The sequence below is a fragment of the Bifidobacterium tissieri genome, assembly GCF_002259645.1.
In the GTDB taxonomy this organism is placed as follows: Bacteria; Actinomycetota; Actinomycetes; order Actinomycetales; family Bifidobacteriaceae; genus Galliscardovia; species Galliscardovia tissieri.
The window spans coordinates 115,343-230,685 of record NZ_MWWV01000003.1 but is presented as its reverse complement, the minus strand read 5'-3'; the positions used below and the strand labels follow the sequence as shown (position 1 = coordinate 230,685).

Annotated in this window: 66 protein-coding genes, 2 tRNA genes and 2 pseudogenes (1 of these 70 cut by a window edge); 19 read left to right on the top strand and 51 right to left on the bottom strand. The window is 62.2% G+C overall.

Annotated features, from left to right (window positions below; all coding sequences use genetic code 11):
- From BTIS_RS02465 to BTIS_RS02435, 7 genes are all read right to left on the bottom strand, one after another.
- A protein-coding gene (locus BTIS_RS02465) for a helicase (protein WP_094662332.1) crosses the window boundary here: on the bottom strand, window positions 1-2,385 show its 5' portion. It extends 1,275 nt beyond the left edge of the window; the window shows 2,385 of its 3,660 coding nt (coding positions 1-2,385); it begins with the start codon at window positions 2,383-2,385; its stop codon lies off the left edge, out of view.
- Between the two features lie 11 nt (window positions 2,386-2,396).
- Window positions 2,397-3,905 (bottom strand): variant leucine-rich repeat-containing protein, encoded by a 1,509-nt coding sequence (locus BTIS_RS02460; protein WP_094662330.1) that lies wholly within the window; start codon window positions 3,903-3,905, stop codon window positions 2,397-2,399.
- 295 nt (window positions 3,906-4,200) lie between these two features.
- Window positions 4,201-4,581, bottom strand: a complete 381-nt coding sequence (gene rplL / locus BTIS_RS02455) for a 50S ribosomal protein L7/L12 (RefSeq protein ID WP_093959709.1) — start codon at window positions 4,579-4,581, stop codon at window positions 4,201-4,203.
- A 117-nt stretch (window positions 4,582-4,698) separates the two neighbouring features.
- The gene (gene rplJ, locus BTIS_RS02450) at window positions 4,699-5,220 is read right to left on the bottom strand and encodes a 50S ribosomal protein L10 (RefSeq protein WP_094662328.1); all 522 of its coding nucleotides are present in this window, start codon (window positions 5,218-5,220) and stop codon (window positions 4,699-4,701) included.
- Between the two features lie 553 nt (window positions 5,221-5,773).
- The gene (uidA, locus tag BTIS_RS02445) at window positions 5,774-7,600 is read right to left on the bottom strand and encodes a beta-glucuronidase (protein WP_094662326.1); all 1,827 of its coding nucleotides are present in this window, start codon (window positions 7,598-7,600) and stop codon (window positions 5,774-5,776) included.
- Between the two features lie 136 nt (window positions 7,601-7,736).
- On the bottom strand, window positions 7,737-9,182 hold the full coding sequence (locus tag BTIS_RS02440; protein WP_094662324.1) for an MFS transporter: 1,446 nt from the start codon (window positions 9,180-9,182) through the stop codon (window positions 7,737-7,739).
- 436 nt (window positions 9,183-9,618) lie between these two features.
- The gene (locus BTIS_RS02435; protein WP_094662322.1) at window positions 9,619-11,922 is read right to left on the bottom strand and encodes a glycoside hydrolase family 2 protein; all 2,304 of its coding nucleotides are present in this window, start codon (window positions 11,920-11,922) and stop codon (window positions 9,619-9,621) included.
- Between the two features lie 391 nt (window positions 11,923-12,313).
- Between BTIS_RS02435 and BTIS_RS02430 the strand changes: the two genes are divergently transcribed.
- Entirely contained in the window at window positions 12,314-13,351 is a 1,038-nt protein-coding gene (locus tag BTIS_RS02430; RefSeq protein ID WP_094662320.1) for a LacI family DNA-binding transcriptional regulator, read from the top strand.
- A 25-nt stretch (window positions 13,352-13,376) separates the two neighbouring features.
- On the top strand, window positions 13,377-14,516 hold the full coding sequence (locus tag BTIS_RS02425; RefSeq protein WP_158216815.1) for a LacI family DNA-binding transcriptional regulator: 1,140 nt from the start codon (window positions 13,377-13,379) through the stop codon (window positions 14,514-14,516).
- A 79-nt stretch (window positions 14,517-14,595) separates the two neighbouring features.
- Here BTIS_RS02425 and BTIS_RS02420 read toward each other — a convergent pair whose 3' ends face one another.
- Both BTIS_RS02420 and BTIS_RS02415 read right to left on the bottom strand, forming a co-directional pair.
- A complete protein-coding gene (locus BTIS_RS02420) occupies window positions 14,596-17,169 on the bottom strand; it encodes a glycoside hydrolase family 31 protein (protein ID WP_094662316.1) in 2,574 nt (857 codons plus the stop codon).
- 176 nt (window positions 17,170-17,345) lie between these two features.
- Entirely contained in the window at window positions 17,346-18,866 is a 1,521-nt protein-coding gene (locus BTIS_RS02415; RefSeq protein ID WP_094662314.1) for an MFS transporter, read from the bottom strand.
- 266 nt (window positions 18,867-19,132) lie between these two features.
- Between BTIS_RS02415 and yddG the strand changes: the two genes are divergently transcribed.
- Window positions 19,133-20,125 carry an aromatic amino acid DMT transporter YddG gene (gene yddG, locus BTIS_RS02410; RefSeq protein ID WP_094662312.1) on the top strand — a complete coding sequence of 331 codons (993 nt, stop codon included), beginning with the start codon at window positions 19,133-19,135 and terminating at the stop codon, window positions 20,123-20,125.
- A 243-nt stretch (window positions 20,126-20,368) separates the two neighbouring features.
- Here yddG and BTIS_RS02405 read toward each other — a convergent pair whose 3' ends face one another.
- Together BTIS_RS02405 and BTIS_RS02400 are read right to left on the bottom strand one after the other, a co-directional pair.
- Window positions 20,369-21,811, bottom strand: coding sequence for an MFS transporter (locus tag BTIS_RS02405; RefSeq protein WP_094662310.1), 1,443 nt, complete (start codon window positions 21,809-21,811; stop codon window positions 20,369-20,371).
- A gap of 174 nt (window positions 21,812-21,985) precedes the next feature.
- Window positions 21,986-23,551 carry a hypothetical protein gene (locus BTIS_RS02400; RefSeq protein ID WP_094662308.1) on the bottom strand — a complete coding sequence of 522 codons (1,566 nt, stop codon included), beginning with the start codon at window positions 23,549-23,551 and terminating at the stop codon, window positions 21,986-21,988.
- Between the two features lie 177 nt (window positions 23,552-23,728).
- On the opposite strand from BTIS_RS02400, the gene BTIS_RS02395 reads away from it, so the two are divergent.
- The gene (locus BTIS_RS02395; RefSeq protein WP_094662306.1) at window positions 23,729-24,742 is read left to right on the top strand and encodes a LacI family DNA-binding transcriptional regulator; all 1,014 of its coding nucleotides are present in this window, start codon (window positions 23,729-23,731) and stop codon (window positions 24,740-24,742) included.
- 9 nt (window positions 24,743-24,751) lie between these two features.
- On the opposite strand, the gene BTIS_RS02390 is transcribed toward BTIS_RS02395, so the two are convergent.
- Window positions 24,752-26,155 (bottom strand): MATE family efflux transporter, encoded by a 1,404-nt coding sequence (locus tag BTIS_RS02390; RefSeq protein WP_094662304.1) that lies wholly within the window; start codon window positions 26,153-26,155, stop codon window positions 24,752-24,754.
- Window positions 26,156-26,314: 159 nt separating this feature from the next.
- Between BTIS_RS02390 and BTIS_RS02385 the strand changes: the two genes are divergently transcribed.
- Entirely contained in the window at window positions 26,315-27,454 is a 1,140-nt protein-coding gene (locus tag BTIS_RS02385) for a LacI family DNA-binding transcriptional regulator (protein ID WP_094662302.1), read from the top strand.
- 77 nt (window positions 27,455-27,531) lie between these two features.
- Here the strand turns inward: BTIS_RS02385 and BTIS_RS02380 are convergent, their stop codons facing one another.
- The 7 genes from BTIS_RS02380 to BTIS_RS02350 form a co-directional block, all read right to left on the bottom strand.
- The gene (locus BTIS_RS02380; protein ID WP_094662300.1) at window positions 27,532-28,668 is read right to left on the bottom strand and encodes an alpha/beta hydrolase; all 1,137 of its coding nucleotides are present in this window, start codon (window positions 28,666-28,668) and stop codon (window positions 27,532-27,534) included.
- Window positions 28,669-28,751: 83 nt separating this feature from the next.
- The gene (locus BTIS_RS02375) at window positions 28,752-30,026 is read right to left on the bottom strand and encodes an MFS transporter (RefSeq protein ID WP_094662298.1); all 1,275 of its coding nucleotides are present in this window, start codon (window positions 30,024-30,026) and stop codon (window positions 28,752-28,754) included.
- Window positions 30,027-30,140: 114 nt separating this feature from the next.
- Entirely contained in the window at window positions 30,141-32,636 is a 2,496-nt protein-coding gene (locus BTIS_RS02370; RefSeq protein ID WP_094662296.1) for a glycoside hydrolase family 31 protein, read from the bottom strand.
- A gap of 621 nt (window positions 32,637-33,257) precedes the next feature.
- Entirely contained in the window at window positions 33,258-33,692 is a 435-nt protein-coding gene (locus BTIS_RS02365) for a hypothetical protein (protein WP_094662294.1), read from the bottom strand.
- Window positions 33,693-33,838: 146 nt separating this feature from the next.
- The gene (locus BTIS_RS02360) at window positions 33,839-35,386 is read right to left on the bottom strand and encodes an MFS transporter (protein WP_245819222.1); all 1,548 of its coding nucleotides are present in this window, start codon (window positions 35,384-35,386) and stop codon (window positions 33,839-33,841) included.
- A 411-nt stretch (window positions 35,387-35,797) separates the two neighbouring features.
- Entirely contained in the window at window positions 35,798-36,460 is a 663-nt protein-coding gene (gene eda / locus BTIS_RS02355) for a bifunctional 4-hydroxy-2-oxoglutarate aldolase/2-dehydro-3-deoxy-phosphogluconate aldolase (protein WP_094662292.1), read from the bottom strand.
- A 71-nt stretch (window positions 36,461-36,531) separates the two neighbouring features.
- Window positions 36,532-37,515, bottom strand: coding sequence for a sugar kinase (locus BTIS_RS02350; RefSeq protein ID WP_094662290.1), 984 nt, complete (start codon window positions 37,513-37,515; stop codon window positions 36,532-36,534).
- 250 nt (window positions 37,516-37,765) lie between these two features.
- Between BTIS_RS02350 and BTIS_RS02345 the strand changes: the two genes are divergently transcribed.
- The 7 genes from BTIS_RS02345 (at window position 37,766) to hxlB (ending at window position 47,143) form a co-directional block, all read left to right on the top strand.
- Window positions 37,766-39,979: a DUF6020 family protein gene (locus BTIS_RS02345; RefSeq protein ID WP_143248842.1), complete on the top strand. Its 2,214-nt coding sequence runs from the start codon at window positions 37,766-37,768 to the stop codon at window positions 39,977-39,979.
- Window positions 39,980-40,082: 103 nt separating this feature from the next.
- On the top strand, window positions 40,083-41,477 hold the full coding sequence (locus BTIS_RS12025) for a LacI family DNA-binding transcriptional regulator (RefSeq protein WP_245819221.1): 1,395 nt from the start codon (window positions 40,083-40,085) through the stop codon (window positions 41,475-41,477).
- A gap of 672 nt (window positions 41,478-42,149) precedes the next feature.
- Window positions 42,150-43,475, top strand: a complete 1,326-nt coding sequence (locus tag BTIS_RS02335) for a gluconate:proton symporter (RefSeq protein WP_094662285.1) — start codon at window positions 42,150-42,152, stop codon at window positions 43,473-43,475.
- A gap of 172 nt (window positions 43,476-43,647) precedes the next feature.
- Window positions 43,648-44,424, top strand: coding sequence for a sugar phosphate isomerase/epimerase family protein (locus BTIS_RS02330; RefSeq protein WP_094662283.1), 777 nt, complete (start codon window positions 43,648-43,650; stop codon window positions 44,422-44,424).
- A 406-nt stretch (window positions 44,425-44,830) separates the two neighbouring features.
- Window positions 44,831-45,802, top strand: coding sequence for a sugar kinase (locus BTIS_RS02325; RefSeq protein ID WP_094662281.1), 972 nt, complete (start codon window positions 44,831-44,833; stop codon window positions 45,800-45,802).
- Window positions 45,799-46,425, top strand: a complete 627-nt coding sequence (locus BTIS_RS02320) for an orotidine 5'-phosphate decarboxylase / HUMPS family protein (RefSeq protein WP_094662279.1) — start codon at window positions 45,799-45,801, stop codon at window positions 46,423-46,425. Before BTIS_RS02325 ends, BTIS_RS02320 begins: the two co-directional genes overlap by 4 nt.
- 118 nt (window positions 46,426-46,543) lie before the next feature.
- A complete protein-coding gene (gene hxlB, locus BTIS_RS02315) occupies window positions 46,544-47,143 on the top strand; it encodes a 6-phospho-3-hexuloisomerase (protein ID WP_094662510.1) in 600 nt (199 codons plus the stop codon).
- A gap of 813 nt (window positions 47,144-47,956) precedes the next feature.
- Here the strand turns inward: hxlB and BTIS_RS02310 are convergent.
- From BTIS_RS02310 to uxaC, 3 genes are all read right to left on the bottom strand, one after another.
- A complete protein-coding gene (locus tag BTIS_RS02310) occupies window positions 47,957-49,087 on the bottom strand; it encodes a mannonate dehydratase (RefSeq protein WP_094662277.1) in 1,131 nt (376 codons plus the stop codon).
- Window positions 49,088-49,229: 142 nt separating this feature from the next.
- A complete protein-coding gene (locus tag BTIS_RS02305; protein WP_094662275.1) occupies window positions 49,230-50,867 on the bottom strand; it encodes a mannitol dehydrogenase family protein in 1,638 nt (545 codons plus the stop codon).
- A 355-nt stretch (window positions 50,868-51,222) separates the two neighbouring features.
- On the bottom strand, window positions 51,223-52,629 hold the full coding sequence (gene uxaC / locus BTIS_RS02300; protein WP_223848131.1) for a glucuronate isomerase: 1,407 nt from the start codon (window positions 52,627-52,629) through the stop codon (window positions 51,223-51,225).
- Window positions 52,630-52,832: 203 nt separating this feature from the next.
- On the opposite strand from uxaC, the gene BTIS_RS02295 reads away from it, so the two are divergent.
- Window positions 52,833-54,008, top strand: coding sequence for a LacI family DNA-binding transcriptional regulator (locus BTIS_RS02295; RefSeq protein WP_094662273.1), 1,176 nt, complete (start codon window positions 52,833-52,835; stop codon window positions 54,006-54,008).
- Between the two features lie 27 nt (window positions 54,009-54,035).
- Here BTIS_RS02295 and BTIS_RS02290 read toward each other — a convergent pair whose 3' ends face one another.
- From BTIS_RS02290 to BTIS_RS02270, 5 genes are all read right to left on the bottom strand, one after another.
- Complete coding sequence (locus BTIS_RS02290) at window positions 54,036-56,828, bottom strand: 3-keto-alpha-glucoside-1,2-lyase-like domain-containing protein (protein ID WP_094662271.1); 2,793 nt, start codon at window positions 56,826-56,828, stop codon at window positions 54,036-54,038.
- Between the two features lie 47 nt (window positions 56,829-56,875).
- A complete protein-coding gene (locus tag BTIS_RS02285) occupies window positions 56,876-57,760 on the bottom strand; it encodes a hypothetical protein (protein ID WP_143248841.1) in 885 nt (294 codons plus the stop codon).
- A gap of 766 nt (window positions 57,761-58,526) precedes the next feature.
- A complete protein-coding gene (locus BTIS_RS02280; protein WP_094662267.1) occupies window positions 58,527-59,420 on the bottom strand; it encodes a carbohydrate ABC transporter permease in 894 nt (297 codons plus the stop codon).
- 1 nt (window position 59,421) lies between these two features.
- The gene (locus BTIS_RS02275) at window positions 59,422-60,381 is read right to left on the bottom strand and encodes a carbohydrate ABC transporter permease (protein WP_094662265.1); all 960 of its coding nucleotides are present in this window, start codon (window positions 60,379-60,381) and stop codon (window positions 59,422-59,424) included.
- Window positions 60,382-60,584: 203 nt separating this feature from the next.
- Window positions 60,585-61,934: an ABC transporter substrate-binding protein gene (locus BTIS_RS02270; RefSeq protein ID WP_094662263.1), complete on the bottom strand. Its 1,350-nt coding sequence runs from the start codon at window positions 61,932-61,934 to the stop codon at window positions 60,585-60,587.
- A gap of 386 nt (window positions 61,935-62,320) precedes the next feature.
- Here BTIS_RS02270 and BTIS_RS02265 point away from each other — a divergent pair, with 386 nt between their 5' ends.
- A complete protein-coding gene (locus tag BTIS_RS02265; RefSeq protein ID WP_094662261.1) occupies window positions 62,321-63,871 on the top strand; it encodes a glycoside hydrolase family 30 protein in 1,551 nt (516 codons plus the stop codon).
- Between the two features lie 442 nt (window positions 63,872-64,313).
- Here the strand turns inward: BTIS_RS02265 and BTIS_RS02260 are convergent, their stop codons facing one another.
- A complete protein-coding gene (locus BTIS_RS02260) occupies window positions 64,314-65,903 on the bottom strand; it encodes a glycoside hydrolase family 30 protein (protein ID WP_094662259.1) in 1,590 nt (529 codons plus the stop codon).
- Between the two features lie 337 nt (window positions 65,904-66,240).
- Here BTIS_RS02260 and BTIS_RS02255 point away from each other — a divergent pair, with 337 nt between their 5' ends.
- Window positions 66,241-67,608: a substrate-binding domain-containing protein gene (locus BTIS_RS02255; RefSeq protein WP_094662257.1), complete on the top strand. Its 1,368-nt coding sequence runs from the start codon at window positions 66,241-66,243 to the stop codon at window positions 67,606-67,608.
- A gap of 189 nt (window positions 67,609-67,797) precedes the next feature.
- On the opposite strand, the gene BTIS_RS02250 is transcribed toward BTIS_RS02255, so the two are convergent.
- The 5 genes from BTIS_RS02250 to BTIS_RS02230 all read right to left on the bottom strand — a co-directional run bounded on the left by BTIS_RS02250 (window position 67,798) and on the right by BTIS_RS02230 (window position 77,604).
- Window positions 67,798-70,842, bottom strand: a complete 3,045-nt coding sequence (locus BTIS_RS02250) for a phosphatase PAP2 family protein (RefSeq protein ID WP_094662255.1) — start codon at window positions 70,840-70,842, stop codon at window positions 67,798-67,800.
- A 212-nt stretch (window positions 70,843-71,054) separates the two neighbouring features.
- Window positions 71,055-71,750, bottom strand: coding sequence for a 5'-methylthioadenosine/S-adenosylhomocysteine nucleosidase (gene mtnN / locus BTIS_RS02245; protein WP_094662253.1), 696 nt, complete (start codon window positions 71,748-71,750; stop codon window positions 71,055-71,057).
- 77 nt (window positions 71,751-71,827) lie between these two features.
- Window positions 71,828-73,093 carry a 3-deoxy-7-phosphoheptulonate synthase gene (locus BTIS_RS02240; RefSeq protein WP_094662251.1) on the bottom strand — a complete coding sequence of 422 codons (1,266 nt, stop codon included), beginning with the start codon at window positions 73,091-73,093 and terminating at the stop codon, window positions 71,828-71,830.
- Window positions 73,094-73,352: 259 nt separating this feature from the next.
- Window positions 73,353-76,232, bottom strand: coding sequence for a family 78 glycoside hydrolase catalytic domain (locus BTIS_RS02235; protein WP_158216814.1), 2,880 nt, complete (start codon window positions 76,230-76,232; stop codon window positions 73,353-73,355).
- A gap of 238 nt (window positions 76,233-76,470) precedes the next feature.
- Window positions 76,471-77,604: a 3-deoxy-7-phosphoheptulonate synthase gene (locus BTIS_RS02230; RefSeq protein WP_094662247.1), complete on the bottom strand. Its 1,134-nt coding sequence runs from the start codon at window positions 77,602-77,604 to the stop codon at window positions 76,471-76,473.
- A gap of 426 nt (window positions 77,605-78,030) precedes the next feature.
- Here BTIS_RS02230 and BTIS_RS02225 point away from each other — a divergent pair, with 426 nt between their 5' ends.
- Window positions 78,031-79,044: a ribose-phosphate diphosphokinase gene (locus BTIS_RS02225; protein ID WP_094662245.1), complete on the top strand. Its 1,014-nt coding sequence runs from the start codon at window positions 78,031-78,033 to the stop codon at window positions 79,042-79,044.
- A 1,243-nt stretch (window positions 79,045-80,287) separates the two neighbouring features.
- Here BTIS_RS02225 and BTIS_RS02220 read toward each other — a convergent pair.
- From BTIS_RS02220 to BTIS_RS02190, 7 genes are all read right to left on the bottom strand, one after another.
- Window positions 80,288-81,658, bottom strand: a complete 1,371-nt coding sequence (locus BTIS_RS02220) for a C1 family peptidase (protein WP_094662243.1) — start codon at window positions 81,656-81,658, stop codon at window positions 80,288-80,290.
- On the bottom strand, window positions 81,658-83,157 hold the full coding sequence (locus tag BTIS_RS02215; protein WP_094662241.1) for a coiled-coil domain-containing protein: 1,500 nt from the start codon (window positions 83,155-83,157) through the stop codon (window positions 81,658-81,660). The genes BTIS_RS02220 and BTIS_RS02215 overlap by 1 nt, the downstream gene beginning before the upstream one ends.
- A gap of 295 nt (window positions 83,158-83,452) precedes the next feature.
- Window positions 83,453-84,112: a pyroglutamyl-peptidase I gene (locus BTIS_RS02210; protein ID WP_094662239.1), complete on the bottom strand. Its 660-nt coding sequence runs from the start codon at window positions 84,110-84,112 to the stop codon at window positions 83,453-83,455.
- Between the two features lie 57 nt (window positions 84,113-84,169).
- The gene (locus BTIS_RS02205) at window positions 84,170-85,015 is read right to left on the bottom strand and encodes an IspD/TarI family cytidylyltransferase (protein ID WP_375137725.1); all 846 of its coding nucleotides are present in this window, start codon (window positions 85,013-85,015) and stop codon (window positions 84,170-84,172) included.
- Between the two features lie 312 nt (window positions 85,016-85,327).
- Window positions 85,328-86,323 carry a purine nucleoside phosphorylase YfiH/LACC1 family protein gene (locus BTIS_RS02200; protein ID WP_094662235.1) on the bottom strand — a complete coding sequence of 332 codons (996 nt, stop codon included), beginning with the start codon at window positions 86,321-86,323 and terminating at the stop codon, window positions 85,328-85,330.
- Between the two features lie 115 nt (window positions 86,324-86,438).
- Window positions 86,439-87,698, bottom strand: a complete 1,260-nt coding sequence (locus BTIS_RS02195; protein ID WP_094662507.1) for a peptidase U32 family protein — start codon at window positions 87,696-87,698, stop codon at window positions 86,439-86,441.
- A 463-nt stretch (window positions 87,699-88,161) separates the two neighbouring features.
- Window positions 88,162-88,878, bottom strand: coding sequence for a LysE/ArgO family amino acid transporter (locus BTIS_RS02190; protein WP_094662233.1), 717 nt, complete (start codon window positions 88,876-88,878; stop codon window positions 88,162-88,164).
- Window positions 88,879-89,197: 319 nt separating this feature from the next.
- On the opposite strand from BTIS_RS02190, the gene BTIS_RS02185 reads away from it, so the two are divergent.
- A complete protein-coding gene (locus BTIS_RS02185) occupies window positions 89,198-90,919 on the top strand; it encodes an aminotransferase-like domain-containing protein (protein WP_094662231.1) in 1,722 nt (573 codons plus the stop codon).
- A gap of 142 nt (window positions 90,920-91,061) precedes the next feature.
- Here the strand turns inward: BTIS_RS02185 and BTIS_RS02180 are convergent, their stop codons facing one another.
- The 5 genes from BTIS_RS02180 to BTIS_RS02160 form a co-directional block, all read right to left on the bottom strand.
- Window positions 91,062-91,937, bottom strand: a complete 876-nt coding sequence (locus BTIS_RS02180; protein WP_094662505.1) for an aldo/keto reductase — start codon at window positions 91,935-91,937, stop codon at window positions 91,062-91,064.
- Window positions 91,938-92,410: 473 nt separating this feature from the next.
- On the bottom strand, window positions 92,411-95,140 hold the full coding sequence (locus tag BTIS_RS02175; protein ID WP_094662229.1) for a polyribonucleotide nucleotidyltransferase: 2,730 nt from the start codon (window positions 95,138-95,140) through the stop codon (window positions 92,411-92,413).
- A gap of 300 nt (window positions 95,141-95,440) precedes the next feature.
- Window positions 95,441-95,710 carry a 30S ribosomal protein S15 gene (gene rpsO, locus BTIS_RS02170; RefSeq protein WP_094662227.1) on the bottom strand — a complete coding sequence of 90 codons (270 nt, stop codon included), beginning with the start codon at window positions 95,708-95,710 and terminating at the stop codon, window positions 95,441-95,443.
- A gap of 123 nt (window positions 95,711-95,833) precedes the next feature.
- A complete protein-coding gene (locus BTIS_RS02165) occupies window positions 95,834-96,703 on the bottom strand; it encodes a hypothetical protein (RefSeq protein ID WP_094662225.1) in 870 nt (289 codons plus the stop codon).
- 76 nt (window positions 96,704-96,779) lie between these two features.
- Window positions 96,780-96,853 (bottom strand) — tRNA-Gly (locus tag BTIS_RS02160).
- A 283-nt stretch (window positions 96,854-97,136) separates the two neighbouring features.
- On the opposite strand from BTIS_RS02160, the gene BTIS_RS02155 reads away from it, so the two are divergent.
- Window positions 97,137-98,345, top strand: a complete 1,209-nt coding sequence (locus BTIS_RS02155; RefSeq protein WP_094662223.1) for a MalY/PatB family protein — start codon at window positions 97,137-97,139, stop codon at window positions 98,343-98,345.
- 300 nt (window positions 98,346-98,645) lie between these two features.
- On the opposite strand, the gene BTIS_RS02150 is transcribed toward BTIS_RS02155, so the two are convergent.
- Together BTIS_RS02150 and BTIS_RS02145 are read right to left on the bottom strand one after the other, a co-directional pair.
- Window positions 98,646-99,107: a holo-ACP synthase gene (locus BTIS_RS02150; RefSeq protein WP_169713042.1), complete on the bottom strand. Its 462-nt coding sequence runs from the start codon at window positions 99,105-99,107 to the stop codon at window positions 98,646-98,648.
- A 291-nt stretch (window positions 99,108-99,398) separates the two neighbouring features.
- On the bottom strand, window positions 99,399-101,252 hold the full coding sequence (locus BTIS_RS02145; RefSeq protein WP_094662221.1) for an alpha-amylase family protein: 1,854 nt from the start codon (window positions 101,250-101,252) through the stop codon (window positions 99,399-99,401).
- 644 nt (window positions 101,253-101,896) lie between these two features.
- On the opposite strand from BTIS_RS02145, the gene BTIS_RS02140 reads away from it, so the two are divergent.
- Window positions 101,897-101,968 (top strand) — tRNA-Thr (locus tag BTIS_RS02140).
- Window positions 101,969-102,232: 264 nt separating this feature from the next.
- On the opposite strand, the pseudogene BTIS_RS02135 reads toward BTIS_RS02140, so the two are convergent.
- From BTIS_RS02135 to BTIS_RS02125, 4 genes and pseudogenes are all read right to left on the bottom strand, one after another.
- Window positions 102,233-108,877: pseudogene (locus BTIS_RS02135) on the bottom strand (acyltransferase domain-containing protein); the annotation flags it as partial.
- 117 nt (window positions 108,878-108,994) lie between these two features.
- Window positions 108,995-111,673 (bottom strand): annotated as a pseudogene (locus BTIS_RS12275) (fatty acid synthase subunit beta domain-containing protein); the annotation flags it as partial.
- An 84-nt stretch (window positions 111,674-111,757) separates the two neighbouring features.
- Window positions 111,758-113,356 (bottom strand): acyl-CoA carboxylase subunit beta, encoded by a 1,599-nt coding sequence (locus BTIS_RS02130; RefSeq protein WP_094662217.1) that lies wholly within the window; start codon window positions 113,354-113,356, stop codon window positions 111,758-111,760.
- Complete coding sequence (locus tag BTIS_RS02125) at window positions 113,353-115,269, bottom strand: ATP-binding protein (RefSeq protein ID WP_094662215.1); 1,917 nt, start codon at window positions 115,267-115,269, stop codon at window positions 113,353-113,355. The genes BTIS_RS02130 and BTIS_RS02125 overlap by 4 nt, the downstream gene beginning before the upstream one ends.
- Between the last annotated feature and the right edge of the window lie 74 nt (window positions 115,270-115,343).

Genomic DNA, 115,343 nt, shown 5'->3' with positions numbered 1-115,343 from the left:
ACGGAGGCGATTCAGTGGCACGCGGGCCGGATTGGCCAGCAGCGTGTGCAGCTGGTTCGCCTCGTGCGAGCGGGAGAACAGCAGTTCGCTCAGGCGCTTGGTCATCTCCTGATTGATCATCGGGCCCACGCTCGCCACATGTTCGGCGTCCACCTGCGCGAAGCGTTCGGACGCGGAGGAGAGTACGGAACCGTCCTGGTTGGAGATGATCGGCGAGGAGTGCACGATGAGTTCGAAGATGGTGGTCCACCAGGCGAGCTGCAGTTCGCCGGGGGCGGCGTCCTTGGATACGCGACGGTTGCGCAGATCGTCGACGAGATCGCCCAGACCGTTGGCGACGAAGTCGCGTTCAAGCGCGCTGCGTTCGGGCAGGGTGTCGAGCGAACGATGGTCGTCGAACAACGCCTGCAGACGGGATTCCAATGCTGCGAACTGTACGGATTCGAGTTCGGCGCCGTCGGGCGTGGTGGCGAGCACGCTGTTGAGCGCGGTCAGATCGGAGATGATCGCATCCTGCGTGTCGATGATGTCGTCGAGCTTGGGCGGCAGCACGGGCCAGCCGCCGTGGGGCACGAACGTACGCCACTGCTCGGCCTGCTTGGCCACCACCAGCAGCGCCTCGTGCAGGTCCTCCACCTGAGCGCCCACACGCAGCAGGCTCTTCGCCTCCTTGACGTGGCGGCGACGCTCCCAGAAGCCCATCGTGGTGCCTTCCGCCTTGCGGGCGGCCTTGGACTTGGACGCTTCGATCATGGCGGGGATGTCGCGTTCGAACACCGCGGGCTGGAACACGTCGAGCACGCGACGCAGGTTCTTGAGCACCACGACCTGACGTCCCCACTCCTGCATGGTGTTCGGGATCGGGAAGCCGCAGGTCTCCACCACCATGCGGATCTGCTCGCGCACGGCGGGCAGCAGCTTCTCCAGCAGACGGACCACGCGCTGGTAGGCGTTCACCGCCTCCTGCTCGCTGTATACGGCGGCCTTGAACCAGGAGGTGTCCTCCGGGCCGATCTCGAATTCGCCGAGTTCGCCGGCGCGCACGAGCTTCTTGCTCCACGCGTCCATGGAGTTGCCCAGCTGCCGGGCCGCCCCCTCGGTCAGGCGCACATGCGTGGCCGGATGCGTGGGCAGCGCGGAGATGCGGGCGAGGTTCTGGATCGTCTCGTAGGCGGAGATGCCCCATTCCTTGTTCTTGCCGTGCAGGTCGCCGAGGTAGCGCGCCAGACGGGTGCGCACGCCCACGAGTTCGTCGGCCACTTGGTCGAAGTGCGAACTGGCCGTTCCGGGCTGGAAGCCCACGGCGGCGATGAGCTGATGATCGATGGCGTTGTTGAACGCGTTGTCGTTGATGTCGAGCAGCATGCCGGACATCTCGTGCCGCTTGACCTGCTTGACGAAACGACGCTTCTGGCTGGGCACGCACGGCACGTACAGCACCGTCTTGCCGTTCATGATGGCACGGCTGGTCACGCCGGCGGCGATGCTTTCGGAACCGCGGCCGCCCGGCAGATCGACGAATACGGATGCGCCCGACGACACGATCTGCGCGGCGTAGCGCGTGACGTTGTCGACGTCGCCGATCTCGAGCTCGTTATGCGGATCGATGTCGTACGGCGTGTACGAGGAGACCGGGTACTCCGACAGGAATGCGGCGGCCTTGTCGTTGCCGGCGAGCGTGTCGAGCAGATCGTTGCCGGTCACGCCGCGTTCCATACGACGGATCAGCGTCTGCGCCTCCTCGATGAACAGCGTGGACGAATGGATGAAGCAGCCGAGAATGATCTCGCGCTCCACGATGAAGGATTCCACGGTATCGCCCACCAGCGAGGTGATGCGGGAGAACAGCGCGGACGTTTCGGGGGAATTGTCGGCGTACTGCGAGGAATCGAGCAGGGCGTCCTCGTCAAGCATCACGCCCTGATCATGCATGGCGGAGATGAACGCCGGATTCAGCGTGGCGGTGGACGTGAAGCGGATCTGCGCGTGGGCGAGGGACTCGGCCCCCTCCTCCTGATCCACCTGAACCGGATAGAGCAACAGCGGCATGGCCGAACCCTTCCAGCTGGCCACGCCCACGGCAAGGGACAGCTGCGCGTTGCCGCTGGCGCTTTCCACCGCGATCTGGTCCTCCAGCACGCGCGACAGGCGGCGCTGGCCGGCGCGGAGCATGCCGCTGTCACGGAACAGGCTGCTCAGCTGCACATGGCCGCTGGCGAACAGCTGCGCGATGCCGGACGGATGCGCATGGGTGAGGTCGAGACGAGCCTCCAGCTGGGACAGATCCTCCACCGGGGACGGACCATGCTCGTTGCGGTACTCGCGATACCACGAACGAATCCGTTCCAATGCGGCCGTCGGTTCGAGCTTGTTGGTTACATTCATGGTGTTCGTCTCTACTCCTCTTTGGCGGCCTTGAATTCCTGATAGCCGCTGTTGTTGCTCAACGCCTGATCGATGTCGTCATTGCCCTGCAGTTCCAGCCACGCGTACAGATCGGAGTACAGCGCGGGGTTCATTGCGAGGAACGGCAGCAGTTCCGGAATCTTCGCCATGTCGAACTGCTCGTCATAGTTGCGTGACGTCTTGGCCTGGTCCGAAGTGAATCCATTGACCTCGATGCTCGGTTCGGGCTGGTTCAGTTCGCCTCGGGACAGTCGCTCGAACACGGATCCCGCCTCGTACACCGGCGTGAATTCGGCGCGCGGCGCGGGACCGCGATCGGCCGCGGCCGCCTGCTCCAATGCCGCGTTCGGACGCAGATCATTGCCGATCACGCCACCGTTCGCATCGATGACGGGCAGTGCGCTCACCTTTTCCGCGGTGCTGCGACGGGCTGCGGCGGCATCCTGGAACAGGTCGCGCGACTCGGATGGACGCGACTGATTCCGCATGTTCTGCATGACGGGAAGGTCGACCGCATCCGCGGAGTCGCGCGATGCGTCGGATGCCTGCGATGTCCGGGCCGCGGGCGATGCCGTGGCGATAGGCTCGTTCACCGCATTCGCTGTGTTCGCAGCATTCGTCACGATGCCGACGTTCGGATTCACGGCAACGGCGGCGGGCTGCGACGGCTCGTCTGATGCGTCACGGGCGGTGTCATCGGCGATGTTCCGCGCGGCCTGCATATCGGAGACGTTCGATGCAGCGGACAGGTTCTGCTGCAGCGGCTGCGTATCGCGTACCACGGCCTGCCCCTCCGGCTGCTGCGCCGGTTGTGCCACTGGCTGCTGCTGGGCCGCCGCACGATTCGCGGTGAACACCGGCTGGATCGATGCCGGCTGTTCGGTCGCCTGCTGCCCGTTGGGGTCCAGCCAGCCACCGACGAATCCGCCGGTGCCACGTCCCTGACGAAGCTGATCGGCCACGGCGCGATCGTGCAATGCGTCGATGCGGCTGCGCACACTGTTCGTATTCAACAGTCCTGTGGGCTCGCCGGCACGAAGATCAAGAATGTCATCCACGCTCATCGCAGAGGCGTCGACGTCCTGCTGACCGCCGGGCGCGGCGAACGAAAACAGATCGGTCACGTTCCTGTTCGGCGTCTCGGCCTGCACCTTCATAAAATCGACCGGAACATCGCCGAACTGGAATCGCATGGGAGAACGCGGCAGCAGGAACGACTGGCCGGCGGGGATACGCATGAGTTCGCCATCGTCGCGCACCACATACGTGCCGTTCGTGGATCCGGTGTCTTCAAGCTTGGCGCTGGTGTTGGCCGCCACGATGAACCGGGCGTGACGTTTCGACATCGATTTGGTCGTGTCTTCGATATCCAGACGGATCGTCCCCTGTTCCGCCACCATGGGGCGTAGGGGCTTGCGGCCGATTATCACGGTCTGCCCCGCGTCGACACGCAGTTCGTCGACGCCATTGACCCTGATTAGCCATTGCTGATCACTCACAGCGCATGCCTCCTCTAACCCAAAACGACACTCATTCACTATTGTGGCATGATTCGACGAATTATTTGCGGCGAAGCGACCGACACGTCGCACATCTGCACATTGCGCATCCGTACACTACGCGATCATCATGAGAAAACCCACAACGACATGCCGGACACGGACGACACATTCGTTCAATACGGCCAACACCACTACGGTCAACACCGTCAATGCAAGAAACCCCGTCCCGTGCATGAACACGGAACGGGGTTTCAACAAGCATAGGTAATATGCGCGGCTTATGCCGCCAACATTACTTGAGCTCGACGGTGGCGCCAGCCTCTTCCAGCTGAGCCTTGGCCTTCTCGGCGTCTTCCTTCTTGGCACCCTCGAGAACGGCCTTCGGAGCGCCGTCCACGAGAGCCTTGGCCTCGGCCAGACCCAGGGAGGTCAGAGCACGCACGGCCTTGATAACCTGGATCTTCTTGTCGCCAACGGCGGACAGGATGACGTCGAACTCATCCTTCTCCTCCTCGGCCGGGGCAGCGCCCGGAGCGGCGGCAACGGCGACGGCGGCCGGAGCGGCAGCCTCGACGTCGAACTTCTCTTCGAAGGCCTTCACGAACTCGGAGAGCTCGACGAGGGTCATTTCACCGAAAGCTTCCAGGAGCTCTTCGTTGCTGAGCTTAGCCATTATGGCTTCCTTTCATTCAGCGGCAGTCGGTTTGTTAAGGTCTTGAAATCACCGACCAACCAAAAAAAATTTTTATTGTTTATTAAGCGGCGAGTCGCAATCCTGAGCGGATGCGAATCAGGCGGCCTTCTCCTGCTTTTCGCGCAGAGCGTCCACGGTACGCACTGCCTTGGTGGGCAGAGCGACGAACAGCTGAGCGGTCTTGGTCTGTACAGCCTTGAGGGAGTACGCGATCTTGGACAGGAGGACCGGACGGGATTCGAGGTCGGCGAGCTTCTCGACACCTTCGGCGTCGTACACGCTGCCATCGGCGAAACCGCCCTTGACGACGAGCTGCTTGTTGTCCTTGGCGAAATCACGCAGGACCTTGGCGGCCTCGACGTAGTCACCGGAGACGAAAGTCACAGCGGTCGGGCCCTTGAGCAGATCCTCAAGACCCTCGATGCCGGCTTCCTTCGCAGCGATACGAGCAAGCGTGTTCTTCGCCACAGTGTAGGAAGTATCGCGGCCCAGCTTTTCGCGCAGATCGGAGATCTGCGGCACGCTCAGCCCGCGGTACTCAGTGAGGTACACAGCGTCGGCGTTACGGAACTGCTCCGTAAGCTGTGCGATGACCTCAGCCTTTTCGGGCCTTAACATGGCGTTCCTTCCTAATTCGGCCGTGAGTCGTTCCGGAAAGCCATCGGAGGCAATAAAAAAAGCCCCGCGCACAGGCGGAGCGAACAAGCATTGCGGCGCGAATATGCGCTGCGGCATCTTGAATCCAAGATGGTGTTTTCTCAACCTGCGCTGGCAATCTTCGGGAACCTTGCGGCTCCAACCAACGGTCTGTGGTTTACAAAACTTGGACTATACACCATGTATGCCGACATGCGCAACTTTGCGACACGCCCGGAGTGTTGCAGCATCGCACGGGCCGTGACATGCAAAACGGCGATGTCGGGACCCGGCCTCCACGCTGGTCCACGGCATCGCCGTCTGTTTGGTGTTGCCCGCCCTGGCATTGCGGACAAAACTGGGGAAGAACGGTTGAACGACAACGCTCGAGGAAGGCCGAACGTCGTCCCGACCGAACTAGTGAACATGGTAGAAAAGCGACACGCCACGCGGTAGGCGCTTTCCACTATTTTCCATTTTTGCCATGGAAAGCGCCATCACGCGGTCAGTGTCAGATCGGTCAGCGTCAGCTCGGTCAGTCCTTGTAGTCGGGGATGGCGGTCCAACGATCCTTGAGGAAGAACGCGGCCATCTTCGGCTGACGATCGCGGGTGAACAGGCCCTTCTTGTTGCCGTCCACGCGCATGATGCCCTCGGTGGTCTGGAAGTCGTTGAGGTTCCACGGCTGCTCGCCGACGATCCAGTCATAGGAATCGAAGATCTCGGCCCACATCTTCATGACCTCGACCTGATACTCCTCGCTCCACATCACGCTCGGCAGCTTGTGGATGCCGGCCATGGTGTCGGCACCGTACTCGGAGAACATGACCGGCTTGGTCGGCTCCAGCTCGTGCCACTTCTCCAGTTCGGCCTTCATGTCGATCGTGCCCTTGGCGATTGCGTAGCCGCCGTTGACGTACCAGCCGTGGTAGCGGTTGAGCATCAGGAAGTCGGCAACGTGATGGGTCTTGTCCACGCCCGCCGGCGACATCATGATCGACGCATAGGTCTTCGGACGCTTCTGCGTGTCGATCTCGGCCACCAGATCGAAGATGTTCTCGAAGTACGGCACGGCGGCCTCGTTCGTGGTGTCGGGCTCGTTGAGCAGACTCCATGCGCATACGGAGGCGTGGCGCTTGTCGCGGGCCACCATCTCCTCGAGCGTGCGGCGATGCACGGCCAGCGTCTCGGTCTGCACGGACTCCTCCTCGAAGAAGGTCTTCGGCTTGTCGTTGCCGACCGCGCCGGACGCGCCCAGGAAGTTCATCGTGGACTTGAACATGCCCACGGTCGGGGCCTCGTCGATCACGAAGAAGCCGTCACGATCGGCCTCGTACAGCTGCTCCTCGGCGTACGGATAGTGCGAGGTGCGGAACGAGTTCGCGCCGATCCACTTCATGTCCTCGTAATCGCGCTTGTTCATCACCGGGTCGAAGCCGCGGCCGTGCACGTTGGAATCCTCGTGGCGGCCAAAGCCCTTGAGATACACCTCACGACCGTTGATCAGGATCTTGCAGTCCTTCACCTCGACCGTGCGGATGCCGATCTCGTCGAAGTACTCGTCGATGATCCGGTCGCCATCCTTGATGCGCACGACGAACTTGTACAGGTAGGCTGCGCGCAGATTCCACAGGTGGACGTCCGTGATGTCAAGCGTGCCGGCCTTGCCGTCGGCGCGGGCCACCTCGACGCCGTCCTCGTCGAACACGACGATCTCGACATCGTGATCGCCGGACGTGGCGACCGTGTAGTCCACATGGGCGTCGGAACCGTCGATGTGATGGACGACGTCCAGATCCTCGATGCGCTCGTTCGGCGTGTACAGCAAGTTCACATTGCGCTGCAGACCGGAGTAGTTGTAGAAGTCGAAGTAGGGGGCGCTCACCTTGGTGCCGTCCGGCAGGGTGGTGGTCTCGCCCACGGGCAGGGTCTGCCAGCTCAGTTCGTTGTTGAGCTTGACGGCCACGATGTTGTAATCGTTCCACTTGACCGCGTCGTTGATGTGCGCGACGAACGGCAGGAATCCGCCTTCATGGTGTGCGACCTCGGTGCCGTTGACGTACACGGTGGCGGCGTGGGTGGCGGCATCGAAACGGATGTCGACGCTGCCGTCCTTCCATTCGCCCGGCACGAACAGCGTGGTGACGTACCAGAAATCGCCCGTGTATTCACGGGAGTACTTGTCGGTGAACACGTCGGCGAAGCTGGCGGGGACCGGCATATCGGTGGGGTTCGGCAGACCGTTGGTCCAGCCTTCGGCCACACCCTTGGATTCCGGATCGAACTGGAAATCCCAGGAGCCGTTCATGCTCTGCATGCGGCGGGTGGCGGTGATGCGAGGGTACAGGGATGCGAATGACATCGGTGTCTTCTTTCGGTTGCGGGTTGTTATAGGTGAGTAGATGAGTGGGTGAGTAGATGGTTGCGACGATGGGATGGAATCGTAGTCATTGGAAGGGCTCCCCTCCTTGGAAGTTGGACGGGGAGCCCTTGAAGGATCAGGCCTCGGCGGCTTCCTTGGCCTCACGCTTGGCCTTGAGGGCCGCGGTGTTGGCATCCACGCGCTTCTTACCCAGCGGGTAGACGAAGACCAGGATGAGCAGCATTGCGCCGAAGAAGATGGCCGGGAGCAGGGTGACGTACATGTACAGGCCGTCAAGCGTCTCCTGGGACTGCACCACGGCGGCGCCTTCCTTGTAGCCGATCCAGCCGAGGGCGGCACCAGCGAACCAGCCGGCGAACGCCTGGCCGAGCTTGCGGGCGAAGGAGTACACGGAGTAGCAGGTGGCGTCCTCACGAATGCCCTTGTGCACTTCGATGTCGTCGATGACCTCGGTGATCATGGCCCAGATCACGATGTTGAACAGGCCGATGCCCACGAAGGACAGGATGTACAGGGCCGAGAACAGCACGGCGTTGGTGGTGTGGATGACGTACAGGATGGCCATGCAGGCGGTGCCGATGATGGCGCCGGTGACGCCCATGGTCTTGTGGCCGAGCTTCTTGGCCAGCGGCTGTGCGAACGGCGCGATGGCGAAGGTGAGCAGGCTGCAGACCAGGTTGACGGTGGACAGCAGGGCGGAGCTCTTGAAGTAGTCGGTGAAGAGGTAGTTCGCCATCTGCTGCATGAACAGCATGGCCATCAGCAGGGCGATGGCGGCGCCGATGATGCCGACCATGGCACGGGACGAGAAGGCGCTGGCGATCATGTGGGCGACGGACTTGCGCTCGCTGCCGGCGGTGGTGCCGGAGTGGTCCTCGGACTTCACACGCTCGGTAGACATCTTGTAGCAGATGAAGTAGCAGAGGAAGGAGCCGATGGCGAAGATCAGGGAGACCCACATGAAGATGTTGGTGCCTTCACCGCCGCGGATGATCTGGTTGCCGGCTTCGTCCTTGGTGTAGATGATGAGCGGGGCGCCCACGCCGATGATCAGGCCGGCGCAGGTGGCGCCCACGGAACGGAAGGTGGACAGGCTGGTGCGGTGCTCAGGCTCGGGCGAGATGACGGACGCCATGGAGCCATAGGGGATGTTCACGCAGGAGTAGAGAATACCCCAGATGATGTAGGTGACGTACATGTACAGGATCTTGATGCCCATCGAGGAGTTGACGGCAAAGGTCTGGTACATGAGGAACGAGAAGATGGTGACCGGAGCGGCCATGCGCATCATGATGACGCGGTACTTGCCGTTCGGATGGTTCTTGGCCTTGTCGACCACCACGCCCACGGTGACGTCGGCGAATGCGTCGATGATTCGAGCGATCAGGAACAGGGTGCCGACCGCAGCGCCCGGGATGCCCATCACCTTGGTGTAGAACACCATAAGGAACGAGCTGGCGAAAATGAACATGAAGTCATTTCCCCAGTCACCGAACATGTAGCCGACCTTATCCTTCAAGCCAAAAGGCTTGACGGCGTTGGAATTGCTTGCAGCACTCATTGCTTCATTCCCTCCCTTGGGCATGACAGGACCAGATTTCGGAGACCATGAGTCCGCGCATCCTCGTGCGGACATGCTTTTTCACTTGCCAGGTTTCAAAGCGATAGTCAGACACGCACGGCCCTGTTTGTGCGTGACGTTTGCGATTGTCGATGTTCTTTCATATGCAGTGATTAAATGTGATGTTCCTCACTGCGTGATTTCCACTTTAATTGGAGAACCATAACGCCGGAAATGTTTCCACGAGTTTCCGCGACGGCGGCCATTATTCGCCGAAACACCTTGTGCCACAAGGGTTTTCGAGGAGTTGCCCGGGAGTGTCGAACAACGAAAAAACGCCCCGGGCGCGGAGAAGGGAACGCGCCCGGGGCGGGATATAGCAGGCATCGCGCAAGGCGATACGTGTTGATCTGAAGCAGCTACGCGCCGCTGCCCGCTACTTCTTGATCTGCTGAAGCTGCTTGTTCAAGTAGGCGAGCTTCTGCGGGATGTCCGAGGCACCGCCGGACATGTTGCGCAGCTGGTCGAACATCTCGACGAGGCTCTTGTTGCCGAGCACGCCGAGCATGCTGGCCTTGATCCTCATGTTCGCGAGGCTGGACGCGGCGTTGGTCACCGTGGCGGACGCCTCGGGGTTGTCGAGGATCGCGCTGACGGTGTCGTGCACCGAGTAGTAGGCCTCGTCGTACGGTGCGTCGACCGGCAGGCCGTCGTCGGCGGAGACGTCATCGAACCAGTTCATCACGATGTTGCCGCCCTCGGGATCGACGAACTTGTACGGCTCGTACGGCTCGGCGACCTTCTGCCAGGTGGCGGAGTCCTCGGCGATGCCGGCCCGCACGGTCACATGCGTGTAGCCATCGGCCAGCGGCACGTCCTTGAAGATGAAGATGTGCGGGTCGCTTTGCGCGGAGGCCGCCATCGTGGCGAACGGCTTGCCATCGACGGCGAGCGCCACCTCGTCCTGGTTGGAGTACACCTTCACGTCGATCGTGTCGGCGGCGCGGCGGGCGTAGCGCTTGGAGCAGATGTGCACCATCGGTTCGGCCGACCAGTAGGCCTGGTAGATGAAGAAGGAGTCCTTCTTGATCTTGCGGTCGATGGTCACCAGACCCTTGTTGTTGCGGCCTTCGACGCCACCCTCCTTGCGGGCGTCGCAGCCGAAGTCGAACATGTTCCACACGTGGGTGCCCCACAGCCACGGACGTTCGTCGATGATGCGGGCCATGTGCTCGTGGTAGAGCGCTTGGTATTCCTCGGAGTAGTCGCCGCACTGCGGGTCGTCGGTGTGGTAGCTGATGATGCCTTCGCAGCCGTATTCGGACAGGCCGAAGGAGCGGTCCGGGTGCATGGCGTGGAAGTCGTCAAGCCATGCCTCGTTGTCCTCGAAGTGGCCGCCGTACCAGCCGAAGTAGTGGTTGTAGCTGAGGATGTCGGTGATCTGGTTGTGCTCGGAATCCTTCGGGGTGCTCGACACCTGTGCCATGGTGGTGACGCGGGTGGGGTCGAGCGAATGCGCCAGATCGTTGATCTCCTTGAGGTTCTCAACCAGCTTCGGGCTGTCGCCGCCGATGAGGATCTCGTTGGAGATGCCCCACATGAGGATGGATGCGTGGTTGAAGTTCTGGATCACGAGTTCGGTCATCTGGCTCAGGCAGTCCTGATGTGCGGCCGGATCGTCGCTCATCCTGGAGATGAACGGGATTTCGGCCCAGATCACGAATCCGAGCTGATCGCACAGATCGTAGAAGTCGCGGGACTGCTGGTAGTGGGCCAGACGGATGGTGTTGGCACCGAGCTCCTTGATCAGGTAGGCGTCCTCGACATGGTCCTCGAGACTCAGGGCGTTGCCCTTGCCGAGACGGTCCTGGTGGCGGGAGACGCCACGCAGCGGGGTGAGCTTGCCGTTGAGGAAGAAGCCTTCCTGCGGGTCGAAGCGGAATTCGCGCACGCCGTGCAGGAACGAAACCTCGTCGAGTACTTCGTTGTGACGGATGATCGTGGCGACGACGTCGTACAGGTACGGGTCCTCCACGCCCTGCCACAGGTGGGCGTCGGGAATGACGATCTCGGTGCGCACGTTGCCGTCGCCAAGATCGGCCGGAACCGCGGCGGACGCGACCTCGTTGCCGTCGTCGTCGAAGATCTGGAAGTTGACCACATCGCCTTCGGCGGGTTCGGTCACCCATGCGCGGGCGTCGAGCACTGCGGTTCCGTCGTCGATCGTGGACGAAACGGTCACGCCTTCGCCACCGTGGTAGTCGAGTTCGAAGTGGGTCGGGCTGACGTACAGCACCTCAACCGGACGGTACAGACCGCCGTAGAACGTGAAGTCGGCCATCTGCGGGTAGACGTCGGTGCGCTCCTCGTTGCTCACCTTCACGGCGAGCACGTTCTCACCCGGCATGAGCGCGGTGGTGATGTCGGCGCGGAACGTGGAGTAGCCGCCCACATGCTCGGTGATCTTGCAGCCGTTGACGTACACTTCAGCCACGTTGGCCGCGCCCTGGAACTCAAGGTAGACGCGGGTTTCGGGGGCGTGGGGCTTGAGGGTCAGCTGACGCACATACCAGCATGCGCCGCGGTAGTAGTCGGATCCGCCGTCCTGTCCGTCGAACGCGTTCCAGGTGTGGGGAACCTCGACGGCCTCCCATTCGGGTCCCGGAGCGTAGGCGGGTACACCGTCGACGGCCTCCTTGGTGAAGAGCCAGCCATCATGAAGGGTTTCGGAAAAACGCATGGTACCGTCCTTTTGTCCTGTGGTATCGCCGACGATCGATGTCGGCATGGTCGAGTTGCGAATGTGGTCAGGGGTTGTCGAGGTGAAAGGAGCGGTACCGGTACCTCGTTGTCGGTTCCGTTCCTGTGATTCTTACTGTATGCGAGAAAAACGATGACGAATTTTCTTTCCATAGTTTTCCACAGGACGTCAGGCAACACCCCCGTCCGCAACCCGACAGCACCCCCGTATTCGTTGAATATCGGCCAATGTCCAACACGCGGAGAACTTACCGATCACTAACTGTTCATCGGAAAATACTGGAATGATGCCTATGCAACGGTTAGCATGAATATGCAGTCGCGCAGACCGAGGAAGGCGTGCACGGCCCAAACAGCATAGGAGCAAATCGATGAGCGAAAAAATCACCATCCGCGATGTGGCAAGGGAAGCGGGAGTCTCCCCCACCACGGTCTCCCGAGCGCTGTCGAGGCCCGGTCGTGTGAATCTGGAAACCGCTACCAAAGTGCGGGAGGTGGCGGAACGACTGGGGTACCGCACCAAGAATCTGGAACCGCAGCAGGACGATGTGCTGCGCGGTATGATCCTCACCACGACGAGCGATCTCAAATATTCCGTGTTCGCCGACTTTGTGACCGGCATGCAGAAGCCGTGCATCCACCGCAATTTCATTTTGCTCACCGCCATCACCGAGGAGAACCGAGATCTGGAACGCAGCACGATCGTGCGTATGACATCGCAAGTGGATGGACTGATCCTCACATCGTCGAGACTGTCCGACTCCACCGTGCGCAAGGCCGCGCAGATGCGTCCGACCGTGGTGGTCAACCGTCTGATCAACGGCGTGCAGTCCGTGATCAGCGACGACCGGCCTGCACTCAGTCGGATCGTACGACGACTCAAGGCGCTCGGCCATCAGTCGATCACGTATATCACCGGCCCTGAAAACTCCTGGCAGAACGGGCTGCGATGGCAGGCGATGCTCGTGGCGTGTCAGCAGGAGCAGATCAAACTGCGGCGAATCGCCGGACCGAATCTGGCGACCTACGTCGGCGGACCGCTCATGGATGAGCCGTTCGTGGAATTCATGCGCAACCCCACCACCGCCGTGGTGCTGTTCAACGACATCTTCGCATTGGAATTCATGGAACGACTGCAGGCGAACGGCGTGCGGGTGCCCGAACAGGTGTCGGTGATCGGCATCGACGACACTCCGGAGGCGGCGCGCAGCAACCCATCATTGGCGTCCGTGCACATCCCACGTGAGGAGATGGGCGCCGATGCGTCGAACAAGCTCATCGCCAAGATCCTGCACACGTCCGACGGCAGTACCACGCCGGTGGTGCGATACTCGACGTTCATCGAGCGCGCCAGCGTGGGGCCCGCGCCGGAACGGCCGATCGCGGCGGTGGAATCGACGGCGGACTGAGGGGATCCGAGGAGAATGGAATGGCATGACTGACGTGGCTGATACGAGCGGCAATCGACTGAGCCGCGCGAAACCGGGGCAGACGACGATCTGGGACGTGGCGCAGGCGGCCGGCGTGTCCATCGCCACGGTGTCGCGCGCATTCTCCCGCCCCGGCAAGGTCAGCGCCGCCACGTTGCGCCGCGTGCACGACGCCGCGGAACGACTCGGCTACCGCACCGAAACGATCACGCATCGCAGTCGCGAGGACGACGAACTGCGGGGACTCATCTCGATCGTGGTCACCGACCTGGAGAATCCTATCTCCGCGCAATACGCGCGCGGCGTGCAACAGTACTGCATGGAAAAGAACTACGGGCTCATGGTCAACGACACTGAGGAGGATCCGTCGGCCGAGCTCGCCATCATCAAACGCAGTCTCAACCATGTGGACGGCGTGATCCTCGACTCCACACGCATGCCCGACACCGCCATCCGCAAACTCGCGCAGATCAAACCGGTGGTGGTGCTCAACCGCGTGGTGTCGGGCGTGACAAGCGTGACCTTCGACTGCGCGCCGAGCCTGCGCACGGCCATCGGCGTGTTCGCCAAACTTGGGCATCGGTCGATCTCGTATCTGTGCGGACCGGACAATTCCTGGCAGAACGGCGTGCGACGCAACACCATTCTCACCACCTGCCAGCGTCTGGGACTGACCTGCCGTCTCCTGCCGTGCGCCTACCCGCTGGAGGGCAATGCGGCCGCGGCGTTCGCGGCGTTCATGGAACGACCGACCACGGCCGTGATCGCATTCAACGACGCCATCGCCGTGGAATTCATTCGATTCCTCGAATCGCATGGCGTCGGCGTACCGCAGCAGATATCGGTGATGGGCATCGATGACATTCCCATGGGTCGCGCCATCACACCGGCGTTGAGTACGATCTCGTTCCCGCGACGGGACATGGGGCACGCGGCCGCGAAAATCGTGATCGATAGGCTGCTGCATATCTCGCCGGCTGGTACGCATGGAGGAGGAAACGGCGGTATTGGAAACGGCGGTGCCAGCCGCAACGACAATGGCGGCGATGGCGGAAATGCCGTGCCGCTGCATTTCGAATCATCGTTCGTGCAACGGGACAGCATCGCCGCCATCAACCCCCTCATCGCCGCCGGAATCGGGTGATTGCCGCGCACCGACAAAGGCGAACGCCCAACGAACATCACGTTCGCCGGGCGTTCATCGATCTGCCGGAAGCCAGTTCCTACATCTTCACCAGATCGTTGATCGCATAGCTGACGCGGATCTCGTAGTCACCGGACGGGTTCGCATACTTCACGCGCGTGGTGCGGGATTCCATGTCGTACAGCCAACCTTCATCGGCAGCCTCCCACTTGACCGGATCGAAGAACTTCTCGATGAGACGTTCGCCCGACTGATCGGCCATCGATACGGTAAACGGCTGCACGTTATGCGTGAACACGTCCATCTCCACCCGCTCGACGCGGCTGTCGTACGTACCCTCGCAAGTGGCACGGATCACCGTGACCTCATGGCTCTCATCGCTGGCGGGGAACGTTCCGGCGTTGCTCTCACCATCGGTGCTGTACAGGTTGGCGGCCGCGCCCGGTGTGATCGAGAACGTGGTGGCCAGATACCGGCCGTTCTTGTACTCGTTGGTCTCGCCGTCATCCTCGTACATTGTGAACGATCCAGCCACGCTCGGCTCGACCAGCAGCGTGACATGATCGATGGTCTGTGTATGCAGGTTGGTCACGCCATCGGTCATCGGCACGATCGAGCCGGCGCGCAGGAACATGGGGATTGTGTCGAGGTCGACGGGCACGTTGATCGTCTGACCGCCCTCGTAGCGGCGCTTGGTGCGGAAATCGTACCAGTCGGTACCGGCCGGCAGGTACACGCTCTTTTCGGTGACGCCCGGATCGGTCACGTTGGCCACGAGAATGTTCGGACCGAACATGAACTCGAAGCTCTCGTCCCAGCAGTTCGGATCGTCGGGGAACTCATAGACGAGCGGGCGCATGACCGGGCTGCCTTTGACCGATGCCTCACGCAGCAGCGAATACATGGTGGGTGCGAGCGCATACCGCAGTTTGACAGCGCGTGAGATGTACGGCGTGTAGTTCGGGTACATGAACGGCTCGGTGACGGAATTGTCGGTGTTCGACGAGTTCGTCATGAACCGGGGCATGAACACGCCCTCCTGGAACCAGCGGACCAGCAATTCGGGTTCGGGAGCGGGACCAAACCAGCCGCCGATGTCGCAGCCGTGATTGGCAGCACCAGACAGACCCATGTTGAGAATGGTGGGGATGTTGTATTTCAGGGTCTTCCAGCAGGTGTAGTTGTCGCCGGCCCACGTCTGCGCATATCGCTGGATGCCTGCGAAGCCGGTGCGGCTGATGATGAACGGGCGGGTGTTCGGACGAGCCTGGGTGAGCGCGTGGTTGGACGTATAGGCCATCATGTTGCCAAGCACCGGCTTCATGCCCTCCACTGTGACGGGACGGCCGTCGCCGTCGACCATCGCATCGGCGTTCTGGATGTCGAACTCGCAGTTGTCATCCCAGATGCCTTCGATGCCGTTGTCCAACAACGCCTCGGTCATGTGCCGCTCCCACACCTCGCGACCGGCCTTGCTGGTGAAGTCGGGGAAGGCCGCAAAGCCACCCCAGTAGCGTTCGTTCTCCGGTTTCTTCCCCGTCTCGTCCTTGATGAATGCGCCGGCTTTGGCGAACTCGTCATAGTCGGGGTGCGTGGTGAGGATGCCGGGCTTGACATTCGGGGTCACGGCCACGCCGCGCTTCTTCATCTCCGCCATGAATGCGGCGGGATCGGGGAACTTCGCACTGTTCCAATGGAACTGGTATCGCTTGCCGTTCGGCATGCACGTGTAACCGGATGCCATGCCGAACATGTCGAACGGAATGTCATTGGCCTTGCACCGGTCCACGAATTCGAGGATCGCCTGATCCACGTCCTTCTCGAGTTCCGTATAGAACATGGTGGTGTGCGTATAGCCGGTATTGCCCAGCGGCGGCAGTGCGGTCTTGCCGGTCAGGTCGGTGTAGCGCTCCACCACTTCGGGAATGGTCGGGCCGTTGATGAAGAACATGTCGACGTCACCGCCGTCGGTGCAGTAGAACGAATACTTGTCCCAGTAGCCGCTCCACTCGCGGCCCAGATCGAACGCGGAGTCGAACGGATTGTTGTAGAACACGCCGATCGCCTTGCGCGTGTGGTCGTTGAACCGCACGTAGAACGGGATGTGCTTGTACAGCGGATCGGACAGTTCGGCGTCGTGACCGCACGTATCGGTGTTGTGCATGCGCAGATACTGCAGTCGCTTGTTGAGCTTACCGGTCTTCTCGCCAAAGCCGTAGAAATGATCGCCGGCGTTGATCACCGAATAGTGGTAGCGACGGCCGTGCGAGTCCTCCATGAACGTGCGTTCCTTGAGATCCTTGTACAGCAGATTGCCGTCCGTGTCGTAGATTTCGATGCCGAACGGATCTTTGGTCAGGCGGATTTCCAGTTTGGCAGTGTGGGTGACGTAGTAGTCGTCGGTCTCCTCGACGTTCGGCACGATCGGAGTGACACGGGTGCGTTCGGCGGCGAAAAGTTCATCGAGCTCGTCGGGCCATGCGGTCTTGACCAGCGCGTACGAGTGTTCGGGGGCGAACTCCTCATCGAACGTGCAGCGGAAACGTATGGTGTCGTCATCCACAAGGTACACGCGCAGCTGACTGCCTCCGGTGGTGATGTGGATGTAGTCGTTGTTGGATTCGAGAGCGATGATCTTGTCTGACTTCTTCATTGAAGGTCCTTTTGTTGGTTGATGAGATGATTTCAGGATGATGAGGATCGAGGATGGTGGCGGATGCCGTCAGGAGAGAGAATGACGGCACCCGTGGTCTTTGATTGATCCGGCCGGTTGACTTATCCGGTTGTCCGGATCGGCTATTGATGATCGTGCAACGCGATCACACGCGATCACTGGTTAGGGTTGGTGGCCCAGATGTGCTCCCACTTGGTGCCGGTGAGCTTCTCGATGAGCTCTCGGGTCTCCTTGGGAGCGTCGGCCTTGTGGCCGCCGTTGCGCAGACGGTTGAGCTCGTCCTTGATCACGGTGTGCGTGGTCTTGTTCAGGCGGAACGTGGCCGCGGTGAGCAGGGCGACAACCAGCAGTGCGCCGGTGCCGAACACGAGGATGCCGGTGATCGTGTGCTGGGTGCCGATCGACTGCTCGATCTGCCCCTCCACGTAGCCGCCTTCGGTGAGCACCAGGCCCACCACGAACGTGGCGACCGCAACCGTGGACTTGCGCACGAACGTCATCACGGACGCATACAGGCCCTCATGATGTTCGCCGGACACCAGCTCATCGAGATCCGGAATCATCGGGAACACGTTCCACGGAGTGGCGATCACGGCACCAAGACCGATGTTGTATACCAGACCGACCACGTACAGCCACATCGTCAGATCGTTCATGCCGGCTCCGGACAGCACCCAGAATCCGACCAGCGCGACCAGCTCCACCACGATGCCGACGCACCACACCCAACGCGGGCTGAACTTGACCAGCAGATAGCCCACCAGAATCGTCAGCGGCAGGCCGATGATGTTCAATGACAGCACGCCACTGGACACGCCGGCGGACAGGCCAAGCACGGAGACCACGAAGTAGGCGAACACGGCGTTGAACGTGTCCTTGGCGGTGAACGTGCACAGGTAGACGATCAGATGCTTGCGGAACGTGCGCAGCTTCACCGTGGCGATGTATGCCTTGAGCTGCTCGCCGAACGTACGACCGGCACTTTCCTTGGCCTTCGCCTCGAGCTTGGCGGCCATCTCCGGAGTGATCTGACGCTCCCACGTGGTTTTGTAGGCGATGAATACGGACACCATGTAGATCACGGCGAACACGATCGCGTTGAACGTGTACGACATCGGGCTGTCCTCACCGAAGATCTTGAACAGCTGGCCGGGCAGGAACGTGGCCAGGAACGAGCTTCCGGAGGAGATCACCAGACGCGCGGTGGACAGCATCGTGCGCTTGTTGTAGTCCTCGGTCATCTCGGTGGGCAGCGTCTCCCACGGAATCAGCACCATCGCAGCCACGAGCTCGAACAGTACGTAGCTGATCAGGTAGTACCAGTAGCTCATGCCGGTCACCCACATCAGGATGAACTCCAGCATGAGCGGCGCGCCGATCAGCAGGAAGAAGTGGCGGCGGCCGAACTTCTTGCCGATCTTGAAGCGGTACAGATTGTCGGTGATCGCGCCCATAAACAGACTGATCACGGCGTCGGCCACGCGGGCGATCGCAAGGATCGACGCCGCCTCGATGGCGGTCAGTCCCGCGTAGGTGGTCCAGAAGAACAGCAGCCACGCACCGATCAGGGTGAACGCACCACCGCCCATCATGTCGGGCATGCCGTAGCCGATGGCGCGAGCGACCGTGATCTTGCGCGGCCGATACACGCTTGGAATATGTTTGTTGTCTGCCATTGCTGGTTATCCGTTTCTTCTCCGTAGCGTTACATGAGTGGTTCTTCGTCATGCGACTTCATTGGCCTTGTGATACTTCGCCACCTGGCAGGCGAAGCGTTACGACCGACGTCATTGCCGATCGCACGATTTCAGTGTGGCCCGGGGTGGATATGGGGATTGTGGTTTGCAGGGATTTACATCGGGGATTGGGGAATGGCGGTAAATCGCCGGCTTTATGAAAACGGGCGCTGCCACATGAAAACGGGCGCTGATACCATGGCGGCATGAAACTGGAACTTGGGAAGAAGCGGAACTCCTCAGCCGCGGCGACCGCCGTGGGCATGATGGCGATCGTGCTGTGGAGTCTGATGATGGGACTCGTGCGACTGGTGTCGGAGTCGTTCAGCGCGACGCTTGGCCCGGCGCTCATCTACACGTGCGGGGCGATATTGCTGCTGATATTTCGGCGTCCCAAGCCGCTGAGCCAGGCACCGCGGAAATACCTGCTGATCGGTGGCGGACTGTTCGTGTTCTACGAGACGTCGATCGCGCTGTCGGTGGGGCTGGCCGCCACGTCGGCGCAATCCGTGGAGATCAGTCTGGTGAACTACCTGTGGCCCACGCTCATGGTGCTGCTGGCGGCGGCCGTTTCACATCGAAAGCATGCGGTGGCGTATGCGATTCCCGGTGCGATCGTGGCGACGGCGGGCGTGATCGTGTCGGTAGGCGGCAACAGTGGACTGGACTGGCATGTGGCCGCGCATAACGTGGCGTCCAATCCCCTGCCGTATCTGCTCGCATTCGCCGGCGCGTTCGCGTGGTCCGTCTATGCCGTGATCACGCCGTCGATGGCGAAGGGGTATGACGGGACGAGTCTGTTCTTTCCGCTGGTGACCTGCACACTGTGGGTTATTCACATTGTTACGAGTGTGGTTGGCGGAGGGACGAGCGGCTCGGACGATGCCGATGGTGCGAGTGGCGCAGGAATCTCCGCCACCTTGGGGAATCTGGGCGGCTGGATCGCCGCGCAACCGGTGTCGGCATGGCTGACGGTGGTATTCGCCGCAGTGGCGATCGCCGGCGGCTATGCGTGCTGGGGATACGGCATTCTGCACGGCAGCATGGAAACGATGGCCGTGGCGTCCTATGCCACGCCGGTGCTGTCGGTGGGCGCGAGCGCGCTGCTGTTGCATCTAAGCCTGTCGCTGCCGTTCTGGTTCGGCGCATTGCTGGTGGCCGCCGGTTCCGTGCTCAACTGGCTGCTGCAGAAGCGGTGATTGGTAAGAACAGCGCGCGGTCGGAATGACCGTAACAATAGCCCCAAACAGAAAAAGCCCCTTCCGAGGGAGGTACGGAAGGGGCTTTGGCGACTGAGGCGCGCCTCGGAAGGCGGAACCTGGCAATTCCTCAGTCGCCGGTGTCATCGGCTTCCTTCGAGGAAGGGAGTCGCGGTTGGAATTGGGGAGTGAGATTGTGAAGCCGCAGACGTTGTGTAAGCGGCAAGACGCCGGATGACAGGATCAGGCCTCCGTCTCACCCGCCACACGCTTGGCCTTAAGGAATGCGGCGTTGGCATCCACGCGCTTCTTGTTCAGCGGGTAGACGAAGATCAGCACAACCAGCATGATCGCGAAGAAGACCGCAGGCAGCAGGGTGGCGTACCGGTACAGGCCGTCAAGCGTTTCCTGCGACTGCACCGCGGTGGCACCTTCCTTGTAACCGATCCAAGTGAGGGCCGCGCCTGAGAACCAGCCGGCGAATGCCTGGCCGAGTTTGCGGGCGAAGGAGTACACGGAGTAGCAGGTAGCGTCCTCACGCATGCCCTTCTTCACTTCGATGTCGTCGATCACCTCGGTGATCATGGCCCAGCAGATCACGTTGAACAGGCCGATGCCGAAGTACGTGGCCACATACAGCGCCGAGAACACGACCACGTTCTGCGTGTGCAGGAAGTACAGCACCGACATGCCGATCGTACCCAGCAGAGCACCACTGACCGCCATGGTCTTGTGGCCGAAACGCTTCGCCAACGGTCCGGCGAACGGGGCGAGCACCACCACGGTCAAGCTGACAAGAATGCTGACGATCGACAACGCACCGACATTGTGGAAGTAGTCGGCGTACAGGTAGTTGACCATCTGACCAAGGAACAGCATGGCCATGAGTAGGGCGAGCGCCGAACCAAGAATGCCGACCATGGAACGGGACGAGAACGCGCTGGACACCATGTGCATGATGGACTTGCGTTCGGCTTCGGCATCGGCCTGATGGTGGTCCTCCGCCTTCACTCGCTCGGTGGAGAGGCTGTAGCAGATGAAGTAGCACAGGAAGGAGCAGATGGCGAATACCAGGGAGACCCACATGAAGATGTTAGAGCCTTCACCACCGCGGATGATCTGGTTACCGGCGGCATCCTTCTCATAAATGATCAGCGGCGTACCGGCTCCGATGACCAGACCGGCGCAGGATGCGCCCACGGAACGGAATGCCGACAGACTGGTGCGATGCGCGGGCTCGGGCGAGATCACCGATGCCATGGAACCGTAGGGAATGTTCACGCAGGAGTACAGAATGCCCCAGATGATGTACGTGACATACATGTACGCCATGCGAACGCCCATGGACGAATTCACGAAGAACGACTGATACATCAGGAACGAGAAGATGACGGCGGGTGCGGCCATCTTCATCATGAACACACGGTACTTGCCTCGTGGAGTATTGGGCGAGCGATCGACGATGATGCCCACAGTCACGTCTGCGAAAGCGTCGATGATACGTGCGATCAGGAACAGCAGGCCTACCGCCGCACCGGGAATGCCCATCACCTTGGTGTAGAACACCATGAGGAACGAACTGGCCAGCACGAACATGAAGTCGTTGCCGAAATCACCGAACATGTAGCCGACTTTGTCACGCATGCCGAAGGGGCGCACTGCGGCGCCGGACGTTGGGGAACTCATTATTCTCTCTCCTTTGAGATCGTTGGGGATGTTGAGATCGTTGCGGATATTGCGGTGGGAATCGTCGGGAATATCGCAGTCGTCGAGATATTCCCGCGATGTGGAGAGGAACCGGGATCATGAATAATGGTCCGTCCCGGTTCCGAAGCAGAGCCGGATAATGCCGGAGAAAACCTACCGCACGAGGAAGGTGATGGATGCGGGAGGCAGGGTGACAGTGTCGTCGGAGACGGTGTCGGGGACCAGATCGGGCAGTTCGTCGTCAGGACCAAGGGCCAACGGACGCCCGTTGAGCCGGATCTCGCGCGCATGCGGATCGTCGGCAGTGAGCTGGTAGACCCAGCCGCCGGAGACGCCGTGCACGTCAATCGATTCAGTCGTCGAACTGTTGACGATCAGCCATGCCACGCCGTCACGGCCGTCCTTGCGCGACCGTGCGTACACGTGCACGAAATCGCCAAGCGTGGCATCGCCATCGCCAGACACACCACCGGCGCCAAGCACACCCTCATCCACGCCATACACGGTCGTGCCCATCAGACGATTCCACAGCAGCACGAACCAGTAGTTGGGCCGCGGCAAGAAGTCGCCGAAATCAAGCCATCCGTAGTCGGACGAGGCGAGTGTGTTGTGGAAGATCACACCATCCGTGAGCTCACCGAACACGCCCAGCTCGCAGGCGGTGCGGAATACGTCGAGGTACGTGGACGCCCAGGTGTCGCCGCCAAGTCCGGCGTCGGCGGTTTCGGTGATCCACATCGGCGCGCCCGGCATGTATTCGTCGCGCATCGGCAGGTACCGGCGGCAGGCGGCCTCGGCGACCGAAAGATAGTCCTTCCCCATTGCCTCCGACGCGTCCCAATGGTTGCCGAGCACGCTTGCGCCACGCTCGGAGATGCCGTTGTACCAGTGGTAGCTGAACACGTCGGCGCGCTCCCGCAGATGCGGCATGAGATCGTCGCTGCTGAAGGCGTCCAGCGAGGCGAGCGCATTGCCCGCGGCGGCGTTGGTCTGCGCATTGACCGTACTGTGCGGCACATGCGGCCCGCCGATCTCCGAAGCGCACGGTCCGACGCACAGCACATCCGGATAGTTCTCGCGCAGGAAGCGGAAGAACGCGTCCTGATCGCGCGCGTACTCGATCATGCCGTAGCCCGACGCGAGCGGCGAATTGTCGGGGGTGAGAATGTTCGGCTCGTTCATGAACTCGGCGGCCGCGATCGGCACGCCATAGTCGCGGCTGAAATCGAACAGCAGTTTCGCCTGCGCCGGGTCCCAACTGCCGTCGGGCGTATTGTGCACGCCGGCGCTGTTGGCCACCGACACGAGCAGACGGCCGTCGATCGCCTTGACGAAGTCGAGGACGGACTCCCACTGGTCACGGGTCAGCACACTGGAAAAGCCCTCCGGCGCCTTGCCGCCGGTCGTGCCATCGAAGTCGTAGTAGGTGTTCGACGCCCAGCTGCCGGACACGCGCACCCAGGCCGGTCCGATCGCCTTGGCCAGTGCGAGCAGACGGGCGTTGCGCAGATCCTTGGGCGGATACGGTTCCATGCTGTTCTGCAGGTCGGCGATGCCGTGCAATACGAACGGTTCCGTGCCGGCGATCTGTCCCGGCGTATAGCGTTTCCAGAATGTGCCGCCGGTCACCTCGGTCATTTCGATGTTGTATGACGCCATCAGCGGGTCGACCGTGCGAATCTGCTTCAGCAGCCCGACATCCAACGATATCGTTGCCATTGATGTTTCCTTCCTTGGAATGGGAGACGGTCTGCATTGCCCGTCTCTGGTATCGACGATACGGTGGATTGCAATGGATCGGATTTTCTTTCCACGCTTTGCAGTTGGTCCGACGATACCGATGCCAATACCGATACCCATGCCGATGCCGATACCCCATCGTTACAATAGGCAACAATGAGTGAGAGATCAGACAAATCGAAAAAGGTCACGCTCGACGAGGTCGCGGCCGTGGCCGGGGTCTCGCCGGCGACCGTATCCCGCGCATTGTCGCGCCCGGGACGGGTGAACTATAAGACCGCGCAACGCGTGCTCCTCGTGGCGAAGGAACTCGGCTACCGCTCCGACAAGGTCGACTCGTTCCGAGAGGAGCAACTGCACGGCATGGTCACCGCCATCGTGCCGGACATCAACAATCCCGCGTTCACCACGGCCATTCATACGTTGCAATCGACCGGAATCCGCCGCGGGTTCTCCGTCACCGTCAGCGACAGCGAAGAGGACGTCGCACAGGAGAAGCGGCTGCTCAGCAATGCCGTGCAGCTCACCGATGGCGTGGTGCTCATCTCTCCCAGACTGTCCGACACCGCACTGCGTAAGTCCGCACAGCTCAAGCCGGTCACCGTGATCAATCGCATCGTGGGCGGATTGCCGTGCGTGATTCCGGATCTGGACAGCAGTCTGGATGACGCGATCGATCAGTTGTACGCGTTCGGGCACCGATCGATCACATATCTTGCCGGCCCTACGCTCTCCTGGCAGGAGGGGCACCGATGGCAGCTGGTCGCGCAACTATGCGCCCGGCGCGGCATCAAGGTGCGGCGCATGCAGTGCGAGGCACCCACCTATCGCGGCGGATGGCATGATTTTCAGGACTTTCTCGACCATCCAACCACGGCGGTGATCGCCTACAACGATGTGATGGCCCTCGGTTTCATGGCGTTCCTCAAACAACACGACGTGCGGATTCCGGATCAGGTGTCGGTGATAGGCATCGACGGCACTCGACTGGCGCAGATGTTCGAACCGCCGTTGGCAAGCATCATCATCCCCAGACGCGAGATGATCGAGACCGGCACCACCATGTGCATCGATCGGATTCTGCACGCGGCCGATCCCGGAGCCGCCCCGATCAGGCACTGCGCCACGTCGTTCCTGCCGCAGGCGAGCATCGGACCGGCGGATCGTTGAATTCCCCGACTATGAGAGGGCGGCGAAATCGTGGTCGCGGCGCTTGCGACGGATGAGTACGGTGACCATCACCATGCAGTACAGCAGTGCGAGTCCCCATGCCAGCGGGTTCGAGTAGCAGACGGCGAGGTAGCCGCCGCCGATGATGGTCAGCCATCCGCCCAGGCAGCGGCCGATCAGCTCGCCCACGCCAGAGACGATCGCATGCGTGCTGTAGCCCATGCCCTGCAACGTGTTGCGGAAGATCATCAGCGAGCCGTGGATGATGAAGAAGCAGCTCATGATGAACAGGTACTGCACCGCGCCATCGAACACCGTCGGGCTCGTGTCACCCAGCACGAACCGGCACATCGGCGCCTTGAACAGGAAGATCACCACCCACACGATCACGCAGTACACGGCCTGGATGATCACACCGTCACGCAGACCCAGCTTGATGCGGTCGAGTCGTCGAGCGCCATAGTTCTGACCGGCGTAGGTGGCCATCGCCATGCCAACGCTTTCCATCGGCAGCGTGAACATCTGACGGATGCGCTCGCCCGCGGTCTGTGCGGTGACCATGGCCGCGCCGAGCGAATTGATCGCGTCCTGCATCACCACGGCGCCGATCGCGGACACGGAATATTCGAATCCCATCGGCAGACCCACGTAGCAGAGTCGGCCGATGTGATGGCCGGACCAGCCCATCTCGTCGCGGTGCACCTGGAAGATGTCGATCCGCGTGAACGCCCACCAGCAGTTGAGCACGGCGGACAACGTCTGCCCGATCACGGTGGCGAGCGCGGAACCGATCACGCCCATGCCGATCACGCCGATGAACGTGTAGTTGAGCACGATGTTGACCACGCAGGCGACGAGCAGGAAGTAGAACGGGTGCTTGGAGTCGCCCACCGCACGCAGCAGGGCCGCGGAATGGTTGTAGAGGATGGCCGATGGGATGCCGAGGAAGATGACGACGATGTAGGCGACGGCCATGTCGAGCAGTTCGGCGGGTGTGCCGATGAGTTCGAGCATGGGTTTGGCGAGCAGGACCATGGCGACGGTGAACACGACCGAGAGGATCACGCCGAGCCATGCGCCGTTCCACATGAATCGGCGGAAGTCGCGCTCGTCCTTGGCACCGAAGCTTTGCGCGGCGGGGATGGAGAAGCCGATGCATGCGCCCTGCACGAAGCCGAGGATGAGGAAGTTGAGCGGGTAGGTGACGCCGACCGCGCCGAGGGCGTCGTCGCCGATGAGTCGGCCGACGATCACCGCGTCGGCGAAGCTGTACATCTGCTGGAACAATGTGCCGAGTACGAGCGGAATGGAGAAGATGAGGATGCGCAGCAGCGGGCTGCCAACGGTGAGATCGGTGGTGGAGTCGTGCTTGGCGGATTCGTCGGGCTTGTTCCGTTCTGTCGATTCGGACATGATTCCCCTCCCATTGTCGTCTTCCTCGTTGAGCCGTATTCCTCGTTGAATGGTACGACCGTACATGGCCTATACAAATCCTGACGGACGACCCGCCTCAGCATCGTTCATTTTCCATGATTTTCCAATTCTGACGACATTATTGGCTACGATGGCGATATGGGTACACACGATGACGTGATCAGCAATGACGCAACAGACGACAACACAGCGAACGATACCGCAACAGACGATAACGCGGCGAACAGTGACGCACGGGATGAGGACCGTGCGACCACACCCCACAGCACGACCGCTGTCGATCCGGTGACGATCTGGGATGTGGCCACGGCGGCCAACGTCTCCCCTACCACGGTGTCGCGTGCGTTCCGTCAGCCGTCGCGTGTGAACGTGAAGACGCTGGGCCGCGTACTCGAGACGGCGAAGCGGCTCGGCTATCGCAGTGAATCGATCATTCCCCGCGAGGAGAAGCATCTGCGCGGGCTGCTCGCACTCGTGGTCACCGATCTGGAGAATCCGGTGTCGGCGCAGTTCGCACGCAGCATCCAGCGCGCATGCGCGGCGCGGAATTTCGGTCTGATGGTATGCGATACGGAGGAGGACAAGGCGAGTGAGCTGGCGATCATCAAACGCAGCATCCCGCATGTGGACGGCATTATTCTCAGTGCGTCACGACTGTCGGATGCCACGATCCGCAAGGTGGCGCAGGTACGACCGCTGGCCGTGATCAATCGTATCGTCGGTGGTGTGCAGTCGGTGTACGCGGACGACGGGCCGAGTCTGGCCGATGCGGTACGCGAACTCAAACGTCTTGGCCATCAGCAGGTCACGTATCTGCCCGGTCCGGACAGTTCGTGGCAGAACGGTCTGCGCACGAACGCGATCATCACCGCATGCAAGCGCGAGGGGTTGAAATTCCGGCGCACGCCATGCGCCTATCCGGTGGACGAACGATCGGCGGACGCATTCGCCGCGTATCTGGCACGGCCGACCACGGCCGCGATCGCGTTCAACGACGACGTGGCGTATGCGTTCATGCTGTTTCTGGAGGCGCATCGACTGCGCGTGCCGTGGCAGGTGTCGTTGATCGGCATCGACGACACCCCGAAATGCGAAATCTGCACGCCGAAGATGTCGAGCATCCGCGTGCCTCGCCGCGCGTTGGGCGAGGCCACGGCGAGCCGTATCATCGACCGTCTGCTGCATGTGTCGGACGGCGATCTGACGCCGATCCGCATGCAATCCGAATTCGTGAAACGTGATTCGATCGCCGCGGCACCGGCGTCGTCGATGATGTAACGGCGACAGACGAAAAACCGCGATCAGTCGCCCGTACAGCAACCAATCGCGGTCAACAGCATCAACCCACTACCGCTCTACTGCTTGTCGATCGCGGCGAGCGCGGCGGCGAGATCGTCCGCATACCCGTCGTCGAACGGCGTATTGTCAAGGATCTCGCGCATGGTTCGGGCGTCGCCGATTGCGTAGAATCCCGGCTTGCCCTGTGTGGTCGCCAGATGCAGCATGGCGGGGCCGATGCTGGCGGCCACCTCGAGGTAATGCTCGTCGAACCAGTCGAGGAACGGGCGCATCACGGCGGCCACTTGCTCGTTGGTGCGCAGGTATCCGAATGTGCAGTCGAGGGAGAACGACGATTCGTAGTCGGCGCTCACATGCGGCAGGCAGCGCGGCTGGGTCATGCCGTTCAGTGTGAGTGTGCCGAAGATCTCGCCGAGCCAGTCGAGGGCGTCGTCGAGCCAGCGCAGGGCACGGCCGGACAGTTTGCTGACGTCGGTCACGCTCGGCGTGGCGGCACCGAAGCCGTGCGGACCGAATGCGTAGATGTGCGATTCGAAGGAGATGCCATTGTCGGCGAGCGCCTCGCTCATGCAGATGAGGTTGGAGACGGATACGAGCGCGTCGTCGCGCGTGCCGAATACGAAGCAGGGGCAGGTGGTGACGTCGACGGCGTCGACCACGTCGGGTGCGGCGGGATCGCAGCCCTGGATGGAGGATCCGAGCAGGGCCGGGTAGCCGAGGATGGCGGCATTGGGTCGGGCGGCCGGGCTGGACATGGTGGCGGCCGCACCGGCGAGGTGACCGCCTGCGGAGAAGCCGCATACGGCGATGCGGTCGGGGATGATTCCCCATTCCTCGGCGTGGGCGCGGATGAACGACATGGCCTGTTCGTAGTCGTCGAGCTGGTTGGGCCAGCCGGCGTGTTCGGCCACGGAATAGCGCAGTACGAACGCGTGGTATCCGGCGCGCATGAAGGCGAGTGCGACGGGTTCGGCCTCGTGTTCGGCGCAGTACTGGTAGCCGCCGCCGGGGATGACGATGACGGCTGGGCGCGTACCGATGCGGAATCGGTCGCCGACGCCCTGCAGGTAGACGGACAGGGTGACGTTGCGATCTTCGTTAAGCGTGATGACGGTGGATTGCAACGGTGAGTTCGCGAGCGGTTGCGGCTGTGGCTGGGGTTGTTGCTGATTCTGGGGATTCGGCTGGTTCATGATTGCTCCTTTGCTGGGTGATGATATGCCGAAGGCTCCCCTCCGGAAGAGAGAGGAGCCGAGGCGAAGTCGGTGCCAGACGACTAGCGAACCTTCTTGATGAGCAGCACCGAGATAATCGAGAGCACGCTCATCGCGATGGCGATCGGGAAGATGTAGTCGTAGGTGCCGGTGGCGGTCACGATGGCGGAGGTGAGCGCCATGCCGGCGGACTGGCCGGCGGTGGTGGCTGCGTTGATGAAGCCGAGGTCCTTGCCAGCGTTCTCCTTGCTGGGCAGCACGTCCACGTTCAGTGCCTGATCGATCGACATGAAGATGCCCTGACCGAGTGCCACAAATACGGCGGCGCAGTAGATGCCGGTGATGTTCGGCATGATGATCGGGGCGGCGAAGCCGATCATGGCGAGGCATGCGGAGAGCACGACCATCGGCTTGCGGCGGTGGATGCGGTCGGACAGCGGGCCGACGATCATGGCCACGATCGAGGCGATCATCTGGAAGACGGCGATCATGGAGACGACCTTGGCAGCGGCGTTCTTCTCCAGACCGATGTAGTCCTGGCAGATGTACAGCCAGTAGCCGGCGAGCATCTGGATGGCCAGCAGCAGGAACGTACGGCAGCAGAACGCTTTCCAGAAGTCGGATGCGCCCTTGACCGGCGGGGTGAAGGAGTAGACGACGTGCTTCCAGACGCTGCCTTCCTTGAGTTCGGTCTTCTCGTTCTTGTTGCTCGGCTCGCGCGGGATGATGAGCAGGAACAGCATGGCGGAGACGAACATGCAGATTGCGGCGATGGTGAAGCCGAAACGCACGGAGTTGACGAAGTAGGAGCCGACGAACGCGCCGATGGCCAGACCGAGCGTGTTGCCGAAGCCGATGGCGGACGAGATGGTGCCGCGGTACTGTTCCGGCACGCGGTCGGACACAGTGGAGTAGATCGGCGAGTTCATCATGTTGAAGCCGATCTTGCTCAGCCACAGCACAAGCGTCAGGCCGGCGATGATGCCGATGTTGCCCATGAGGAAGTAGAAGCCGAGCGAGAACCAAGCGCCCCAGAACAGCCACGGCGTGCGCTTGCCGAACTTCGACTTGGTCAGATCGGACAGCGCGCCGACGATGATGTTCGCCACGAGGGCGACGATCGAGCCGACGGCGGTCATAGTGCCGAGCACCGCGGTGGGGTTCTCCGCGCCGAGATCCTTGATGCGCTGCGGCAGCAGCACCTGGCTGACCATGGCGAAGCCGATCGACATGATGATCCAGAAGGCCAGATAGCCGGCCATCCATCGCATGAGATTGAACTTGGGCTCGGCGGCCTTGGCGTCCTGATTGACGCCTACGGTAGTTTGCGTAGTCATTACTCTCTCCTAAATGTATTGACTATTACGGTCCGGCATGGGCGGCGTTCTTGGCGGTTCGATCGCCCATACCGGGTTGTTCTTTCGTTTGCGGATCAACTCAGGCGGATCAACTCAGATCGAGACGAGATCCTTGGCCTTGAAGACCAGGCTGGCGCGGTAGTCGCCGGTCGGGTTGGCGTAGCGGACCAGCGCCTTGCGGGTCTGGCCGTCGAAGAACCAGCCTTCGTCGGCGGCGAGGAACTTGTCGTAGTTGAGGAATCGCGGAATCTCGCGTCCGGCCACTTCGGCGCTCAGCGGCGCGATGCGGCGGCACAGCACCTCGAGCTCCATGGTCTTCACGCGGGTCTCGTACGATCCCGTGCGAGCGAAGTCGATATCCACACCGTCGGCGGAGGGCGTCACCGTGACCGTGGTGCTGAGGTAGTCGCCATGCTCGTAGGCGCGGGTCACACCGTCGTCCTCGTACAGGTCGAAGGTGGTCTTCTCCCCCGGTTCGACGAGCAGGGTCAGATGGTCGATCGGCTGGTTGTGCAGGTTGGTCAGGCCGGGGCACTGCGGCACGATCGAACCGGCACGCAGGAACATCGGGATGCTGGACAGGGTCACCGGCACGGTGATCGTCTGCCCTCCGGCGAGCCACTGGCGGGTTTCGAAGTCATACCAGTCGGTGCCGGCCGGCAGGTACACGTCGATGGAATCGACGCCCTTGTCGAGCACGTTGGCCACGAGCAGCGAGGATCCGATCATGAACTCGAAGCTTTCGTTCCACGTGTTCGGATCGTTCTGGAACTCGTAGACGAGCGGTCGCATGATCGGCGCACCGGTGACGGACGCCTCGTGCAGCAGCGAGTAGTAGTACGGTGCGAGCTGGTAGCGCAAACGGATCGCGTCAGCGATGTAGTGCGTGTACTCGGGGTACATCCACGGCTCGGTCACCGTGTTGTCGGTGTTGCACGAGTGGATGGAGAAGCGCGGCTGGAACACGCCGTTCTGCACCCAACGCACGAACAGTTCCGGTTCGGGCGCGTGGCCGTCGAATCCGCCGATGTCGGCACCCTGGTTGGCCACGCCGGACAGGCCCATGCCAAGGATGGTCGGCACGTTGTACTTGAGGTTGGTCCACGAGGTGCCGTTGTCGCCGCACCAGGTCTGCGCGTAGCGCTGGATGCCCGCGTAGCCGGCGCGGTTGGTCACGTACGGACGCACGTCGGCGTCGAACGCCTCGATCGCGGTATGCGCGGTCTTGGCCATAAGCGTGCTCATCAGCGGCTTCACCTCGCCGATCGGACGCTTGAGTCCTTCGGTTTCGGCGATGGCGTCGTTGTCGGCGATCTCGTACTCGTTGTTGTCGTTCCAGATCCAGCGGATGCCGTTGGCGAGCAGCTGCTTGGTCATGTGCTCACTCCACTTGGCACGGCCCGCCGGGCTGGTGAAATCAACGAAGTGCGCGGGGCCTCCCCAGTAGCGGTCGACCTGCGAACCGGAATCGTCGGCGGTACGCACGTAGGCGCGCGCCTGCTCGAACTCGTCGGTCAGGTAGTGCGTGTTGAGCATGCCGGGCTTGATGTTCGGTGATACCTGCACGCCCTTCTCCTCGAGCGCCTCGACGAATCCGGCAGGGCTCGGGAAGCGGTCGTAGTTCCAGTTGTAGACGTAGCGCTTGCCGTCCTCGCCCGACGTGTATCCGGACGAGAGGAAGAAGCCGTCGACGGGGATGCCGTACTTGGCGCACGTGTCGACGAAGTCCTCGATGGCCTTGTCGCAGTCCTTGTCGAGTTCGGTGTAGAACATGGTCGATCCCATGTAGCCAAGGGAGCTGAGCGGCATCATCGCGGTCTTGCCGGTCAGGTCGGTGTAGTGTTCCACCACGTCCTTGATGGTCGGGCCGCCGATGAAGTACAGGTCGATGTCGCCGGCCTCGGCCTGGAAGTAGCTGTAGCGCAGCCAGTAGTTGCTGTGCTCGCAGTCCATGTCGAACACGGAATCGGCGGAGTTGTTGTAGAACAGGCCGTGGGTGAGGTTCCGTTCGGAGTCGAAGTTGATGTAGAACGGGATCATCTTGTACAGCGGATCGGACTTGGAGGAGTCCCAACCGAGCGAGTCGACGTTGTGCATGCGCATGCGACGGCGGATCTTGTTGAGTTCGCCGCTTTTCTCGCCGAATCCGTAGAAGTAGTTGTGGTTGCCCATCTTCGTGTAGTGGGTGGGACGACCGAGGCTGTCCTCCATGAACGAGCGGCCGGGCAGGTCGGAGTGCAGAACGTTGCCGTCCGCGTCCACGATCTCGAAGGCGAACGGATCGCTGTGGATGCGCAGCGTGTACGTGCCGGTGGACACGGTGTGCACGCCCGGTTCGGGTTCCGTCAGCTCGATGGCGATGGGTTCCACGCGGGTGCGCTCCCCCGCCATGAGTTCGTCGGACACGTCGTCCCATGCGGTCTTGACGATCGCGTAGTTGAGCTCCTCGGGAAACTCGTCCTTGAACGTGCTGCGAATGCGGATGATGTTCTCGTCGATCAGATACACCTGGAACTTGGCGCCGTTGGTGGTCACGTCGAGGTGATCGCCATGGTTCTCCAGACCGGTGAGCAGGGTGCTGATTTTCACTACGGCTCCTTCGCGTCATGCGTACGACTGCGATGCGTCGTCGTTCGTTGTCGTGCGCTGGTAAATGGTCACGGTCATGATCGCGATGTCATTGTCACGTCATGTCCGTATGACTCCAGTCTGCTGTGAGGCAGATCACAACGAATCGGATTTTCCGTCGTTTTCCATTTTTGAGAGCCGTTTTTCGTGAAGCAAATCACACTATTGCCGAACAAATCGCAGAATCAAGCGTTGCCAACAGTTTCACGAGATAATGGCGCTAAGAATCATCCTCATTTTCCACCGTTTTCCAAAATAGAGATCGCGCAACCGTCTGCGGACATATGCAAACATAGAAAAACCCGCCCGACGGAAGGAAGTCGGACGGGTTTATGGCACACACATCGCGGAACCGATCAAAACCGCGAAGTCACTTGCAAACACCGATCGCTCGAGTGGAGTTGCCCGGGTGATAAGTATTCGACTTACCGGCACGGTCGAAGGTGATTAGGCTACGAGAGGCGGCTTCCGATCGGCACAGATCTTCAGCTGCATTGCCGGGTACCATTATTGTCGCTGATAACGCCGTATGTTGGCAACCGTTTGCCAACATTTGACGCGATGTTCACCGAAACGGACAGCTCACTTGGCGAGCTTGGAGAAGTCGGCGAAGAGTTCGTCGTAGATCTGGCCCCAGGAGCGCTTGCCCTGGATGTACTTGACGGTCATCGAGTCGGTGAAGGAGTCGAAGAAGCCCTTGATCTCGGCCTTCGTCTCGTCCGACACGGCCAGCTCGTCGACCTTCGCCTTGATGCCGGCGTTGGCCTGGGCGCAACGCAGGGCCTCCCACTCGCCGTAGGTCATCGACTTGAACTTGCCGTCGAGGCCCTCGTTGAGCACGAAGGTGTTGGCGTCGGTCAGCGCGGCCAGCGTCGGCTCGATCTGGTCGGCCGGCGTGGCGAAGTCGAGCTGTCCGGCCTGGTCAAGACCGGTGAACGCGACCTTGCCGTCGTTGAACTCGGCTTGGATGAACACCATCTTGTCGATCTTCTCGTTGTACAGAATGATCTGCGCCATTGCATTGCCTTTCATGATTCGGCCGCCCCCATCGGTACGGCCGCGTGATTATTGATATTCAGTTGTTCTATTCAGTTATTTAGTTATTCATTCAGTTATGGATGAGCCGCGGACGGCATCCGCCACCCGCGGCTCACAACTCAGTGTCAGATCTGCTCGATCGGACGACCGTTCTTGTCCAGATCCGGCCACAGCTTCTCGTAGGGGTGACCGGTGAGCTCCTCGGCGACCTTGCGGGCCTCGTCGCTCACGTCCTTCTTGTCGCCGCCCTCCTCAAGGCGCTCGATCTCGGCCTTGAGCACGCCGTGGGTCTCACGGTCGAGGTAGATGTGACGGCTCAGCCACAGGGCCCAGGCGATCAGGATGGAGGTGCCCAGGAAGAACACCAGAACGATACCGACCTGAACGTTGTGCGGCGTGGTGTCGAAGTTCTTCATGGTGTCGGCCTTGTAGCCGGTGAGTTCCAGAAGGATACCGGCAACCCACGTGGCGATGGCACCGGTGGACTTGCGGAAGAAGGTCATCACGGAGGCGTACAGACCAGCGCGGTCACCACGGGTCATGATGTAGTCCACGTCAGGCATGAACGGGAAGAGGTTCCACGGGGTGAACTCAAGGGTTGCACGACCGCACTGGTAGATGATCGAGACGATCAGGAAGATCCAGAACGGGTTGTGAATGCCCATGGCCCACACGGCCACGTACGCGATCATGGCGATCAGGATGGAGACGTAGCTCAGGCGGAACAGGAACTTCGGGCCGTGGGTGATCATCAGGCGGGCGCACCAGATGGTCATCGGGATGCCGAGGATGGACATGGCCTGGAAGGTCCACGGCCAGGAGTCGCCGGCACCGGAGATGCAGCAGGCGATGAACGTCGGCAGCAGGGTGGAGTAGAAGTCCTTACCGGTGAAGCTCAGCAGGTACACGGCGAGGTGGGTACGGAACGCCTGGTTCTTGAAGGTGTCGGCGTAGCCCTTGATGGAGTCCTTGAGCACTTCGCCCACGGACTGCTTCGGACGGGAGTTGAGCTCCTCGATGAACTCCTTGGTGAGCGGGCGCTCCCAAGTGCCAAAGGTGGAGATGCCGATGGCGACCACGAACAGGACGGTCCAGGCGATACCGGCGATCAGGTAGGCGTTCGGGTTCTGGGCCTGCTTCAGGGCGGCCAGAATCAGGAACACCAGAGCGGTACCGGTGGCGGAGATCACCATACGGGAGCCGGAGAGCGTGGTGCGCTGGCTGTAGTCACGCGTCATCTCGGTGGGCAGGCATTCCCACGGCACGATCATCATAGCGATGATGATCTCCATGGCGATGTACACCACGAGGTAGTAGACCCAGCTGGTGGAGCTGATCCAGAACAGCGGGAAGACGCAGGCGAACAGCACAAGACCAATCGCCATGAAGAAGTGGCGGCGGCCGAACTTCTGGCCGAGCTTGGTCTTGTAGAAGTTATCGGTGATCAGACCGAGGAACAGGTTCCAGACACAGTCGACGATACGGCCGGCAGCGGCGATGGAACCGGCGATTGCGGGGTTGAAGCCCTGCGCCAGGGTGAGGTATGCGAAGATGACGCCGGAGACGATGTTGTTCCAGCCACCACCCATGAGGTCGAGCATACCGTACTGGATACCACGACCAATGGTGATGTCATGGGCCTTATAAGGCCACTTTGCGCTATTGGAGGCCAATGTTTTTCCTTCCTCGAAACGGTTCTCGAAAGAACCGCATCGGCATTGATGACGTGGAACCCTTTTTTCACGTCATACGTCGGGAATCGATGCGTCTACTGCCAGGTGCGACGCAGCGATCCGGCGGCCGAAATCATCCACGCTGCCAGTGCGCGAACAATTTCGTTCGTTTTTGTTCATTAGAAGAACCACACCTATTGTGGGTGTTTTACCGTGCACATGACCTATGGTTGCCATGATTTGCCTAAATATGACGAATGCCCGTTTCGCGTCGCGACCGAGAAAATGCCAGACTTGACATATCCGATCATGATGCGAAACGGGCATCACACGACCCTCGCGGAGGCTCGGGCCGAAAATCCTAGGACCCTCTCAGGATCTCAGAATCATAGAGCTCACAGGTTCAAGGCATCAGGCCTTGGCACCGCGGACCTTCTCGACAAGGGCGCGGGCGTCCTTGCAGGCCTGGGCGATGGCAGCCCAGTCGTGGGCCTTCTGCGCGGCGGACGGCACCGGGAAGGAGCCGCCGATGGCGAACACGTTGTTCAGGGACAGGTACTCCTCAGCGTTCTTGAGGCTCACGCCACCGGTGGGCAGGAACTTCATCTCGGCGAACGGGCCGTTGAGGGCCTTGAGGGTCTTCACGCCGCCGTAGGCCTCGGCCGGGAAGAACTTCACGTAGCGCAGGCCACGCTGGTAGGCGTCGTCCACGTCGGACGGGACGGCGGTGCCGGGGAGAATCAGAACGTCGTTCTCGAGGGCGTAATCCACCACGGACTTGGTGAAGGCCGGGGTCACCAGACCCTTGCAGCCGGCCTCGATGGAGGCCTTGGCCTGCTCCACGGTGTGCACGGTGCCGGCCACCAGGGTGACGCCCGGAACCTCGTCGCGGATCTTCTTCATGCCTTCGATGGCGTACGGGGAACGGAAGGTGACCTCAGCCACCGGAACGCCGCCCTCCTCAAGGGCCTTGGCCAGCGGGACGGCCTCCTCGACGCTGTGGAGGGTGACCAGCGGCACCACGCCCAGCTCGGAAAGGTAGGCCAGCTGCTCTTCGTTGGTCTTATCTGCCATAGTGATTACTCCTTTGTGTTGTTGCCAACAGATGGTTTTGCGGTTCTCGTGTTGCCACGTTTCCGATGCCGTCACTCGGCGCGACGGTGGGACGCCTTGAACGCCTCGAGTTCCTCCGGGGTAGGCAGACCCTCGTTGTCGGAGATGAACTGGGTCTGGATGGCACCGAGCGCGCAGCCACGCTCCAGAGCCTCGTCCACGGTCAGGCCATCCATAAGCGCCGACAGCGTACCGGCGGCGAAGCCGTCACCGGCGCCGACCGTGTCCACAACCTTGTCCACGACGAATCCGTGCACGTAGGTGGAGTCCTTGCCGTCGGTGGCGTACGCGCCCGCAGGACCGTCCTTGACCACGACGAGCTTGGCGCCGTTGTCGATGAACGCCTGAGCGGTGCTTTCCAGATCGTCGGCACCGAACAGCTCACGGCCTTCGCCGACGCCGGGCAGCACCAGATCGGCCTGGGCGGCAAGCTCGACGAGGGTCTTGCGCATCAGGTCGAGGTTCGGCCAGATGGCCGGACGCAGATTCGGGTCGAACGATACGTAGGCGCCATGCTCGCGGGCCTTGGCGATCAGCTCCTTGGCGGCGGCCAGCGTGGTCTCGCTCAGCGGAGGCAGGATGCCGGTGATGTGCACCAGCGAGATGCCGGAGAAATCAACCGCATCCACGTCGGCGGGAGCCAGAGTGGAGGCAGCGGAACCCTTGCGGAAGTAGGCGGTCTTCGGATCGCCCTTGCTCACCTTGGACTTCAGCATGAATCCGGTGGGATGCGTGTTGTCGATCGTCACCAGCGAGGTATCGATGTTGTTGCGCTTCATGAAGTTAAGGATTCGACCACCGAACGGATCCTCGGCCAGCTTGGTCATGTACACCGGCTTCTGTCCCAGACGGGACAGACCCACGGCCACGTTCAGTTCGGCACCGGCGACCGAGGCTCCGAACGTCTCGACCTCGGCCATGTCCCCCTCCTGCTGCGCGGTGAACAGCGCCATCGCCTCACCGACCAGCAGCACCTTGCCAGGCTTGATATCCACAGTTGATGCACCCAACGTCATGAGAAATCCCTTTGTTCAAAATGGATACGTCGTCTTGGCGGGGCTCGAACCCTGAACCCGGCCACTATCCATCATAGTAGCGGCACGATGTCGTAGGCCGGCAGCGTTGGCAGCATTTGCCATTCCTGTGGCGGAACTCACATTCGAAATCGGTTTCATAACATGGCCACGCCACACGCAAAATCGCATGATTCCGCCGTTTCTCAACGATATCCCAACGTTTTGCCAACCACTGAGTAGCATGAACGCCATGGCACTCATTCGATCGGCCACCACCGCAACAGGTCACACGCCGTTCCGCATTCCCGTACCCGTTCCGCCCGTCCGGGTTGTTCTGCCCGTTCTCGCGGCGAGCGCGATATCATGCTTCGCGCTGACGGCCTCATACACCGATGCCAAGGCGTTCCATGATTTTCCATCCGCACTCACGGACATCGCCACAACGATGAGCGCAACGGGCAGTGCCGCCGGTCTGGCCCTGTTCGTCGCGGTATTCGTCGTCGAACTTGCGGGATGGCAGGCATTCGCCAAAACGGCCCGCATTCGCGGATGGGCCGCGGGCACCGGTCTCGTCTTCGCGCTGTCACTCACCATCCCCGCCCACTACGATGGCGGCCGGCACGCTCCCCCGCAGGCCACGCCGACACTGCCGTATGTGGCACCGCAATATCGGACCATATGGTTCCATCTGTTCATGGTGCTGCGGTATGCCGGTTTCGCACTGCTCGCTATCGCCGCCATGGCCATACTGCTCTCGTGGGCCACGCGGGTCATGACACGGACTGTGCAAGAACGGACTGCACAGGACTCGACGCAAGCCATTGCGATGCCGGACAGCATAACGATGTCCAAATCCGCCAAATCCGCTTCCCGGGCCGCCACGTTCCTCCCCCGACTCTTCCACACCTTCTCCGCACGCAACGTCGCCATCCTGTTCGGCATGATCACCGTGTGCTGGCTACCATGGATGATTCTGCTGTGGCCGGTCAACATCGCGGCCGACACGATCGCCCAGATCATGTGGGTGCGTTCCGGATACGTCTGGGACCCGTCGTCGCGCGCGGTCGATCTCGGCTCGACGATGAACGACCAGCATCCGTGGCTCGACACCGTGATCTACGGATTCTTCGACCGGCTCGGTCTGGCCATGGGCAGCGAACAGTGGGGCCTGTATCTGCTGGCCGTACTGCAGACACTGGCCATCATCGCCGCATTGGCGGTCGTGCTCTCCTATCTGGGCGGCGTGATGCGCGTGCCGTGGCAGTACTGCGCGGGCGCATTGGCGTTCGTGGGGCTCACGCCCTGCTTCGGCCGCACGTCCATGGCGATCGTCAAGGACACCACGTCGATGCCGTTCTTCCTGCTGCTCATGGTGCTCATGATCGAATACGTGCGACGGATAGTCGCCGGCGAGCGCCTCGGTCCATGGCTGATCGTCGGCATCGTGGTGCTGGCGGTGATCTGTGCGGAGACCCGCAAGATCGCGATGGAAATCATCGCCGCGTCGTTCCTTGTGTTCGCCGTGGCATTGCGCGGACGGCGTCTGATCTCACTGTCGCTGGCCGTGATACCGGTCGTGCTGGTGAGCGTGATCACGGCGATCGTGTTCCCGTTGCTGCATGTGGCACCCGGCGGACGCCAGGAGATGATCAGCATTCCGCTGCAGCAGACGTTGTATGTCGTGGCCAAGTATGACGGATACGCGCCGGGCATGCATCCGACCGATTCGACGGACGATTCGACGGACGGAGGTTCGACGAAACCGCTGCTTTCCGACGATGACCGGGCCGTGGTCGACTCGGTGAACATGTGCACCACGAGTCAGCTGCGGCGATATCTCTTGATCGAACCGTATCGGGCCCACGAGATCGGCAGCGCCGACACGATCAAGGATCTCTGCTACGATCACACCGCCACCACCGCCGACACCGCACGGTTCCTGATGCTGTGGGCAAGGCTCGGCGTCACGCATATCGGCGACTATCTGCATGCCGTGCCGTGGCTGCGCGATCCGTTCACGATGAGCTCGTATTACGACGAGGGCTGGTACGTGCGATGGGGGTGGGAGAGCGAGAATCCGCAGCGTTTCATCCTTCCCGAATACCACAGCGACGACGAGGGCGCGGAGAAATCCATACCGCAGCAGTACGGCGCGGCGATCTACAAGACGCTGGCGCACATGCCCGGCGTATCGTTCCTGATGAGCGAGGCCACGTATGCGGTATTCGTGCCGCTGACCGCATTGGCGCTGTGCTGTCTGGCGGGCGCGGAACGACGACGCAATCTCGTGCTGTTCACGCCGTGGGCGCTGACCATACTCACGCTCCTGCTGCTGCCCGGCCATCAGACCCGGTACACGTGGACGCTGGCGTTCGGCGCGGCGATCATCGCCGCCATTCCGTTGATGCGACTGCCACGGAAACCGGTTAACCTGAAGAATGGAGAACGCGCGAAGAACGAGTGAAATCGGATTCCGCAACATCTGCGGCCCGGTTTCAGATCGAGCCGCAACCGTTCGCATCGTTCGATGAACACCCGCCATGGCCTTTCAAGGAGGTTCCGCAGTCATGAGTCGCCCAGCGAAAGCGAAACGCAAGCCCAGCATCGCCGATGTGGCGGCCGCAGTCGGCGTATCCAAGACCACGATTTCGCGGTATCTGCACGGCGAATACGATTACATGTCCGCCGACACGCGCGCCCGCATCGAGGCGGTGGTCAAGGAACTCGGATACCGGCCGAACAAGATGGCGCAGGGACTCAAGGCCACGAACAGTCGTATGATCGGCGTGACGATCGCGAACATCAGCAATCCGTTCAGTTCACAACTGCTCAAGGGCATGCAGTCCGTGTGCCGGGCACGCGGCATCCAGCTATTGGTCAGCGATGCCGACGACGATCCGGCGCTGGAACGTGCGGCCATCGAATCGCTGATGGATTCACAGGTGGACGGGCTGATCATCAACACGGTCGGCGGCAACGACGAGTTCTTGACAACGTTCGCAAGCACGGCGGGCAATCCTCCGATCGTGATGCTCGACCGTATGATCTCGCCGATCGTCTGCGACTGCATCGTGACCGACAATGCCGGCGCAGTGGACATGATGCTCGATCACGTGCGCGAGCGCGGATTCACGTACGCGGTGTTCGTGACGCAGCCGGCTGCCGGCATCACGACCCGACAGACCCGCGCGGAGGCGGTCCGCGCGTATCTCGCCACGCATGACCTCGCCGGAGAAGTGCTGGAATATGCCGATTCGCCGCGCGACGATATGGATTACGGCGGTATGACTGGCGGCAGCGGTGCGGTTAGCGGCAGCACGGCTGGCCACGGTAGGGCGGTTGACAACGACTCGGCTACTCACGGCAGCACAATTGGTCACTGCGGCACGGTTGACGACGGCAGCACGGTTGACGATACAGTCGGCGATAACGGCATAGTCGACGATGGCAACGGCGTCGGACTTGCCGCACGACTCACATCGATTCTGGATGCGCACGTCGGCGAGCGCATCTGCATATTCGCCAACAACGAGGATGCAATGTGCGACGTGTTCGCCGTACTGGCCGAGCCGAGCGAACCATTGAGCGAGTCGTGCGCGAACGGCGACGATCATGATGGTCGTAACGATATCGATCGTGGCAAAGACCGCGACAATGCTGCCGGCAACGTCGGTCACAGCAACGATCACAACCATGTTGCCGACGACGATCACGACTCTGCAATCGGCGCCGGCACGGTGAACGGCGTGGGCACGACGGTGGGGCTGTGCGCGTTTGCCACTGAACGATGGGCACGATACAGCGGCCCGGGCATCACCTGTCTGGATCAGAATCCGGTGCTCATGGGACGCACGGCCGCGTCGCGACTGATCGCACGCATCTACGACGGCGACTCCTCACCCGCGGAACGATTGGAGATCCCGGCCCGACTCAGGGTGTTCGGTTCGACCCAAAAGCGGTAGAGCGCCGGTGCCGTTGCCCAACGGGATTCAGCGTGCCGCCTTCATCCTCTTCCGCGGATTTCCGCTCGGGGAAACGCGTCAGCCAGCGGACTGACCGACGAGACGGCACACGTTGCCACGCAACGCTTCACACCACACAACGTTCCTTGCCACACAATGCGGAATCACCGCGAAAGTGCGCATCCAACACACGTATGCGCCGAACAAGCACCGGACGCACGCCCCGATGCTCATATGACACATACGTGCGTCCGACAAGCACCGAAGAGACTGCTCAGTGCTCAAACGACGCACGAATACGTCACTTAAGCACCGGAGACACGCTGTGATGCTCATATGACACACGCATGCGCCAAACAGGCACCGAAAACACACTTCGGTGCTTATATGACGCAGGAGTGCGGAGAATACGGACGTACGGAAAACGACACGCCGATAGGATGGACTTAGTTGACCGGTACACATAAGCGTGGCATACTCAAGTCAACGCTTGTTAACCGGTACACAAAACCGGTACACAACAAGCACGTAGTACACAGCAATCAGCAAGCATTTCAACAACCAGCAACACCACCGGAACGGCGACATACGCAACGACCAGCGGACCGTCGAACCCCACGGACATACCTGCCCACTGCCATACTCAGGGGCACCGGCTCAAGGAGGAGCGCAATGATCACCGGAATCATGGGCATACTGCTCATCCTCTCCTTCGTCTGCTTCGCGGTATACGCGATGAAAGGCGGCAACCTCACCATCGGATTCTTTGTGCAGACCATCGTCTGGCTGCTCATCTACTTCCTCGGCGTGGCATTCGGCGTCGGCGAACCGTTCGACGTGGTGGAGGACATCTTCGCCCAGCCGGCCCTCACCTACGGTCCGACGATCATCCAGATCGTCTGCGGCGCATGGTTCGGCCGTGTACTCGTGGACACCGGCATCGCATCGTCGATCTCCTACCGCACCGCCAAGGTCGGCGAGAAGAACCCCGTACTCGCCACCATCTGCATGGCCACCGTCACCTGCCTTATCTTCACCAGCGCCTACGGCGTGGGCTCAGCCATCGCCATCGGTGTGATCCTCTTCCCGATCATGGGCCGCCTGGGCGTACCCAAGCGCGTGGCCGTGCCCGTGTTCACCCTGTCCATCGGTGCCGCCATGTGGGTCAACAGCGTGCTGTTCGTGCAGTTCGCCGCCTTCTACCAGGACTACAAGTCCCCCGACGGATCCGTGGTGGGCTGGGGCACTCACTATCTGCGCTTCGGCATCGCCGCACTGGCCGTGCAGATGCTCGGCGTAATCATCTTCATCCTCATCAACGCCAAGGCCATCAAGAACGGCACCCCGTACGAGGTGGGCGATCCCGACGAACGTCCGACCGACATCCCCGATGTGCCGGTGTGGACCTACATCATGCCGATCGTGCCCGTGGCCCTGTGCATCGTCCTGCAGTGGAACGCCGTGCCGGCCCTCATGCTCGCCACTATCCTCACCTTCGCGTTCACCGGTCACATGAAGACCCTCAAGGGCTTCGGCCGTATGATCGAATCCACCGCCAAGACCGCCATCGGCGACATCGGCCCGCTGATCATCATGCTGCTCGTGCTGCGCTTCTTCCAGGAGACGGCCGTCACCGTGATGAAGGACTTCGGCCCGGTGCTCACCCCGCTCATCCCGAACAACACGTTCATCCTCGGTCTCGCCTTCTGCATCCTCGCCCCGCTCGCCCTGTTCCGCGGTCCGCTGGAACTGTACGGCGCCGGCTCCGCGGTGATCAGCATCTTCATGGCCACCGGCATGTTCAACGCCTGGTTCCTGTTCGCACTGCTCGTCGTGCCGTCCATGACCTGCATCTCCGCCTGCATCACGCAGTCGTGGAACACCTGGTCGGTGGGCTACACCGGACTCGAACCCAAGACCTTCCTCAAGAACGGCGTGCCCGTCTACTGGGCCTGTACCTTCCCGATCATGGGCCTCGCCGGACTGCTGCTGTTCTAATCACCGCCATATTCCCAACCGTTCCCCGACTGCAACGACTACAACGACTACAACGACTACAACGGAATCCGGAACCATGGATCGGATCGTTCCCGACCGCGGTTCCGGACCATAACCAACACGCATCATCGACGCCATCGGACAACACCGAACGTCACGAAAGGACAATGTCATGACCGCACAGACCACCTCCGCAGCAACACAGACCCACACCATCGGCATTAATACGCTCGTTTACCTGACCGATCTCACCAACAGTGTCCCGCAGTCCGAACTACTGCCGCGTATCGCCGATCTCGGCATCACGCTCGCCGAGGTCCGCCGCGAATACATCGCCGACGACACCGAATTCGACCGCATCGCAGCCGCGGCCAAGGCCGGTGGACTCGCGCTCTTCTACTCCGTGCCGGAGATCATCACCGCGAACGGCGTCGCCAATCCGGCATTGCAGCAGTACTTTACCGAGGCGAAGCGCATGGGCGCCACGAACGTTAAACTCAATCAGGGTGATGTGAAGGACGTTGCCGCCGACGTGTTGCACGGCATCGACGCGCTCGCCGCCGAATACGGCGTGACCGTGACCATCGAAAACGATCAGACCCCCGAAAACGGCACGCTCGACTGCACGCGTGCCTCGCTCGCCAACGTGGCCGCCGCCGGCAGCGCGATCGGATACACGTTCGACCTCGGCAACTGGTTCTGGCGCGGCGAGGACCCGGCCGCCGCATTCGCCGAACTCAAGGACTCGGTCAGCGTGTTCCACCTCAAGAACGTGAACGGTGCCACCGAGCGTGACGAACTCGCCACCACCATGCTCGAAAACGGTGTGATCGACTGGAAGACCCTGCTTTCCCAGCTGCCCGCCGACGTCCCCGTGTTCCTTGAGTTCCCGATCGACGCCGCGAATGTCGCCGCGCAGGTCGAGCAGGTTCGTGCCGCGCTGGCGTAGGAACGTGTCGAACTCGAACTGCGGTAACACCACACTGATGCGCCGCTGATTCGTCACGGATCCGCCGCTGATTCATCCTGATTCATGGAGTCCAGCACCGGCCTGACTGAGTACCGACGGTCTCGGCACTGACAGTCTCGATCCCAACAGCCTATGTACTGACAGCCTGTGTACCAACAGCCTGTGTACCAACAGCCTGTGTACCAACAGCCTGTGTACCAACAGCCTGTGTACTGACAGCACCGGACGCACCGGACTCCATCCCCAATCTTTTCCACGCCATCCACAGCGTGCAAACGGTCTTCATCCCGCTCCCCCCGCACGCACTTCTCAACTCCACAACTCCCCGCCCTCACTCGCTTTCCCCACCCCACACACCACACACCCAACCCGTAAGGACCCCGCAATGCCAGAAGTCATGACCATCGGCGAACCCATGGTGAACCTCATCGCCGACTCCGACCAGACCTACATGGAAGCCCGCACCCTGCCCACCCAGATGGCCGGCGCCGAATTCAACGTCGCCATCGGTGTACGCCGTCAAGGCCACACCGTCAGCTACGTGACCACGCTCGGCAGCGACTGGCAGGGCGACATGATCGTCGACTACATGACCAACGCCGGCATCGACACCGCCAACATCAGCCGCAGCAGCGAAGCCGCCACCGGCTCCCAGCTCAAAGTAGTCCTGCCCGACGGCGACCCCAAGGTCATCTACTTCCGCAAGGGTTCCGCCGCCAGCCGCACCACGCCCGACATCGTCGACGACATCGACTTCGGTGGGCTGCGCATCCTGCATGTATCCGGCGTGTTCGCAGCGCTCGCCGACAACACATACGCCACCATCGAGCGGCTGATCGACGCCGCCCACGACCACGGTGCGACCGTCACGTTCGACCCGAACCCGCGCCCCACCCTGTGGTCCAGCGAAGAGGAGATGATTCGCGCCACCAACGCGCTCGCCGCCAAGTGCGACGTGTTCATGCCCGGCCTGTCGGAGGGGCAGATGTTCTCCGGACGCGAGGACGCGCGCGACGTGGCCGACTTCTATCTCGACATGGGCGTGCGGCAGGTGATCATCAAGCTCGGTGCCAACGGATCGGCACTGTTCTCACGCAACGACGACGGCGAGCGCGTGGAGACCGTAGTGCCCAGTTTCGTGGTGGATGTGGTCGACACCGTGGGCGCCGGCGACGGATTCGCATCCGGCGCGATCACCGCGCTGCTGGAGGATCTGCCCGCCGATCGTCTGCTCGAGCGCGCGAATGCCGTGGGCGCGATCCAGGTGACCAGCGTCTCCGATTCGGAGGGGCTGCCGAGCCGCGAACAGCTTGACTCATTCATCGCCAACACCCCCAGAAAGGAAGTATCGCTGTGAAACTGCAGGTTGCAATCGATCGCGTGGATATTCCACGCGCGGTGGAGATCATCCGCCAGGTGGCCGATTCGGCCGATGTGATCGAAGTGGGAACGTCGCTGACCAAGGAGTTCGGTGTGCGTGCACTCGGTCCGCTGATCGAGGCGGCGAACGGCACTGCCGTACTCGGCGATATCAAGACATGCGACGAAGGACGGTACGAATTCGATCTCGGATTCGACTGCGGATTCCGGTATCTGACCGTGATGGGATCGTCGTCGAAGGGCACGCTCGACGTGTGTTATGCGTCCGCCGAAACGCATGACGGCGTGATGATGATCGATCTGCTAGAGTGCGACGACGATCGTATCGAGCGGATCAGCGACTACGACAATGCCGTGTATTGTCTGCACACGTCGGTCGATTCCGGCGCGACGGCCGATCCGGTCGGTCAGGTGCGTGCGTTCAAGGCGCGGTATCCGCGGATTCGTCATATCGCCATCGCCGGAGGCATCACGAAGGATCAGCTGGCCGGGCTCGCCGCCGAGGGCGTGGAGATCGCGATCATGGGGTCGGCCATCACCAAGGCCGCCGATATCGCCGCCGCCTGCGCCGAGTGCAAGGCCGCGTGCAGAACCGCGTGACGGCCGAATGCGAACCTGCAGGCAAGACCGGACTTAAGACCTCAATCTCTTAGTGTGATCACACTAAGAGATTGCATACGACCGTCACCAATCAAAACACCAAGGAAAAGAGTTGATCATGACCAACGAAACCACCACTGTCAACGCAACCACCACCGCATCCGTCACGACGACCGAGCCGCGCGTGCTCGATCAGATCGTCGAGGAGATCCAGGGCGTCATCGCCAAGATGGATGAACACGATCTCATCGCCGCGCGTGACATCATCGGCCGCAACGACCGCGTGTACGCCACCGGTGAGGGCCGCTCCGGATTCCAGGCACGCAGCTTCGCCATGCGCATGATGCACATCGGATACACAAGCTACATGATGGGCGAAACGATCTGCCCGTCCATGCACGAGGGCGATGTGCTGCTCGGCATCTCCGGCTCGGGCAAGACCCGCAAGACCGTGGAGGACGCCGAGGCCGCGAAGAAGCTCGGCGTGAAGGTGATCGCCGTCACGTCGAAGCCGGAGTCGCCGCTGGCCGCCGCCGCGGACGTCGTGATTCTGGTGCCGGGCCGTGTGAAGGGTGAGGCCGGCGGTTCGATCCAGCTGCTGAGCTCGCTGTTCGATCAGAGCGTGCATATCGCCCTCGACGCGCTGTGCCTGCTGCTCTCACGCCGCGACAACGTGTCCGACGCGCAGGCCAACGCCAATCACGCCAACGTGGAGTAATCGCGACGGCCGCACCGACTGTTCGTATTGTTTACTGCGGATTGATCATCAATCCGTTCCAGACCCGCAGTGAGGGATACCACTCGCTGCGGGTCTGTTGTCAGTGGATCACGAACCCGCAACGTATACGCCTCTTATCTGCGGGTCGATGCCGCAACGTCATCAAACCCGCAGTGTGGAATCACGCACACTGCGGTTTTTCTATCGGCCCATATCAGACCCGCAGTAAAGGACTCCGTACGCTGCGGGTTCGGTGACAGATTGCGTCAGATACGCATTGAACGTGTCTTTCCGGTGCTTGTTTGACGTATACGTGTGTCACATAGGCATGGCATGCATTCCGCGATGCTTGTCCGACGCGCCTATGCGTCATATAAACACCGAAGCTCGTTTTCTGTGCTTATACGACGTGTGCGTGCGATGGTTGAGCACCGAGGCGTGTTTCCAATGCCTGTTCGACGCGTGCGTGTGTCGGATAAGCACCGGAGTGGATCTCCGATGCGTGTTTGCCGCACCTATGCGTCGGACCCACACCTACGGCATACGACATGCACCCTATTGGGCATGATGTTCACCGTTTCGACTCGGTGCCACGCGCATATACGACATATACGACGCACATATACGACGAGGGGCTCCCCGCGCATATTCACGCAGGAAGCCCCTCGGTCAACGGAGGATCAGCCACCACGATCAGTCGATCGCTTTGGCTGGAGCGAGCATCGACCCGTTGGACCGAACCGTCTGCACCATCACAACGATTGCGCAGACCGAACTGTCACCGGATCGCGCTCGGAGAACGGAAACCGACGACTACTTGTTGTACTTGACGGTGTCCCACACACCCAGCAGGTACTGGATGCCGAGGGCGCGGTCGTACAGGCCGTAGCCCGGACGCGGCTTGTGCTCCGGGGTGTTCTCGTTCCACAGGTGACGGCCGTGGTCCGGACGGATGTAGCCCTGGTAGTCGGCCTCGGCGTACGCCTTCATGATGCCGATGGTGTCCACGTCACCCTCGGATGCGCGGTGGCCCACCTCGGAGAAGGAGCCGGCCTCGTCGAGGAACTTGATGTTGCGCACGTGGCTGAAGTGGATGCGGTCCATGAACGTCTTGACGGCGTCGACCGGATCGTTGCTGCGGCGGGACGAGAACGAACCGAGGCACAGGCACAGGCCGTTGTACGGGCTCGGGTTGAGGTCGAGCACGCGCTGGATGCCTTCCTTGGAGGACACGACGCGCGGCCAGCCGAACAGATCGAAGGCCGGGTCGTCGGGGTGCACGGCGAGCTTGACGTCGTACTTCTCGCAGGTGGGGATCACGGCGTCCAGGAACACCTTGTAGTTCTCGTAGTACTTGTCGTGATCGATGCCCTTGTAGGCCTCGATGAACTCAGGCAGGTGGGCCAGACGCTCCGGCTCCCAACCCGGCATAGTCAGGTTGCCGGCGCCGTTGAGGGTCTCGTCGATCAGAGCCTGCGGATCGGTGAGCTGGGCGACCTTGTGAGCATCGTAGTACAGGGCGGTGGAGCCGTCCGGGCTCGGGTGGAACATGTCGGTGCGCAGCCAGTCGAACACGGGCATGAAGTTGTAGGTGACGACCTTCACGCCGGCCTTGCCGAGGTTCTCGATGGTCTTGATGTAGTTGTCGAGCGCCTCGTCGCGGCTCATGCCGAGCATGGTCTTGCCGGTCTTGATGGACTCGTGCACGTTGACGGATTCGACGACGTCGGCGTTGAACGTCTTGGTGATGCCGCGCTTGCGGTCATCCTCGGAGAGACCAGTGATGAGCTTCATCTCATGCTCGATCTCCTCCGGCTCCCACAGTTCACCGGCCTGCTTGTGGTGCAGGGACCAGACGATCGTCTCGACACCGGGAATCTGGCGGATGTCATCCAGCGAAATGGTGTCGTTACCCTCGCCGTACCAGCGGAAACCCATCTTCATAATGATGATCCTTTGCTTGTTGTCGGTTTTTGGTTGTCTGTGTTGTCTGTATTGTCTGACGAGGGAAGGGGTCGTTCCCTTCCCTCGATTGAATGATTCAGTTGGTCGTAGTCGTAAGACGACTCAGACTCAGAGACCAAGCTCAGAGACCGAGCTCCTTCTCAAGAACCGGGTGCAGCGTACCGGTGCCGGCCGCGAACTCCTTGAAGTACTTGACGATCTTCTCGGCGAGCGGGGTCTGCGTGAGGTCCACGTTCCACAGGGTCGCGTCGGCGAGAATCGGCTTGAGCACCTCGTCGGCCTTGGACAGATCGCCGCCCAGGGTGAGCGGGCTCAGAGCGTTCTGCAGCTCGGCCATGCGCGGATCCGGGCTCAGCGTGATCTCGTTGCCGTTGTCGTCGGTGGCCTTGCCGTCCTTGCCAAGCAGCAGACGCAGCCAGGCGGCGATGGCCAGCGGGATGGCGACGAGTTCGTTCACGTCGTGGTCGGGGGACTCGATGTACTTCTTGATGGTCACACCGTAGCGGATCGGCACCTTCTGCGAGGTGTCGGTGGAGATGCGGGCCGGGGAATCAGGCAGGCTCGGGTTCGGCACACGCACGTCGATGACCTTCTCGGCGAAGTCCTTCGGGGAGAAGATGCCCGGGTCGGCCACGACCGGCAGGCCCTCCACGTAGGACAGGCGCTCAGCAAGAGCCTTGAGATCCGGGTCGGCGATGGTCTTGCTCATGGAGTCGTAGCTCATCAGGCGACCGGTGGTGGCCAGCGCGGTGTGCACCGGGTTGAGGCAGGTGGTGACCTTCATCTCGTCGGAGTCGTTGACGGTGTCGCGGTCGCCCAGGAACACGCCGGCCTTCTCGAGCTCGGGGCGTCCGTTCGGGAACTGATCCTCGATAACCAGGTACCAGGTCTCCTCGGAGTTGGCGAACGGAGCCACGTTGGTGCCCTTGGCGGTGTGGAAGATCTCGTTGTCGGCGAAGCCCTTGTCGGCGAGCAGCTTGGAGACGGACTCGGCCGGGTTCGGGGTGATGCGGTCGATCATGCTCAGCGGGAAGGCCACCTTGTCGGGGTCGTCCACGTAGGTGACGAACTCGTCCGGCACGAAGCCCTTGTCGGCCCACAGCTGGGCGAACTCGACGATGACGGCACGGAAGCGGTCGCCGTTCTGGGAGAAGTTGTCGGTGCTGACCATGGAGATCGGCTTGGCACCGGCCTTGAAGCGCTCGAACAGCAGCGCGGTGATGGCACCCATGGCGGACACGGCGGAGTCGGGGCCGTTTTCGACCTCGGGCTTGATCCACGGCAGCAGTTCGCCGTCGTTGTTCTTGATCGAGTAGCCCTTCTCGGTGATGGTGACGGTGACGAACTGCAGTTCGGGGTTGGTGAAGACCTTGACCAGACCGTCCCACACCTCATCGTGCTGCTTGACACCGAAGGATTCGGCGACGGAGGCCACGAGCTCGGTGTCGATCGAGCCGTCAGACTTGAGGATGACGGACAGGCCGCGGTTGTCGAACGGTTTGAACGCGTCGGTGACGATGTCGGCATCGAAGGTCTCGGCGACGATCACGCCGGACTTGGTCAGGCCCTGATTGAGCAGGCTCTGCGCGATGAGCGCGTGAACCTCACGGAACAGGTTGCCCGCGCCGAAGTGCACCCAGTAGGGGTGTTCGGCGGTGTAGGCCTTGACGGCCTCCGGATCGTACTGCGGCAGCGTAACGCCGGCAGCCTCCCATTCGGCTGCATTGGCCTTGAAATCATCAGTCAGATGAAGAACCATGATTGACGTTTTCCTTCCATTGATGTGCCGCGCACCTTCGTTGGCACGCGTCGCTGATATTCAGTCTATGTGAATTCGTGTTCGATATTGGCAAGTAGCCATGGTTTGCCACAGTCGTGATCCATGGCCAAAACGACGTTGCAATTCATCATTGCGATTCACCGTGCAATTCGTATATATCGTCGTATCTATTCGTATATATCCGTATATATCGAATGTGCAACGCCGTACATGAGAATCGGCCTTGCGGCCGGTGTGATTCCAACGGTTCATGATCGATGATGCATGATCAGCGTGTCATGATTCCGAAGTGTCATCGCACCGGCCGAAGACCGATTCTGCTATCGCTCAACGCTCAGTCGAGCTTGAAGACCTTGCGCGGCACGGCCTGCACGGAGTCGCGGACCACGCGCTTGCCTTCCTCGAGGCTCAGACGGTGGTCGGCCACCAGTCCGGCGACGAAACGGCAGGTCAGACGACGGTTCATGTCGTGACGGGCCGGGATGGAGCACAGGGCGCGGGTGTCGTCGATGAAGCCGGACAGCTTGGTGAAGCCGGCGGCGGTGGTCACCGCGTTGAGGTAGCGCAGGATCGGTTCCGGGGAGTCGATGAACCACCACGGGGCACCCACGTAGAAGCCCGGGTAGAAGCCGGCCAGCGGGGCGAGCTCGCGGGAGTACACGGTCTCGTCCATGGTGAAGGCCACGAAGTGGAAGTCCTTGTTGGAGCCGTACTGGTTGAGCATCGGCTGCAGGGCGGCGGCGAACTCGGCGCGGGCCGGGATATCGGCACCGGTATCGGGACCGTAGGTGGCGAGGTTGCCCTTGTCGTAGCTACGGAACACGGACGGGTGCACGGTCATGACCAGGCCGTCCTCCTGGGCGAGGCGGATCTGATCGTTGAAGAACGTGCGGCGCAGACGGGTGGCGTCCTCTTCGCTGATCGTGCCGTCGAGGGCCTCCTTGTACAGGGCGGGCAGCTCGTCGTCCGGCACGCGGTCGGAGCGCACGTCGTCGTGGGAGTGGTCGGACAGCACGGCACCGTGCTCCTTGAAGTACAGACGGCGCTTGCGCATGGCCTCGAAGAAACCTTCGTAGGTGGAGGTGTCCTCACCGGTCACCTCGCCGAGCTTGGCCACCTGGGCGGCCCAGTCCGGGGTCTTCTTGGGCTCGAGCAGCTTGTCGGGGCGGAAGGCCGGCGCAAGGCGGGCCGGGAAGTCGGGGTCGGCGTTGGTCTCGTCGTGCAGGTGCAGGTCATCGAACGTGTCGTCGGTGGTGGAGATGAACTCGAGGTTGAACTTCTTCACCAGGGCACGAGTGGAGAATTCGTCGGTCTTCAGCAGCGCGTCGAGCTCGTCGTAGATCTCGCCGGCGGTGTCGGGGCCGAATTCCTTATCGATGCCGAATACGTTGGCCAGTGCGTCCTCGAACCAGTAGCGCATCGGGGTGCCTGCGTAGGCGTACCAGTACTTGCCGAACAGTTCGAACGCGTGCTTGGACTGCTCAGGGGTGAACTCCTTCTGGTTCACGCCCAGGTCCTTGAGCTCAACGCCCTGCGAGTGCATGATGCGGGTCACGTAATGGTCGGGCGTGATGAACAGCTCGGTGGGGTTGGCGAAGTGGTAGTCCTTGTCGTGGAACCACTGAATCGGCACGTGGCCGTGGGGGGAGATGATCGGCAGATCCTTCACTTCCGCGTACAGTTCGCGAGTGATGTCGCGCAGCGCGGGATCGGCGGGAAACAGCCTATCAGCGTTAACCATGGAAACTCCTTTGTTTGCTATATCCTCCATTTCGATTATCGGATTGAGGACGCCGCGCATCATGATGTTGCCACTATTTGCCGACGTTTGGCATCGGTGACGGTTTTATCGTGCACATCGTTCCGATAATGCGACTGATGGAGAACTTTGATGCAGACCGGTAAAGTAAGGAAACAGTAGACAACGATCAGGAGTGAACATTAATGAACTCACCGATGGATGCCAACGACGGCAACGAGACCGCCGAAGATCATGATATCGCCGACCCGAAGACCGCCGACGCCGGCATGAACGGCCCCGATGACACCGATACCGCCAGCGATCACGCCAGCACGGGCGGCACAGGTAGGCGCAAGATGGCCACGATCCGCGACGTGGCCAAGGCGGTGGGCGTATCGCCATCCACGGTGTCGCGTGCGTTCGCGCGACCGGGCCGCGTGAGCGCGGAAACCGCACGACGTATCCGCGACGCCGCCGATCGTCTCGGCTATCGCGCAAAGGCGATCACTTCGCTGAACATGAACGATTCCGATCAGCTCAACGGACTGCTGGCCATCACCGTGGCCGATCTGGGCAATCCGATCTTCGCCGACTACGTGAAAAGCGCGCAGCATCAGTGTCTGCGCAAGGGATTCGGTTTGCTGATCATCGATTTCGAGGAGACGCATCTGATCGAACGCAAGGCGCTGAAGCTGGCCATGCATCATGTGGATGGACTGATCCTCGCGTCGTCGCGCTCCTCCGATGCCACGATTCGCAAACTCGCCGAGATCAAGCCGCTGATCGTACTGAACAGGCCCATTCGCGGCGTGCATTCAATCGTCCCCGACGCGCAGCAGGGCGTGGCCGAGGCCGTGGAATATCTGATGCAACTAGGTCATAGCGAGCTGACGTATCTGTCCGGCCCCGAGGCGTCATGGCAGGATGGCCGACGTTGGCGCGTGCTGTCGCAGTACTGCTCGAAGGCGGGCATGCGACTGCGCCGCATCTCCTCCAATGCGCCGTCGTACAGCGGCGGATACCGGTATTCCGACGAATTCATGCACAATCCGACAACCGCGGTGATCGCATACAACGACATCGTGGCCATCGGATTCATCAAGGCGTTGCAGGCCAAGGGCATGCGCGTACCGGAAGAGGTGAGCGTGATCGGCATCGACGACACCCCGATCAGTTCGCTGGTGGACCCGGCGTTGTCAACGGTGCGACTGCCGCGCAAGGAACCCGCCGAGCAGGCGGTCGACGAGATCATCGCGCAGCTGCGTCACGCACAGGCCGAGTCGGCCATGCCGACGACGAAGTTCCTCAGATCGACGTTCATTCCGCGCGCCAGCACCGGCCCCGCGTCGTCGGACATCCATCTGCTGCGACTGCACTAGGGGTTCACTGCGACTGCACTAGGGCTCTTACAGCACGCCGACCGCGTCAAGCGTGAACGGCGTGCTGCCGTCCGCGAGCGCGAACGTGATGCGATGCGTACCGGCCGGTAGCCCACGCAGCTGGAATGCGGTGCGCAGCGATGCCGTAGTGGGGTGCACGGTCATGCCGGACCGTACCAACACGCCGTCCACGTAGGCGTTGAGTCGCGCGCTGCCGTCACTCGGACCGAACAGGTCCACGCCGGAACCGTCGGTCGTCAGGCTCACCGAGGCGCCGGCCGCGAGCGCCACCGATTCGGTGCGCTGATACGTGTACATGCCCTTGCCGTTGTCGTGCGTCCATTCGCCGGAGTATTCGAGCACCGGCACCGTGGTATCGCATTCGTCGACGTCTTCGGCACAGTCGTCGCGACTCCCCTCCCACGAGGTCATATGCATGTCGTCGATCAGATGACGATAATACGGCGCGAATCCGGGCAGTCGTTCCACACGCAGATTGTCGAACAGCACATGGTCGAAACTGGTGCCCAACTGCACACGTCCCGCGGTCTGCGGATGCGGATCGCGCCACGAGGTCACGCGCACACCGTTGATGAACACGGTGACCGTATCGGCGGCCACTTCGAGCTCCACGCGGTTCCACTCCCCCGATCCGGTCTTGAATCCGGTGCCGTCGAGTTCAAGATCCACGCCGTGACCGCGGCGCACCTCGTTGCCGTAGTTGCGTAGCAGCCACACGCCGTCGGCACGCAGCTTGAAATCGTATGCGGCCAGATCGGTGCTGAACTTGGAGCCGCCCATCTCGCGGGCGCCGATCAGTACGTATGGCGCACGACCGGGATACTCCTCGAACAGCACGTCCACGCCCACGCGATAGTTGGCCCACCGCAGGTCGCCGATCGACGTACGAGGATCGCCCTCGATCCACGCGTTGCCGGCGTGGTTCCAGTCGATCTGCTGACGCAGCACATGACCGCCATGGCCACGCGACGCGTCACCGGTCAGATAGCCGTTGTCCACCAGCACATTGGTGGCCACGACCTCGAACGCGCCGTTCGTATCGGTCGTGTACCGCGCCGACGCGCCCGTTTCGCCGCCACGACTGGTCAGGTAGTCATCCTTCACCAGATCGTCGTATTTGAACACGTCCACCGGAGGCTGGTCGGCGTAGTCGAAATCGTCGGCGTACAGCAGCGTGCCGTTCGGATCCACATCGAGCACATCGCGCGTCCGCTCGTCCGTATGCGGCACGCCCACCGCGGGCACCTCGTCCGGCGACAGCGTGGTGGCGGTCACCACCGACCACGGTTCGACCACGATCGTGCACACACCGTTCGCCGGCTCGACCGCGTTGACGACCTGCAGATAGTCGCTGTCGTACGCACGGCCCGGTTCGGCGGCGCGCGTCCGCCACACGTGCAGCGGACGGCCCTCGCCGGCGAATCCACGCGCCTCGATGCGGTAGACGCGCTCGTAGCCGCTGTCGTTCACGATCACCGTGGAATAGTTCGATGCGTCGGGCGACACCAGCGTCAGCGCGGACGGCTCGCCATGACGGGCGCCGCACACCGGATTGTTGCCATCCACTTCGCATACGCTCGCCTCGGGCACCGCGCGCCACGCACGATCGTCATAGCCCAGTTCCGCGAATCGGCAGAAATGCTCCAACACGGTCAGACCGGCGTCGTAGTAGATCCAGCCGCTCCACGGGTCACGTGCGGAGATCAGCTCCTTATGCGAATACTCCAGACCCTCGTAGAACGATCCGATGGCCGGCTGATAGATCGCGTTCGTACGACGGGACTTCACAAAGCCCTTGATGATCGTATTTCCCATTTCCAGCGGCGAGCCGATGCCGCCCAGACGGGTGCCCACACGACCGGCGCCACGGCCATCGTCCATCGTGTTGTTCGGACGATCGGCGGAATTCGAGAACGTGGCCTGCGCCTCCGAATTCCAGATCTCCTTGTCGAATTCGTCCGCCAGACGGGTGAAATTGCCCTCGTCGTCGTCGCGCACGCTGTAGTGGTAGGCGGCGATGTCGATCGTATCGCGCAACTCCCGGTCGGCCACCAGATCGTCGCCGAATGTGCCCGTCGTCTCCTCGTCGGACGTGATCACGCGGATGCAGCGGAACAGTTCCTGCTCACGCCCGTCACGGAACCCGGCGTTCGGATCATCCGGGCCGTTGCCGATGAATCCGGTCGTGTCGTTGGCCACGCGATGCCGGAATTCGGCCACCCACGCCAGATCGGCGGTGCGTTCGTTTACGTCGGGATTCACCGTGTCGACCATGTAGCCGTATTCGCGGTAGACGGCGAGAATGGTGTTCTTGTACCAGTGGTAGATGTCGTCGTTCGACCGCACCCAGGTGGGGGCGTGCCAGCGCAGCATGCTTACGTGCAGCCGCGGCTGATAGCGGCGGGCATCGGCGGCGAGTTGGAAGCCGGGCTCGCGTCGCACGGCCGGGTATTCGTCGCGGTCGCGCATGGTGGCGACGTTCGGCCCGGTGGAATTGTTGCGATCGTTGCCCATCTCCACCTTGACAAGGTTCATGATCGGGCGCGGACCGCCGAACAGCGTTTCGATCAGACGCCAATAGTCGTCCGGATGGGCTGCCTTGTAGTCCATGAGCAGACTTGACGTGGCGTTGCCGGACAGCACGCCGAAGCCCTTGAAGGTCAGACCATGACGGCTGGCGATGGCGTTGTCGACAGCTTCGGCGTCGATGCGGATATCCACCGCGCCGAGTGGTGACGACGGGGCCGGAAACTGCGGCGTGGCCGGCGATGAGAATGATGCGGATGCGGATGATGCCATGATGACCCCCTGAATCGTGGTAGCTGGTGATGACCGATCGGCTGTGATCACTGCTGCCAGTCGGACTGGGCGTTGAAGAAGTTGTTGCCGCGACTCTGCGCGCTGTACATGTCGATGATGCGCTTGTCCTTGCTCTCATTGGCCATGAGCACGAACAGCTTATCCGCCTGCCAGCGGGCCGACGCCCACAGCATGTAGCCGACCACACCGGTGCCGAGCAGCAGGAACAGGATCGGACTCCACGTGACCAGCGCAAACCCGAACGCCGCCAGCACGATGCCCGACACGATGATCATGTAGAAACGGCGAACCGACAGCATCACCGCGTTCTTCACCGTGACCAGCCACTTCGCCTTCGGATACTCGGCCACCAGCACCAGCGAGATCAGCCAGGCCTGCGCGAGGAACACCAGGCACACGGCCAGCATCGGCGTCACATACACGCCGAACGGCATCTGCGCGAAGATCTGCATGTTGTACAGGAAGCAGAACGCCAGCAGAGCGAACGTGAAGCCCATGATCAGCGAACGGACGAACACACGGGCGTAGGCGCGGAAATACGGCCTGATCACGGCGGCGTTGTGGTTCGGATCCACATACGGACGGGCGATCCAGTCCGGCGGGAAATCCTTCTCGCCGGCATGGTCCTGCCACACCTTGGCGCGCAGCGCGGAATTGCCCGAGAACAGCGTGGGCTGATCGCGGAAGACGGCGAACAGGGCGGCGATGCCCGGCGTGCTCAGCGCAAGGGCGACCAGATACAGCGCGTAGTACGAAAGATCGTGCACGAATCCGGAGACCAGCAGCAGCGGCAGCATGCCCACCAACGAGCACCATCCAAGTGCCAGGATAACGAAGATGGAATTCGCGACCGTAAGGAACGTGCCGGCGAAATTCGAGGACGACTGCTTCTGTGGAGTGTTTTCTGCCATGGCCGTCATGGTACTCCTTCAAGGTTGAGGTGGATGGGTGGGTGGACTGGGGAAAGGTGGGGTGGACGAGGGCGCGTGCGGGTCGGGTGATGTGACGGATATGGAAAAGGCCGTTTGCGAAGGCCGATTTGGCAGGCGGTCTTCGCAAACGGCCGACGCAGCCACAGGAAGGAAGAAACACGGCTGCGCGATTGATTCGGGAGGGGAAGAATGGGGGGCGGGTGTGGGAGTGGGACCGCCGTGGGGTAAGGTTTTGCAGCTCTTCATAGGGAGAGCTGGGAGTGGGATTTGAGGTCCTTCGGACTCCTCGGTTTTCGCTTGCTGGAAAGCTGAGGAGTGAGGGGGTGATGTCCTTCGGATTCTTTGATGGATTGGTTGGAGTCGGGAAGGGTGATGAGATTTTGAGGTCCTTCGGTTTCCGTTTTCTTTGGGAAAAGGTCTGGAAAGAAGGATTTGAGGTCCTTCGGATTCCTTATTTGGGAGGAGTCTGAAGGACGAGTTTGGTGTTATGGAGAGAAGGCTGGCGGCCTTCGCCTGACGGGCAGTCGACTTTGTGCCCGTCAGTCCTGCAAGAGTTGAGAATCCTTCGGATTCCGCTTTACTGGCTTCGGCCGCCCTTGGCGGGCGGCCTTCGCCTGATCGCCAACGGCTCAGTCCTGCAATTATGGAGAATCCTTCGGATTCCGCCTTGCTGGCTTCGGCCGCCCTTGGCGGGCGGCCTTCGCCTGAGCCTATGCGACAGTCCACTGGACTGTCGCATAACGGCTCAGCCCTTCATACCAGAAGTTGCGATGCCTTCGATGAACTGCTTCTGACCGATGAGGAAGACGATCAGGATCGGGATCACCGACATCACGGAGCCGGTCATGATCATGGCGTAATCCGCGGAGTTCTGCGAGATGAACGTCTTCAGACCAAGCTGGATGGTGTAGAGGCTGGGGCTACGCAGGTAGATCAACGGACCCATGTAGTCGTTCCACGTATTCGTGAAGGTGATGATACCCAGGGCGGCGATCGACGGGCCGGACAACGGCAACACGATCCTACGGTAGATGCCGAACTCCGACAGACCATCGAGTCGGGCGGCCTCCGAAAGCTCCTCCGGGATGGTGTCGTAGAACTGCTTCATCATGAACACACCGAACGCACCGAACGCCTGCAGCAGGATGATGGACCAACGGGTATCGGATAGACCGATCGCGGACAGGATCTTGAACTGCGGGATCATGTAGGCCTGCCACGGCACGGCCATGGTGGCGATGTAGATCAGGAACAGCACGTTGCGACCACGGAACTTGACCTTGGAGAAGCCGTAGGCGGCGAACGAACCGGTGAACACCTGCAGGAACGTCACGCAGATGGCGAAGAACACGGTGTTGCCCACCCAGACGAGCATGTTCGAGTCGGACCAGATGTTGATGTAGTTCTCCCAGTGCCACACGCTCGGCAGCCACTTCATCGGAACCAGAAAGACCTCGTTGTTGGGCTTGAAGGAAGCGAGGGTCATCCAGATGAACGGCAGCAAGACGAACAGGGAGCACAGGATCATGGCGACATAGCCGATGATTGTGCCGATGATCTTACCCGGCGATGTGGGCTTCTTGTTGAAGGGAACGTCGGCGGAGCTGACCGCGTTCGGGAATGCAGTCTGTGCAGTCATCTCACTTCTCCTTAGCGTTGTTGTACCAGAACTGAATCAGAGTGATGACCATGCAGAGCGCGAACAGCACCAGCGAGACCGTGCTGGAGTAGCCGAAGTCGCTGCGTTCGAATGCCACACGGTAGACGTATTGCGCAAGCACGAGGGTGCTGGTACCAGGTCCACCGTTGGTCATGACCAAGGTAAGATCAAGGATCTTGAAGGAGCCGATGGTCAGCGTGACCATCACGAAGAACAGGGTGGGGCGCATGCAGGGCACGGTGACCTTCCAGAAACGCTGCCATGCGTTGGCACCGTCGAGTTCGGCGGCCTCGTAGAGCTCGTTCGGAATGGTCTGCAGACCGGCGAGCAGCAGGATCATGAAGTAGCCGGCCTCACGCCACGTGGCCACGATGATCACGGCGGGCATTGCCCACGTGGTGGATCCGAGCCAGCCGGGCACGTTGTCAGTGAAGATGCCGAGGAACTGGTTGATCACACCGCTCCTGGCGTCGAACAGCATGTTCCACACCTGGGCGACGGCCACGATCGAGGTGATGTAGGGGAAGAAGGCGACCGTACGGAAGAAGGCGCGTCCCTTGAGCTTGGAGTTGAGCAGCACCGCCAGACCGAAGGCGATGATCAGCGTCAGCGGGATGTGGACGACAGAGTAGTAGATGGTGTTCCAGAATGCATCCTGGAACACGCTATCGCGTGTAAGACGCTTCCAGTTGGTGGCACCTGTCCAGACCGGATCGCCGAATGCGCTCCAACGCGTGTTCGCGATGTAGAACAGCACACAGACCGGGATGAGAATCAGAAAGATGAATCCGAGGAAGTTCGGCGTGATGAATGCTACGCCATGCAGGAAGTTACGTCGCGAAATAGCCGCGCTCGACATCTTCCCCGTGTTGTGCTGGGGCTTGTTTCCGCCCCCGCGAGTGGCCGTCTTCGAATCGGCCTGGGCAGCCGTGTGGGACATGACCGCTGACTCCTTTCGCTTGAACCGCTCATGTTGTTGTTCGTTTTTCTGTGTTTTGTGCGGTTCGCGATCGATTTATGGCATTGAAAAGGCACGGCCCGGGTTATGAGCCAGGACCGCGCCTGTGGAAGAAAGAGGAAATAGGAGAGATATGAAGAGAGGTGGATTTGGCTCCCGCTGTCAGAGGCGGGAGCCAAGTGTCATCACTCGGTGACCAGACCCTGATCCTTGATGTCCTGGGTCGCCTTGGCGAGCGCGTCGTTCGCGGAGGCGGTCTCAGTCATGATCGAGGAGTGGGCATCCTTGAGCAGGGAGATGATGGTATCGGAGCCCTCACCAACCGGGTTCTCCGGCTTGGTGTCGTGCTCCTGCCAGGCCTTCTTGGTCAGGTCATCGGTAGCCATGCCGTCCACGGAGAAGTAGGTCTGGGCAACGGCGTCGGAGAAGTAGGCCGGGGTGGTAGCGATCTTGGCGAGGGCCTCAGCACCGCCTTCACCGGCGCAGAACTTCACGAACTCCTTGGCAGCGGCCAGCTTCTGACCGGTGGACTTGGAGGAGACGGCCAGACCGGTCGGATCACCGAAGGTCACCGGCTTGTCGGAGCTCTTGGTATCCGGGTTCTGCGGGATCGGAGCGATACCCCAGGTGAACTGGTCGGCGTCACCGGACTTCTGCTGCTTCACCAGCGTGGCGGCGTACCAGGTGCCCATCGGCATCATGGCGGCCTTCTGGGTACCGAACTGGGCCTGATACTGGACGGCGGTGGAGTTGGAGGTGTTCCAGTCGATGGTCAGCTTCTCGTCCTGCCACTTCAGGGCACGCTCGTAGAACGGCTTCATGTAGTCGAACTTGGCCTTGAAGAAGTTGGTGTCGGGCTTGTAGCCGGTCTGGGCCAGGGCGAAGGCCTGAACCACGGACTGCCAGTTGTGCTGGTAGATCGGGTAGACGGAGTTGGCGTCGTAGCCGGCAGCCGGGAGCTTGGTCTTGAGGTCCTCGGCGGCCTTGGTGTAGTCATCCCACGTCCAGGTGCCGTCCGGAGTGGCCACGCCGGCCTTCTCCATCATGTCCTTGTTGTAGAAGAGAACCCAGGAATCCTGACGGTACGGCATGGCGTAGTACTTGCCGTCCAGCTCGTAGTTGGAGATGTCGATGTTCTTGTCGGACTTGTAGGTGTCCGCGATGTCGTTGAGCTCGGCCAGACCACCGGACTGGGAGTACGTGTAGTACTTCTGCAGGTTCTTGATCGGGAAGACGTCGGGCTGGGCGCCGGAGGAGATATCGGCGGTCAGCTGCTTGTCGTAGTCGTCTGCGGAGTATTCCTTGACGTTCACCTTGACGTTCGGGTACTTGGCCATGAAGGCGTCGGCGAGGGTCTGGAACTCAGGGGTGGAGCTCAGGGACCAACCGGCGAAGGTGATCTCCGTCTTGGCGTTCTTGTCGAAGGCATCGGAGCTTCCGGAAGCCGCGGAGTCGCTGCCGCCACCGCATCCGGTCAGAGCCAGACCCAGGACAGAAGCCACCGCGACAGCCTTGAACACGCGATTCAACTTCATTGTTCTTCCTTTCGTTTACTTCGGCTGCATTGCCGCTATCAGAGTCCCGTCAACCCGATTGAACCAACTTCACGTTCCGTTCGTTTCGGGTCTTTCGTTATCTGTTGCTTTCGATCATACACGTTCATTAATGATCAATTCGGAATGTTGCCAAAATTTGTCTTCGCTTTTTCTGTGATCAATGCCATCCGATCATAGCGATGATTACGCAAACGTTCAGTATTTTCAACGAAAGCATCGACTTGATCACCAGAAGAACACGCCCAACACGCCGAATGATCAGATATGACCATGTTCATTTGTGATTATAATTGATTGTAAGTTTATCAATGTCGATTGTTCAATGATGAACTCAGTCACCTGTATATAAGGAAGCAGAAGGAGCAATGATGACCAGCTACCGTACGGAATACTGGACTCGCACGAGCGGCGATCTCGCCGATCGTCGTACCCCGATCCCCACGCCGGAGATCAAGGGCAACGATGATGCCGCGAACGCCGTCAAGATCGTGATCGACCCCACCCGTCAATACCAGCTGTGGGAGGGTGCCGGCGCGGCCATCACCGACTCCAGCGCATCCCTGTTCATGCAGTCCATGAGTCCGGAACAGCGCCACGCCATCCTCACCGAGATGTTCGATCCCGAGCAGGGCGGCTTCTCCTCCGTACGTATCTCCATCGGTTCGTGCGACTTCTCCAGCCAGGCCTACTACTCCTACGACGATCTGCCCGACGGCGTGGCCGCCGATCCCGCGCTCGACCACTTCTCCATTGGCGAAGGCGAGCCCGGTGCGCCCGACGCCACCAAGGATCTCAAGAACGTGGTGCCCGTGCTGCAGGAGATCCTAGCGATCAATCCGGCAGTCAAGGTCATGGCCTCCCCGTGGAGCGCACCCGCCTGGATGAAGACCAGCGGCCGACTCGACGGTGCCGGGCGTCTGCGTCTCGGCGAGTACGTGGGCAACGGCTACCGGTACCAGGACACCATCGACTACGTGTACGCGCAGTACTTCGTCAAGTTCATCGCCGCCTACGAATCGTACGGCATTCCGATCTCGTCCGTGACCATGCAGAACGAGCCGAGCAACGGCTGCCCGTGGCCGATCACCGTGTGGACGCCCGAGGAACTCACCGCATGGGGCGCGAACTATCTGCGTCCGGCGCTCGACAAGACCTATCCCGACGTGGAGATCTACTTCGGCGACGACTCGCTGCGCTTCTGGCAGCGTCCGGCCAGCGACTACATGACCCCCGAGCAGGCGAACGCATTCGCCGGCGCCGCGTTCCACACCTACTCCGGCCTGCCGCACTGGGTGCACAACGGCACCCGTCAGTTCCCGCACTGGAAGGCCGCCATGACCGAACGCCGCTGCATGCTCGACGACACCGTGGCCGAGGCGTCGCACGTGATGTTCGGCGAGATCGGCACCTGGCTCGTGCGCAACGGCGTGGGCCTGATCAACCTGTGGAACATGGCGCTTGACGAGCAGGGCTTCCCGTCGTGGGCCGGCACGTCCGGACGCCGCGGCGTGATCACCATCGATTCGAGCACCGGCAAGGTGATCCGCAATCTCGAGTACTTCATGCTGCGCAACTACGGTCAGGACGTGGCCGTGGGCTCCCGTCGCGTGGCATCCACGAACCATACGCCCGACGGTCGTCACGGCGGACTCGGTTCGGTCGCCTTCCTCGCACCGAAAGGCGATCTGGCCGGATTCCTCTACAACCCGACCGGCGAGCCGATCGAGGCCGCGGTGACAGTGAACGGCGACGGCGCGCGTTGGCAGACGGTGACCGTACCCGCCTACGGCACGGTGAGCTTCCACAAATCGGTCGAGGAGTCCGTGAACACCACGCAGGCCCCCGTCGACGACGAATTCGAGATCACCTACACGCCGCACCCCGCCGACGATCACGACGAAACGCTCTTCGAGTAGTCGCGCGATCGAATCATAAACTCACTATTCACTCGCGAAGGCCCGTGCCGAACATTCGGTGCGGGCCTTCGTCATGCAGCCGTTCCCCAGACCACGTCGGCCCGCGTAACGTTAGGTGGGCCGCGTTACGTGGGCCGCGACTGTTACGCGGGCCGTCCGCGGCCCACGTAACAGTCGATAGAAACGTTGAATTTTCAACGATTTTGCGACCCCGTTACGTGGGCCGTGCACGGCCCACGTAACACAACACGGCCCACGTACACGGCCCACGTGACGAAATAACACGGCCCATGTGACGGCGAGAATTGGGCATGAAAAAAGGGCTCCCCCATCAACTGGGAGAGCCCACAGGCCAGAACCCGGGAGTGCAAAGCGCCGAGTGCACAGAGCACCGAAAACACCCCGGAACCGGCCCGGCGTTCAGATCACCGGCGGCAAGACGTCACTCGTCCTGACCCCAGACGCGAACCTTGCCGGGGGCCACGTCGCCGAGCAGGTGCTTCGGCGCCGGGTTGAGCTCGAACTCGTCGTCGGCCGGCGGCTCGGACACGTTGATCGCGCCGTTGGACTTGTGCACGGTCACCACGCCCCAGGCCGGAACGGTGACCTTCTGCCACGCGCCGCCCTGACCGTTGATCGTCACCGCGGCCTCGATCGGCTCGCCGGTCGGGTTGTACACATGCGCGGCCACATCGCCTTCGGGCGAGAGGAACGCGACCGAGCCGAGTCCGCCGGACCATCCGTCGGGCGTGTGGTTGGTGGATCGCACCACCACGGAGCCGGGCTTGACGTCCTGGCCGAACGCACGCAGCATGAAGTACTCGAGGTTGCGGATCACCTCGCCGGTCTCGTGCTGGATCGTCACCACGCCACGACGGCCGGTGGCACCCACCTGGTTCGGCAGACCGCGTTCGTCAAGCGCGATGTTCCACAGCGCAATGAAGCTCTCGCCGTTGCGCACGAGCCAGTTGCCGATGATGCCGAGCATGATGTGCGCGGCGTCCTCGGGCGTCTCGTCGATCATGCAGCGGCGCTCGGTCATGCCGAACATCCAGTGCGGGAACGAGCGGGATGCATTGAAGAAGTTGGAGTACGGGCCCTCGTACGTATGCACGGTGAAGCCGTCGACGCTGGCCGCCTGCTGCGGGGTGACGATCTCGTTGACCGGCCACAGGATGTTGTGCGTGGAGTCGTCGTTGATGAAGATGCGCATCTCCGGGAACTTGGTGTTCATGGCCGGGCGCAGGAACTTGTGGGCGAATTCGGCCTGCTGCTTGAGCGTCCACATCATGGCGGGCCACTTGGGCGCGTTGCTCGGCTCGTTCTGCACGGTCACGCCCCAGATCGGAATGCCGATCTTGGCCATCTCCTCGACGTACTTGACGAAGTAGCGCGCGTAGCAGCCCTCGAAGCTGTCGAGCATGGGGTCGAAGCCGTTGCCGGTCCACTCGTCGAAGCGCAGGTGACCGCCCTGGCACAGGTGGCCGGTGTTCTTCATCCATGCGGGGGCGCTCCACGGGGAGGCGATGATCTTCACGGCCGGGTTGATCTTGAGGATCTCGAGCACCACGGGGATGATGTACTTGAAGTCCTTGGTGGCGTCGGGCGCGCCGGGTTCGCCGGTGCCCAGCGAGAACTTGGTGAGCGCGTTGTCATGCTCGCCGAAGGGCAGATCGTCGTACGTGTAGTACGGCTGGGCGCTGGGCTCGCAGGAGCCGAGCGGGATGCGGATCACGGAGAAACCGCCCTTGGCGGGATTGAAGCAATCGTCGAGGAACGCATGACGCTGTTCGGCGTCCATGGATCCCCAGATGAGGGATGCGGCGGCGTCGGTGATGGCCGCGCCCGCACCGATCCACGGCTGCTTGCGGTCGGCCGGATCGATCACGATCGGCGTGGCATCGCCGGGTTCGGCGACATATTCGGGAGCGTTGATCGTTTCGCGACGCTGCGTGAGATCGCCCGAGGTGGCCGTCCAGAATTCGTTGGCGTACCGGGCCTGTGCTGCGGTGAGTACGGAATCGTCTGCCATGACTGTCCTTTGTCTTGTTCTTCGCGGTCGCCTCTTTGCCGACCACGCTCTTCCATTGATGACCATTTCAGTATATCGCACTTTTGTTCACATATAATCACTTTCAATCATTTTCCACAGTTTGTTTCATCGATGATCACTATGACACACTGGCAAAAGATGAAAAAGTTGAAAATATGACGTCTGACCATTCGTGAAAACCGTATAATTTCTAAGAACTTTACCGATATCAAGCGACGGTTTTGCCATCGATGGTATGATTGTTTGTGATCAAAACGGTATACTTATAACCAGTTCGATGATAAATTGACGCAATCCCCAACATCAAGGAATCGCTATGTCCACCTTCAACGCCGCCTCGGACGGCACCACGACCGCTGCACAACGCAGTTATCTGCCCGCAGAACGACAGGATATGATCCTGAGTCTGCTCACTCGAGAGAATGTGGTGACCGTCCCCGCATTGGCGAAGTATCTCGGCACCACCGAGATCACCGTGCGGCGTGATCTGTCCGTGCTCGCCAACGCCGGACTGCTGCGTAGGGTGCGAGGCGGTGCCATGTCGATCGGCAGCACCGAATCCGACGGTTCAGGCACGGACCACGCGGTGTCGGCCGGTGGAACCCGCGCGGCGATTGCCGAAACTATTCCCGCAGGGGCAGCCGCCACCATCGCCGAACACGCCGCCGTCACCGCGAACATTACGGCACGAAACAGCGAACCGCTGCTGAACGACACCACGATCGACCGGCTCGACCGCACCATGATGCCGCTGAACGACGAGGATCTTCGCGACATGAGCATCGGCGTTCCGCAACCTGTCATTCCTGCGGCCACTGCGACCCCGACCGCGCGCAACAACCACGGCAACAACGGCGTGATCGGACTCATGTTCCCCGAACCCAGCTTCTTCTGGCCCACCGTGATCGGCGAGATCCAGACCGAGGCCGCCAAACTCGGCTATCAGGTGGAGATCCGCGAATCCTCCTACGAACGCATTCGCGAGAACGAGATCCTCGACACGTTCGGCTCCGTGAACAATCTGGTCGGCATCATCACCTCCCCCAGCTCCGAGGAGGACGTTTCGCAGGCGTCGTGGAACTGGATCAACCACTCCCCCGTCCCGGTGGTCATCGCCGAACGCGATCAGCCATACTCGTCCAACGTGTTCCACGACTCCGTGCGCACCAACCATCCGTATGGCGTACGCAAGGCCATCAACCACTTCCGTGAGCGAGGACATCGTCATGTGGCGGCCGCGTTCACGCTCACCCCGACCTCCGAGATCATCGAGGAGGCGTGGCATCAGCTCGTCGACAAGACGAATCTGCTGGAATGCCCGTTCGTGTTCGACGGCATCCAGCCCTACGACACGCACGGCGTGGAGGAGATCGTGGAACGCACGCTCGACTCCGAGGCGACCGGCCTGCTCGTGCATTCCGATTATCTGGCCATCGCACTCGCGCAGGCGTTCGAGCGACATGGCAAGCGTGTACCCACGGATATCTCGCTGATCTCCATCGACGGCTATGCCACGCCCAGTTCGCGGCCGCTGACCGTGCTGCGTTCGCCGCAGCACGAGTTCGCCACGGAATGCCTGAACACGTTGCTGTGGCGTCTTGAGCATCCCGAGTGGCCGTCGCGTCATATGTTGATCGATCCGCGGCTGATCGATCGCGGCTCCGTCGCCACGATCGGTGACTGAGTATACGTTGTATACGCTGGCTTGTGACTTGGTGAATACGGGCGACTGATTCGATCAGCCGCCCGTATTGATATTCGATTGGTTATTTGGTTGGTTATTTGATCAAAAAGGGGAGTGATCGGACGTAAAAGCCACGATCACTCCCCTAATTATTCAGTTGTGTATTCAGTTATTCAGTTGCCGATGGCTTCAGGCGCGGCGACGGCGGATGACCATCGCGGCACCGGCGACGGCGATCACAGCAACCGCAACCACGATGCCCACGATGGCGGTACCGGTGCGGCTGAGCTTGCCGGTCTTGGCGGCGTTCGTACCGTTGTTGGTCTTGCCGTTGTTGGTACCGGCGTTGCCGTTGGAGCCGTTGGAGCCCTGCTGGCCGTTGGCACCGTTGTTGCCGGCATTGTTGGTACCGGCGTTCTGGCCGTTCTGACCGTTGTGGCCGTTCTGGCCATTGTTGCCCTGCTGGTTGTTGTCAGTCTGGCCACCATTGTTGTTGCCGTTGTTGTCGGAACCACCGTTATTGCCACCATTGTTGTTGCCGTTGTCACCGGTGTTCACGGTCACCACGGACGGGGTGGTCTGGCCGGGCTCGACCTTGACGACCTTGCCGCTCTTGTCGAGCGTCACCTTGGCGCTGTAGGCCTTGGCGAGGTTGATACGGGCCCAGCCTTCGGAGGAGGCGTCGAGCGGGTATCCGGAGTCGCCTTCGGTGGCGGCGAGCACGGCCTTCTTCTGGTCGGCGGTGAGGTTCTTGAACGCAGCCACGTTGTCGAGCATGCTCACTGCGGCGTCGGGCACCACGGCGGTCTGACCGGCCTTGCCGGTCTGCTGGAAGCCGTAGGTCATGCGGGCGGTGTAGGCGTCGATGGCGCTCTTGCGGTCGGTGACGGCGGTCTTCACCACGTCGTCGGTGAAGCCGTTGGTGTAGCCCTTGTCGCTGCTGGCACCGGTGTTGGCGATGCAGGCCTCGAGGGTGTCACCGTGGCCGTCGGCCTTGCACTGGGCGGTGAGGTAGTTCACCAGCTCGGTACGGGCAGCGGCGGCATCGGCCTTGGCCTTGTCGTTGCCGCTGACCGCGGTGGCCACGCCGTACTGACCGGCGATGTGGCCGCCGAGGATATCGAGCGGGTAGTGCACACCGAGCACGATGCGGTTGTTGCCGGCCTCGGACACACGGGTCATGATCTCCGGACCGAGCTCAGGCAGGATGTAGGACAGGCCGGCACCCTGGGTGAAGGCGAAGGTGGTGTGACCGGACGGGAAGGAACCGGAGTTGGCGAGGCCGTCGTACTGGCCCTGATCCTCGTAGGCCTTAACCTTCTCGATGTTCAGGGTCTGCTTGAGATCACCCATGTTCAGGGTCTTGCCCTGATAGTTCACGCGGTCGATGTACGGACGCGGGTGCTGGTAGTACTTCTTGGCCGTGCCGGTGCTCACGGAGCCGTCCATGTCCTCGAGGAACGCGGCGGTCTTGGGCAGCTGCTTGTTCTCCATGGCCTTCTTGTAGTAGGCGCCGAGCACGGGGCCGAGGGCGTCGTACAGCGTGTCGGTGGAGTTCATGGCGGCGTCGGAGACGGCGCGGGCCTGCTGGTCGTTGGTGCCGTTCTTGGTTTCGGCGGCGGCCTTGTTGTTGATCTCCTCGGTCAGTTCGTCATCGTGCTTCAGCGTACCGGTCTTGTCATTGGTGTTGACGCCGCCGGCGTAGAAGTCGAAGTAGTTGTTGTAGTCCTTGAGCAAGGTGCTCAGCTCGTCGGCCTTCGGCTGGGTGGGCGCGGTGGTCGCGGCGATGCGCACCTCGTTGCGGTGGTGGCCGAAGGAGATGCTGGTGATCTTACGGGTGGTCGGATCAGTGCCGTCGAAGGTCACGCGAGCGGTGTAGATCTTCGCGAGGTTGATGCGGCCCCAGCCGTCGCTACTCGCGTCGAGCGGGTAGCCGGACTGGATCTCGCTGGCGGCGATCACCTGACGCAGCTCGTCGGTGGTGAACTTGAGCTTGGCATCGGACGGGTCGGAGGCGTCGTCGGTGTTGAAGTACTCGACGTTGGCGAGCAGGTTCTCAGCGCCTTCCGGCACGACCGGGCGCTTGGTGGTGTCACCGGTCTGCTTGAAGCCGTAGGTCATGCGGGCTTCGTAGGCGGCGAGGGCGGAGTCCTCGTCCTTGACCGGGTTCTTCACCACGGCGTCGGTGAAGTCGTTGGTGTAACCGCCGTAGGGCTTCTTGCTGGACTGGCCGTTGGCGTTGGTCGTGTTGATGCAGGAGTGCAGGTCGGCGTTCTTGGTCACCTTGTTGGCCTGGCAGTCGGCACCGAGCACGGACTGCAGCTCGGCGCGGGCCTCCTGGGCCTGCTTGGCGACGGCGGGATCGTTCAGCGCGGTGGCCACGCCGTACGCACCGGCGATGTGGCCGCCCATGATGTCGAGCGGGTAGTGCACTCCGAGCACGATGCGGTTGTTGCCGGCCTCGGACACACGGGTCATGATCTGCGGGCCGAGCTCAGGCAGGATGGCGGACAGGCCCACGCCCTGGGTGAAGGCGAAGGTGGTGTGACCGGACGGGAAGGAGCCGGATTCGGCCAGTCCCTCGTACTCGTTGTCGGGAGCCTCGCCGTCACCCCAGTCGAAGTTCTCGTAGCCGGGGACCTTCTTTATGTCAAGGGTGCTCTTGAGTCCCTTGAGGTCGATCTTCTCGCCCTTGTAGTTGGCGCGATCCACGTACGGGCGAGGGTGGGCGTAGGTGCCCTTGGCGTCGCCGGTGCTCACGGACTTGTCCATGGCCTCCAGGAAGGCCGCGGTCTTGGGCAGCTTGCCGTCTTCCATGTCGGACTTGAAGTAGCCGCCGATGGTCGGGCCGAGGGCGTCGTACAGGGTGTTGGTGGAGTTCATCTGGGCATCGGACAGGGCGCGCTGATCCTGCGCGGTCTTGCCATCGGCGCCGAACGCGGCGTTGTTGATGCTTTCGGTCAGCTCGTCGTCGTGCTGCAGCGTGGCGACGCCGGCGTCAGTGACGCCCTTGTTGGGCGTCCAGTAGGTGTTGAAATCGGTCAGCAGCGAGGTCAGTCCCTTGCCGCCATCGGCTGCCGGGCTTTCGGCCACGTCGTACTGGATGAAGCTCTGCTGATTGCTGCCTGTCGTGGTGGCAGCCGAGGCCGTGGACGCGGCAAGCGGCGTCAGCATGGCCACGGCGGCGAAGCCGGCGACGGCTCCCTTTACCGCGGTTGCGAATGCATGTGTCATATTCTTCCAATCCTCACACTGGAAACAACAATGCCGATGCGTTCCTCGTCGTCATCGGCATACTGCGGTTCCCAGTGTGGGGGAACGTCGGTCAAGGCGCACCGTCGGACAGAGAGAAATCAATGTCGCGCAACCTTGCGTTCACCATGATTCACTTGGCGTTCATCATCGAATCATCTGAACGCCAAGCAGTGCGATTGTGCAAACAGCCATCACAGCCGTCCGAGAATATTGATCACCAGCTTGGCGGCCGTGTCGGCGTATTCGCTGATGTCGAACTCCTTGAACGTCTCGTATTCGGTGTCGGCATTGTCGCTCAGCGCGCGGATGACCAGTGCGGGGACGCCGTTGCGGGCGGCGACGTGCGCCACGGCGGCACCTTCCATCTCCACGGCGTCGGCACCGGTTTCGGCCTTCACCTTGGCGGTGTTCTCGTCGCCTTCCACGAAGTAGTTGCCGGTGGCGATGACGCCGGTGATATGCGTGATGCCCATCTCGTCAAGTGCCTCGCCGGCCACGGACAGCAGATGCGGGTCGGAGTGGAATTCGTCGGTCTTGGGTTCCGACTGGGCAATCAGACGCATGTCGGTGTCAAGATAACGCAGCGTGCCGCCGAGCACCACGTCGTTGATGTGCAGATCCTTGTTGAGATTGCCGGCGATGCCGGAGAAGATCACCGACTCGGGCGCATAGACGTCGATGAGGTGCTGCGTGGTGGAGGCGGCGTTCACCGTGCCCATGCCGGCCACGGTGGCGACCACGTGCAACGTCTCACCGGACGCGGCGGCGAATGTGCCTTCGGTGACGTTCAGACCGGCTTCGGCATGCGTGACGGCGTCGGTCAGCGAACGGGCGATGAGCGCGACCTCCTCGTCCATGGCTCCGATGATCGCGATCGTTCTGCTCATTTGCACTCCTTTATATAGGTATGGATTCGGGGGATGGGATTCGGATCAGACAGTTCGTCGGCCAGTCAATCAGTCGATCAGTTCCAGCGGCGTTCGCTGACCGCGGCGGCGAGTTCGCGCAGCAGCTTCTCGGTCTCCGGCCAGGAGATGCACTTGTCGGTGATGGACTTGCCGTAGATGAGCTGCGGCAGCGGCGCGGCCGGCTGGTTGCCGCCCTCGAGGAAGCTTTCCATCATGATGCCGGTGATGCCCTGTTCCCCTGCGGCCACACGCGCGGCGATGTTGCGCACGACTTCGGCCTGACGGTGTTCGTCCTTGCCGGAGTTGCCATGCGAGGCGTCGATCACGAGTCCGTGGGCCGCCGCGGAATCGGCGGGCATTTCGTCACGAACCGCCTCCATGGCGATGCGCACGGATTCGGCGTCGTAGTTCGGACCGTGGCTCGAACCGCGCAACACCACATGACAGTCGGGATTGCCGAGCGTTTCGACGGCGGCGGCACGTCCCATGTGATCGATGCCGAAGAACGTGTGCTCCTGGGCGGCCGCATAGCATCCGTTGATGGCCGCCTTGACGGATCCGTCGGTCGCGTTCTTGAATCCGACGGGCATGGACAGTCCGCTGGCGAGCTGACGATGGATCTGGCTTTCGGTGTTGCGAGCGCCGATCGCACCCCATGTCACGGCGTCGGAGATGAACTGCGGCGACGTCGGCTCAAGAAACTCGGTGGCCGCCGGCAGTCCGGCATCCAGCACGTCGAGCAGGATGCGGCGGGCGAGCAGCAGACCCTTGTGGATGTTATGGCTGCCATCCACGTCGGGATCGTTGATCAGCCCCTTCCATCCGACGGTGGTACGCGGCTTCTCGAAATACACGCGCATCACGATCATGAGCTCGCCGTCCAGTTCCTTGTTCAACGCGGACAGTCGACGCGCGTAGTCGAGTGCGGCCTTGGGATCGTGTACCGAACAGGGGCCGACGATGACGAGCAGTCGATCGTCCTGCCCGTACAGACATGCGCGCACCTGATCACGCGAACTGGCGACCAGCTCCCGGGCCTCGCCTTCCAACGGCTGATCGGACAGCACTTCGGCCGGCGTGGGCAGCGGGTCGAGTTCCATGACCCGTCGATTGACGATGCGGCTGATGCCGACCTGATCCTCCCAGCGCGGAATGCCCTGCACGTTGAGCGGGTTCTTGCCTTCATCCAGTGCGCGACGGATAGCGCGCAGCTCATCGCCGCGGTTGACGGAGCCCTCGGCATCGGATGCGGTATTCGCAACATCGGTATGTGCAGTAGTGGTATTTGACTTGTTCTCGTTGTTCTCTGTGTTCTCGCTCATCGAGATCCTCCCCCGACATGGCCCGTCGCCGCCATCGTCCATCGTCATGCATCGTCATCCGCATGCATCATGACCGGCCATCTCACCGGTTGCCGACGATCCGTTGCCATGTCAATCGTCCAACTATACAAAGCTCCCCTCATTGTACGGAATCTACGGAATGGTTGAAACCGCACGAACGAGGAGAGCCACGTTCTGTTTTCCGGCAAACTGGCTACGTTGTTTCACGTGAAACAACGTAGCCAGCCACCCGGTCGGATCACGCCTGAATGACGTGACGCCCAGCGGTCAGCCCATGAATACGACGCGCGCCGGCCGGATACGAACCCTGCGGAATCGTGGACGGCATGCCGTACCGCGCGTCCGCGACCACCGTCTCCACACCGTCAAGCACGATCGGCGCACCGGATTTGGTCGGCGGCACGATCACATCGGCGGTCGTACCGATCGGCACGACCAGCGTGATCTCGATGCCATCCAGCGACTGGTCCTCGGCGGTGGGCACCGTATCGCCCAACACCTTGTATCCAGCCTCGATCACACCAGTCGCAATCGGCACCTTGGCGCTCGCTTCGCCAATGGAACCGGGCTGCGGCGCCATCACAAACTCACGGAATCCAGGCTCCAGCGGGTGCACACCCACCATGTAGCGCGGCAGCAGGAACGCCGGCGACGCGGCCCACGGGTGCGAATACGTGGTGTTGCTCTTGAGATCGCGGCTCCACGCCTCCATGGTGGCACCGGCACCCTCATCGATCATGTGCCGCCATGTGCGCTCGCCCTCGGAAGCGGCCATCAGCTCGTTGGCATACACGCCCTGACCACCCTTGTAGAGTCCCTCGAGCAGCACGGACGCCACATACACGCTGCACGCCATGCCCTTGGAGCGGATGAACGCACCCACGCGAGGCAGACGCTCGGCGGGAACGCGCGCAAACGCCAGCGCAAACGCGGACGCATGCTCAGAGCAGTGCGCGATCTGCTTGCCGTCCACGCCCGTATCTAGACCGTCGGCGTAGGCACCCACCTCGTCGTTCCACAGATACTTGTTGATGGCCTTGCGCATGCGGGACGCAATACGCTGGTAGCGACGGCTCTCGTCGACCTTGCCAAGCTTCAGGGCGAGCACTCCCGCGCACATATAGCTCTGTGCGGCGAGCGCGTTGATCACCGTGTTCACACGACCGAAGACGAATCCGTCACGCTCGGCCGGCGGCCAATCTACCAGATCGCCGTCCATGGTGCTGCTCTCGCCGGGATCCTTCACGATCAGTCCGGTCGTGTCATCGAGATACTTGTCGGGCAGCATCGCAACGATCCTGTCCCACTGCTCGGCGGCCTGCTGCAGGGAACCGGTCTGCACCCACGCGTCGTACACGGCGAGTACCAGATACAGCGGCCACTCGGTGGGCCACGTACGGTTGGCCAGCAGATAGTCGATGGAGTATTCGCCGAGTTTGGAATCGGCATCCAGCGACATGTGCGCGCGCTGCTGCAGCCACGCGTCGGCCTCGTACGGAATGCGTTCGCGCGTCCACGAATCCACATACATATTCACATTGAGTGATTCGACGGTGTTGCGGCACAGCTGCCACACCTGATTCATCGTCTCATTCGACGACGCGAAGCCGTCGGACGGACCGTGGAACGGATACAGCAGCGCCTGCGCCTCGAGCGCGGTGTCGCTGTCGAGCAGTTCACGCAGCAGTTCGGCGTTCTCGTCATTGCTTTCCGTGGGCAGGATCTCCACGTAGCGGAACACACGGAGGCCCCACGTGCGCGCGGTGACCGGCACGTTCAGTTTGTTCGGCACGTAATGCCACACGTCCTGATACTCGTTGTATGCGTCGAGACGGTACTGCACGGTGCCCTGATCGTTCAGGCGCTCGCCGAAACGAATCACCAGATCGGTGGGACGGCTCACCCGGGCAGCGAGACGGATGCCGCCGGCGACGGCACGGCCGAAGTCGACGATCAGACGACCGTCGTCGGTGATCCACTTCTTCACCGCCTTGCGCTCGCGCAGGGTGGGCTTGTCGAACGGTGTGGCCTTGAGTTCGTCGAATGCGGGCTTGACCTTGGAAACGGCCCAGTCGATGTCGTCATAGCCCACTTCGGACATGCCACGCGGGTAGGCGGCCGCCTGAATGTTCTCGGCGGGCAGCTCGTACACATGCGTGCCCACGGACGCGCCGTCCAGCCATACGTTGTTGCCCACGCGGGACAGCCAGTCCTCGCCGGTGCCGAAGTGTGCAAGCGTGCCGTCCTCGTACATGACGTCGAGCTGGGCCATGAAACGCTGATCCTCGAGCGCGTAGGCGATCACGCCGATGAAGTTGTCACGGCCGGGCACCAGATAGCGGGTCACATCGTAGCCGTCGTAGCGAGCCTCGCCGTCGATCGGGAAGGTGGGGCCGAATCCGATAAAGTGGCCGTTGAGCCACATGCGGTAGACGAACTGACGGGCGCGGCTCACGCTGGCGGCCGTCGCGTTGAGCGTGGCCCAGCGGATCGGCTTCTTCGGCAACGTGATGTAGCCGCGGAACAGGGCCCAGCCCTGCGAATTGTGCTCGCTGGTCATGGGATCGGGGCGCTTGGCGAACTGATCGTCGGTGCTGATCTCACGATCCTTGCCCGCGATCGACTCGGGCAGTTCCACGGTGCGGTAGGGGTTGGCGGTGAGCGGGTCAGGCCAGATCGGTTCGGCGGCCTCCCAGTGCTTTCCGGCACCGGTGCCGAACGTGGTCGGTTCGCTCCACGCGGTGGGTTTGCTGGAATCCTCGGTGCCGCGCCATACGCGTACGGAGGCCCAGTAACGACGACTGGGAGCCATGTCGATGCCGGAAAGCGAAACGCCGTCGAAACCGTCGCCCTCCACATGTCCGGAATCCCATACGTCGCCATTGCCGGATTCGGCTTTGTCGTACGTGGACGACACGATCACCTCGTACGCGACGACCGTGTTGTTCGCGGTGACCTCATCCGCCGCGTTCACCACGCCCACGTCCACCAGCGGGACGGTCCAGCGCAATACGGGAACGCCGCCCGGTTCCAGATCGACCGGTTCGATGCGATCATTGACCCTCAGATTGGTGGGAGCCTTGCTCTCTACGACTACGACGACCGTCTCGTTGCTCATATTCTCTCTGCCTCTTCGCACGGAAATGATTGTTGCCGTAATCATTGTCTCGCAGAATATGCCCAGCGGGGGAATGACCATGCCGCATGTTGCCAAGAATTGGCCGTATTGTTAGCCAATATACATAATCATCGGGAGACATCGGAAAACACCGGAAACGGATCTGGGTATGACCAGATCACGAGAGAACGGTTCCACGTCCCCCGATGCCCGATCACACCCAGATCGTTGTGTAGGTTCAGTTATTGCGACGAGTGCGTACGGACTGAGCCAGAGTGCGCAGGAGTTCGGCGGTGCGATCCCACGGCACGCAACGGTCGGTCACGGACTTGCCGTACACAAGCTGATCGAGCGGGGCGGGCTTCTGCGCGCCGGCTTCGATGAAGCTCTCCATCATGATGCCGGTGATGCCCTGCTCGCCGGCGGCGATACGCTCGGCAAGATTCTCCACCACCTCGGCCTCCACGACCTCGTCCTTGCCGCAGTTGCCATGCGCGGCGTCGACGATCAGACCGACCTTGCTCGGACCGGGGGCATTCGCCTTACGCAGCGCCTCAAGCGCGGCCTTCACCGACTCGGTATCGTAGTTCGGGCCATGACTCGAACCGCGCAGAATCAGATGGCAGTCGGGGTTGCCCTTGGTCTCGGCGGCGATCACATGACCGTCGAGATTGATCGACAGGAAGTGGTGTTCGAAGCTCGAGGCGTAGCAGGAATCGGCTGCCGCCTTGATCGAACCGTCGGTGGAGTTCTTGAAGCCCACCGGCATCGACAGGCCGCTGGCCAGCTCACGATGCACCTGGCTTTCGGTGTTGCGCGCGCCGATCGCACCCCAGCTGATCGCGTCGGACAGGTACTGCGGGGTGATCGGATCAAGCCACTCGGTGGCCGCCGGCACACCCTGATCAAGCACGTCCGACAGCACGCGACGGGCCAGGAACATGCCCTTGCGGATGTTGAACGTACCATCCAGATCAGGATCGTTGATCAGGCCCTTCCAACCGATCGTCGTACGCGGCTTCTCGAAGTACACACGCATCACGATCACCAGATCGTCGTTCAGCTCGCTCTTGAGCTTGGCAAGACGCTGCGCGTAGTCATGCGCGGCCTTGGGATCATGAATCGAGCAGGGGCCCACCACCACGAGCAGACGATCGTCACGGCCGTGCAGCACGTCACGAATCTCCTGACGGGAACGGGCCACCAGATCCAGCTGCTTATCGCTGAGCGGGATGTCACGGATAAAGGAGCGAGGTGCCGGAATAGGGTCAAGCTGATAGATGTTCACATCCATCGTTTCGGGAAAAACCGCGCGCTCCGAGAGATTGCGCCGTTCATCTTCGCTGCTGTCAGGTCCGCGAAGAGCTGCCATATTTCTCACCTCTTTCATTGCTATGTATTGGATAGCATCTGTGAATTGCCATGCCCCTCCATGGGCACGGACTACATCACTATAGACGAGCCGCTGCGAAACCGCCGCTTTGTCTCACATTCTTGCCGTTCATTTCTCCGCCCCTTCTCCCTTAGTGTGATCACACTATCGTGACGGATCCCTCCAAAACGTTGAAATTCCAACAACCCCGTTTTTTAGTGTGATCACACTAAGGAGTGAGGAGGGTCAAAAAGCGGCGATCTTCCACAATGTGGAATGAACGGACGGTTGCCACTTCGTAAATTGGACGAGTTTGAGGAAAAACCGCTCCCCCGGCCATTCTCGCCGCGGATTCCCGTACCCTGTATAAAGGAAATGACGCGCCGACCTACTACTATGTCTTGAGGTCGAAAGGAGATCGCCAACATGGCCACGGTATTGGAAGAAACCCCCATTCGCAAACTCGCCGTCGTTACTGGACGTGCATATCCGGAGCTGTCCGAAGCAGTGGCGAAATGTCTGGGACTTGACATTCTTCCGACAACCGCCTATGACTTCGCCAACGGCGAGATGTACGTGCGCTTCACCCAGCCCGTGCGCGGTGCCGACGTGTTCGTGATCCAGAGCCACACCGATCCCATCAACAAGTGGATCATGGAACAGCTCATCATGATCGACGCACTCAAGCGCGCGTCCGCCCGTTCCATCACCGCCGTGCTGCCGTTCCTTGGCTACTCCCGTCAGGACAAGAAGCACCAGGGCCGCGAGCCCATCACCGCACGACTCGTGTTCGACCTGTTCAAGACCGCCGGCGCCGACCGCATCATGACCGTGGACCTGCACGCATCGCAGGAGCAGGGATTCTTCGACGGCGTGGTCGATCATCTCACCGCCATGCCGATCCTCATCGACTACGTGCGCAACCACTGCGAACTCGGCAACGTGACCATCGTTTCCCCCGACGCCGGCCGCATCAAGGTGTCCGAGCGCTGGGCCGCCAAGCTTGACAACCGTCCGCTCGCCTTCATCCACAAGTCCCGCGACATCACCCGTCCGAACCACGCCGAAGCGCACGGCATCATCGGCGAGGTCGCAGGCCGCGACTGCATCGTCGTCGACGACATGATCGACACCGCCGGCACGATCTGCGAGGCCGTGAAGGTGCTGCGTAACGCCGGTGCCAAGAGCGTGACGCTCGTCGCCACGCACGGACTGCTGTCCGGCCCGGCCGTGGAACGACTCAAGTCCTGCGGTGCGCGCGAGATCATCCTCACCGACACCGTGCCGGTTCCCGCCGAAAAGCGCTTCGACGGCATGACCGTGCTGTCGATCGCACCGCTGCTGGCCGCCGGCATCCGTTCCGTGTTCGAAAGCGACTCCGTGACCCATCTGCTCGAGGGTCTGCCCAGCGACATGCGCGCTCGCAATATTTATGCGTGATGTGCGTGTGATGCATTTATGTGTGATGCATTTATGCGTGATGCGTGGTTGCGTGTGATGCGGTTAGCTACTGACTGATATCAAGTGCGTCGCACGGCACACGGCACACGATGATGAAGGTGTCTGACTCGTATACGCTTCGAGTCAGACACCTTCGTGTTTATCGGGCACTGTTATGGCCGCTGATTGAACGATTGCAAGGATGGACCAATGCGTTCCTTGCATCATCATCTGTCCTCACTGCAGATTTTTCATATGAGACGATGCGATACGCCCGATCGCGTACTGATGATTGGCAGCGAACGACCAATCGGCTGTATTGGAGATTCTGTGCCACAGGCTGTGGCAACGAACGACGATACTGTCAACTTTTCCATTCTCTGCCACAGCCTTTGGTAGAGAATGACAATGCTCTTGATTTTTGCATTCTCTGCCACGATTCCTTGCCACATTATGCGGCAATACCCTGTTTTCGTATTCTCTGCCACGACGATGTGGCAGAGAATGCACGAAATTGATCTATCACGCTTCTCTGCCACAAGCGTCATGACATCAAGGGATGGGATAGACCGTTATTACCCAGAAATCGATCAATAATCCGCGATTTCATGCCGTTTTCCATGGCAGAGAATGGAACAATTCGTCATCCGTGGATTCTGTGCCACAGCCAGTGGCAGAGAATGCTGTACGTGCTCAATATTGCATTCTCTGCCACGATACGAAGGCATGACGCGCGCACGATAGACCCTCTCGCCAATGCCGAAAGGGTACGGGGGATTGTCCTGGGACTGTCTTTCTAAATGTAACTGATGTTGTTATTATCGGCCTCTGTCGTCCGGCCAACAGCCGGCGAGAGTAATGAAAGAACGCGTTCAATAACGTCGTTGCAGGAGCGTGCTGCAGGATACAGTGATATGCCGAAGATGTCGGATCACAACGATAACGAGCGAGCTACTCAACGATTCGCAGGACTAGATTTTCATGCCTTGGTATGTGTTGGTCGATAAGAATTTCGTGAAAACAGTGGACCCCAAAGGGTTGCGACGGCAATCGGCTACTCGACAGTCCACCGGACTGTCTCCCTACGCCTCCACGCGTATTGGCCAGCGCGCACTCCGCGGAAACAGCAGGCCAAAGCGGTTGCGGCGGGTTGCGTCGGCAACCCACCGCGGGAAAGCTACGTGACAGTCCACCGGACTGTCACGCTTAACGCTTTCCTCGTTTGGCCTGACGTCGGCGGCCGTCAGGCCAAAGCGCCCATTGGGTCCCAAGCGGGGAGCATAAGGGCGGGGGTGGTGAGGGCTTCCTGGTATTCCTTGGGGAGCATGGACTTGGGGACGGCGACCTCGTAGACGTATTCGCTGAACCAGTCGTCGCTCATCGTGAAGTAGCCCTTGTCGGCGATCTTGTCGCCCCACGAGTTCTCCACACGCCAGCGACGCGTGGTCGTGCCATCGTCGGCCACGTCAACGCCCACGAACGCCATCGCGTGGTTCATGGCGGAATCGGCGAAGCGCACACGCTCCTCCTTGTCCATCGCATAATCCACGTCATACACGCGACCATATTCAAACAGGTCAGTGGCCCATGCGCCGTTTTCGCGATCCATCATGGGATGGCAGTCGGCACCGAACCACACCGGAATGCCCTGCTCGCTCATGATCCTGCGAGCGCACTCCTTCATGAACGACACCGGCACGTTGAGGTACTCGGTCGGCGTACCGCCCACCACGTTGCCCAGATGCTCGATGCCGATCTTCACGCCCTTCGGATGCTCGGCACGAGGATCGTCGACCAGGCATACATAGTCCTCAAGGCCGGCATCCACGTACTTGTGCCAGAACTCGACCGGCGTGATCTCGCCCACACGGTGGAACTCGCCATCGTCATCCGTCCACTCCCAATCGAAACTGGTGGGCGGCGTACCAAGGTGGATCGTCAGAATACGATGCGCGGCGGCCAGCGTCTCATCGATCACCGACTGTGCATCCTCGCCGGCGTACAGCTTGCACACGGCACCACGCAGCAGCGCGCGCAGATTCGTGTTCATCTGACCGGTGTTCTGGCTGGACGCGGTCTCCGGGAACAGATCCTTGGGCACGGCACCATGCTTGACGTACACGTTGAGCGCCATCGTCCACTGGCCGCCATCACCCATCACGTCGTGCAGCAGGTGCTGCATCAGACGGGAGTCGGACGGCTCGCCGGCGGCCACCAGCGCGGCCACGTCCTGCATGAAGTAGTTCACGCGCTCCAGCTTGTCGAAGTACATCGCGTAGCTCTGCGAGAATTCGAAATCCTTGATGCCGAGGTTCTTCTTCGCCACGAAACGCGCCACATTGAGCGAGCTGAACAGCCAGCAGCGGCCGGAACGTGCCTGAGACGTGACCTTGCCATTATCCACGGTCACGGAGAAGCGACGCTGCATCAGACGGGCGCGGTCGAAGTTGCGGGCCACCTTGTCGATGCCGGCGTCGGTCACCGCGTTCATGGCGATGCGGTTGGCCTCACGGGAGTCGAATCCCTCACGCAACTCGGCCAGACGGGCGTCGGACAGCGGCGTGAAATCAGCGGTTGCGGTTGCGGAAGTCGCGGTTGCAGTTTCTGCGGTCATCAGCGGTTCCCTTCGTTTCCTGCGTTCCCTGCCGCGGACGGCTTGGCGGGCTCGGTCGGTTCATCGGCGACCACGGGGTCGGCCACCGCGTTGGCCACGGGCACATCCGGAGCCTCGCCCTTGGCACTGGACAGCTTGGCCTCATCCGCAGCGGCGGCGGCATCCTCCGCAGCAGCGGCTGCGACGTTCTTCGCATCCTCGACAACGGCCTTCTCGGCGTTGGCTGCGCCAAACACCCCGGCCGCGGCACCGGCCACGCCACCGAATCCGAACGCGTCAGCGAAGATCGAACGCAGCTCATCCACACGAGCCGTGATGGACGCCTCACGGTTCTGCAGTGCGGTGATGTGCTCCTGCAGACCGTTGATCTCCTTCTCGGCGGCCTGACGACGCTGCTCCACCTGCGCCTCGGCCTTGCGAGTGGCCTCGTCGATCAGCGCCTTGCTTTGCTTGTCGGCCTCGTCGTGCTTGACCGCGGAGTAATCGTCGGCCTGGGAACGGGCCTTCTTGGCCTGTTCCAGCAGCTCGTCGGCCTCGCGACGGGCCTGCTCGCTGCGCTCCTTGACGTTGGCGAGCACTTCCTTCACCTTCGCGGTGGCCTCATCCTGCTGAGCGGCGATGTCCTTGCGGATCTGTTCGACCTCGGCACCCACCTTGGCGAGCTTGTCGGCGCGCTCGACATCGGCGGCGTCGGTGATGCGACGGGCCTCGGCCTTCGCCTTCTCGAGGATCTCGCCGGACTGGCGCTTGGCGTCGGACAGCATCTTGCCTGCCTGATCACGCATCTCGTTGAGGCGGACATTGGCCTGATCCAGCGCCCTCTGAATACGGTCGTCGGACTCTGCCTTCTTCTTGGCGATCTCCTCGTCGGCGATCTTGCGCTGCTCCGCGATCTCACGGGTCAGCTCAGTGCGCTGCTCGGCGAGCGTACGCTCATGCGCGGCCTTCTCGGCGGCAAGCTGCTTCTCCTGATCGGAACGCGCGGCGGCAAGTTCGAGCTGCAGGGTCTCATGCTGTTCGGCGGCGCGCTTCTCGGACACGGACCTGAGCTGCTGCGCGGTCTGCTTGGCGGAAGCGAGGATCGTGTCGGCTTCGGTGCGGGCCTTGGAGGTCATCGCCTCGGCTTCGGCCTTGGCGTCATCCTGCACCTGCGCGGCATCGATCGACGCGTTGTTGAGCATGGTGTCGGCCTTTTCCTGAGCCGTCTTGCGAATGCGGGCCGCGTCCTGCTTGGCACGGTCGAGCAGTTCACGGCTGGTCTGCTCAGCGGAGGCGAGCAGCTGCTGGGCGGAGGCGCCCAACGATGCGAAGGAGTTCTTCTGGGGAGCGGCCTTGCGGGACTTCTCCTCGCGCAGTTCGGCCTCCAACTGCAAAATGCGCTGATCGTACGCCTTGATCTGCTCACGCATGCGTTCGGTGTTCTCACGCATGCCGGCCATCGCCTGATCGACCCGCTCCTTGTCATACCCACGCAGAACGACGGGGAATTCCTCTGCCATAACAGCTCCTGCCTTGCCACTACCTTCGATCGATTGCACGGGAGCATGATTCGCCCCCGACTGCTTGGAACTTTAGCGCACGCATCGCTCTGCCGCGCCGCAGCAGCTCATACTTGGCACAGATGTCACACACAGTCATCACAGGCTGTTCGAAGCATGATGAAAAGCCGCTGATCCGTATGCAAAACGTGGAGAATGACGTAACGAAAAAAGACGACCGGAGGACAATCCGATCGTCGTGATCATGCATGGTGGTGCGAGCTGAGTACAAACGGTGTTCGTCTCAGATCACGGTTCAGATCTCGTCGGAAACCGGGTGGATCGCATAGTCCGCGGTGGCACGGATCACGTCCTGCGCTGCGGCAATCATCTGCTCCAACGACAGTCCCGAACCGTACTTGCCACCATCATTCATCTTGGGGAAGCTCAGGAATCCGGACAACGCCGTCGACTGCATGGAATTCCAGTCCAGCAGACGATAGAACAACGAATTGCATACGAACGTGCCCGCATCGGAACTCAATGTGGCGGGAATGTTTTGCTCGGCAAAATCATGCAGGATCGTACGCAACGGCAGACGTGTCCAGTAGGCGGCCGGCCCATCCGGATCGATGGGCGCACGACGCGGCTGAATATTGTCCGCATCAGGCCGCGATGCGTCGATCAGATTGGTGGCGCAGCGTTCCAATGCCACGGAATGCGCATGCGTCTTGAGTCCGGTGGCAAGCACCATGTCCGGATGCACACGATCGATCGCGTCACGCAGCGTTGGCCACGCATTCTGGAAACTCAACGGAATCAACACGGATGTGACGTTGATGTGCACGATGCCGGCACTGTCTTCGGACGGCTCAACGCCACGTGATTCCAGCGCCGCGCACACTTCGGCCGAAGGGTTGGTGTCGATGTCCTCGTAATGGTCGAATCCGGAAATGACGACGTTGAACTCTTGCATGATTCCTAGTGTAAGTGCTGTAGGGCTGACGTTGGGTGACGTTGTAGGGGTGACCGCTTATCGACGCATCTGGTCGAGCGCGCCAGACAGCATGGCATGCATACGGGCGCGAGCCTCCTCCTTCGACATGCCCTGCGTCAGATTCGCGGCGATGTTCTCCGCCACGGGAATGTCGGCGAGTGTGGTGATCTTGAGATTCGTATCGGCACCGGCCACGATGGCCACCGGAGTGCCGGGCAGATAGTCGACCACCACACGGGTGTCGTCGGTGGGATGGAAGTCGGGATCACCCACCGCCTTGGCGTACGCCTCGCGGATCGTGGAGAAACGGAACGCCTGCGGAGTCTGCGCGCGGAACGTGTCAGGACGTTCGGGCACCGAGGAGATGATCTTGCGGTCACCGAGATCCTGCGTCAGCAGCACGGTGTCGGTGGAGGGCACGGCCACGGTGGCGGCACGGAACTGGTTGAGCGTCTCGATGCAGCCGCGGATGGCGGACTGTTCGACGAACGGTCGCACGGCGTCGTGGATCAGCACCTTCGCATCGTCGGGGATGCCGGCGTCGGCAAGCGTCTGCAATGCGATCTGCGTGCTGTCGGAACGTTCGGCACCGCCTTCGATCACCATGCGCACCTTGCTCATGCCATTGTTGACGATCAGACTCTCCACCTGCTCGTGCACACGCGGATTGACCACGACGATGATGTCGGAGACCAGCGGATTGTGCTCGAACGCCTCGATGGACCACAGGACGATCTCCTTGCCACCCACCGACACGAGCTGCTTGGGGTTGTCGGGGTCGAAGCGGGTGCCGAATCCCGCGGCCAGCACGACGGCCACCACAGGGACATCGGTGGGCAGCGGGGTGGACTGTTCGGGATGCACGGACTGTGCCGACTGCACTGCTGCTGCCGACTGCACTGCTGCTGTGGCGGCCGGATCGGCATTCACACTGACGGTCGGGTCGACAGCGGAGTCGACAGTCGGATCGTTCTGGGTAACATCGCTCTTCTCACACATGGGCACCACCGTAGCCGCTTCGGGGGGATGCCGCGCCCGCCCATCGACAACTGCCCGAATCTTTCACGTCGCGTGTACGGGCGCTACGGGTTCGCCGTGTTTTATTCATGCTGCGGTTCGGGAATTCCCGCACTCGTGGAAGTGACGCTACGGGACGGTGCGGCGTGCGCTCGGTGTGGAGCGGAGCGGGTTTGGTTACTCGCGGACGATCAGGGCGAGGAGGCGACCTTCGTGGCTCTTGCCGGCGAGCGCGGCGCGGCGATGCGAGTACCACAGCGGGTTCTCGAGCGTGCACATGCTGTGACGGATCTGTTCGAGGCGCTCATGCAGGGACTCGGGGCCTTCGCCGTCGGTACGGCACAGCTCGGCGAGCTCCTCGTCGGCATCGAGGTACTGGGTGGCGGCGTTCACGCGCGGCATGGACTGGCCGACCTTGGTCACGCCGGCGAATGCGAGGTCGATCATCGCGGCTTCGTTGAGATCCACGCCGGCACCGCCGAATCGTGTGACGGTGCGCGTGAGCGGGAAGCGGTTCTGGAAGTCCTCAGCGATCTCATCGCCCACTTCGTAGCAGTCGCCGCAGATGCATGGGCCGAGCGTGGCGACGATGGATTCGCGCTTGGCACCTTTGGCCACCATGAGGTCCACGGTGGCGCCGATCACACCGCTCTGCAGTCCGCGACGGCCGCAGTGAGCCGCGCCGATCACACCGGATTCGGGGTCGGCGAACAGCACGGGCAGGCAGTCCGCAGCGAACATGCCGAGGGCTACGCCGCGCTGGTTGGTCACCTGTCCGTCTGCCTCCACACGGCGGGCTTCGGTGCCGTCGGGCAGTGCGGTGCCGGACGCGTCGAAACCGTAGGGGGCGTTTTCCTCCCAGAGTTCGTCAGTGTCCACGGCGATGCCGGAGTGCACCTGACCGATCAGGGAGAGTTTCACGCCAAGCTCGTCGGCAAGCGCCTGGCGGTTGGCGACCACGTGCGCGGGATCGTCGCCGCCGCGTCCGCCGAGATTGAGTCCGGCCCAGTCGCCCGTGGAGACGCCGCCGAGACGCGTGGTGTACACCACCTTGATGCCGGGGGCGAGTTGGATCGGGATGGTCACGGGGATGGGGCGACCGTTCTTGTCGTGGCTGGGGATGGCGTTGCTGTTGAGGATTTCGTTGTCGTAGTTGGTGTTGTCGTTAGGCATTGTTGGTCCTTGCTAGTCCTTTGCATTCGATCTGTGTTCGATCATGTGCGCTCTGTGATCGTTGCGATCGCGCGTGCCGATTATTCGAACGTTCCGATCATTCCGCGCGTTCCGATCATTCGGCCTTGAGTGTGCGGTTGGGTGCGGGCGAGCGCATCATCAGTCCGTCGGCCACAGGCTCGGGGCAGGCCATGGAGAACGTGCGCGTGGGGTATGCGGCCGCGGCGACGGGCACGCCGTCCGCGTCGAGGAACGAGTCGTCGGCCGATTCGATGCGTACCGGGGGCTCGCCGGGACGCAGGATCTCCACGGTCTGGCCGGGCGTGATCTTGTTGTGTCCCATGAACGTGAGTCGGCCGTCCGCCCAGCCGCGGGTCTCGCCCACGAGCACCCAGTCGCGGTAGTAGCCGTTGCGGTCGGCGTTCTGGGTGACCTTGTGTTCGGGGTACCAGAATCCAGTGCTGTAGTCGCGGTGCGAGACCTTGTACGGTTCTGCGCGCAGCCATTCGGGGAGTACGACGTCACGCGGATCGTCGGCTTCCAGGCACAGATTGACCGCGCACTTGTAGGCGTTGGTCATGGCGGAGATGTAGTAGACGCTTTTGGCGCGGCCCTCGATTTTGAGGCTGGTCACGCCGGCGTCGATCACGTCGCCCACGTGTTCGAGCATGCACATGTCCTGTGAGTTGAAGATGTAGGAGCCCTTGTCGGTCTCCTCGATCGGGAAGTACTGGCCGGGGCGCTTCTCCTCCACCAGATGGTACTTCCAGCGGCAGGGCTGTGCGCATTCGCCGTGGTTGCCGTCGCGTCCGGTCAGATAGTTGGAGATCAGGCAGCGGCCGGAGAACGCCATGCACATCGATCCGTGCACGAACGCCTCGATGTCGAGATCAGCAGGCACGTTGGCGCGAATGCCGCGCACGGTGTCGAGGCTGAGCTCGCGGGCCAGGACCACGCGCTTGGCACCGAGTTCGTGCAGTTCGTTCGCGGCGAGCCAGTTGGTCACGCCCGCCTGGGTACTCACGTGCAGTTCGAGGTCCGGCGCGATGCGGTGGGCCATCATCATCACGCCGATGTCGGTGACAATGATCGCATCCACACCAATGTCGGCAAGCTGGCCGATGTATTCGCGGATGCCGGCGATCTCCTCGTTGCGGGGCAGGATGTTGCAGGTGATGTAGATGCGAGCGCCGCGGGCGTGAGCGTAGTCGCGAGCCTCGGCGATCTCCTCGAGGGAAAGGTTCTTGGGAGCGGAGCGCATGCCGAACATCTTGCCTGAGCAGTAGACGGCGTCGGCACCGAAGTCGATGGCGGCCTTGAAGGACTTGAGGTTGCCTGCCGGTGCGAGCACTTCGGGCGAGGTGCGGCGGATCATGGTCGGGGTGCCGGTCTGCGCAATGCCGGCTGCGGTGTTCAGGGATTCGTTAACGTTCATAGCGCCCATAAGTCTAGCGGCAGGCAGAGGCAGGAACGCTGGCCCTTCGCTCTCGGAGTGGGCGGAGTGGCCGGCATCCGGATGAACGGAGCACGGGCGGCTTCATTGACCATCGGAAGAGACGGACGTAGCGGAATAGCCCAATGCAAACCGATGCAACCCGGTGCAAACCGATACAGACCGTTGCGGACCGTTGTTACGGACGTGTCGCAGTCAGAAATGTTCGGTTTTCGAGCCCAAATTCCCGCAGTATCGATAAGGCGTCGGTTCACAAATCACAGAACTGCAATATAAGGCCCGAAATAGGGCGTTTTCCGAAGGGTATCTTCGAGTTGTGCGCTGTCCGCTCCGGAGACCCAGCGACCAATCGCACATAATCCCACAGAACCCCTCAACACGGACGTCAGATCACGGCGAGCGCGAACTGGACGAGCAGCTTGACACCGTAGGCGATGATCACCGCGCCACATACCTTGTTGAGCACACCGATCACCTTGGGGCTGAAACGGTTGCGGAATGCGGACACGAGTAGCGTCACACCGATGAACCATGCGATGGATGCGGTCTCCACACCAGTGATGAACGGCGTGGACTGCGAGGCGGTGAGCGTGGCGGAGAATGCACCGAGCATCAGCGTGCCGTCGATGATGGCCTGCGGGTTGAACCAGGTCACTACGCATGCGGTGGAGATGGTCTTGCCCAGAAAGCCGCCCAGCGTCCCCAAACCCTTGCCTGACTTGCCCGACGCCATACGGTCGGAGGACCTCGCGACATCAGTGTCAGTGTGTGCAGCGGTGCGAGCATCCGAAGTAACCGCAGCATGCGGGGCGGAGTCGGCATCCACGCGCTGGCGCAGCAGACCGCCGCCGATGCCGATCACTACCACACCACCCACGGCCAGCACCGCGAGGCGCAGCCAGTCGTAACGCTGCATAAGCGTGCCGATGCCGAAGAAGCATGACAACGACAGCGATACGTCGAACACGATCACGATCAACGCGGTCAGCAGTGCATGACGACGCGTCTTGGTCAACGCCGAGTTGATGACGAACAGGTTCTGCATGCCGATCGGCGCGATATAGGCCAGCCCCATCGTAAGGCCTTGCAAATAGAATCCCATGACCTACCTCTTCCCATCCAATCACAGCCATGATCCACCCACATTAGTTTTGGATGGATCATATTCACTCAACCAAAATCGCTATTCCCACCACACCATAACCAATAGAAATCGTTGCAAATAGTGATATTGGCCAATTTCTATCCATCATTCTATGGGTGACACTACAATTGGCAACCGGCCAAACGATATCAACGTCATCAACCAAACAGCCAACCAAAATCGTTGAGTAGACAGCCAAACACCACGGATAGCATATCGTTCGCGCCACGACCGCCGCCACCGCGCACACCACACAACCGTCAGAGGGGGATTCCACATGGCTAGACCGGCACCGCTCGTCATTGACTGGAAGCCGAACCGCACGCTGAACGTGCCGGTGACCGAGCAGATCGTGCAGTACATGTGTCGGCAGGTGTCGAGCGGCGCGTGGCCCATCGGCGCGCGTCTCCCCTCGCAGCGCGCGCTGGCCGAGGGGTTCGGTGTGAACCGATCCACCGTGATCGCCGCCGTGAACGAGCTCGCCGACTACGGCATCGTGGAGGGGGCCCACGGCGCCGGCACGCGCATCGTCAGCAACACCTGGTCGCTGATGCTGCCTGGCGCGCCGGATTGGGCCGACTACGTGTCGTCCGGATTCTTCAAGGCAAACAATGACACGATCCAGGCGATCAACCGTCTCGAATTCGCACCGCATATGGCCCGGCTGGGCACCGGTGAACTCGATCCGCGCCTCTTCCCCACCGACATGTGGCGCACGGTGATGCGGCAGGCCGCCGACGAGATCGATTCGATGGGATACCCCGAACCCGAGGGCATTCCCGAACTGCGCGAGGCGATCGCCGACCACATGCGCAGACTCGGCATCGACACCGATGCCTCGCAGATCCTTGTCACGTCGGGCGCACTGCAGGCGTTGCAGATCATTTCGGTGAGTCTGCTCGGCGCGGGTTCCACCGTATTCGCCGAGGCTCCGAGCTATATCAAGTCGTTGCAGGTATTCCAGTCGGCGGGCATGCATCTGACGGGTGTGCCCATGGATGATGACGGGCTAAGCGTCAGCGGACTGTCGGATATGCTCAGCAGCAGCGGTCTCAATCGAAACGGAGGCAATGGCATCGGTACGGCGAGTGCCCGACACCGCGGATCGGGGTCCGTACTGTATACGATCCCCACGAACCACAACCCCACCGGCCGCACCATGAGCGAGGTGCGACGACGTGAGCTCATCGAATGCTGCGTGGCCAACCGTCTGCCGATCATCGAGGACGGCGCGTATCAGGACCTGCACTTCGGCGATCGCCCGCCGTTGCCGCTTAAGGCGATGGACGAGACCGGCATGGTGATCTACTTGGGGAGCGCCTCGAAGGCGCTTGCCCCCGGCCTGCGCATCGGGTGGATCGTGGCTCCCGAGCCGATCGTGCATCGTATGGCCGATGTGAAGATGCAGATGGATTATGGTGCAAGTCTGCTCTCGCAGTGGGTGTTCGCCCGGTTCCTCACCAACGGCATGTACGACGAGTATCTTGCCGGGCTCAAGCGGGAGTTGCGACGCCGCCGGGATGCGGCGTTGGATACGCTTGAAGAATTGTTTGGCGATTCAACAAACGGTTCGTACAGCGAGTACGACGATGCCGCAGTCAGCAAGTTTGCTGATTTAACTAATGATTTGACTAATGATTTGACAGGGAATTCACCGGACGCAATATCAGAAGATACAACGTCGAGCGCAGTGACAATAGCGAACGCGAGAACAACGTCGAGCGCGACAGCAACGTCCGGCATAACGGCACCGTCCGGCACATGCCGTGCGCATTGGAGAGTGCCGGACGGCGGCTTCTACATCTGGCTGACCTTTGACCAGCCGATGCCGATGAACCGTCTGTTCGCCAAGGCCGTGGAGGCCGGCATACTCCTCAACCCCGGCGATATCTACGATTTCGAGGGCGATAATTCGCTTCGTCTGAGCTACGCGTATACCACGCCCGAGGAGTTCGCCGCGGCCGCACGCACACTCGCCGACGTGGCGAGAAAGCTCTAGGGACGCCTGCACTTCTACGAGTTCGAGCGGCACCGGAGTCCGGAACCGTGCGCAATCACAGCGACGCGAATGGGCGCACGATCATGCAGTCATGGTCGCGCGCCCATTCGCATTCGTCACATGCGTGTGCGGACTCCGGCGTTCACGCACCCGCGTTGAGCTTGGCGAGTTCCTCGTCGGTGAGCGTCAGATCGCCGGCCTTGAACGAATCAAGGAACGTGGCGGGACGGTGGCATCCGGGGATCACGAACATGTGGTCGCCCTGTGCCAGCTCCCACGCGAGCGTGACCTGCTGGTAGCTCACGCCGCGAGCCGCCGCCACCTCGCGGAACGGATCGAACAGATGCTCGTCGTATGGGTGTCGGAAGCCGCCAAGCGGACTCCAGCACACGAACGCCAGTCCCAGCTTCGCGCAGTAGTCCAGCGTATCGCGCGTTTCACGATGGATCGGCGAATACTGGTTCTGCACGGCGATCAGACGGTCGCCAAGAATACCGCGCGCTATGTCGAGCTGTTCGATCATCACATTGGAGACGCCGGCATAGCGGGCCACGCCTTCGTCGAGCAGCTGGCGGACGGCTTCGATCGACTCGTTGTACGGCACTTCGGGATCGTGACGGTGCATGTACAGCAGATCGATCGTGTCGACGCCGAGCGCCATCGCCGACTGCTTGCCGTACTCGAGCAGATGTTCAGGCTTGCCGTCGCGCGGCCAGATCGGCTTGCCGTTCTCATCGAAATCACGACGCAGACCGATCTTGGTGGCGACAAGCACCTCGTCGCGCGGTCCGTTCCAGCTGTCGAGCGCCTCGCGGGTGAGCTTCTCGCCGGTCTGCTCCTCCTCGCCGGGCGCGTAGTACGCCCACGCGGTGTCGATCATGCGGGAGCCGGCGTCGAGACCGGCGTGAATCGTCTCCAACGCCTGCTCATGACTCGGATATCCCTCAATGGTCAGGCCCATCTCGCCGATGCCGATGGCCGTGGTCTCGAACGGACCGATGTTACGCCGCAACGTCATGTTCTGCTCCTTCATTCGCGTCATGAATATGTCATGATCGTCCACATTCAGCGTAAAGAACACGGCGGATTTCACGACTCGGCATACGACGACCGTATGACGAGTACGGCAGATGCGGTACAGCACCCGTATGACAGCAATCGTCGATTTTACCGCCCGTCCGGTGCTTATCGGACACACCCATGCGTCCAACAAGCACCCAGGCATCTCCCCCGTGCTTTTTCGACGCCTGCATACGTCCAATACGCACCCAAGTGCCGCCACCGTGCTCATTTGGCACATGCATACGTCCAATAAGCATCTGCGCCCATCCCCAATGCTCATGCGACGCATGCATGCGTCCGACAAGCACGAAGGCATACGGAAAAGCCCGCCTTGGCATGGAAACCAAGGCGGGCGAAGGTTTGAGATCGTGATCCGATCGTGTACCTAGACGGTCACGATCTGATCACGCGATCACGCGATCGACGCGATCAGTCCTCGTCGAACGGATCGAAGTCGCGGCGCACACGGCGGCGAGGACGCTCGGAACGCTCCTCGCGATCGGCGCGGTACTCATCGTAGGCGTCGTCGACGGCGTAGCGCGGGTTGCGGTCATCGCGACGGCCACGGCCACCACGACGATCATCACGATCGCGACGGTCATCACGATCGTAGCGATCGTCACGACGACGGTCATCACGGCTGCCACGGCGGTCATCACGATCGTCACGGTCATCACGATCGTAACGGTCGCCACGACGACGGTCATCACGATCGTAGTCGCGGTCATCGTGGTCATAACGGTCATCATCGTAGCGACGGCGGCGCGGACGACGGTCGTCACGATCGTCACGACGACGATCATCACGATCATCGCGACGGCCACGGCCACCACGACGATCGTCACGATCATAACGGTCATCACGACTGCCACGGCGATCATCACGACCACCACGGCGATCACCGCGTTCACGACGATCGTCACCGCGAGCGGCACCACGACCGGCACCGGACTCCTGATCCTCGAAGCCGGGGATGGCCAGCGAGATCTTGCCGCGATCGTCCACGCCCTGCACGACCACCTCGACGGTGTCGCCTTCCTTGAGCACGTCCTCAACGGCATCGATGCGCTCACCGTTGGCGAGGTTGCGGATCTGGCTGATGTGCAGCAGACCGTCGGTGCCCGGGGTCAGGTTCACGAACGCGCCGAACGACGTGGTCTTCACGACCTTGCCGTTGTACTGCTCGCCGGCCTCCGGCACGTGCGGGTTGGCGATCTGGTCGATGATGGCCTTGGCCTTCTCGGCGGCCTCGCCACCCTCGGAGGAGATGAACACGGTACCGTCATCCTCGATGGCGATCTCGGCGCCGGTGTCCTCCTGGATCTGGTTGATCATCTTGCCCTTGGGGCCGATGACCTCGCCGATCTTCTCGACCGGAACGGTGGTGGTGATGATGCGCGGGGCGAACTCACTCATCTCGGCCGGCTCATCGATGCACTCGTTGATCAGGTCGAGGATGGTGGCGCGGGCCTCATGCGCCTGCTGCAGGGCGGCGGCCAGAATGTCGGCCGGAATGCCGTCGAGCTTGGTGTCGAGCTGCAGAGCGGTGATGAACTCGCTCGTGCCGGCCACCTTGAAGTCCATGTCGCCGAACGCGTCCTCGGCACCCAGGATGTCGGTGAGCGTCTTGTAGACGTGCTGGCCGTCCACATCGCCGGACACCAGACCCATGGCGATGCCCGCCACCGGAGCCTTCAGCGGCACGCCGGCCGCCAGCAGGGACAGGGTGGATGCGCACACGGAACCCATGGAGGTGGAGCCGTTGGAGCCGATGGCCTCGGAGACCTGACGGATGGCGTAGGGGAACTCCTCGCGATCCGGCAGCACCGGCACGATGGCCTTCTCGGCGAGGGCACCGTGGCCGATTTCGCGGCGCTTCGGGGAACCGACGCGGCCGGTCTCACCGGTGGAGTACGGCGGCATCTCGTAGTTGTGCATGTAGCGCTTGGAGGTCGGGCCGGACAGGGCGTCGATCTGCTGCTCCATCTTGAGCATGTTCAGCGTGGTAACGCCCAGAATCTGGGTCTCGCCGCGCTGGAAGAGGGCGGAACCGTGCACGCGGGGCACGATGTCGACCTCGGCGGACAGGGTGCGGATGTCGCGCAGGCCACGGCCGTCGATGCGGTAGTCCTGGGTGAGGATGCGGCGACGCACGATCTGGCGCTGCAGCTCCTTGAACGCGTTGCCGATCTCCTTTTCCTTCTCGGCATCATCCATCTCGGTGAACTCGCCGGCGAGGGTGTCCTTCACGTTCTGCTTGATCTCGGCGATGCGGTCCTGGCGCGGCAGCTTCTCCGCGATGGACAGGGCCTGATCGAGATCGGCGTGAGCGATCTGGTCGATGCGGTTGTAGAGATCGTCGGTGTACTCCGGGAAGAGCTGGAATTCCTTGGTCTCCTTGGCGGCGATGCGCTTGAGCTCGTCCTGAGCCTCGCAGATCGTCTTGATGAACGGCTTGGCGGCCTCGAGACCACCGGCCACAACGGTCTCGTCGGGCTTGACCTGACCGTCTTCGTAGATCAGCTTCCAGGCGTTCTTGCCGGCACCGGCCTCGATCATGGCGATGGCGACGTCACCGTTCTCGATCACACGGCCGGCGACCACGATCTCGAACACGGCGCGCTCGCGCTCGCTCCAGCGCGGGAAGGCGACCCACTGGCCGTCGATCAGGGCCAGACGCACACCGGACACCGGGCCCTCGAAGGGCAGACCGGAGATCATGGTGGAGGCGGAGGCGGCGTTCAGGGCAATCACGTCGTATGCGTCGTCGGGGTTCACGGCGAGGACGGTCTCCACGACCTGCACCTCGTTGCGCAGCGTGTGCGGGAACAGCGGACGCAGCGGGCGGTCGATGATGCGGCAGGCCAGAATGGCCTCGGAGCTCGGGCGACCCTCGCGGCGGAAGAAGGAGCCGGGGATCTTGCCCGCGGCGTACATCTTCTCCTCCACGTCCACGGTCAGCGGGAAGAAATCGTAGTTCTCCTTCGGGCTGGAACCGGCGGTGGTGGTGGACAGAATCATCGAGTCATCGTCAAGATAGGCGGCGACGGCACCGTCCGCCTGCTGGGCGAGAAGACCGGTTTCGAAGCGCAGCGTGCGCTTACCGAATGAACCATTGTCAATTACGGCCTCTACGGCCTTGATTTCGGGACCCTCCAAGGGTTCCTCCTTTTTTTCGTACTCGAACTTGCTTGATTACGTTTTTGATTACGTTGTACGTGCGTGTTCTTGCTTCAGTTGTAATTATCGGCTAATTATCGACCGTGTTCGTTCCGTCGGCCATTCACTTCATCATCTCAGCACACCGGGCGCGGCATACCTGGCCGCGTGCTCCTCGCATCAGAATTCCATACTTCCCCGACCCCTCCACTATTCTCGGGGCCCCTCATGTTGTCATCCCACCGTCCGAAAGCCGGCATGCAAAAGCGCCCGAGCAGGTTATGCTCGGGCGGAAGAATACTATCGGCGCAGACCGAGGCGCTCGATCAGGGAACGGTAACGCTCGATGTCGTTGCGCTTCAGGTAGTCGAGAAGACGACGACGGTCACCGATCATCAGCTGCATACCACGACGGGAGTGGTGGTCGTGCTTGTGCTCCTTGAGGTGATCGGTCAGGTCGGAGATGCGCTTGGACAGCAGCGCCACCTGGACCTCGGGCGAGCCGGTGTCGCCCTCGTGCGTCGCGTACTCGGAAATGATTGCCTGCTTTTCAGCGGTGCTAAGAGCCACAGCTCCTCCTTATATTGAATGTGTTGCGCGGTGCCATCAGCACGATGCTCATGGCGCTCTCTATCCGCGGGCGAAACACGCCAACATTCAAGTATACTCACCCCTCGGACGAAGACCACGCCGTCACACCGTGGTGACCAGTCCGCCGAACAGCACCACGGCGAGCGCCACCAGCTCGATCACGAAAAAGATCGCCAGCGCCGACCAGCTGCGTGTCAGCACGTTAAGCGGTGAATCCTTGCGGATCAGCACGAGCAGCCCCACGTACAGCACGGCGAACACCGCCAGTCCGATCGCCGATGCGAGGATGCCGAGGTTCGCCGCGTTGATCGGCGCGGCCGCGTCGCCGTACACCACATAGGTGGAGTACCAGAAGTTGAGTCGCAGCAGTCCCACGCCGGAGATCAGCTGTTCCACGGCCAGCAGCAGGATGAACAGCACGCGCCAGATCACCTTGCGCGTCTCCATCACCGCCATGCCCAACGTCATGAACGTCATCGATGTGACTACCCATGCGATGAGCGCGGCACCGCGCGGGTCGATCGGGGAGACCGCGTCGACCACGGTCTGCGTGCCGGTCATGGCCAGCTGACGACCGGACCAGTACGGCACGATGATCGCCACGAGCAGTGCGACGATGAACGCGATCCATCGACTCTTGTGCCATTCGCTGCGTTCGCGTTCGGCCATCGATGGCACGCGCGGATGCGATGCGCTCGGGTCGGTGCGTCTGACGGGACGATGGCCCGGGCCGATCTGCGTGCCGAGCGCGTCGGACGTTTCAGGCGTGCCGAGCGTGCCGGAATCGATGTCTGCACTGATACCGGAACCGGCCGGATCGGCGACTGTCGCCGTCGATCCGACGTTGACGGTGTCGACGACGTCGGCGGTACCGGTGGCGTCGGCTGTGTCAACGTCGGCTGTGTCGACGTTGGCTGTGTCGGCGGACTGCCGCGCGGTGAACTGATCAGTGGACTGCTGTTCGGTTGCCATGTGTCCTCCCGAAAGGTCGTTTGCCCGTCGCCGGCGCACCGGATACAAAAAAACCGTTGGCTTCCCAACGGTTCCTTGGAGCGGATGACGGGAATCGAACCCGCGTAATCAGTTTGGAAGACTGAGGCTCTACCATTGAGCTACATCCGCGTGGAAGTCGACATGTCAAACTTCCGAATCACGATTATTACATACCTGAGCGATTTTGCCAAACGGCGTGTTCCAGAGGGCTGGTTTTGGCCGTGCCGGCGTCATGGTTTTTCGTAATGTCATGGCATTCCATGGAACGATTCGCACACGCACGATGTACACCTCGTACAATATCCCTGTTTCCTCGCGCCCTCCGACGGCGAAGGGCATCGAGACACGACATGACAGTGATTACGCGGGTTCTCGCACGACGAATCCGCCCAGGAAGAGTCAAGGAGTTGACATGAGCACGTACGATTTCACTTCGATCATCGACCGGCACGGCAAGGACGCCATCGCGATCGACGCCGTGGGTCGCATGCCTGACATGGCACCGGCCGCCCCCAAGCCCGGATTCGACGTGATCCCCATGTGGGTGGCCGACATGAACTTTCCAACCGCGCCCTCGATCCAGGAGGAGATCATCCGTCGCGCACAGCACCCGCTGTTCGGCTATTTCCAGCCGACGGATGAGTACTTTGATGCGATCATCGACTGGCAGCGTACGCGCAATGCCGTGACCGGCCTTGCCGCAGAGCATATCGGCTACGAGAACGGCGTGCTCGGCGGCGTGGTCAGCGCGCTCAAGGCATTCGCCACGCCGGGCGACGCGGTGCTGCTGCACTCCCCCACCTACGTCGGGTTCACGCATTCGATCGGCGACAACGGCTACCGGATCGTGCACAGTCCGCTCAAGCCGGACGAGAACGGCGTGTGGCGCATGGACTTCGACGATATGGATCGCAAAATCAAAGAGAACAACATTCACGCGGTCGTGTTCTGCAGCCCGCACAATCCGTGCGGTCGCGTGTGGGAACGGTGGGAGATCGAACGCGCGATGGAGGTGTATGCGGCCAACGACTGTGTGGTGATCTCCGACGAGATCTGGTCCGACATCATTCTCGACGGGCATACGCATATCCCCACGCAGTCGGTGAGCGACGACGCGCGCAATCGCACGATCGCGTTCTACGCGCCGAGCAAGACGTTCAATCTGGCGGGGCTCGTGGGCAGCTATCACATCGTCTACAGCAAATATCTGCGTGATCGGCTGATCGCGGTGAGCGGCAAGACGCACTACAACGCCATGAACGTGCTGTCCATGCATGCGCTGATCGGCGCATACCGGCCTGCGGGGCATGCGTGGCTGGATGAGCTGCGCGGCGTGCTCACCGAGAACGTGGAGTATGCAGTGGATTATATTCGCACGCATTTCGAGGGGATTCACGTGGCCAAGCCGGAGGGCACGTACATGCTGTTCCTCGACTGCACGGACTGGTGTGCGGCGCACGACGCGACGATCGACGAGCTGGAGAAGCGTGGATCGGATGTGGGCGTGGCATGGCAGGACGGCCGGCAGTTCCAGCATCCGTGCGCGATCCGCATGAATCTGGCGCTGCCCAAGTCGCGTGTGGAGGAGGCCATGCGACGACTGAGCGAATACGTGTTCTGAGTGCCGGCCGTGCGGGGTTCCACCGCATCTGCCGCGACGTTGGCACCGTGGCGACGCGGTCTGGCAGCTATCCCCACTTCGGTAGGCACTTTTGAACATCTGTTGAGGTCTAACCACGCTTCGGTAGGCACTTGCTTGCGGAGAAACCCGCATATTGGAGGTGGAACGTCCTGAGAAATGGCGAGATCGTGTAGGGGTCTATTTCGATAAGGACCTAGCGAAGCGTGGTAGACCACTGCACAACCCTCCAAGTGCCTAGTGAAGTGCAGATAGCCCATGCCAGCCCATGTCGCGATCCTCTCACCGGGATTCGAGCATCGCGACCGCGGACGCGATCGGACCGTCGTGGCTCAGAGAAATGTGCCAGATGAGGGCACGCCGGCGTCCGGGGCCACCACCGACACCATCGAGCGACAACACCGAGGATTCCAGAACCGCACGCACGGCGTCGGGCACCGCCACCTGCGGACGACCGTGTGAATCGTCGAGGATCTCGATGGAAGTCCAGGGGAAATCGTCGAGCGTGTATGGAGCCGGCCTGTCTCCGAGCGCCTCGCACCACGCCTTGAGCACGGCCTCCTTGCCGGCCCATCGCGCAGCGAGATGCACGGCCTCGCCGTCGTTCTTAGCGCGCCCCCGCATGACGGCCTGCCGCAGCTCGCGCGCGGAGAAGAGCCTGCGCGCCCCCTCCCCCGGTGCATTCAGCTGCTCGGCAAATGCCTTCACATCCACCACGTCATGCCCCAGTCCCAGAATCGGCATCCTGCCCTCCCTCACGGTTCACGGTGTTCACTGGTTCCATCGCCCAGCGTAGATCATCGGAATATACGGTTCCCGCCGAACGGTCAATCGCCGATAATCACCACTCCACGCGCTCATCGTTGCCATCGTTTCAAAACCTCGCCGCCGAGGGAACCCATCCCCGGAGTATCTGACCAGGAAGGCCCGGAATATGACAAAGCCGCAGGCGTTCGTTCACCTGCGGCTTTATTCCGTTTACCACTTCCGACGTAGTGCGGGAGCCCGCATTGCAGGGTTCCGCATACCCGGATGTCAGTGGTGGAATCGCACCAGACGGGCCTCGTACGGGGCGAGTTCGGCACCGTTGCGCGGCATGAGATCGTCAGCTCCGTCAAGCCACACGTCCTGCTTGGCGTCGGAGAAGTTGAACAGGCCGACCAGCGTCTGGTCGCCGGAGCGACGCACCACGCCGAGCACCGTATCGTTGTGCGTGTCCCACGTCGTCACCCATGCGTCGGGAGCGAAGCACGGATCGTCGCGCATCTCGCGCAGACCATCCATGCCCTCCCACAGCTGGTTCTGCAGGGTTCCGGGCTTCTCGCGCAGCTCGGCCTTTCCCCAGTCGAACTTGCTGCGATGCAGGTTGCGACTGTCGGCCACGCGCTCCGGATCCTCCTTGTAATCCCAGCCATTGAGCTGGCCGATCTCGTCGCCGCAGTTGAGCATCGGGAATCCACGCAGGAACGACATCGCACGGTGCATAAGCAGGTCGCGTTCCACCGACTTCTCAAGCATCGGCTTGTCGTGCGTGATCAGCGCCTTCTCCACGCCGCACAGGCTGGCGGTGGTGCCGCAGCTGCGGGCGTCGCTGGTGACCGGATCGTAGTTGTACAGCTCGCCCATGGCCCAGCTGCCGGGGACGCAACCCTCGTAGAAGTGGTAGAGGAATTCCTTGTGCTTGAGCGGGTCGATGTCCAGCTCCTTCTCCACGTCCTCGTCGAGTCCCCAGCCGATGTCGTCGTGACAGCGCAGATAGTTGACGAACCAGCAGTTCTCGGGCAGGGCGTTGAGCTTGTCGATCTGCGTCTTGAGCAGGCGCACATCCTGGCTGGCGAGCGCGCTCCACAAGTTCACCATGATCGACACGTTGTACAGCATGTGGCACTCGGGCGCTTCGGGGGTGCCGAAGTAGGCGGCGAGCTCCTTGGGGGCCATCACGACCTCGCCCTTGAGGATCACCGCCGGGCAGACGCATTCGAGCGCGATGCGCAGCATGCGCACGATGGTGTGCACCTCGGGCAGGTTGCGGCAGTTGGTGCCGAGCACCTTCCAGATGTACGGCACGGCATCGATGCGCAGCACCTCAACACCGAGGTTGGCAAGGTGCAGTGCGCTGGAAAGCATGGCGATGAGCACCTTGGGGTTGCGGTAGTTGAGGTCCCACTGGAACGGGTAGAACTGGGTCATGACCCATTTGCCCATCTGCTCGTTCCAGCTGAAGTTGCCGGGAGCGGAGCCGGGGAACACCTGCGGCACCACGGCGTCGTACTGGTCGGGGATGGTGCGATCGTCGTAGCAGAAGTAGTAGTCCTGATATTCGGGGTCGCCGGCCTGCGCGGCCTTGGCCCAGCGGTGCGACGACGCGGTGTGGTTCATCACGAAGTCGAGGCAGAGGCTGATGCCGGCCTTGCGCAGCTTGGCGGTGAGGGCGGCAAGGTCCTCGTTGGTGCCGAGCGACGGGTCGACGTTGTCGAAGTCCTCCACCGCGTAGCCGCCGTCGTTCTGCGGGTGCGGCATCTGCAGCAGCGGCATGAGGTGCAGGTAGGTGAGCTTCTGCTCCTTGAGGTACGGAATGCGGCGTGCGAGCTTCTTGAGATCGCCGGCGAACAGATCGGTGTACATGGTCATGCCGAACATGTCGCCGCGCTTGTACCAGTCGGGATCGGCCTCGCGCTTGGCGTCGAGATCCTTGAGATCATCGGGACGGGCGGCGTAGGCGTCGGCCATGGCGGCCTTGAGATCCTCAAGCGCGGCACGATCGTTGTACAGCTCCATGAACAGCCAATCGAGTTCGGCGGAATGACGCGCGAGACGCTCGTTGTAGATGGTGGTGTCCGGCGCGGTTGCGGCGCTGGATGACGCGTTGGGCTTGGCGGCCTTGGCCATGGGAAACTCCTTCGTTTCAGTCTGACGCATGATGCAGTTGAGCGCGGTATGTGGCACGTTCGTTGCCGTTGATGATTGTGCATGTGACGTGTTCGATACGTCCGTCATGCATCATCCACAGCGCTTTCAGTGTACCTCAGATAACAGCTTGATCAAACCGGTTCGATATTCGGCGTGTCAAATACCCACAACCGCAATATTCCCTATGATCACAGCGTTTGCATTTTATGGCTGATATAGTCACGCTTGTGTCGGACGCGTCAACCCGTTGACAGGCGATGGACAGACACAGGCACATATGGATTCATCAGCGCGCAACCGAGAACGACACAACGCCCGCGGAACAATCTCATTGAACGCATTCGCGATTCCCGATACCTTCGGAACGGCTCAACCTCCACGGAACGACTGACCGACGACGTTCACGCCGCCCACCGGGCCAACACTCGCGGAGCGATCACATAACTTGCGCAATATACGAAACCGTGTCATGATTCCTAGGTTGTTTTTGACACGGTCAAGTCCGATCGACAAACCGGACCCGATTGATAACGGTCAGGCCGGATTGACGAAAATCAGATTCAACACCGTCAGACCTGACTCACACGGTCAGATCCAACGTTACGGAGCGTTCATCGCTCCACGCCCCGATAGCTCAGTGGTAGAGCACTTCCTTGGTAAGGAAGAGGTCGTGAGTCCGATTCTCACTCGGGGCTCCCATTTTCTTCAATTCATTCCAAACAACCCGACTTCCACAGCACCGCCGTCACGTAACCCGTCCTGCGTCACGCGGGCCGGGTTACGTCACGCGGGCCGGGCGGACCATGTGATACACAGCGTGAAAACGTTGCAATTTCAACGTTTTCTCAACACGCGCACAATGCCCGACCCGGCCCATGTGACACAACACGGCCCACGTGACGCACCTAGAGGGCAGTTGCCAGGGCCGCGCACGGAATCCGAACGCGACCTACAGCACCTCACGCCTCGAAGTACCCGGAAGCTCCCAAGCGAGCGTTCGGATTCAGAAGCATCGCCTTCTCCACCTCGTGACCGTTGTAGCGCGTGCCGTCGGCGAGCTTGGTGCCGTCCTCGCGGAAGCGGCGGTTGTCGATCGGCTCGTAGAGCGCGGCACGACCCATCATGCCGTTCTCCAGACGACGCTGACCGGCGGCCAGTCGGGCGTTGGCACGACGACGCCATTCCGCAAGCGCATCCTCGCCGGCGGTGTGTGCCACGGCGGCCTCGAAGGCACCCGGGTTCACGATCGCGGCGAATCCGCTCACATGGCCGAAGCCGAGCGACGTGGCCAGACCGGCCTTCACCGCACCCGCGCCCACGGTGAGCGGCGAACGCAGCCACACCATGTGGTCGTCGCGGCGCAGCTTCGGGTCCACGCAGTCGAGCGACGCGTTGGCCGGAATCACACCGGAGTTGAACAGCTGCGTCAGGCCGTTGACCTGGAAGATGCAGGCACCGCCCTTGGCGTGGCCGGTAAGCGTCTTCTGCGAGATCACGAACAGCGGGTTGCCGTCCGTGCGGCCGATGGCGTGGGCGAGCGTGTTGTGCAGCTCGGACTCGTTCGGATCGTTCGCATTGGTGGACGTGTCGTGCTTGGAGACCACGGCGATGTCGTCGGGCGTGACGCCGAGCTTGGCGAGGTCGTGCACGAGCTTCGAGTCGCGACCGCCCAGACCTGCGGCGAGCGCGCCGAGTCCCGGAGCCGGGATCGACGTGTGCGCGCCGTCCGCGTAGCTGTGGATGAAGCCGATCACGCCGGCGACGGGCAGGCCGAGCTTCAGCGCGATGTCGCCGCGCGTCAGCAGGATCGTGCCGCCGCCCTGCGATTCGAGGAATCCGCCACGGCGACGGTCGTTCGCGCGGCTGAAGAAGCGCGCGTCGATGCCCTTGCCGTACATTTCGGCGGAGTTGGCGGTGGCGTTCATGTTGCCGAAGCCGATCACCGATTCCACGCCGATGTCGTCGATCGCGCCGGTGACCACGAAGTCGGCCTTGCCGAGTGCGATCTTGTCGGCGCCTTCCTCGAGGGAGACGGCGGCGGTGGCGCAGGCGGAGACGGGCTGGATCATGTTGCCGTAGCCGCCGATGTACGACTGCATCACGTGCGCGGCGACGACGTTCGGCAGCGCCTCCTGCAGGATGTCGGTCGGGATCTCGTGGTTGAGGAACCGGTCGAGGTACAGCTTGCGCATGGAGCGCATGCCGCCGAAGCCGGTGCCCTGCGTGCTGGCCACGAGCGACGGGTGGATGGACTGCAGGATCTCGGCGGGCGTGAAACCGGCGGACAGGTAGGCGTCCACGGTGGTCACGATGTTCCACAGCGCGATCTCGTCCACGTCGCCGACCATGGAGGCGGGGATGCCCCACTTGATCGGGTCGAAGCCCTTCGGGAACTGTCCGCCGACCGTGCGGGTCATGGTGGCGCGGCGCGGCACGCGGATCATGGAGCCGGCGTGGCGGGTGACGGTCCATTCGCCGGACTCCTCGTCCTTGGCGATGGTCGTGTGGGCCTCGTCGAGCTTCACGTATTCGCGGGCGACGTCCTCGTTGGGCACGGAGAAGGCGACGTCGTGGTCGAGGTAGACCTCGGTCTCCTCCTCGTCGGCGCCGTCCTTGTAGTCGGCGCCCATGCCCTCTTCGAACGGGCGGATGCCGGAGCGGGCCACGACCTCGTCGTGGTAGCGTTCGGCGATGTCCTCCTCGGGCACGAGATTGCCGTCGGTGTCGTACCAGCCGGGCTTGGGGCTGTCCTGCCACGTGAGCAGGCCCATGTTCCACGCGAGTTCGAGGATCGCGCCTGCTGACAGGTCGACGGTGCCGTCGGGGTGGATGCCGAGTTCGGCTTCGAAGCGCGTACGGCCGGAGCCCCACGGTCCGAGTTCGCCGACGGACACGATGACGATCTCGTCCTCCGGACGGGCGGTGACGTTCGTCCAGTCGGCCAGATCGACGGGTGCCTGATGCGGCACGTGCGGAGTGGGCAGTGCCTTGAGCGATGCGCCCTTGACGACGGTCTTGCCGTCGGCGTTCGCCGTGGCGTCGTCCGTATCGGAGTCGGCCTCCGCAGCGTGCTTGGCGGCGTCGGCCATGGCCTCGGCGCGCAGTGCCTTGATGTCGATCGGATCGTTGCCGAGTCCGCCGGTCAGGTCCACGTCGAGCGGGGCGACGGCCGCGGCGGCACGCTGGTCCGCAGTGCACAGGCCGAGCAGTTTCTCGGCGATCTGTGCGGTGGAGTACGTGTGGATGCCGTGGCGTTCGACCACGTCGACCAGCGGATCGTTGCCGCCCATGAGTCCGGTTCCACGCACCCAGCCGATCTTCGGGTGGGCGAACGTGACGCGGCCGGACCAGACCTTCTCCGCACGGGCGCGGTTCACGATCGCGTCGAATGCGCTCTTGACCTCGCCGTAGGCGCCGTCGCCGCCGAAGATGCCGCGGTTCGGCGAACCGGGCAGTACGACGTGGAGCTTGTGCTGCACGTCGGTGTCGGCACCGATGGCGGACAGGCCGGCGATCGCGCGTTCCACGCCCCACAGCATGAGTCGAGCCTGCGATTCGAACAGTTCGCCGGAGTCGGCGAGCGTGCCGTGCACCGGCGGTGCGGCGAACGGGAAGAACAGGCTGGGCTCGTAGGCGGGCTTGAGGATGGTGGTGGTGGCGCCGTTCACCTTCTTCTGCACGTTGCCGATCCAGTCGACGAGAGCGTCGACGTCACGGTAGCTGGACAGGTTGGCGGGCACGAGCCACAGGCTGGCGTTGCCGGCCGCATGCTCGCGGTAGATGCGCTTGGCCCAGGCCTTGATGCTCGGGCGGAAGCTGTGCGAGGTGGCGATCACGGTGGCACCGCCGGCGAGCAGACCGGCCACGACCTCGCCCGCGATGGAGTTGGCGGACACGCCGGTCACCACGGCCACGTCTGACGCGTAGCGGCTTGTGGCCTCATCGTCGGATGCAGGCTCGAGCGCCTGCGTGGCGATCGCGTCGAACGCGGCGGCGAGGGTCTCGTTGCCGTTCGCACGGGCCTTGCCGGCGAACCAGGCGGCCTCGTCGGCCACGGCCTTGCCCAGTCCGCGGAAGCTGCCTTCCAGTTCGGCCGGATCGTTGTGGTAGAAGGCGCGGGCCAGATCCTCGCGTGCGGACGCCCAGCGGTCGTCGAACAGGATGGCCTTGTTCGCGTCGAATCGCGGTTCGACCTGCTTGGGCCAGTCGGAGCCGAGTTCGGCGGACACCGCCTCCACGACGGCCGCGTTCTCGTCCTCGCCGGGTTCGGCCACGGGCGCGGCCACGCCGAGCTCCTGCAGCACGAACCGGGCGGTGGCGGCGAGTACGCCGTCCTTGCCGGTGACCTTTTCGGCGAATGCGTCGAGGGCCGCGGAATCGACCACGGCACCGCCAGCAGCACCGCCTGCGGACGGCTTGGAGACGGCGACGCCCTTGGTCTGGCCGACCAGCATCACCGCGTCGTCGATGAGCTTGTCCGCGGCGGCCGCGTTGGCCACGGCACCGGTGGGCAGCTTGGCCAGATCGTCGCCACGGGAGCTGGCACCCTCGCGGGTGTCGAGCAACAGAGCCGCGGTGACGGCGGCAACCCAGCCTTCACCGAGCTGCCAGACGTTGGTCACGCGCTCGCGGATGTGCGCGGGCTTGACGCCGGCCGCGCCGAACAGTGCGCGCAGACGGTCGCGGATCGCCTCGGACAGCACCGGACCGAACGGCTTGTAGTTGGGGGCCACCTTGTTCACGATCTGCGCGAGCTGGGTGAGCGTCGCCTCGGCGGCACCGTCCACGCTGGCCACGCCCAGCTCGGAGCTGATGTCCATGAGCAGCTGGTTGCGACGGGAGGAGACGCCGTTGGTGAGCGTGTCGGTGGTGTCGTTCGCGCCGATCTGGTCGATGCGCACCTTGGTGGAGTAGGCCATGAGCACGCCGATGGCGTCGGACGCCTTGAACGGCAGATCGTCGACCGGACCGGCGGGCGCGGAACCGAGCTGTGCGACGGCGGTGTCGGCGGCGGGAGCGGCAGCAGCAACCGGAGCCGGAGCGGGCGCAGCGGCAGCAGCAACCGGCGTTGCGCTCGGCGCCGCGGCAGCAGCCGGAGCGGCGGCCGGAGCCACGGTCTCCTCAACCGGCTCTTCAGGCACCAGCGAGTCGGAATCCGTCATGTACACACGGCCCTCATCGCGCCCGACGTTGTACACGGTGACGTGACGGTGCTTGAAGTCGGGCAGGCGCAGGGTCTTGGCACCGAGGTTGGCAAGCGTCGGCGCATTGCCGAGACCCACCTCCACGTACTGTTCCACGCCGAGACCGTTGTGCGCGGCGTCGCCGAACAGCAGCGCCTGCGTTTCGATCCAACGCACCGGGGACGCGAACTGCCAGCTGAGCAGTTCGGTGAGCAGCAGTCGGCCGAGCTTCTGGTCGTCGGCGGCGTAGGCGTCCCACACCTCCGGGTTCTCCAGCGCCTCACGAATGCGCTCGGACGGCACGACCTCGAGGATCTTCGCCGCGAATTCCTTGGTCATCTCGAACGGCACGGCCACCAGGTTCGGGATGTAACGGCCGACCAGACGTCCGCGGTAGTCGATGTGCTTGGGCAGCAACGCGTCGAGCTTGTCGCGGAACTCCGGCACGCCCTTGCGCAGCAGCGTGGAGTGGAACGGCACGTCGATGCCGGGCACCAGCATGAACGCCGGCTTGCCGCCGGCCTCCTTGGCACGGCGGTTCGCATCCTCCTTGAGGTACTTGAGTCCGGCGATCGTACCGGCCACGGCGTACTGGGCGCCGGCCAGGTTGTAGTTGACGATCTCCAGGAACTCGCCGGATTCGCGCGCCACCTGGGCCACGTACTCCTTCACGCCGGAGTCGCCCACGCCGAACTGGTTCGGACGCAGTGCACCCATACGGTAGTTGGAGCGACCCTGCGCGTCACGCTCGATGAGGTGATGCATGGTGGAGCCGCGGTGGAACACGAGCTCAAGCACGGTCTCCAGCGGGATGATGTCGGCGAAGGAGCTCAGTGCGTTGTACTCGCCCAGTGAGTGGCCGGCGAAGTAGGCGGGCCAGATGTCGCTGCCGGCCTCGCGCAGACGTGCGGTCTGGGCGAACGCCACGGTGGCGAGCGCCACCTGCGTGAACTGCGTGAGGTTGAGCAGTCCTTCGGGGTGACGGTAGGTCACGCCGTTGGCGGTGAGTTCCTTGGGGTTGTCGCGCACCACGGCGAGGATCGAGAATCCGAGCTTGCTGCGGGTGAGCTTGTCGGCGCGCTCCCATACCTCGCGGGCGGCCGGGGACTTGGCACGTTCGTCGAGCACCATGCCCTGCTTCTGGATGCCCTGACCGGGGTAGACGAAGGCGGACTTGGGGGCGCGGACGATCGCTGTTCCACGTGAAACAATCTGTCCATCGATGCGGCTGGTCACTTCGAGCACCATGCCGCCGTGGTTCACCTTGCCCACGCGTTCCACGGAGATCTCGACCTGATCGTTGAGCTGGACCATGCCGTACATGTTGTACGTCCAGCCGGCAATCTCGTAGTGCGCGCCCTTGTCGTCGGTGGCCTGCACGGCGTACTGCGCGGTGGCGGACAGCCACATGCCGTGCACGAGCGGCGCGGCGAGTCCGCTTACCGCGGCACCGCGATGCGACGTGTGGATCGGGTTGAAGTCGCCGGACGTGCGCGCGAACGCGGTCATCTCGCCGGGGGCGGTCACCTTGACGCGGCGCAGCAGACGACGCGGGGTGTCGAGCACATCGGCGTCGATGCCGCCGTAGTCGGGTGCCTCGGGCGGCAGTGCGTCGGAGTATGCGCGACCGCGGATGGCGAAGCGTTCGGTTTCCCGGGCGAGCAGCGTGCCGTCGGCGGCGGTGTGCGTCACGTGGATCGTGACCACGCGGCCGGATGCCGACTCGAAGTAGTCCTCGGCCCAGCTGGTGAGCGTGATCGTCTCGCCGGTGTGCTTCAGCAGTTCGTCCTCGGTGACCTCGAGTTCGATGAGGTGGTCGAGATGCACGGCGTTGAGCAGGCCCTCGATCACCGGGAATCCGTTGACGTACACCGAACCGAGCGCCGCGTAGATGGCCGGCCAGGCCGGTCCCACCAGCGCGTCGGGAGCGATGCGCGACGCCACCAGACTATCCGGCAGCGCACCGCCGGTGGCGGCCTCATGATCGAATCCGAGATTGGCGGACAGCGTGTACGTGGCGTGCGCCAGACCGAACGGATACGCGGACTTGTCGTCCTGCTCCTCGATCGCGGGCATGGCGGTCAGTTTGCCGCCGGTGATGGCCGTGTTGCCGATGCCGGCCGTGGCGGCGAGCATGGCATACACGTGCTTCGGCAGCGTCTCGCGATCCACCACGGGCAGGCGTCCCGGCTCGGAGCCATCAACCAGCAGCGGAATCACAATGTCACGCACGGCGTGCTTGCTCACACCACCGTCGGGATCGTTGTCCCAGTAGGTGTCCAGATGGATGTCGAGATCGAACAGTTCACCGCGGTCGGTGTCGGCCACCTTGCGGATCTCGTAGTACTTGTCGCCGTTCGGCGTGCCATACGCCGGGTTGGCCATGAGATGACCGACCCAGGAGATGTTCGGGCTCTTGCGGATGAACTCCTCGGCGGACGCGGCCTCGCCCAGCTGGGAGAAGACCTCACCGTCGGCAGCGGCAGCAACGTCGGCAGCACCGGCACCGTCAGCACCGGCACCGTCAGCGCCGGCCACACGCTCGATCATCGCATGCTCGAACCGACCAAGAATATCGGCGACCGGCTCATCCACGGTCGTCACGCCGGCCACGGAGATCGGACCGGGGATGATACGCACGGAATCGGCGGAATAACGCGGGTCCTCCGACTGCCACAGCTGATCCTGACCCCACCAGCGCAGCAGATCGTTATCGATCACCGGCACGAACGGCATCGGCTTCGGATACTCACGAACCAGCACCGGGAACCAGGCCACATCGGCCGGTACCACGGTGATCTCACCGGCCTGCGGGTAGGCGTCGGCAAGACGCTCGATCGCCGCATTCGGATCGGACTCCACATCCTCGCGGGACACGAACAGCGACTCGAACTCACCCGACTCCTGCGCACGCACACGCGCCTCGATACGCTGCAGCAGGTGCAGGAAACGATCGGCATACGTGTCGTCCACCCACGGGAAGGCCAGCTCGGCGAAACGACGGGCCCAATCCAGATACGTCATGGTCTCCAGATCGCCGAAGTACGGCTTCGCGGTCTTGTTCAGCGCCGCGATGATCTCCTCACGACGGCTGTCCAGCTCCTCCGGATGCTTCATCACGCGAACCAGCAGACGACCGCACTGCGCGGACGAGTTCTCCAGCTCGTAGATGTCGGCGTGCAGGTGGCTCAGACCGGACGTCACACCGCCCACGGCCTTGCCGGACGGCACCCAGCGCTCGCCGATCGGGGCGAACGGATCGGTTTCGTCGGCCTCGGCGGTGATGCCGGGCGTATCGACGATCATCTGCTTGACCTGCGGGCTGGTGTGCGCCTCCTTGGCGGTCATGGCGGCGGTGCCGACGAGCACGCCGTCGACCGGCATGAGCGGCAGATCGTAGGCACGGGACCATTCACCGGTGATGTAGTCGGCACCACGCTCCGGCGTGCCGATGCCGCCGCCGGCCACGAGCACGATATTGCTCTGCTCGCGCACTTCGGCGTAGGTGCTGGTCAGCAGATCGTCAAGCGACTCCCAGCTGTGGTGGCCGCCTGCGGCACCGCCCTCGACCTCGATGATCACCTTGGTGGGGGCCACGGCCTTGGCGATGCGCACCACGGCGCGAATCTGCTCGACCGTGCCGGGCTTGAAGCACACGTACGGGAATCCGTCGGCGTTGAGCGAATGCACGAGTTCCACGGCCTCGTCGAGCTCGGGGATGCCGGCGGAGACGACCACGCCGTCGATCGGCGTGCCCGAGGCGCGCTTCTTCGGCACGATGCGCTGCGAACCGAACTGCAGGTTCCACAGGTAGCGATCCATGAACATGGCGTTGAACTCGACCGTGCGCCCCTCCTCGAGCTCCTGCTCGAGTCCGGCCACGTGACGGTCGAACACCTCGGCGGTCACCTGGCCGCCGCCGGCGAGCTCGGCCCAGTAGCCGGCGTTGGCGGCGGCCGCCACGATCTCCGGCTCCACGGTGGTGGGGGTCATGCCGGCGAGCAGCACCGGGGGCTTGCCGGTCAGATCGCTGAACGCGGTACGCACCTTGTCACCGGCCGGCGTGTGCAGCACGCGCGGGGCGAACCGGGTCCAGTTCTGGGCACGCGCCGGATCGGATTCCAGCGTGGACAGCTTCGCACGGGCCTCGACGGTGGACGCGTCGACCACGCCCACGCCGGTTCCCTGCGCCACGGTGGCGAGCAGCTTGCCCACGATCGTGCCGGGGCCGAAGTCCACCACCCACAGCGTTGCCGGGTCGGTGGATTCCATGGTCTCGCGCACGCGGGCAGCCCAATTCACATGGTTGAGCAGCACCTCGTCGGCGAGCGCGCGGGCACGGTCGGCGTCGATGCCGCAGGCGTTGGCCCATGCCACGGTCTGGTCCACGGCGTCGGCCATGAGCGGCGAGTGGAACGGCAGGGTCACGTCGAGGTATTCGAGCGTGGGGTCGAACACGCGGCCGCCGCGCACCTTCTCCTCGCGCAGCTTGGCCTGACGGGCATGCTCCTTGCCGACTTCGATCTCGAATGCGCCCAGATCCTCCGGGTATCCGGACAGCACGTAGTGGTTGGCCGAGTTGGTCACGGCGATGGCGATCGGTCCGCGCGGGTTGACCACGCGGGCGACGAGCGCGTCGATCTGGGCGCGGGTAACGTTCTTCACGCTGAGCATCGGGGTGGCTTCGCCGCTGCGCGAGTGCAGGGCGATCTGGCGGGCCTGACGGGTGCCGGCGATGCCGATGAGCGTGGCGGTGGCGAGGATCTCGTCGATCTGGCGGGCGGCGGCTTCGATGGAGCCGGCGTCCTGGATGGCCTTGACCATGTGCACGGCGAGGATGCCTTGGGAATGGCCGAGCACGGCGACCGGCTTGGTGGCGGCCACGTCGTAGCCGAGCGCGCGGGCGTCGAGCAGTGCGCCGAGCTGGGTGAGCGCGATGCCGGGCACGCTGGCGGGGGCAGCGGCGGCGGCACCCAGTCGGGCCGGGTTCGCCTCGAATCCGAACAGGTCGACCGGGCGTCCCGTGGTGGCGAGCAGTTCGGCGGCCACGGGGGTGAGCATAGTGTGCGCGGCGGCCACGTGGTCGTGCAGCGCCTTGTCGAGATCGGGGTTTGCCGTCTGGTCGGCGAGCGCGACGGGCCACGGGGTGCCCTGTCCGGCGAAGGCGAGCGCGTGCGGCTGGCCGGCGAGACGGTCAAGGAAGAAGTTGCTGGTCATTGATGTGTTCCTTTGATCGGTTTGATGGATGAAGTGTCAGTGTGTTCCGTGTGTTTGTGTGTTCCGTGTGCCGTCCACGATGGTTCACAGCGGCTGGTTGCCGTGGTGCTTCGTGGTCTTCCGATGACGACGTTTGGTCGACAGCAGTTTGAGCGATCGTTCGATCACGTCGCGCGTCTGTTCCGGGTCGATCATCGCGTCGATCTGTCCCATTTCGAGCGACAGGTTCGCGTTCACGGTGGTCCTTTCGTATTCGGCGGCGAGCTCGGCGCGGAGCTTGTCCACGTCGCGTCCGGCCTCCTTGGCTTTCTGCAGGTCCTTGCGATGGATGATGTTCACGGCTCCGGTGGCGCCGAGCACGGCGATCTGCGAGCTGGGCCATGCCACGTTCACGTCGGCGCCGATGGCCTTGGATCCCATCACGATGTATGCGCCGCCGAACGCCTTGCGCAGGATCACGGTGATCATGGGCACCTGCGCGTTGGCGTACGCGTAGATCACCTTGGCGCCGCGACGGATGATGCCCGCATGCTCCTGGTCGGCGCCCGGCTTGTATCCGGGGGTGTCCACGAGAGTGATGACGGGCAGGTTGAACGCGTCGCACAGGCGCACGAATCGTGCCACCTTCTCGCTGGCGTCCACGTCGAGGATGCCGGCGTTCACATTCGGCTGGTTCGCGACGATGCCGACCGGTCGTCCGTTCACGCAGGCGAAGCCGACGACGGCGGAGCGTGCGAACAGTTCGTGCACCTGCACGAATTCGCCGTAGTCGACGATGCAACGGATCACGTCGAGCACGTCGTACGGCTGACGGTCGTTGTCGGGCATGATCTCGGCCAGTCGTTTGGCGGCCTCCTGTTCGGCGCGGCCGGATGCGAACGCGTAGACGGGCGCCTCCTCGTCGCTGTTCGACGGCAGGTAGGCGAGCACGGTGCGCGCGTAGTCGATCGCGTCGGCCTCGTCCTCGCCAAGGTAGTGGGCCACGCCGGACTTGGCGTTGTGCACGTAGCCGCCGCCGAGTTCGTCCATGCTGATCGTCTCGCCTGTGGCCGCCTTGACCACGTCGGGGCCGGTGACGAACATGTCGGAGTTCTCACGGGTCATGATGATCAGGTCGGTGAGCGCCGGGCAGTAGACGGCACCGCCGGCGCACGGGCCGAGGATGATCGAGATCTGCGGGATGAATCCGCTGGCGTCGCAGGTCTTGCGGAAGATGTGCCCGTACTGGGTGAGTGCGGCCACGCCCTCCTGAATGCGGGCGCCACCGGAGTCGATGAGCGCAACGACGGGGATCTTCAGATCCATCGCCATGTCCATGAGATGGCAGATCTTGCGGCCTTCCGCCGTGCCGAGCGTGCCGCCGCGCACGGAGAAGTCCTGCGCGTACACGGCCACCTTGCGTCCGTACACGGTGCCGAATCCGGTGATCACCGCGGAGCCGGCCTTGCCGTCGTTGATATCGCCGCCGTTGAACCGGCCGATCTCCTCGAACGTGTCGGAGTCGAACAGCAGGTCGAGTCGTTCACGTGCCGTGTACTTGCCTTTGGCGTGCTGACGTTTGACGGCCTTTTCCTCGGCGTCGCGGGCCAGCTGCGCGGCCCGTACGATGGTGGCGCGCATCGGTTGCGCCGACTGCGCCTGATGCGCGGGGGCGTCGATGCGCATGCCCATGACGTCGGTCATTTCACGTCCTCCTTCTTCGCGTCTGCTGTCGCATCGTCGGACTGATCGTTCGTCTTGTCGTCGTTCTGACCCGTCTTGCCGTCCTTACCGCCGCCGTTGATGTCAAGCGTGACGAGGGTCTCCCCCGCCTCCACGCCGTCGGCCGGCGACACGAAGATCTTCGTCACCGTGCCCTTGACCGGCGCGTACACGTAGTTCTCCATCTTCATGGATTCGAGTACGACGAGCAGATCGCCCTTGGCGACCGTCTGCCCCTCCGCCACGTTGATGCGCGTGACCACGGCCTGCATGGGCGAGGCGATGATGCCGGACGCGGCGCCATCGTCATGCCGGGTGCCGGTGTCGACGTTGTGCAGTCCCTGACCGCGCAACGGCTGCGTGGGTCGACGATCGCCGCGGCGGGACGCGCCCCCACCCATGCCGGCCAGCATGGCCTCGGGCATGGTGAGCTTGACGCGCTTGTCGTCCACTTCGATCACGAACGTCTCGGCGGCCGACGTACGGCGTTCGGCCACGTTCGGGCCGGTCGTACCGGACTGCGACGCGGGCTGACCCGCCACCGTGGAGTGCGGGGTCTTATTGAGGTATGTGCGTTCCAGCCATTTGGTGGTCACGGAGAACGGATGACCCTCGGCCGTGAATTCTGGGTTGGTGAAGATCTTCTGGAACAGGCTCTGCGGCGTGGGCACGCCTTCGATCTCCATCTCGCGCAGCGCCCGGCGCACACGGGCCACGGCGGATGCGCGGTCCTGCGCGGTGACGACCACCTTGCCCATCATCGAATCGAACTTCGGGGAGACGGTGTCGCCCTCCTCCACACCGGAGTCGATGCGGATGCCGGGGCCGGACGGCCACACGATCCTCTCCAGCGTGCCGGAGCTCGGCGTGAGGTTCGTGGCGGGGTCCTCGCAGGTGATGCGCAGCTCGAAGCTGTGGCCGCGCGGAGCCGGTGCCTGGGTGAGCGTGCCGCCGCTGGCGATGACGAGCTGTTCGCGCACCAGATCAAGACCGCTCACCTCCTCGCTCACCGTATGCTCCACCTGCAGTCGGGGATTGACCTCGAGGAAGTACACCTTGCCGGCGGGCGTGACCATGAACTCGCAGGTGCCGAGACCCACGTAGTCCACCTGGTCGAACAGTCGCTTGGAGAAGCCGATGAGCCGCTGCGTCACCTCGTCGGGCAGGAACGGTGCCGGCGCCTCCTCCACGAGCTTCTGGTTGCGGCGCTGCACCGAGCAGTCGCGCGTGGAATAGACGGTGAAGTTGCCGTGGCTGTCGCGGCCGGACTGCGTCTCCACGTGACGGGCGCGGTCGACGAACTTCTCGATGAAGTAGTCCTGCAGATCGCCGCCCTGCAATGCGTCGTGGTTCATGAAGAACCGGCGCAGCTCGTCGTCGTTGTGCACCACGGTGATGCCGTGGCCGCCACCGCCGTCGGCGCGCTTGAGCATCACCGGATAGCCGTGCGAGTTGGCGAAGTCGAGCAGTTCGCGCATGTCGGTGACCGGCTCGGACAGACCGGGCACGGGCGGCACCTTGGCGGACTCGGCCACGCGGCGGGCGCTGATCTTGTCGCCCAGATCCACCAGCGCCTTGGGACTGGGGCCCACCCATGTGATGCCATCGTTGATCACCTTGCGCGCGAAATCGGGCACTTCGGACAGGAAGCCGTAGCCGGGATGCACGGCGTCCGCACCGGACCGGTCCACGATCTCCATGATCTTGTCCTCGTTGAGATACGTGTCCTTGTACGTGTCGCCGGACAACAGATACGCTTCGTCGGCCATCTGCGCGGCCATGGACTCACGATCCTGTTCCGCGTACACCACCACGGTGGCGATGCCCATCTCCTGGGCGGTACGCACCACCCGCAGCGCGATCTCGCCGCGGTTCGCTATCAGCAGTTTCTTCATGATTCCTTTCCGTACCGTTCGTTGTGCTTACTCGATCAAGACTTGATATGACGGTCAGTCGGCCTGCCGGTCGT

Bases quoted from the DNA above. Each gene is read 5' to 3' on its own strand.
- BTIS_RS02345 (WP_143248842.1), top strand. From the start codon at position 37,766: ATGGCACTCATTCGATCGGCCACCACCGCAACAGGTCACACGCCGTTC.
- BTIS_RS02415 (WP_094662314.1), bottom strand. From the start codon at position 18,866: ATGGCAGACAACAAACATATTCCAAGCGTGTATCGGCCGCGCAAGATC.
- BTIS_RS02235 (WP_158216814.1), bottom strand. From the start codon at position 76,232: ATGAGCAACGAGACGGTCGTCGTAGTCGTAGAGAGCAAGGCTCCCACC.
- rplJ (WP_094662328.1), bottom strand. From the start codon at position 5,220: ATGTTAAGGCCCGAAAAGGCTGAGGTCATCGCACAGCTTACGGAGCAG.
- BTIS_RS02130 (WP_094662217.1), bottom strand. From the start codon at position 113,356: ATGACCGACGTCATGGGCATGCGCATCGACGCCCCCGCGCATCAGGCG.
- BTIS_RS02260 (WP_094662259.1), bottom strand. From the start codon at position 65,903: ATGGCAGACGATTCCGTACTCACCGCAGCACAGGCCCGGTACGCCAAC.
- BTIS_RS02420 (WP_094662316.1), bottom strand. From the start codon at position 17,169: ATGAAGAAGTCAGACAAGATCATCGCTCTCGAATCCAACAACGACTAC.
- BTIS_RS12025 (WP_245819221.1), top strand. From the start codon at position 40,083: ATGAGTCGCCCAGCGAAAGCGAAACGCAAGCCCAGCATCGCCGATGTG.
- yddG (WP_094662312.1), top strand. From the start codon at position 19,133: ATGAAACTGGAACTTGGGAAGAAGCGGAACTCCTCAGCCGCGGCGACC.
- uidA (WP_094662326.1), bottom strand. From the start codon at position 7,600: ATGTCATTCGCATCCCTGTACCCTCGCATCACCGCCACCCGCCGCATG.
- BTIS_RS02190 (WP_094662233.1), bottom strand. From the start codon at position 88,878: ATGGGATTCTATTTGCAAGGCCTTACGATGGGGCTGGCCTATATCGCG.
- BTIS_RS02440 (WP_094662324.1), bottom strand. From the start codon at position 9,182: ATGAGTGCTGCAAGCAATTCCAACGCCGTCAAGCCTTTTGGCTTGAAG.
- uxaC (WP_223848131.1), bottom strand. From the start codon at position 52,629: ATGGTTAACGCTGATAGGCTGTTTCCCGCCGATCCCGCGCTGCGCGAC.
- BTIS_RS02425 (WP_158216815.1), top strand. From the start codon at position 13,377: ATGACTGACGTGGCTGATACGAGCGGCAATCGACTGAGCCGCGCGAAA.
- BTIS_RS02365 (WP_094662294.1), bottom strand. From the start codon at position 33,692: ATGGCGCAGATCATTCTGTACAACGAGAAGATCGACAAGATGGTGTTC.
- BTIS_RS02155 (WP_094662223.1), top strand. From the start codon at position 97,137: ATGAGCACGTACGATTTCACTTCGATCATCGACCGGCACGGCAAGGAC.
- rplL (WP_093959709.1), bottom strand. From the start codon at position 4,581: ATGGCTAAGCTCAGCAACGAAGAGCTCCTGGAAGCTTTCGGTGAAATG.
- BTIS_RS02335 (WP_094662285.1), top strand. From the start codon at position 42,150: ATGATCACCGGAATCATGGGCATACTGCTCATCCTCTCCTTCGTCTGC.
- BTIS_RS02400 (WP_094662308.1), bottom strand. From the start codon at position 23,551: ATGGCAACGATATCGTTGGATGTCGGGCTGCTGAAGCAGATTCGCACG.
- BTIS_RS02280 (WP_094662267.1), bottom strand. From the start codon at position 59,420: ATGACTGCACAGACTGCATTCCCGAACGCGGTCAGCTCCGCCGACGTT.
- mtnN (WP_094662253.1), bottom strand. From the start codon at position 71,750: ATGAGCAGAACGATCGCGATCATCGGAGCCATGGACGAGGAGGTCGCG.
- BTIS_RS02145 (WP_094662221.1), bottom strand. From the start codon at position 101,252: ATGGCCAAGGCCGCCAAGCCCAACGCGTCATCCAGCGCCGCAACCGCG.
- BTIS_RS02230 (WP_094662247.1), bottom strand. From the start codon at position 77,604: ATGGCAGCTCTTCGCGGACCTGACAGCAGCGAAGATGAACGGCGCAAT.
- hxlB (WP_094662510.1), top strand. From the start codon at position 46,544: ATGACCAACGAAACCACCACTGTCAACGCAACCACCACCGCATCCGTC.
- BTIS_RS02220 (WP_094662243.1), bottom strand. From the start codon at position 81,658: ATGACCGCAGAAACTGCAACCGCGACTTCCGCAACCGCAACCGCTGAT.
- BTIS_RS02195 (WP_094662507.1), bottom strand. From the start codon at position 87,698: ATGATCCGCCGCACCTCGCCCGAAGTGCTCGCACCGGCAGGCAACCTC.
- BTIS_RS02325 (WP_094662281.1), top strand. From the start codon at position 44,831: ATGCCAGAAGTCATGACCATCGGCGAACCCATGGTGAACCTCATCGCC.
- BTIS_RS02405 (WP_094662310.1), bottom strand. From the start codon at position 21,811: ATGAGTTCCCCAACGTCCGGCGCCGCAGTGCGCCCCTTCGGCATGCGT.
- BTIS_RS02390 (WP_094662304.1), bottom strand. From the start codon at position 26,155: ATGTCCGAATCGACAGAACGGAACAAGCCCGACGAATCCGCCAAGCAC.
- BTIS_RS02385 (WP_094662302.1), top strand. From the start codon at position 26,315: ATGGGTACACACGATGACGTGATCAGCAATGACGCAACAGACGACAAC.
- BTIS_RS02270 (WP_094662263.1), bottom strand. From the start codon at position 61,934: ATGAAGTTGAATCGCGTGTTCAAGGCTGTCGCGGTGGCTTCTGTCCTG.
- BTIS_RS02210 (WP_094662239.1), bottom strand. From the start codon at position 84,112: ATGCAAGAGTTCAACGTCGTCATTTCCGGATTCGACCATTACGAGGAC.
- BTIS_RS02380 (WP_094662300.1), bottom strand. From the start codon at position 28,668: ATGAACCAGCCGAATCCCCAGAATCAGCAACAACCCCAGCCACAGCCG.
- BTIS_RS02150 (WP_169713042.1), bottom strand. From the start codon at position 99,107: ATGCCGATTCTGGGACTGGGGCATGACGTGGTGGATGTGAAGGCATTT.
- BTIS_RS02330 (WP_094662283.1), top strand. From the start codon at position 43,648: ATGACCGCACAGACCACCTCCGCAGCAACACAGACCCACACCATCGGC.
- BTIS_RS02250 (WP_094662255.1), bottom strand. From the start codon at position 70,842: ATGACACATGCATTCGCAACCGCGGTAAAGGGAGCCGTCGCCGGCTTC.
- BTIS_RS02185 (WP_094662231.1), top strand. From the start codon at position 89,198: ATGGCTAGACCGGCACCGCTCGTCATTGACTGGAAGCCGAACCGCACG.
- BTIS_RS02165 (WP_094662225.1), bottom strand. From the start codon at position 96,703: ATGGCAACCGAACAGCAGTCCACTGATCAGTTCACCGCGCGGCAGTCC.
- BTIS_RS02395 (WP_094662306.1), top strand. From the start codon at position 23,729: ATGAGTGAGAGATCAGACAAATCGAAAAAGGTCACGCTCGACGAGGTC.
- BTIS_RS02125 (WP_094662215.1), bottom strand. From the start codon at position 115,269: ATGAAGAAACTGCTGATAGCGAACCGCGGCGAGATCGCGCTGCGGGTG.
- BTIS_RS02200 (WP_094662235.1), bottom strand. From the start codon at position 86,323: ATGCCTAACGACAACACCAACTACGACAACGAAATCCTCAACAGCAAC.
- eda (WP_094662292.1), bottom strand. From the start codon at position 36,460: ATGGCAGATAAGACCAACGAAGAGCAGCTGGCCTACCTTTCCGAGCTG.
- BTIS_RS02305 (WP_094662275.1), bottom strand. From the start codon at position 50,867: ATGGTTCTTCATCTGACTGATGATTTCAAGGCCAATGCAGCCGAATGG.
- BTIS_RS02275 (WP_094662265.1), bottom strand. From the start codon at position 60,381: ATGTCCCACACGGCTGCCCAGGCCGATTCGAAGACGGCCACTCGCGGG.
- BTIS_RS02180 (WP_094662505.1), bottom strand. From the start codon at position 91,937: ATGACGTTGCGGCGTAACATCGGTCCGTTCGAGACCACGGCCATCGGC.
- BTIS_RS02295 (WP_094662273.1), top strand. From the start codon at position 52,833: ATGAACTCACCGATGGATGCCAACGACGGCAACGAGACCGCCGAAGAT.
- BTIS_RS02375 (WP_094662298.1), bottom strand. From the start codon at position 30,026: ATGACTACGCAAACTACCGTAGGCGTCAATCAGGACGCCAAGGCCGCC.
- BTIS_RS02240 (WP_094662251.1), bottom strand. From the start codon at position 73,093: ATGAGCGAGAACACAGAGAACAACGAGAACAAGTCAAATACCACTACT.
- BTIS_RS02225 (WP_094662245.1), top strand. From the start codon at position 78,031: ATGGCCACGGTATTGGAAGAAACCCCCATTCGCAAACTCGCCGTCGTT.
- BTIS_RS02255 (WP_094662257.1), top strand. From the start codon at position 66,241: ATGTCCACCTTCAACGCCGCCTCGGACGGCACCACGACCGCTGCACAA.
- BTIS_RS02265 (WP_094662261.1), top strand. From the start codon at position 62,321: ATGATGACCAGCTACCGTACGGAATACTGGACTCGCACGAGCGGCGAT.
- BTIS_RS02350 (WP_094662290.1), bottom strand. From the start codon at position 37,515: ATGACGTTGGGTGCATCAACTGTGGATATCAAGCCTGGCAAGGTGCTG.
- BTIS_RS02435 (WP_094662322.1), bottom strand. From the start codon at position 11,922: ATGCGTTTTTCCGAAACCCTTCATGATGGCTGGCTCTTCACCAAGGAG.
- BTIS_RS02290 (WP_094662271.1), bottom strand. From the start codon at position 56,828: ATGGCATCATCCGCATCCGCATCATTCTCATCGCCGGCCACGCCGCAG.
- BTIS_RS02285 (WP_143248841.1), bottom strand. From the start codon at position 57,760: ATGGCAGAAAACACTCCACAGAAGCAGTCGTCCTCGAATTTCGCCGGC.
- BTIS_RS02430 (WP_094662320.1), top strand. From the start codon at position 12,314: ATGAGCGAAAAAATCACCATCCGCGATGTGGCAAGGGAAGCGGGAGTC.
- BTIS_RS02310 (WP_094662277.1), bottom strand. From the start codon at position 49,087: ATGAAGATGGGTTTCCGCTGGTACGGCGAGGGTAACGACACCATTTCG.
- BTIS_RS02215 (WP_094662241.1), bottom strand. From the start codon at position 83,157: ATGGCAGAGGAATTCCCCGTCGTTCTGCGTGGGTATGACAAGGAGCGG.